This window comes from Streptomyces sp. NPDC021012 (assembly GCF_044333355.1).
Taxonomy (GTDB): domain Bacteria; phylum Actinomycetota; class Actinomycetes; order Streptomycetales; family Streptomycetaceae; genus Streptomyces.
Genome location: NZ_JBIRQU010000002.1, coordinates 1 through 115343, shown reverse-complemented (window position 1 = coordinate 115343; position 115343 = coordinate 1). Strand labels below are relative to the sequence as shown.

The window sequence follows — 115343 nt, the reverse complement described above, 5'->3', positions numbered from 1 at the left end:
TCACGAAGCCCGGGCAGGGCCGCGAGGCGGCCGGCGGTGACGGCCAGCATGAGGGGGTCCGGGTCGACGCCGGTCACGTGGTGTCCGGCGGCGGCGAGCCGGATCGTCATCTCGCCGGTCCCGCAGCCCACGTCCAGGACCCGTACGGGGGACGCGGGCAGTTCGGCGCGCAGGCGGCGCTCGACGAGGTCGTGGCGCAGTCGCCCCCGCGCGCTGTCGGAATGCTCGGCGTAGGCGGCGCCGACGGCGGAGAAGCCGGTCACCGTGACCACCCCGTCTCCGTGTAGGGGCGGCCGGCCCGGATCCCCTCGATCGCCGCGCGGGTGTACGGGACGATCGCGTCCGGGAGGCCGTCGACGTCCCAGTACCGCCAGGCGACGGTCTTGTCCGGCTCGCGCAGCTCGGGCGTGCCCTTCCAGGCGCGGGCGCGGAAGAAGAGCTGGATCCTGGGCGGGGCACCGGGCCGGTCGACCGCGTGCACCGTGTGGACGAGGGTGAGGTCGTCCGCGCCGATGACCAGCCCCGCCTCCTCGTGGGCCTCGCGCACCAGGCACGCGGTCGCCGCCTCGTACTCGCAGTGCCCCGCGAGGACGTGCCACATCCCGCCCGCGTACGCCGAGTCGGGATGGCGCCGGCCCAGCAGGACCTTGCCGTCCTGTTCGAGGACGAGGTGGACACCGACGATGTGGGGCTCGGTGCCAGGGGGCGCCACTGCGGCCACGGTCCTCGGCGGCCGGTGGACGATGTCGCCGGCGGGGTGCTCGGCGGCATGCCGTTCCAGCAGCTTCCGGGTGGAGGGGAGCATGGTCAGGTACGGCAGCTGCTCAAGGCTGCGCCAGGCGAGGAGCTGGCCCTCGGTCACCGTCAGCGTGCCGGGGTCACCGCTCCACTCGCCGGTGAAGAACTGAACGGGGACGAGGGTTCCGTCGGTGCCGGTCACGCGCTCGACCGCGTACGGCCGGAGGCCGGGGACCTCCAGACCGGCCTCTTCCCGCAGCTCGCGGACGACCGTGTCGAGCAGGGTGGCGTCGTCCGGCTCCCGGCCGCCGCCGAGCAGGTCCCAGCATCCCGGCGCCCAGATGCCGGGCTTCACGTCCCTCAGGTGCAGCAAGTACCGGCCCTGGCCGTCATGGATCACCGCGCTGGCGCTCACAGGCGTGACAGAGCCGTCCGGGGTGGCGTCGACAGAGGTGAGGGGACCGGAGAGCGCGTCGCGCTCTCCGGGGTGCAGACGGTCACGGGCAGGGTGCATGTCAGAACCTCACAGTGGTGGTCATGGAGACGGGGCGACAGGGTTACCGGAGGTGGTGCCTCAGCACCTCCTCCGCCTCGTCGAGCCGTTCGCGCAGAACGGCAGCGGCATCGGCGCGGTCCCGGGCGTACGTCTCCAGCGACTCGGTGACGGGTCCGAGGCCGTCCACGACCGCGTTGAGCGGATACACGGTGCACCCCAGATACACGGCCGTCAGCCGTACCAGGCTCATCAACTCCGCCACCGGCACCGCCGGATGGCACCGGCGGTAGGCGGCGGCGAGACGGCCCAGCCCTTCGGGCCAGTCCGGCTGGGCGAGGACGGTCCGGGGGTCGAGTGCCAGCCGGCCGAGCTCCCACAGGGGGCTGCGCCGCCTCGGCGCGGCGAAGTCGATCACCGCCGCGACCTCGTCCCCGCGCAGGAGCACGTTCGGGCCCGACAGGTCCCCGTGGACCAGCTGCGAGATCGTCCGCTCCGGAGCCTCCTCCAACAGCCGTTCCACCGCCGGCAGCCGGGCCAGCCGTTCGCGTGCCGTCTCCAGCGCCCACCGTTCGAAGTCCGTACGGGGAGGATCCGTCTCGTACCGGTGGACGAGGCCTTCGAGCCGGGACCGGCTGCGTACGGGGTCGACCGCCCTGTCGCGTGCGTCGAGCCGGGGCGGCCCGAACCGGTGGCGGGCCAGGCCGCGGTGCAGCCGCCCGATCGCCTCACCGACGGCCTCCCACCGACCTCCGGCGACCCGGCCGTCGGCGGTGACCGTGTCGCGCAGGTATCGGGTGACCGACATGGTCACTTCCCCGCGGGAGGCGACCAGTCGCTGACGACCGACCGTGTAGCGGGCGGCGGCGACCGGTACCCGGCACCGCCGGGCGTACTCGCTCAGCGCGGCGGCGCTCTCGGCCTCCTTCCGAGCCGTGCCGGCCGGGTAGGTCTTGACGAACCAGTCGGTTCCGGCCTCCGTGGTGGCCACGTAGTTGCGCGTCGCGGTCCCGGACGGACCGGGAGCCACCGACGTCGGAACGATTCCGAACTCGGAGGCGAGCATCAGCGTCACGAGCGAGATCCGGTCTCCGGGGGTCGTGCTGTTCACGAGGGGGCTCCTTCGGCGCGGCGGCGGTCGAGGTCGACGTGGGTCCCCCTGATGGTTGTCCGACGCGGTCGTGAGGTTCAACGACCCCACCGGGATATCGAACACGTGTGTTTCAGCCTCTCTCGGAACCCCGGGATTCGGCGCGCGGCGGAGCATGGGGGATGCATCGACCCGTCTCCCGCAACGGGGCGGGAGTGTTGGTGAGTTGGCCGAAACGCCGACGATGCGGGGAGAGGCGCCCGATGGCGTCGAGCCGGGCAGGGCAGTGGGCCGTTCCGTTGCGGATCCGGTAGAGGAAGTGGCCTCCGTCGTCGGAGATCGCCGCCCGCTCCCGGCTTCAGGAGTTGGTCGAATCCCGTCTCATGGGTGGTGAGCCGTTGCGAGAGATGAAGAGGTTACGTATGCAACCAAGTAGAGCACTTGGCTGTACGACGCACCGTGAAATGGTGACACCCTCCGAACTCTTCAGGAGAGGGCCGGTTCACGCTTCTTTGACCGTTTTGCCATGACTAGGTGGCGCTAATCGGTCACCAGCCGCAGTGGCTGGGGAGTGACTTGGGTCACATGAGATCGAAGATCGAGACACTCGCTTTGCGGGGGAGAACTGCCCCGTCGTGCAGGTCGAGGGTGAACGTCGTGGCCGCACCCGACCGCGCCACCTCGTGGGCATCGCAGTGAACGCCATGCCGGTCGCGGTGCCGAAAGGGAAGCCGTCGCGCACGCCTCCGGCCTCCTGCCGCCGGGTTCCGTGACCGGCAAGTACCAGAGCAGTCCCGGCAGTTGCCGGGATCGCGGGCTGCTGGCGGCTGAACAAGCCGCTCTGAGCTGGGATTTCGGTCATGCGGGAAGTCTGCGGCGTTGCCCCGTAGGCCACATGAGTACGCGTACTCAACCGCATCCGAACATGCGGAGGCGTTTGCGAAACCTTTACGGGTGCAAGCAAACGGCGTCGCCGCCCCTCGGCGAGACAGCCTTGTGAAGTTGATCAAGGGCCGCCTATGGTCCGCAGCAATCACCAGCCGAGCACCACATTCAGGGGGCAACTCGTGCGCAAAATCGCACTTCCTGCCATCGCCGCGCTTTCACTCGCGCTACTGATGCCGCAGCAGTCCATGGCGCTGACGACCGCCGGGCAGGCGAGCGCCACGACGGCGGAGGTCCCGGACCAGCCGCTGGCGGAGGGCACGCTGTCCACGATCGGTCCGGGTCAGTACTCGACCGCGAACAAGACCTTCCAGGTCGCCGAGAACGACGTGGACGCCGCCCTCATAGGCCGTCGCCACACCGTCGCCGCGCAGGCCGACGGCAGCCTCGCCAAGCCCGAGTCCGCGCCCGCCACCCGCCCCGAGATGGGCGTCTTCGGCCCCAACTGGGAGGCCGAGTTCGTCGGCGGCCAGCTCAACCGGAAGCTGGAGCAGCAGGGCGACAACATCGTCGTGACCGACCTCGGTGTCAACGAGAAGATCACGTACGCGCTCACGTCGAGCATCGACTACCCCGACGGCGGCGGCGTCAAGAAGTACGCGACCGCCGACGGGTCCCAGGTGACGGCGACCTCCAAGTGGAACGACGCCACCGGCACCCTGGTGACGACCATGGTCGAGGTGCTCGGCGTGGACCTCTCCACCGTCGCGGCGGGCGACGACACCTTCACCGACGCCGCCGGAAACCCCATCCCGGCCGCGGACCTCAAGCCCACCTACAAGTGGCAGCAGGCCGCCACCGGCACCGACAAGTGGCGGGTCACCAGCGTCGGCAACAACACCTTCGCCACCACGGTCCAGTACGACGCCAAGGGCCGGGTGTTCAAGGTCTCGACCCCCGCCGCCGGCGAGAGGCTCGCGACGTCCACCTCGGTCACCTACGCGGACTCGACCACGGCCGCCGGCACCTCCTTCGGCGACTACACGGGCCGCGTCAAGCAGATCAGCGTCACCGAGGGCGCCACCACGCAGACCCTCGCCCGATACGCCTACGACTCCTCCGGTCTGCTGCGCACGGTGACCAACCCGAGCGAGGCCGCCGAGCCGCAGGCCACCTACTCCTACGACGGCGTCAACCGCCTCACCGACATCAACTCGCCGAGCAGCGGCAGCTGGGACCTGAGCTTCTCGGGCAACTCCGCGGCCCCGACCGCCACCGTCGACGGCGAGGCCGTCCCGACCCCCGGCGTGCCGGTCGAGGGTGACGCCCCGGACGACACCACCGGCGTCACCACCCCGCCGCCCGCCGCGGACTTCCCCGGCGGCGAGATCACCGACCCGACGTCGTACCCGTCGAAGTGCAGCTGGGCGCGGCACTGGCTGTACTACTGGAAGACCGGCTGCACGTCCAAGGTGGCGCACTACGGCTGGCACTCGCCCAAGTGGAAGCAGACCCCGACCGGTTACTGGGTGCGCGGCATCAACCACGACCACTGCACCACGGCGCCCGACAAGCCGCTCGGCTACAACTTCATCCCCGCCTGCGACATGCACGACTACGGCTACGGGCTGATCGGCAACACGTACAAGGGCTACAAGTACTACCTGTCGCGCAACAAGGGCCTCGCCGTGGACGCCGTCTTCTACGACACGCTCTACTGGAAGACCTGCTCCGCCTACTTCTGGAAGAGCACCTGCCGCTCCCTCGCCAGCACGTACTACGCCGCGGTGACGGTCTTCGGCCGGGCCAAGAACGGCGCGTACGCGACCTGATCCCGGGCCGCGACCTGATCCCGGGCGGGGACCTCTGATGTCCCTCGACCCGACCTCCTGACGGATCAGGTCTCCGGGCGGAAACGGGCCGGGCGGCGCGACACCGCCGCCCGGCCCCTTCGCACCCGAGCCCTTCACCCCCACCCCCATCTCCACGGACCCGGCCACGCCCGCCCATCCACGGGCCGCGCCGGGCCCCCTGCTCCCCGAGGCACCATGAAGAAAACGATCTGGGCCACGGTCGTCGCCGCCGCGATGACCACGACCCTGGGTGCGATACCGGTCCAGGCCGCCGCACCGACGAGCACCACCGGCGCGGCCACCGCCGCGGTCACGGGCGAGGTCATCGACCCGCCGCTGTACGACCAGACCGCCGACGGCTCCACCGTCCGGGTCAACGTGCTCACCCGGAGCCGTACGGACATTCCCGAAGCGGCCACCGCCGGTGAGACGAAGCAGAACTTCGACGCCCTGCCGGTGGTCACCCTCAAGGTGGACAAAGCGGGCCTGGACCGGCTCGCCGCCCAGCCGGGCGTGGTCAGCGTCACCGAGGACAAGCCCGAGCAGGCGACCCTGGACGAGAGCGTCCCGCTCATCGGCGGCGACGAGGCCGCCAAGGCGGGCAAGACCGGCGCGGGCAGCGCCATCGCCGTGCTGGACAGCGGTGTCGACACCCACCACCCGTTCCTGGGCGGCCGGGTCAAGGCCGAGGCCTGCTTCTCGCCGATCGATCCCGACCTGGGCGCCACCAGCCTCTGCCCCAACGGCACCGCGGAGCAGGTGGGCCCCGGCTCCGCCGACGTCGCGTCCGGACCGTGCGCGACCCTGAACGCCTGCGACCACGGAACCCATGTGGCCGGCATCGCCGCGGGCAAGGGCACGGGGGCCGTCGGATCCCCGAAGACCGGAGTCGCCCCCGGCGCCGACATCGTCGCCATCCAGGTGTTCTCCCAGTTCAACACCGCCGACGCCTGCGCCGGTGAGGTGCCGTGCATCGGCAGTTTCCCCAGCGCCCAACTGGCGGCGCTGGAAGAGGTGCTGAGGCTCAAGCAGACCGGTACGCCGATCATCGCGGCCAACCTCAGCCTCGGCGGCGGCCACTACACCGCAGCCTGCGAGAGCGACCCGCGCAAGGCGGCGATCGACAACCTGCTCGGCGCCGGTGTCGCCACCGTGGTCGCGGCCGGCAACAACGGCTACACCGACGCGGTCAGCACCCCCGGCTGCATCTCCTCCGCCGTCACGGTCGGCTCCACCACCGACGACGACGAGCTGTCCTCCTTCACCAACCGGGGCCCGCTGCTCGACGTGTTCGCCCCCGGCACGAGCATCGTGTCCTCGGTGCCCGGCGGCAACTACGCCTCCAAGAACGGCACTTCGATGGCGGCCCCGCACGTGGCGGGCGCCCTCGCCGTGCTCAGACAGGCCTACCCCAGCAAGAGCGTCGCGGACCTCGTGGCCCTGCTGAAGAGCAGCGGCCGGCCCATCATCTACACGGGCGCCACCACTCCCCGCATCGACATCGGCGCGGCGCTCGGCGGCGGCGGAAGCACTCCCCAGCCCGTGGGCATGACCGACTTCAACGGTGACGGTGCCGAGGACATCGCGATCTCCGACACCCAGGCCACCGTCGGCACGGACGCCAAGGCCGGTCTGATCCGCATCGTGTACGGCGGCGGCAAGGGCACCGCGGAGATCAGCCAGGACCTGGACTGGGTGCCGGGCGGCTCCGAGGCGGACGACTACTTCGGCGAGACCCTCGCCACCATCGACTGGAACAAGGACGGTTTCACCGACCTGGTGGTCGGCACCCCGGGCGAGGACCTCGGCACCGCCGTCAACGCGGGCATGGTCGACATCCTCTACGGCGCCGCCGGCGGCCTGGGGGCGGGCACCACCAAGGCCACGCACTTCGAGCAGGGCGCGGGCACCGGAGCGATCGCCGCCTCGACCGCCGAGGCGAACGACCGGATGGGGCAGTCGCTCGCGGCCGCGGTCAACGACGCCGGCCGACCGTACCTGCTGATCGGCACGCCCGGCGAGGCCATCAGCACGCTCACCAACGCGGGCACCGCCTTCTACGTCTACGGCACCACGAGCCTGACGATCCACCAGGACAAGCCCGGCGTCCCCGGTGACCCCGAGAAGGACGACAACTTCGGCTGGTCCCTGGCCGCCGACCAGAACTACATCGCCATCGGCTCCCCCAACGAGGCCATCGGCACCAAGACGAAGGCGGGCAGCGTCGTCATCTTCGACGCCAACGCGTTCGACCCCGAGGGCCGGCCGCTTCCCCTGGCCGGGCTCGACCAGGACAGCGCGGCCATCTCCGGTGACGCCGAGGCGGGCGACCAGTTCGGCTACGCGGTGGCCATCGCCCCCTACCGGCCCATGGGGGCCTCCACCCCCGCCGACTCGATCCTCGCCATCGGTTCGCCCGGTGAAGGCGTGGTCGTGGGCACCGAGAACCGGCTGAACGCGGGCCGCGTGGTGCAGATCCGGATCAAGCCCGACGGCACCTGGAGCTATCTGCGCGAGCTCAAGCAGGGCACCGCGGACGACGAGGTCTCCGGCACCTCCGAGACCGGTGACCGCATGGGCGAGACGCTGACCGCCGTCAACACCGCCCCGAACGCGGTGAGCACCGTGGCCTCCATGCGCCTCGCGGTCGGTACGCCCGGCGAGACCCTCGGCACCGCCACCAAGGCCGGCGCGGTCCACACCTTCTCCATGGCCGGCTCGGCCGGACTGAACGACCGCTGGATCGAGGCGGGCGACGGCGACGGAATCCCCGGCACCCCCGGCTCCGACCAGCAGCTCGGCAAGAACATCCACTTCACCGCGACCAAGCTGTACGTGGGGATGCCGTTCGGGCCCAACGCCGCCGGTGCGCTGTACGCGCTGCCGATGTCCAACGTGACCCAGGGCGGCACGGTCGCCCCCGTGACCACGTACAAGCCCGGCTCCGGCGGCCTGCCGGCCAACGGCGTGGCCTTCGGATACGCCGTTCGATAGGCGCTTCGGGACAGCCATGACACGGCGCGACCGCCATCGCGGTCCGGTACCGCGATGGCGGTCGCGCCGCGCCGTGTTCCAGCCGCAGGAGCTGCCGCAACGACGACTTCGACCCCGAGACCCGAGATCCCCGCCGTCGTGAAGCGTCAGGCGAGCGCCGACGCGGGGGCGGGCAGGTAGGGGGTGATGTTGCGCCAGGCGCGCTCGATGTACTCGTCCTTCTCGCCGACCGGGGCGACATAGTGCAAGGCGCCCTCGGCGGCTTCCCTGCCCTCCAGTCGGGCGATGATCCAGGCGGCGAGGTACTGCGAAGCCAGGCAGCCGCCGGCGGTGGCGATGTTGCCCTTGGCGTAGAAGGGCTGGTTGAGCACCTCGATGCCGGCCGCGACGACCCAGGGCCTGGTGGTCAGGTCGGTGCAGGCGGGGATGTCGTTGAGCAGCCCGAGCCTGGCCAGGACGAGCGCGCCGGAGCACTGCGCCGCGATGAGCTGGCGCGAGGGGTCCAGGCCCCGCAGGACACTCATGATCGCCGGGTCTTCGACGACCTCACGGGTGGCGATGCCGCTGCCGATGATGACGGCGTCAGCGGTGCATGCCTCCTCCAGCGTGGACATCTGCTCGATGACCACCCCGTTCATGGACGTCACCTTGGGGCTCGGGGTGGCGATGGTGACGCGCCAGCCGTCCGTCTTGATGCGGTTGAGCACTCCGAGCGCGATGAGGGAGTCGAGCTCGTTGTAGCCTTCGAAGGTGAGGATGGCGATGTGCACGGCGGCTGTCCTTCCGGGTGAGCGCTGATCGACTACGACGGTAGGGACTCACGAGCAGGACAACCAAAGAATTGTCATGGATACAATTCGGTCCATGGCAGCTCCGCGCTACAAGGCCCTGGTCGACGCACTCGCCTCCGACATCAGGGCGGGGCGACTCGCGGCGGGCACGAGGCTGCCGACCCATCGCGCGCTGGCCGCCCGCGAGGGCATCGCGCTGGTGACCGCGACGCGGGTGTACGCCGAACTGGAGGCCATGGGCCTGGTCAGCAGGGAGCAGGGCCGCGGCACATTCGTACGCGACCTCGCGGTCCCACCCGGCCAAGGCATCGACCAGCAGGTCGTCGCCACGGGCGCAGTCGACCTCAACTTCAACTACCCGTCGCTGCCCGGCCAGGCCGACCTCCTGCGCCAGGCCCTGCGAGAAGTGGCCGTCTCCGGCGATCTCGACTCGTTGCTGCGCTATCAACCGCACTCGGGCCGCCCCCAGGACAGGGCCTCGATCGGACGGCACCTGGGGCGTCGGGGGATCACCGCCGACGCGGACCGCATCCTCATCGTCAACGGCGCGCAGCACGGCCTGGCCGTCACGGTCATGGCCACGCTCAACGCCGGTGACGTCGTCGCGGTCGACGCACTCACCTACCCCGGCTTCAAGGTGCTCGCGCACGCCTTCCACCTCGACCTGGAACCCGTCCCCACCACCGCCGACGGGCCGGACCTCGACGCCCTGGAGGAGCTGTGCGCCACCCGGCCGGTGCGCGCGGTCTACACCATGCCGACCCTGCACAACCCCCTGGGCTGGGTCATGCCGGAAGCCGACCGCGTCCGCCTGACCGGGATCGCCCGACAGCGCGGCGTGCTCATCATCGAAGACGCCTCGTACGCCTACCTGGTCGAGAACCCCCCACCGCCGCTGGTGGAGACCGCGCCCGACATCACCGTCTACGTCTCGGGACTGTCCAAGAGCGTCGCCACGGGCCTGCGGGTCGGTTTCGTCCTCGCCCCGCCGACCACCGTGCCGCCACTCGAACGCGCGATCCGCGCCACCACCTGGAACACCCCGGCCCTGACCGCGGCGCTCGCCTGCCGCTGGCTCGACGACGGCACGGTGGACCAGCTGGAGGCGCGGAAGCGGGACGACGCCAAGGCCCGCCAGGCCCTCGCCGCGCAAGAACTGGCAGGGCTGCCGCTCGTCGGCCATCCCTCCTCGTACTTCACCTGGGTGCCGCTGCCCGACGACGCCCGCGCCGACCGCCTGACCGCCACCCTCGCGCGTCACCGCATCTCGGTCACCACGGCGGAACCGTTCAGCACCTCGGCCCACACACCACAGGCGATCCGCCTGGCCCTGGGCTCCACCGATCTCCCCACCCTCCGATCGACCCTGTCCACGGTCCGACACCTCGCCATCGAAGACGCCTTCACCTGAACCCACCCGCTCGGAACAAGTCCCACCTGCTCGTCCCCCCGCCGATTCGTCGGAGGACGTTTCGCTCGGCTCAGAGACGGTCGACGGCGCCCTGGCCGGCCGCTCTTGGGATCCGCGTACAGGCCGTATGCGACTCGACCGTCATCGGCTGAGAACGCTCACCCGCCTCGGCGGGTTCGAACCCGCATGCCGTCCTCGAACTGCCCGAAAACACCGAGGACGCTGCCCTGCTCGCGGTCCGACGGCAGGGACTGGCCCTCGCCCGGCTTCGGCCCTCCGGGTGTCAAGTACGGAGTCGAGTCAACATTTCTGACGATCTGTCAGTAGTGGCGAGAATCTCGCCTGGACACCCCTACCGGCCGGTTCTACTCTCGAGTCGCTTTACATGTTCCCCCCACGCACCACATGCGCACACCCCGCGCAACCGCACCATGCGACGACCCGCACCTCCTCGCACCCCACCGTCGATCACCGAGGAGATCTCATGTCCAAGCTGCTCGTCCCCCTCGCCGGCCTTGCCGCCGCCAGTGCCCTCGCCTTCGGGGGCGTCGGCACCCAGGCCGCCTCGACCACCGTCTCACCGGCCGGTCACGCCTTCGCCGCCAAGCTCACCGGCAAGGCCACCTTCGTCGCCGGGTCGACCACGATGACCTGCACCGTCTCCGCGTCCGTACCGACGGGCGGGGCCAACAACACCGTCCCCGCCGCTCCGGGCAACCACAACGACGCGGGCTCCGTCTCCGTCCCCGTCAACCCGCCCAGCTTCAGCGGCTGCACCACCAGCATCTTCGGCGTGAACGTGACCATCACGAGCAACGCCACCAACGGTCCCTGGACGCTCTCCCTCCAGAACGGCGCCCCCGCCACGGGCGGTTTCACCATCCCCAAGGGCGGCGTCGTCCTCAAGACCAGCGGCCTCGCCAGCTGCACCATCACCGCCTCACCGGCCGGACCCACCGCCGTCAACGGCAGCTGGACCAACGGCGCCCCGTCCTCCCTGGCCATCGCCAACGCCCCCGTCCCCGCGACCGCCACGGGCGGCTTCCTCTGCCCGACCGGCAACCAGTCCGCGACCTTCAGCGCCACCTACCAACTCACCGACACCACGGACCCGGCCCAGCAGATCACGGTGACCAGCTGACCGACCGACCCTGTGCGTACCGGCCCGGATCACACGGGCCCACCCGGTCGCGGAAGGGCCACGAGCTCCACACCCAGTGGCCGAGGCCGACCGGGACGCCGAAGGCGAGGAGCAGGTGAGGCGTGCCGGCGTCCACCGCAGCCCACCCACCGACAACCGGTGGGCGGGCCGTCGGCGGGCGCCGGCGCATGTACGGGATACTGCCCGGCGTCTTCCAGCATGCCCGCCGGGCCGACCGAAGCCCGTACCGCGTCCGTCTAGTTGTATTGACCCGCAGGGTCGTTGACTCGACTGAGGGGCGGCTGACCACCGAGAGCGGTATGGCCGCGGTTCAGGCGTTCGACCTTGCCATCCGTTTGCGGGCGGTAGGGGCGGGTGCGTTTGTGGATGATGCCGGCGTCGCCCTCGGCTTTCCAGCGTGCGCCGTTGTGCTCCACGCCCGGGCCGTTCAGGCGGCCCGAGGGTGCCGTGGGTTCAGTTCATGTGCTTGTCGAACCACTCGACCAGCTGGTCGGGGTGCTCGGAGAAGTAGTTGTAGCCGTCCCAGCGCCGGGTGCTGCCCTCGATCCAGAACAGCTTCTTGTCGCCGACGGGAATGGCGTCGAAGATCGCCTGCACGTCGGAGGGCTTGGTCAGTGCGTCGTCATGCACCTGGGTGATGAAGGTGGGCACCTGGCAGTTCTCGGCGTACTCGATCGGCGACACCTCGTCGATGGTGAAGCTGAGGTTCAGTTCCACCTCCCGGTCCACGGCCTCGAACTGGTCCGCGATCCCCATCGCCTCAAGGTTGCGCTCGACCATCGCACGCATCGAGATCGGCTGGATGGCGACCAGGGCGTGCACGTCCGCGAAGAGCTCCGGATGCCGGGTCATCGCCATGAACGTGGCGTTGGCGCCCATGCAGCGGCTGAGCAGGCCCACCTTCATGGTGGCCGCGTCGGGGCGGGATCTGGCGTACCGCAGCGAGCCGGCCACGTCGCGGGACTCGAACTGGCCCCAGGTGAAGATGAAGCCGTTGGCGTCGCCGCTCTGGCCGTGGTTGCGTGCGTCGTAGGTCAGCACGTTGTAACCGGCCTCATGCAGGTGCTGGTACTCCCGCATGTAGTTGACCTCGATGGTGTTGCCGGGGACGAACTGCCACGGGGGCAGGTGCGAGGGGAAGCCGTAGCGGTTCATGGGCATCGGGTGGTTGGCGATGACCAGCTTGTCCGAGCCCTGGCAGGGGATCCACCACGCTTCCAGCGGGGTGCCGTCCAGGGACGGGAACGTGACGTCCTCGTACGCCATCCCGTACTCGTCCGGCGTGTGCAGGATCGGCGCACGCACCGGGCTGCTGAGGCCCTTCGCCAGCCCTTTGACCATCTCCGAAATATCCGCCATGACAGTATCTCTTTCTCTTTCTTTTTCGTGGTGAGATCGTCTGGTATTTCCTTCGGCTATAAGAACGTAACTTTCGGGCCGGGGAGAAGCCACTGGTGAAAGGTGTACTGGCAGAGCACCCCTCCTTCCGGGACGGCTCCGGGATGTCGCCCTAACCTGGAAACCGTGGACAATGCAGCCGAGACCCGGGAGTTTCTGACCTCCCGCCGCGCCAGGATCAGCCCGCAGCAGGTGGGGTTGCCCGCCCATGGCCCCCGTCGGGTACCGGGGCTGCGGCGCGCCGAGGTCGCGCAGCTCGCCGGGGTCAGCGTCGAGTACTACGCGCGGCTGGAGCGCGGTGACCTGTCCGGAGTGTCGGACCAGGTCCTTGACGCCCTCGCCCGGGCGCTGCGGCTGAGCGAGGACGACCGCACCCATCTGGAGGATCTTGCCCGCGCCGCCGGTCCGGGACGTCGGCGCCGACGCCGGGCCGCCGCCTCGGTGCGGCCGAACCTGCAGCGCCTCCTGGACTCCATGGCCTGCCCGGCGTTCGTCCTGAACGGCCGTGGTGACGTCCTGGCCGCCAACAGCCTCGGCCGTGCCCTGTACGCCCCCATGATCGAAGCCGCCGGGGGAGCCACCCCCAACCACGGCCGGTTCATATTCCTGGACCCCCGCTCCCGCCGGTTCTGGGGCGACTGGGAAAGCGCCGCCGACAACCTGGTCGCTCTCCTGCATGCCCAGGCCGGCCGCGACACCTACGACAAGGACCTCACCGACCTCATTGGTGAGCTGTCCACCCGCAGTGACGATTTCCGTACCCGTTGGGCCGGCCACGACGTCCGCCAGTACCACCAGGGCGCCAAAGCCATCCACCACCCCGTGGTCGGCACCCTTCACCTCGCCTACGAATCCCTCGACCTGCCCGCCGACGGCCTCATCCTGTTCGCCTACGGCGCCGAGCCGGGCAGCGACTCCGAAGACGCGCTGCGCATCCTGGCCGGCTGGGCCGCCGACCACATCCCCGAGCCGGCCGAGCGCTCCCCTGACAGGACGAGCAACGTCCAGCAGCCGGTGCCCGGCGAGACGCCCCTCGCACCGCCGACCAGCCCTCACCCGTGACGGCGGAGCAGCGACCACCAGGAGCGGGTGGGAACGATCCACCGCATGGTGTTCACAGCCCCGCCGGCCAACGCTGACCGCCGCCGCCCCGGCGACCACCAGCCCGCCGCTGCTGTCGCAACGTGCCTTCGTCCGGACCAACTCGGTTGGACGGAGACGACGTTTCCGTCACCGAGCCGGTGCGCAAGCAGCCTGCGATCCTTGAATCGGTAGGGGATGAACGGTGAGACCGGGCCCGTGAGACGGTCTGCGAGGACCACCCCCGGAGGTGCGGGAGCCTGCGGCCGAGTGCTTGCAAGGGACTTGGCGGATGGGGGAGCGGGATGGCTATGACCTGCATGTTTGCGAATGGTGGCGTGGGGGTCAGGCCGAACTTCCGGCGTTTTCGGGACGGGCGGGTCTGCTGCGGTGCGACCCAGGTACCCCCTCCGGGGCGTCTGCCGTGGAGGTTGCCGGATGCAACGCCTTCGGTCTGGTTACCTCTTGTACGGCTCCGGCACATCGTCGACGAGAGGCCCCACCCCCATGCGCTTGACGGCAGTATCGCTCGCCCTGCTTCCTGCCACCGCTGTGATCGCTGTTCTGGGTGCTGGGACTGGCGTGCAGGCGGTCCCGTCCGCTGCCGGTGGAGGGCAGATTCCGGGAGAATCGCTGCCGTCCGGTGGTCCGAAACGGCTACTGACGGCCCAGGGAGGTCACCACCGCCACCGTCCGCCTCCGGGCCAAGGTCACCCGGGGCGCCGACTCCCGGGTGGCCGGATTCGCCATGGCCTTCAAGCGGGTCGAGTGCGCCCAAGCCAGCTGGCGATCCGTCAACGATGCCCACCTGGTGTCACTGGTGCGGGCCGGGGCCCGCTTCGAACGCGGCCGACTCGTCGAACGTCCCGGGACCGTCGCGGCATGAACGAACTCAAGTGGTCTGCAGGTCTTGGTGATTGCCCTCCGAGTGTCCAGACCGGCTCAGACGTTCGGTCAGGAAGGCGAGGATCTCGTCCCTGGCCTTCAGCGTGGGATGTCCGTCCTCGTCGACGAGGTGGGCGGTGACAGCGCTGTGGGGGGACCCGACCACGTCGCGGAAGAACGGGGGCGGGTTCGTGTTCGCGGAATCGCCCGGAAGGACGCGGCCGTCGAAGGCGTCGCCGAGGAGTGCTCGGTACGCGGCGAAGCGCTGCCCGGTGCACCAGCGGTCGTCGTCGAAGCGGTAGGCGAGGACCTTCAGTCCGTCGCGTGCGACGCGGTCCTGGATCGCGCGCGCGTCCTCTTCGCTCATCTCGAGTCCGGCGGGATCGTCCAGCGGCAGTGACGGGTGGTTGACCACCGGCGCGATGACAGCCGGCTCGATCGCCATGGTGAGTGCGAAGTTGCCGGTGAAGCACAGTCCGATCGCGCCGATCCCCGGACCGCCGCACTCGGCGTGGGCTTGGCGCGCCAGCCCGCGTAACCACGCCGCGACGGGGCTGGTGCCGCCTCCCGCGAACGCACGGAACTCGGCGCTGACACACGCGCGACGGACCACCTCCTGACCGCCCTCGACCGTGGGATAGGCACCGTCGACCCCGAAGAGTGAGGGGACGTGGACGGTGAAGCCCGCATCCCGCACCCACCGGGCCAGCCGAAGGACGTCAGGACTGATACCGGGCATCTCCGGCATCAACACGACGGCCGGCCCGGAACCCGCGGCATACACCGTCTTCACCGCCCCGTCCACGTCCACCAGTCGGCGGGAGAAGTCCGTGATCGCGTCGTCAAGACGTCCGTTGGGAGCATTCATGGCGACAGCGTGGACTGGTGTACCCGCACAAGGCGATAGGCTGGATCGCCACGTAAAGGGGTGATCTCGCCATAGGCACGATGCTCGGGAGGCGAGTGTGAGCGCGCTGCGGGTCGGTGTCCTGGCCTATCCGGGCTGCTTCGCGTCCGAGGTGTTCGGCGTCCCCGATCTGTTGACGATGGCCACGCACGTCGCCGGTCCGGACCGCGCCGGCTACGAGGTGTCGATCGTTTCGCCTCGGCGTCGCGTCGTCGCGTCAGGTGGTGCGGCGTTGGCCGTCTCTTCGCTGCGCGAGGTCGACGTCCTTGTCGTGCCAGGGTTCGAGCTCGTGCCGGGCCTCGACGTGGACGCGAAGCTCGTAGCCCTCGCCCCTGAAATCGCGGCAATCCGCTCACACGCCGCTGCGGGTCATGCCGTCGTCTCGATCTGCGTCGGTGCGTTCCTGCTCGCCGAAGCAGGGCTTCTCAACCGGCGCCGGGCCACGACGGCATGGTTCCTCGCCGACGAACTGGCTCGGCGCTGTCCGGAGACCGATGTCCGACCCGAACGTCTGGTCGTCACCGACAAGGGGGTGACGACGACGGCGGCCTTCAGCGCCATGTACGACTTCGCACTGGAGCTCATCCGCCGACACAGCGGTGCCGGCGTGGCGCGGACGACCGCGCGGGTGGCGCTCGTCGACCATGCGCGGTCGTCCCAGACTCCGTACGTCGACGCGCGACTTCTTCCGCAGCCCGGAAACGAGTTCTCCCGCAAGGTCATGCGGCACCTCGACCAGAACCTCGCCGCCCGGTACGACCTCGCCGCGTTGGCGGACACCTTCGGGGTCAGCACCCGTACTCTGCTGCGGCGCTTCGCGGACGCGACGGGCCAGAGTCCTCTCGAGTACCTGCAGTCGTCGCGCGTCCGTCGCGCCCGCCACCTCCTTGAGACCACAGACCGAACCGTCGCCGGCATCTCCACCGCGGTCGGGTACAAGGACTCCGGAACCTTCGCCGCTCTCTTCGCCAAGCACACCGGACGACGCCCGAGGGACTACCGCGCAACCTTCCGGCGCGGTGCCGACTGATGGCCACGCGCTCGGCGGGCTCCTTCCGGGTCGTCACCTGTTCGTCGTAGATCTCGCGGACCCGGTAGGCGCGGATCTCGGGGTCGAAGCGCGCACGGCGCTTCGCGATGGTGCTCCTCATTCGGACGCCATGTGGGCGGACCCGGAGTGAGAACCGGAGTGAGAAGAGGACCGACGATCAGTCAGTCGTACCGCCCGTCGATTCAGCCGCGGCCCGCGCCACCCGGCGCGAGCCGAGTGCAGGTCACCGTACCGAGGCTCAGGCGTTTCACGCGAAGGCGTGGGCGTTCTCCGAAGCCCACTGCCGAAACGGGCGGGCCGGCGTTCCAGTGACCCGTGAAACCGTGTCGCGCACCATCAGCAGCTCGTCGTTCACGTCTCCGCCCGTGACATCGAGCACCGCGTCCGCGGCCTCCGCCCCGAAGACCGCGGCCATCTGCGCGTGGGCCTCCTGGCGGCTGATCCCGGCGAAGGGAAGCTCCCGGCCCAGTGCTGCCGCGATGGCCTCGACCTGCTGCCGGGCGGTCACCGGCTCCGGACCCGTCAAGGCGTACGTACGCCCCTGGTGGCCGGGCTCGGTAAGAGCCACCCGTGCCACCGACGCGATGTCCGCGGGGTGGACGGTCGGCAGGGCGGTGTCCGCGTACGGCGCGCGGACGGTCTCACCGCCACGGATGGAAGCCGCCCACATGAGGGCGTTCGAGGCGAACTGTGTCGGCCGCAGAACCGTCCAGGCCATGCCGCTCTCCTTGAGCAGCTGCTCCACCGCCAGGTTCTCGCCTGCGGGGCCGAGGTGCGGGTGGGTCTGGACGGTGATGGACGACACGAGGACGACGTGTTCCACCCCCGCATGCCGGGCGGCTTCGAGGACGTCGGCATCCGGGCCCAGGCGCGACACGAGAAACAGTGAGCGCACCCCTTCCAGCACGGGCTTCAACGACGCCGGCTTCGCGAAGTCGCCCTCCACGGCCTCGACCCCTTCGGGGAAGAGGGCCCGTGCGGTATTACGGGTGAGCCCCCGGAGCGGACCGGCACCGCGCGCGTGCAGTTCCTCCAGCAGGGCACTGCCTATGTTTCCGGTGGCACCGGTCACGAGGATCACGAGCTGTCTCCCGTCGTCAGATGATCAACTGGACAGCACGCTAGAACCTCAACCTTGCTTCAGGTCAAGGAGCCCCGGGCCCCGCGCATGCTCTTCGCTCCCCGGCCGCCCCACATGTTTCAAGAGTGCGGCGAAGAAGGCAGGGCAGGGCTGACGGACAGGGCTGACGACTGACGGTCTCACCGCGTGGCCACTGTCAGCGATCCGTCGCACGCCTTCACAGCCGGTACGGGCGCAGCGCGGCCGGGCTGCCCGTCGGCTGTTGCGGGACATGAGGCCGTTGACGCCTGAGCAGGTCGTCGGCTCGTCGTAGCGAGTGCCGGAAGATTGCGGTGCTCCCGGACGTTGGCTGCTCGTATGAAGATCGGCGAGGCTTCCAGGGTCAGCGGCGTGAGTGCGCGGTCGTTGCGGCACTACGAGGACGAGGGCTTGATCGTCCCCGGTCGTTTCGGCAATGGGTTCCGTGACTACTGCCAGTCCACCATCGACAGGGTCCTCGTCATCCGCTCCCTGCTGGAGTCCGGGCTGCCCGTGCGGTTGATCAGGGAAGTCCTGCCCGGCCTCACTGACGGATCCGATGCCGGCACCGAAGTGGTGTGCGCGGAGTTCCTGCACGAGGTGCAGGGCCACCGCGACCGGCTTGCCGCCCGCATCGCCGTTCTCAGCGATCAGCAGGCGGCACTCGACGCCTACCTGCGAGAGGCCCGCCGTACTGATCTCTGACCGCCGCTTGACCTTGACGCAAGTGTGAGGTTCCTACGGTCGGCACATGGAGATCGACAAGCAGCAGAACACCGCCGACCAGACCGTTCGAGCACTGGTCCAGCAGTCGCACCGGGGACCGGAGGACATGGCTCTCAGGGCGGACCGCCGTCGCCCCGCCCCGGGGCCCGGCGAGTACCTGATCCGCGTCGGCGCCGCCGGGGTCAACTTCGCCGATGTCATGCAGACCCGCGGCACCTACGGAGGAGGCCCGCAGGCACCCTACGTGGCGGGCTTCGAGGCCGCCGGCGAGATCGTGGAGGTCGGCCCGGGCGTCGGGAACCCGCTGCCGCTCGGCACCCACGTCGTCGGAGCCGGGACGGGCGCCTTCGCGCAGTACATGACGATGCCGGTCGCGGGTGCGCTTCCCGTGCCATCCGGCTGGAGCGACGCCGAAGCCCTGGGCCTGGTGCTGAACTGGGCCACCGCCCTGGCAGCGCTCAAGCCGCTGGGTGAGGTCAAGGCGGGTGAGGTGGTGCTCGTTCATGCCGCGGCCGGCGGCGTCGGGCAGGCTGCCGTCCGCCTTGCCCGCCACTACGGTGCACGGGTGATCGCCACGGCGTCACCGGCGAAGCACGAAGCCGTCAGAGAGCTCGGTGCCGATGAGGTGCTGGACAGCCGACGCCCTGATCTGGCTGAGGAGATCGATCGCCTCACCGGCGGGGTCGATCTGGTCCTGGAATCGGTGGGCCGGGCCACGTTCGAGGCCAGCCTGTCGGTCACCAAGCCCTTCACCGGACGCATCGTCGTGTTCGGCGCCGCTTCCGGTGACGCCACGGTGACCACGCACGACCTGGTCTTCACCCACCAGGTCCAGATCAAGGGCCTGCACATCGGCGCGCTGGCGGTCGCGGCCCCCTCCCTCTACCAGTCGTTGCTCGTCGAGATCGAGGCTCTCATCGCCCACGGCGTCTACCCGCCTGGCACCCCACACGTGTATCCCCTGGCCGAAGGGCCGGCGGTGCTCCAGCAACTCGAAGCGGGCCAGACCCGAGGCAAGCTTGCCCTCGATCCCTGGCGCTAGGAACGCCTGTGCTCCACCGCCCTGTGCTTCACCGCAATGCTCCACTGTCCCCGAGGGAGGACTACGACTTCGGCTCGTGCAGTGTTGCCCACGCCGCCCGATCGCCCACGTGGCAGCCGAGACGGGGGGTCTCCCGTGCCTGCGCGTCGAAACGGGTCGACCACTACCGCCAGCATGATGAACTCGGGCTGCTGGGCCGCTCCTCCACGAGCTGGTCGGCATGCGGCCCCGGGCCTTCCGGCGCCAGGCGGCGGGTACGGTGGCCGACCCTGCCGATGCTGCGGGTACGGCCCGCGACGCGGGTCCGGCGATCACAGTGAAAGGGGGGTGTCGGCATGCGTGTCGAAGCAGGTCTCCAGACCGGTCAGGAATCGAGAAGCCCCGGCCGCCACCCAGCCCCTAGCGTGAAGGACATGGCAACCACCACTTCCACCGCAGCCCGCACCTCCCTCACGTCCGTCACCCTCGAGGTGGCCGACCTCGACTCCGCCCGCCGCTTCTACCGCGCCTTCGGGGTGGACGAGCGCGTACGCCTGCGGGCGTCCGAGGCGCACTCCACCGGGTTCCGCGGCTTCACCCTGGCGCTCACGGTTTCCAACCCGGCTACCGTCGACGGCTTCGTCGGCGCCGCCGTGGACGCGGGCGCCACGGTGCTGAAGCCCGCCGCGAAGTCGCTGTGGGGCTACGGCGGCGTCGTCCAGGCCCCGGACGGGACGATCTGGAAGATCGCGACCTCGGCGAAGAAGCACACCGGCCCCGACACCCGCGAGATCGACGAGGTCGTCCTGCTGATCGGCGTCGAGGACGTGAAGGCCACCAAGGAGTTCTACGTCGGCCGGGGCCTGAGCGTGGCCAAGAGCTTCGGCGGCAAGTACGCCGAGTTCGCCGCCGGCCAGGCCGGTCCCGTCAAGCTGGCGCTGTACAAGCGCCGCGCCCTGGCCAAGGACCTCGGCGTCCCCGCCGACGGCACCGGCTCGCACCGCGTCGTCCTCGGCGGCACCACCGACACCTTCAGCGACCCGGACGGCTTCGCCTGGGAGCCGGCCGCGACACTCGCCCCCACACCGTCCTGACCCCCGCCCCCGCACTCTCGCCCCGCCTGACCCGGTACGAGAGGAAACCGGAAACCACCCCGGAGCAGCAAAAGACCCTCCCGAAGGAGGGTCCCGATCTTGCGCCCCCGGCAGGACTCGAACCTGCGGCCAAGTGCTTGGAAAGCGCTTGGTGGGCGGGGGAGCGGGGTGGCTCTGACTTGCGTAAACACCCCTACCTGCTGACGGTTGCCGAGAACTTCGGGCATTCTCGGGACGGCTCTTGCCAGCAGTGGGCTGCGGGGCCCCATGGAGTCCGGATCAGCGCGCTTCGCCCCGACTGACGGTGGTGTCGGCTCCGTCGAGCTTCGGGGCCTCCCCTCCTGTCCGGGGTTCGAAGAGCTCTTGTCGGGCAGGCGGTTTCACCCCTCGGGGTGGTGCACGGCGTTTGACATGCCCGGCGGCCTGGTCAGCGCACTCGTGTCCCGGTGTCGGCTGATTCGTTGGTGTGGTGACCGTCAGGACGACGAGCGTCGGAGAAGCCGTGCCCGCCCCACCCACCCCAGCCACCGCAGCGCCCGTGGAACCGCCCGCCGACTTCCTGGCGGCTCGGCTGCGTGATCCCTACCCGTACTTCGGCTGGCTGCGCCGTCACGCGCCCGTCCACGCCGAGCGGCGTCCCGGCAGGCCCGCGGTGTGGCAGGTCTCGCGGTACGAGGACGTACGTGCCCTGCTGACCGATCCCCGTCTGAGCAAGGACCCGAGGCGGGTCCCCGGGTACGTGCCGGGGCCGACCGGGCTCAACCGGCACCTGGTCCACGCCGATCCCCCCGACCACACCCGCCTGCGGGCGCTGGTCAACTCGGCGTTCGTACCCCGCCGGATCGCCATGCTGGAACCTTTCATCGCGGAGGTCGCGCACCGCCTCCTCGACCGGGTCGAGCACCGTACGCACATCGATCTGATCGCGGACTTCGCGGCGCCGCTGACGTTCCGGATGATCCGCGCGATCCTCGGCGTCCCCGACCACCTCGACACGGCGGCCACCCGCGACACGCTCATGGCCACCATCAGCCCCGACGCATCCGCCCACCCGGCCCGTGCGCAACGGGGTCTCCACGAACTCCTGGACGTCCTCATCGCCGGGAAGCGGTCCGGCCGGTCGCCCGGCGGCACCGACCTGCTGGGCGCCCTGGTGCGGGCGGGCGACGAGAGCGGCACCATCACCGAGGAGGAACTGCGCTCCACCGCCTACCTCCTGCTGCTGGTCGGGCACGACACCACGATGAACCTGATCGGCAACGGGATGCTCGCCCTGCTGCACCACCCCGAGCAGGCCGAGCGCCTGACCGCGCGGGGCACAGGCCCGACGCTGCTCACCACGGCGGTCGAGGAGCTCCTGCGCTACGACTCGCCCGTCAGGGACGCGACCTTCCGGTGCGCCGCCGAACCGATCGAGCTGCACGGGCGGACCATCGCGGCCGGGGAGATCGTGAGCCTCCTGATCGGCTCCGCCAACCGGGACGAGGCACGCTTCCCGGACCCCGACCGCCTCGATCTCGGCCGGACGCCCAACGACCATCTCGCCTTCGGATACGGGCCGCACTTCTGCATCGGCGCCGGCCTGGCCCGTCTCGAAGGCGCCGTCGCCTTCCCCCTGCTCCTGGAACGCCTCGGCCCCGTGGAGACGGCCAAGCCCGCCGACGAACTGCCCTGGCGACCGGCCCGCGTCATGCGCGGCCTCGCGGCACTGCCCCTCGTCCGCCGATGCCCCTCCCAGCCCCGTACCGAGAGGACACGATGAGCACGAACACCACGGAACAAGCGGTCCTGACCGAGCGACGGGACGGCGTCCTGGTCATCACCCTCAACCGTCCCCACGTCCGCAACGCCATCGACCAGGCCCTCGCCGACGCCGTCGACGCCGCGCTCACGCTCCTGGAGGACGACCCGGGCCTCGACGTCGGCATCCTCACCGGAGCGGGCGGCCACTTCTGCTCCGGCATGGACCTCAAAGCCTTCCCCTCGGAAGGGGTTCCCAGAGTCGCCGATCGGGGACTCGCCGGCCTGACCCGTGCCCGACGGTCCAAGCCGGTCATCGCCGCCGTCGAAGGAGCGGCGGTGGCCGGAGGCTTCGAACTCGTCCTCGCCTGCGACCTCGTCGCCGCCACCCGTACCGCCTTCTTCGCGCTGCCCGAAGTCGCGCGCGGCCTCGTCGCCTCGGAAGGCGGAGCCATCCGTCTGCCCCGGCGCCTTCCCCACCACCTGGCCATGGAACTCCTCCTGACCGCCTCCCCTCTCCCGGCGGCCGACGCCGCCCGGCACGGCCTTGTCAACCAGCTCACCGATGAGGGCGAAGCCCTTGACGGCGCGCTCGCCCTGGCCGCGCGGATCCGCGCCAACTCCCCGCAGGCGGTCCGGATCACCCGGCGGGTCGTCAACGCCACCGGTGGCTTCGACGACCACGCGGCGTTCACCGTCCAGGACCCGCTCACCGCTCCGGTCTTCCGCACGGACGCGGCGGCCGAGGGCACCCGCGCGTTCTGCGAGAAGAGACCCCCGGCCTGGACGAGCTGACCAGGGCCGGCGACCGGGTCTGATGAGCCTCGGGAACGAGCCGGCCTCCGGGCGTTCCCCGTAGGGCAGACGTTGCCGGTCGAGCCCGGGATGCCGTTCACTCCGCTCGTCTGCCGGAACGAGACGCGCATGGCGGGACGGTAGAAGGGCGTCGCGTCGGGTTCGAGACGCTGATTCCGGTCTCGCTCGACCCGCTGGGAGAAGAGGACGCGCATGGCAGTCAACGACCCGGGGGGCACGTTGGGCCAGGCGGGCAGCACGGCCCGGCACATCACCGCGCCCGAGCTCCGCGCCCCGGCCCGGGAGGGCTTCCAGGCCTGTCCGCTCATGCTTGCCGAGGAGAAGCCCTCGGACCTCTGCCGCCGGCTCCTTGGCCTGAGCCGGAGCAGCTCCCGTACGCCGTCCGTCAGGAGCTGCGTCCGGCCGGAGCGGTCCGCGGTGAGCCGGGCATCCGGGTGTACGCGCTGGACGAGCCGATCCAGATCCTGCGGCTGTGGCTCAAGCGCTCGGCTGGATTCCGTTCGCCGCCACATTCGGCGCGTCGCTGCCGCGCCTTCCCGGTTCCGCCATCGCCGCCGCCGGGCCCGTACCGGTCACGACCCATCTCGCGTGGTCGTGGCCTGGCCAACGGTGGCGTCGACTTCGCCATCGCCCGGGTGGGCGGCCACCTCGGCAGCACACCCGTGATCGGAACGCAGGACCTCAACCTCTCCGCCTGCGGCGCCGACTCCGTACGCGCCTTCCACGACACCGCCCGCACCGCCCTCACCAGCGACGGCCGGCCACTCGCCGGCCTCGCCTCGGCCACCAAGGTCATCCGACCCGCACCCGGCCTCGACCTGCCCGGCCCGCGCTCGCTCGTCGACCGCGGCACCGCCGACTCCCGTCGCACTCGCGCGCTGGTCTGCGTACCCGGCCAGTGGGGCCTGATCGCCACCGCTCGCCCCGGCCCCGCCCGGGTGGCCGAGGAAATCCTGCGCCTGGAGCACAGGCTCCGATCAACGGGACGATCCGGCCTCGCGGCCCTGTGATCAGGCATCGCGGGTCCGCGTACTCACCCGTCCGGCCCATGCCCCGGCCGCTCCCGAATGCCGCACCCGCCCCCGGCGGCGAGGGTGGGCGTGGTGCACCCCCGACCGCCGGAGGAACGTGATGGCGCGCAACGCCGATGTGGTGGTCGTCGGGGCTGGCATGTTCGGCTCGGCGGCGGCCAAGTACCTCAGCCGTTCCGGAGCCGACACGGTGATCGTCGGGCCCCCGGAACCGGACCGTCCGGCGGCGGCGCGTCTGAGCGAGTTCGGCGCGTACCACGACGAGTCCCGCATCGCGCGCTGTCTGGGCTGGGACCGCTTCTGGGGGACCGTGGACAGCCGCTCGACGGCGCGCTACCGGGACATCGAGGCCGAGTCAGGCGTCGGCTTCTTCCAGGAGTGCGGAGCCCTCGCATTGATCGCCGCCTCCCTGCGCGAACACACCGACACGATGCTGCGTACGAGTGAGGACGACGGCGTCACCGTGGACCGGATGACCGCAGCCGACCTGCGCCAGGAGTTCCCCGGCCTGGGCCTGCCCCCGATGAACGGCGGCGTCGAGGGACTCCTGGAGCGCAAGAGCGCCGGCCACCTCAACCCGCGGCACCTGGTCCGGGCCCAACTGGCACTGGCGCAGGCGGCAGGCGCACGACTGCTCCGCGCCACGGTCACCGGCATCCACAGGGACGGCCCGGCAGGACCCTGGCACGTACGCACGCAGACCGCCACGACCGGGGCCACCGTGACCGTACGGGCCGACAAGCTCCTGATCGCGGCCGGCTCCCTGGTCAACCACAACAACGCCCTTCCCCGCCCGTACCGACTCGACCTCCAGACCTTCACCGAGCCCAACCTGCTCTACGAGGTCGCCGACCGCCACCTCCCCGCACTTCAGGACCTGCCCACCGTCGTCACCATCGACCCCGAGGACTCCGGCGACGCCAACCTGTCCGCCTACCTCCTCCCGCCCCTGCGCTACCCCGACGGCCGCTGGTACCTGCGCATCGGACCCGCCATGCAGCCCGCCGTCCGCGAGCTGCGCACCACGGACGAGATCCACACCTGGTACGCCCGGCAGCGCATCACCCCGCAGCAGTCCGCACTCCTGTCCCGGATGACGAAGGTCCTGCTGCCCGGTCTGGAGCCGGTCTCCGTACGCGAGGCGTGCTGCGTCGTCGACAAGACGCCCACGCGCTACCCGTACCTCGGCCACCTGGACAAGGACAAGAGCCTGACCGTGGCCGTCGGCGGCAACGGCCACGGCGCCCGCGGATCCGACGAGATCGGACGCCTCGCCGCGACCCTCGTCCTCGGCGACCGATGGGACCTGCCCCTGTCCCAGGAGACATTCGCCCCCGCCCACGAACCGGGTGCGGCAGCGGGGCGTCCCGACTACCTCCGTCCGCCCTACGGACTGTGCTGACCACCCGGCGCCGAGACGGAGCCGGGCGGCCCCTGGACCACCCGGCTCCGTCTCGTTCCGTGTGAGACGCCCGGTTACGGAACCAGGAGGTGGAAGCCCTGGTCGGCGTATTGCCCGTCGGTGCCGGTGACGACGGTGAGAACCTTGGGGCCCTACCGGAGCTGCGGAGGGCCGCATCAGGGGACGCGCCGTCTCGCCACTGGACTGGGGGCTTCGGTGGCTGTCGTCGTCTTCACGGCGATCGCACAGGCACGAGCGGTTCGGGCGCGGAGGTCGAACGCCTGACGGTTCACCGCGCCTCGCCCTGCCGGTGGCCGGTGGTGGGCTCTCGGCCGGGGCAGCCGACCGGCTGCCGTACCCTTCTGCGGTGGCGAACCGGCGGCGGTCTCTGGCGGATGGGTTTTGGGCTTGGGACCGGGCCCTGGGTGGGCAGCGGCGTCCGACGCGGATACAGAAGTGGGTGGCCCGACACCCGATAGGCACCGGTCTCTGCGCCGCTGTGCCCTTCACCCTCTTCCTCTTGTTGTTGTCCCGCGAGGAGCAGCCGGATGATCCCTTGTCCGCCGTGATGTTCGGGCTGCTCATCGGGGTTGTCTTCGCTCTCACGGCCGTCTCGGAACGGCTCCGGCAGCGTCGGCTCAAGCGTCTGGGGATCTGGGACGGATCTTGAGAGGGCCGGGGCCCGAAGCTACGGCGGTGTCGACCTGCTCTGGAGCAATCGTCACCACCGAATGCCTGTGGATCGGTGGCTTCTCAGTTTCGGGATGACCGGAGCAGGGTGAGTCCCTCGACGGCTGCGAGCTCCGTGCTCAGGAGCTGAGCCTCGGCCGGTGCGGTGACGATGAGGAGGACGGGCACGTCGGGGTGGTCGTCCTCAAGGAGGTCGTCTTCGCCGTCGTCTCCGGGAACGGTGTTGGGTTGGACCTTGATGCGGGTCGTGTCGGTGAGTGTGGCGAGGAAATAGACGCCGAAGTAGTCGCTGTCGTGCTCGGCGAAGGTCGCCGGCAGTCGCTCGGCGAGGAGGTCGGCCAGCTGCTGGGCCGTGTGGGTGTTCGCGCCGTAGGTGTCGGTGACGGTCATTGTGTAATTCTCCTCAGGCTGCGTGGTTCTCGGTGCGTTCGACCAGGTGGCCGTTTTCGAAGCGGGCGCCGGCGCGGATGAGCGGGACCAGGCGGGCGTCGGTGATCGCCCGCCAGCGGGACTGGGCGGACTCGACGAGCTTGAACACCATCGCGAGGGCCGCGGCCGGGCTGCCCGCGCCTCGGGTGACCTTCGTGCGGAGCTTGACCGTGGAGAACGTCGACCCGATCGGATTCGTGGTCCGCCGGTGGTTCCAGTGCTCGGCCGGGAAGTCGTAGAACGCCGGCTGTTCGTCCCGGTCGTCGGTGATCTTTGCGGCCGCCTTCGGCCACTTCGTGCCGCAGGCGCGGGCGAATGCCTCGATCGCCTTCTCGGTGTGGGTCCGGTCCTCGGCGTTGTAGATCTCCCGTATGGCCTTCGTGGCCCCGGGCTGTGCGGACTTGGGCAGGCAGTTCGCTACGTTGCGGGCCTTGTGGACCCGGCAGCGCTGATGGCGGACGGCAGGGAAGACCTCGGCGAGGGCCTTACGCAGGCCCATCGCGCCGCCGCCTACGACCAGTTCGGGGTCGCGCATGCCGCGTCGGCGGCAGTCACGCAGCAGGTCGGCCCACGACTCGGTCGACTCGCGCAGCCCCTCGGCCAGGGCGATGAGCTCTTTGGTGCCGTCCAGGCGCACGTCGGGCAGGGCCAGGACGCACGAGTGCGCCTGCCTGAGCCGCACCTTCGGGTGCATGCCGTCTGCCCAGACGTAGACGTAGACGAAGTCGCGGTCGTACAGGTCCCGGGATCGGAAGGCGGCGTGGTCGTCGGCCCACTGCTTGGCCAGCCGGGCGACCGTGGCCGGCGACAGGCCAGCCGCGATGACGACGGTGCGGGGTCGGTGGTGGCCGTTGCGGACCACCAGGCGCCCTCCCGGACGATCTCGTCGATCAGGGAGCCGGACTGTGTGGAGCCGTCGCCGCTGACTGCGCTGAGCACGGGCATGCCTTCCCGACCCGGGCTGCAACGCGGGCCTACTCGGAGACCTCACGGATCATTCGGGAAGGTACGCCCTCCGCGTCCCCGCCCGAGGTCGATCCACAAGTCCTGAGCATTGCTCCCTTTCGGCGTGCGGACGAGTGTAGGTGGCCCGCCGCCGAGGGCGGGGCTCGCGGTGGGGGGCCTTGCCTTGGCCGCCGCGCTCGGCCCACTGCCGCCCGGGGTGGGGCTACAGGTTACGCGGCCCGAACTCGTCCATGTGGTAGCCGACTTCGGGTTCGCCCGGTGACCAGGAAGTCGGCCATTTCGGCCAGGCTCCGGGTCGAGAACGGCAGGCCGTGCTCAGCCGGCTTGGACTTGGCGATCTTCTTGATCTCCCGGCGTTCCGGGAGGGCGAACGTCCTGGGGCGTCCGCCCTTGTACTTCGGGTAGAGCGGGTCGAAGCCGTCAGCGTTGAAGTTGTGGATCACGTCCCGAACCCGGTCCGCGCTCGTGAACGTCACCTCCGCGACCTCGCCACCGGCATGCCCCGGGCGGACAGCAGCACCATCTGAGCCCGCCGCCAGGACAGCTTGGCGGAACCCGCGCCACCCGGGCGACCAGCCGGACGGTGGGACGCCGACGCCCTGGTACGGGAAGCGGCTCCGTCGCGTGGATCTACGGCTGGTCGAATGTCCAGGTGAGCACCACCTGTCCCGCTTCCGGGACGCCGCCGGCGCGGCTGTACGTCGCCAGTGCCGCCGCGTTGTCCTCGTCTGTGATCGTCCACACGCTGTAGCAGCCCCGCTCGCGCGACAGGTCCGCGAGCGCCGACACCAAAGCCCGGCCGACGCCACGCCCGCGGTACGACTCGTCCACGCCCAGCTCGTACAGGAACATCTCGGTCCCCTTGTCCGGATGAGTCATCTCGACACCAGTGACCATTCCCGCCGGGATGTCGTCAACGTAGGCGATCAGGAGGTGGTGGCGCTCGTCCGCCAGGAACTGCTCAGTCGCCTCCTGTACTGGGGCGGTGTCGAAAAGATACCCGGCGGCATTGACGGACTCGGCCTGAGTGATGCGACGGATCTCCATTCGGGGATCCTGACAGATATCGGCATCGAGAGCTGGCCTTCGTCACTGGAGCGTTCCCGGCGCAGAATCCAGTACCACGCCCACTTCCACGGCCTTCGGAGCCGCCCCACCGCCGTCGCCGATCTCTGTCGGTTCGTCAACAGGCAAACATTGTCGGAGGCGGCATTAGCAGTGCTTCGTCAGGGTCTGAGTCTGGTTGGGTTGCGGGGCAGTCGGCGGCCGCAGGTGGTGCAGGTGCCGGTCCACTACTGCAGCAGGTCCTGGAGGGTGTCGAGGACCTGGTGGAGGGTCAGGCCGGCGTGTGGGCTTTTGGGTCTTGCCGCCGCAGGGTGAGGAAGGCCTGGGCGGCGGTGACGAGGGTGACGTGGTGGTGCCAGTCGCGCCAGGTCCGGCCTTCGAAATGGCCCAGGCCCAGGCCGTATGGTCCAGGCCCAGGCCGTGTTTGAGTTCGCGGTGGTCGTGCTCGATCCGCCACCGCGTCTTCGCCCACCGCACCACGTCCTCGACGGGTGTGCCCGGCGGCAGGTTGGAGATCCAGTACCCGGCCGGGACAGTCTCCTCGGCGGGCCACTCGACGAGCACGGTCCGCACCGGCGGCACCCCGTCCCGCTGGTGGTGCCCTCCGTCGGCGTCCTGGGCGGCCCGCAGGGCCTGCTTGCCCGCCGGTCGCACCCGCCAGTGCCGCGAACCGTGAGGTCATCGGGCCCTTGCTGCCTTCACGCCAGGTGACCTCACGGAAGTAGGCAGACCGGTCCGGCTCCGCGGCCTCGTGGTGGGCGACCTTCTTGCCCGTCAGCGCGACCGAAGAGGACGAGCCCCGCTCCTCCGGGGCCAGACGGAAGGGCGTGCTTGCTCCATATCCGGCGTCGGCCACCACCGCGAACGGTGGGGCCCTTTCGGCGACGTGCCCGGTGGGGCACTGGCGGACTCCGGCCGGTCCGGGGCCGGACCGGGGGCGGTCGCTGGAGTGCTCCCGGTCCGCTCATCCCCGCTCATCCAGGCGGGTGTCGCTGCCTGGGGAACCGAGCACCGCGTGGATCCGTTCCGCGGTTCCGCGCGGGCGGAAGATGTAGCCGTTGTGGCCGCCGGGGAACATCTCCAGGCGCGTCCCCAGTTCGCCGGCGAGCATCGCGGCGCACGTGTGCGGCCAGATGTGGCCCGAGTTCTCGCCGGCGGCGGGCAGGACGCGGGCCGGTGAGCCCTTCAGCGCGGCCGTGTCGAGGACGTGCTCCCTGATGGAGGGCATGTCGTGCGTGAGGAGGACCTCCGAGTTTCGCAGGTGGTCGGGCCCTGGAGCACGTGCCGGGACGTCTGGCTCGCAGTCGTTCGGGTCGATGTCCAGGTAGGCCGCGAACCTGCGCATGGCGGGGGCCGGGCCCTCCGCCCCGAAGGTCTCCTCGACGGTGAGGAGCTGCCCGAGGGCGAGGGTGCGTCCGGGGTCCGGCAGCAGCTGGGTGACGGGCGGTTCGTGCGCGATGACCGTCGCGACCTGCCCCGGGTGCCTGACGGTCAGCTCCAGCGAGATCAGGGCCCCGAGGCTGGTGCCGTAGACGAGTGCGGGCTCCGGGGTGAGGGCTGAGAGCAGGCGGGAGACGTCGTCGGCATGCGTGGCGAGCGTCGTCGCGGGGGAATCGGTGGTGCTCCCCGACAAGCCGCGCCGGTCGTAGGTGAGGACCGTGTACCGGTCGGCGAGGTGGCGCGAGAGCGGTTCGTTCGCGTCGACACCGTGGTGGCCGCCGGCGACGAGCAGGAGCAGGGGCCCCTCGCCGCGGACGACGTGGCGCAGTCGCGCGCCCGGCACTTCCAGCACGGATTCCCTCATGGTGCGACCACCGATCTTCTCGTAGGACAGGCCCTGGAGGACCCTGTGCCGATCGTGCCGCCGCCGCCGGCGCTGCGGAATCGGATCGCTTCCCCTAGGACCGGCGATCCCAGGATGCGTTTTCACAACACCGGTACCCTGAGAGGGACATGACACTGAACCGTGCCGACCTCGCCGATTTCCTGCGCAGATCCCGGGAGCGGCTGACGCCGCGCGACGTCGGGCTCGTCGAAGGGCCGAGGCGGCGGACCCCCGGCCTGCGTCGCGAGGAGGTCGCGATGCTCGCCGGCATGTCGGCCGACTACTACATGCGGCTCGAACAGGCCCGCGGCCCCCAGCCCTCGGTCCAGGTGCTCGCCGCGCTGACGGGCGCGCTGCGGCTGACCGAGGACGAGCGGGACCACGTGTACCTGCTCGCCGGGCACCGTCCGCCGGAGGGCACACGGGCCGGGGAGTACCTGCGGCCGGGCCTGCGGTACCTCCTCGACCGCTTGGACGGCGTGCCCGTACAGGTGGTGAGTGATCTGGGCGACCTGCTGGCGCAGAACGACCTGGCGCTCGCGCTGTTCGGGTGCGTGTGCACGGTTGCCAAGGAGGACCGCAACATCGTCCTGGGCTGGTTCACCGACCCCCGCGTCCGCGGTCACTTCGCGGCCGATGAACACGAGGAGCAGGCCCGGCAGCTGGTCGCCGACCTGCGGGCCGCGACGACCCGTCGCGGCGACGACGCGGCATCCCGCTCGCTTGTGGCGCGGCTCCGGGCCGCGAGCCCGGAATTCACGGCGCTGTGGGACCGGCACGAGGTCGCGGTGCGCAGGTCGCACCCGTACCGACTCGTGCATCCCGACCTGGGCAGGATCGACCTGGACTGCGAGGTGCTGGCGACGCTCGCGGCGGACCAGCACCTGCGGATCTTCACCCCTCCGCCGGGTGGCACCACGGTGCTGGACGAGTTGCGCGTGCTCGGCCCGCAGCACCGGCACGACACCGGCGCGGTGAGCCTGACCGCCCCCTAGCCCCCTGGCAGTGCTCTGTCAGGTGGTCTTGTCGTGGCGGGTGCGTGGTAGTCCGCTGCTGTATCAGGGCTGGGGAACTTGCCGCGGTACGGGGCCGGTCGGAGGAGTTCGCGGCGGAGGTGTTCGCGCCGTGGGTGTGTCGGGACCAGCGGGCGAAGGGTGCGTGGTATCTGCGGGGGCTGCTGCTGGACGGCCGCAGGTGCGGGTGGTGGACGACACCGGCTTCCCCGAAGACGGCCGTTCCTCGCCCGGGATGGCCCGGCAGTACTCGGGCACCCTGGGCAAGGTCGGCAACTGCCAGATCGGCGTCGGTGTCCACGCCCGCCTCCGAGGAGGCCTGCCCGTTGTCCTGGCGGCTGTCCCTGCCTGCCGCCTGGGACGGTCCCGACGCCCAGGCCCACAGGCGGGCCTGCCGGATCCCCGACGACGAGTGCCACCGTCCCGAGTGACAGCTCGCCCCGGAGATGCTCGACGAGCTCAAGGGACCTCCCGGCGGTGTCGCCGCCGAGCCGGACGATCACGGGCTGGGCAGGTTGCGGGGCGGGTTCACGACGAAGATCCATCTGGCATGCGAGCAGGGCCAGGAGCCGTTGCCGCTGCTGGTCACCGCCGGGCAGCGGGCTGACAGCCCGCAGTTCGAGCCGGTCCTGGAGGCGATTCAGGTGCCCAGGACCGGTCCGGGCCGGCCAAAGAGTCGCCCGCTGCGCGTGCGGGGCAGCAAGGCGTACTCCTCCCGCGCTAACCGCGCCTACCTGCGCAGACGCGGGGTCCGGTGCACGATCCCGGAACCGGCCGGCCAGGTCCGCAATCGCAAGCGCCGCGGCCGCGGGGGTGGTCGCCCGCCCGCTCTCGACGGCAGGACCACGAGGCCCGGCACGCGGCCGAATGAGGGATCGGCCGACTCAAGCGGCACCGCGCGGTCACCACCCGCCATGACAGGCTCGCGGTTCGGTTCGAGGCAGCCGTCCACGTCACGGCAATCCGTCAGTGGCTGTGGTCCGGCCCGAGGCCACGGCCGTGCCATGCCGGCGCCGGACTTCGAGCAGCACACGCAGGGGGAGGGACTGTGGACGCCGAGTACTACCGCGCGGACAGCGAGAACGGCGACCACGTCGACGACCCGTCCGAAGACGTCCTGTTCATGCTGATCAGGGACTTGAACGACACGGACGACACCTTCGTCGTCGTCCAGCCCGACGACGATCCCCTCTGGTTCGCCTCCGTCGCGGTCCTGGACGAGGGCGGCTACGAGATCGTCCGGCGCGACAGCACCCGCCGCGAGCACGACATCACCATCGAGACCAGCATCGACCGGATCGCGGGCGACCTCACCACATGGCTGGCTGCCCGCGCTACCTAGAACACGACTTAGGGCCTGTGTTCGCGGTGTCGTGGCCCGAGGGGCGTAGGGGAATCGCGAGGCGGTTCGCACCGGACGGTGAGCGGGCGAAACGCGGATGCGTGCACCGTTCCCGCCTGTCATTCTCGGTGTCATGCGTACGTTCGAAGAGCTCGTCGAGGAAGGCGAGGCCGTCCCCACCGCGGGCTGGGACTTCTCCTGGTTCGCGGGCCGCGCCAGCGAGCAGCGGCCGTCCTGGGGTTACGCGGGGCTGCTCGCCGAGCGGATGGCGAAGGCCGCGGCCGGACTGGACATCCAGACGGGCGGTGGCGAGGTGCTGGCCTCGATCCCCGTCGCCCCGCCGGTGCTGGCGGCGACGGAGTCCTGGCCCCCGAACATCGCGATCGCCCGCCGTGCTCTGGCGAAGTTCGACGCGAACGTCGTCGAGGTCGAGGACGCATCCGGTCTGCCGTTCGCGAGGGAGTCGTTCGACCTGGTGGTCAGCCGACACCCCGTGGTCACCCGCTGGGACGAGGTGCGACGGGTGCTGCGCCCGGACGGCGTGTACCTGGCCCAACACGTCGGTTCCGGCTCGGTACGGGAACTGTACGAGTTCATGATGGGACCCCGGACACCGCAACCGCGCCCCGCGCCCGCGGCCACCACGTACGCGGGAACGACCCCGATCGCGGCCGTGGCCGCCGCGGAGGCGGCGGGCCTGGACGTCGTCGACGTACGCCAGGAAGCCCTCCGGATGGAGTTCCACGACATCGCGGCGGTGGTCCACTTCCTGCGCAAGGTGATCTGGACCGTCCCCGGATTCACCGTGAACGCCTACTGCGACCGCCTGGCGGAACTCCACTCCTTCATCGAACGCCACGGTCCGTTCGTGGCCTACTCGCAGCGCCTCCTCATCGAGGCCCGCCGGCGAAGGTAGGAAGGCGTCCGGACCGCCACTCGCGTGTGCGCTCGACGCACCGCCGCCGGCCGGCCTGGACCGGTGCTTTCTCGCCCTTGTGCGCGATGCGGCCGTGCGGGTTTCGGGCGGTGGGTCCGGTGCGGGCCTGTCCGAGTCGTAGCCGGTGCCGAGGCGGACAGTGTGAGGTCGTCGGGCAGCGGTCCGAGGCCGTCCAGCAGGTCCGGGGCGGGGCGGGCAGCGGGGAGCCGTGGCCGTTCGCTCCGGCCGGGACCCGGCCGGGCGGGATGCCGTGACCACGGGATGCCGTGACCATCGGTCGTGCCGGTCGTGGGACCGGAACGCGATCTGCTTGGGCTGGGCGAAGACGCCGAGGGCGATCCACCCGGCACGGCGGGTGTGGAGGGTGGGCGCCGAGCAGGTTGTGTCGGCGATGGCCTGAGAGGAGCAACCGAACCGAACCGGAGCAGTCGCAGCAGCTTGTCGTACACGATCCGATCGCTGACGCGCCCGAGGGCGTACGTGGTGACCGTGGGGCGTCATTTCCGGCCGGGGGTCCATTTCATGCCGAGTCGGTAGGCGCGGGAGATCACGTCCTGGACTCCGGGACCGTCCGCCGGGGTGAACCACCGCACCTCGCGTCCGATGACGAGTTCGCCCTTCTGGCGTTTGATGAGGGCGATGGCGCATGCGTGCGCCTGTGGAGGGCATTCGTCCAGAACCACCCGGAAGCGGTCGCCGCGGTCGGATGTCAGGGTGACCACCGCGTCGAGGCCGCGGAAGTCGCCGGACCCTTCGTAGATGTAGACGAAGAGCAGGAGTTTCTGGAACTCGGCCTGGTGGTCCAGGTTGACGACCAGGTTCTCTCCCGTCTCCCGGGCCCCGGTCCGGTCGTCCGCGTCAAGGGCGATGTACGGGAAGCGGTCCATCGCGCCGAAGGCGTTGCCCAGGGCCTGGACCACGGTCTTGGAGCCGTCGGTGCAGCGGATCATGCAGCCGAGGTCGAGGTCCACCGTCCTGGCCGTGGCCGACCGCAGCGACGCCCGGATCCGGCCGAACAGGCCACGTGCCTCGTCGTTCGCCCGCCGTGCGGCGGCCTGCGGCGAGGTCCAGTTGAGGTTGACCCTGATCAGTCCCGAGGTCACGCCGTGCTTGTCCAGGGAGACCGTGGGCGATTCCTTCGTCAGGTTCACAGTGGCGGGCTTGGCCATGGGGCACCTTTCGAGGAAGGCCCCGGGGAGTCGGGGTGATCGACGACCATACCGGCGGGGCGTGAGGCACCGCAGAGAATCGGTTGTCGACGGCCTGACGCGAGGATCGGCCCGTCGGCCCGTCGGCCCGTCGGCCGTTAGGGTGAGGGCCGTTGGGGGAGTCCGAGCCGGAGCGGAGCGCGGAGAGTCGTGGGCGGTCTTACAGAAGCGAAGCTGAGGGCGCTGGCCGGAGAGCGTTCGTTCGAGCGTGGACTTGCTTATGCCGACGAAGTGTCCGGGGTCGAGTTCGGTGACGGCTGGATCAGGGCATCGGTACGCGGCACGGAGCGGTACGAGGTGGAGCTGCTCCTGGGAGGGCGCGGGCAGCCGGCGGGCACGTGCGATTGCCCGTACGGCCAGGAGGGCAACTTCTGCAAGCACCTGGTCGCGCTCGGTCTGACCGTGATCGCCCAGGAGGCCGATCTGCCCCGTCGGCGGAAGGCGGCCCGGGACCGGACCCGCAGCCTCGACGCCTGGTTGACCGGCCTGTCACGGGACGATCTCCTCGTTCTCGTACGGGAGGAGATGGCCGAGGACCGGAACCTGCGCAGGCGTCTGGAACTGCGGGCGGCGAGCGCCTGCGGTGACGTGGCCGGGATCCGTTCCCGTATCCGCGAGTTGCTCGACAGCGGTCCTTTTGCCCAGTACGGCTACGTCGAGTACGCCGACGCCCGTGCCTACGCCGACCAGGCCGGGCAGGTGGTCAGCGCGATCCGGTCACTGACGGCTTCCGGCCGGGCGGCCGACGCGATGGCTCTGGCCCGGGAGGCGATCGGGATGCTGGCGGCTGTGGTCGGAAGCGTCGACGACTCCGACGGCCGGCTCGGGGGGATCGGCGCCGGCCTGGCCGACGCCCACCGCGAGGCCTGCCGCGCGGCCGGCCCCGACCCGGAGGAACTCGCGCGCTGGCTGGTGACGCATGCTCTGGACGATGCGGCCGACCTGACGGACCTCGACCCACTCGACTACGAGGACCTGCTCGGTGAGCGGGGGAGGGCCGCCCTGCGTCGGTACACGGTCGAGGCATGGCAGGCGAACCGTACCGGCTGGGCCGAGAAGTATCTGATGCAGCGCCTCGCGAAGTCGGCGCGGGACGTCGACACGGTGATCGCCGTGCACGCCGTCGACCTCGCGCCGAACGGCCGTACCCATCTGCTCATCGCCCGCGAGCTCGACACCGCCGGCCGTACCGCCGAAGCCCTGGAATGGGCCGAGCGCGGCATCCGGGAGACCGCGGACCTCGCCACCGTCGACCCCGCCCTGATCGACCACCTTGCCGACCGCTACACCAGGATCGACCGGTCCGCCGACGCCCTCACCCTGCGCCGGGACCGCTTCGCGGCCTGCCGCACCCTGCTCGCCTACCAGCAGTTGCGTGCCGCGGCCCTTGCCGCCGAGTGCTGGCCGACCGAGCGCGAGAAGGCGCTGGCGCTCCTCCGCGCCGATGCCGAACCGGCGGACACGCGCGGTGACCGGGTCCTCGTCGACATCCTGCTGGACGACGGGGACGTCGATGCCGCCTGGCGGACAGCCGGCGAGTACGGCGCCCACGACGGCCAGTGGCTCACCCTTGCGGACCGGTCCCGTCCGACCCGCCCCGCGGATGCCCTCGCCGTCTACCTCCGCCTGGCCACCTGCCTCACCCGCGAGACCGGCAACCGTGCCTACGAGCAGCTCGTCAGGCTGCTCCTGCACATCCGCGACTGCCACCGCCGCCTCGGTACACCGGACGATTTCACCGCGTACGTCACCGACCTGCGCGCCGCCCAGAAGCGCAAGCGGAACCTGATGAGACTGATGGACGAGTACGGGCTATGACCCATCGGGTTTGTCTTGTTGAAGACGCAAGGGAATGGGCTGTGGCGACGGAGATGATCGCGGGGCGGTTCGCCCGTGAGGTGCGGATCACGCAGACCTTCGGCCGGCATTCCGGCCTCCCGCGCACGATCGCCGGGGGCATGCGAGCGGGGGCGTCCCAGCAGTCATGGGCCCTGATTCCTCCGGGCCCGTATCCACTGCCCGAGTTCAGGCACCCCCGCCCCCACGAGGAGCGGTGATGCGTGACAGGACGGGGAACGACAGGACGAGCCTCAGAGCCGAGATGCTGGCCCTCCTGCTCGAACCGTTGGGGGTGGACGCCATGGCCGGGCCGGCCGCGCTCCAGCGATTCGCCAAGGACGTGGACGCGGTCGCCCAGGCACACGGGTGTGTCGGCCTGCCGCCGTCGGGAAGCACTCTTCCCTGGGTGTCCGACGCGGTGGCTGCGTGCGTCGAGGAACACGAACTGGTCCGTCTGACAACGGCTGGGGGCCGGACTCCGGCGCCGGACGGGGGCAGATCCCTTCGGGAACTGAAGCGGCTCGAAGGGCTGCGGACACACCTCCGGGCATGGGAAGGCGTGCCGGTGGAAGCGCTTCGGGCGGACGCCGTGGCGGTGGCGGCCGCGGAACGGCTGCTGCCCGAAGTGCTTGAGCCGTGCCGGCATGCGGACCGGGAATGGCCCGAGGAGATCTGGCGCTCGATCCGTGAGATCGACGTCGAAACCGCGCTGGCCGACCTGAGTCGTCGACGAGGAGGCCGGAAGGCGGCGGAGGCGCGCGAGCTCGTGCTCGGGCACAGTGCCGCGGCGGCCCGGGACCTGCGGAACGGGGAGCTGGTGCCGCTGCTGGAGAAGGTGCGGGACTTCGTCGCCGCGGAGGAGTCGTACGAGGCGGTCCTGTCCGAGCGGCCACAGTGGTGGCGCTGGTTCGCGCCGGACGCGCGGTCCGGGTTCCGATCGGATCGGCGTGACGCCCTGCTCTGGGCGATCGAGGCCCGTGACACCGGTGCCGTCTCCGGAAGCACGGTGGACATGCTCGCGGAGGACAGCGTGCGGGCGGTGATCGAGCACGGGCTTGCGACGGCTCCCGTGAACGCGACCGTGGCTCCGGCCGCGCCCGCCACGAGCTCGGCCGCGCGGCTCACGGCGGGGCTGCTGGCGGTCGCCTCCCGGACCGACGTCAACGAGCTGCGGGCATTCGAGTCCTGGTACGGGAAGAACGTCGAGTCGTTCGACCGCGTGGCAGCGGCCATGGACCTGTGGCGGACCGAACCGGATCTCCGCGAGGCCCTTGGGGCCCTGGCCGGCCGGTTCGCGTCCGGGACGGTGGACACGAGCCGATCGGCCTACCGCGACATCCAGACCGCTCTCCGGGAGGAGGCCGGGACTCGTCTTCCGCGAACGTCGTACTCCCCGCATGCGATCGAGAACGAGGACCTCGTCGAGGTCGTCCGCCGCATCGGGGCGCTCGAACGTGAACTGCGCGATGCCGTACGGGTCATGCCCGCGGCGAGCGGCAGGCTGCGCGTGGCCATCGCCGGAAGAACCAAGTCCGGGAAGACCACGCTCAGCAAGGCGCTGACCCGCGACGCGGACCGGACCGGGATCGGGCGAGGGGCGCACCGCACCACGCGGGAGACCTCCGCGTTCCACGTCGGCTCCGTGACGTACCTCGACACGCCCGGCTTCGCCGCGAAGGACGACGACCTCGACGCCACGCGCGCCCGGGCCGCGTGCGACAGCGCCGACGCGGTGATATGGAACTACGCCGACACGCTGCGCGAGGAGGAGTCCGCCGAGCTCCAGCGACTTCTCCTCGCGGGGAAACCCCTGCTCGTCGTGGTCAATGTGAAGGGACGGGTCGTCGAACCGCACCGCCTCCAGCGCTTCGTCGATAACCCGGAAAGGGAGTTCGCGTCGGCGGCGGGTCACACCGTCCGGATCGAGCAGGTCTCCGGAGCGGTCGACGTCGCACCGCCCGTCGTCCTGCCGGTCCACTCCGGTGCCGCGCACGAGGCGTTGTCCACGGAGGACCGCGCGCTGGGGGACAGGGCCCTTCGGGCGAGCAGGCTGCCCGAGCTGGAGCGGTCCCTCACCCGACTCCTGGCCGAACGCGCGATTCCGCTTCGTGCGGTTCGGCTGGCCGACGGGGTGCGGGCGCCGGTGGCCGCGTTCCACGACCGGCTGGTCGAGGAACTGCCCGGGATCGACCTCGCGCTCGGCGAGCTCGAAGGCTCCACGCCGGGTGACCGGGCCGCGTTGATCGAGGCTTTCCGGACAGCGGGCCAGGACGCGCGCGACCGGCTCGAAGCCGAGCGTCACCGCGCCGGGGAACGGTTGCCGGACGTGGTCCGGGACCTGGGCGGCGTGGATGACGCGCAGCGGTGGAGCGATTTCGTCACCGGTCTGGAGCTGGAGGGACTTCTCTCCGGTCTCGAGAACGAGTTCGAGCTGGAGGCGCGGAAACGGGGGATGGTTCTGCGCGCACCGGTGAGCGCCCCGGGGCGCCGGGGCGACGCGCAGCCGCGTGTACGTCCTCGTCCCGACCTGAAGGAGAAGGCCGTGAGCCTGGGTACGGCGGCTGCCAAGGGGGCGGCGACAGCCCTTCTGGGCTCCGTCGCGGCCAAGGGGATCCCCAAGAAGCTCGCGGTCCCTCCTCCCGCGGCGACGGCGGTCTACGCGATGGAGGCCCTGGCCGGGGCGGCGAAAGCGTGGAGTGGCGAGGTCGACCGCGCCCGGCGGGCGAAGGACAGGTGGACCAGTGCGACCACGACCGAGGCCGAGGCATGCCTCGATGAACTGTTCGACGGGCTCGCGGCGTGGTCGGCTCGGATCACCGATGACGCGGTGGCCCAGGTCGACGCCCTGTCCGAGGCGCGGTCCTCGGACATCAGTGGCACGCGGGAGCGGTTCGAGCGGCTGGGCCGACTGCGACCGGCCGTGCGGTCCGCCCTCGACGCGATCGACCTCGTCCTGGCGCGCCGGCTCATGGCTCTCGCGGGCGGGGACCCGGCGGCGATCCGTCTGGCACGTCGGACCCCGGGAGTCGTCCTTCGTGTCTGGACCGACGTGTCCCGCGTCGCGGACGTGCGGGCGTGCCTGCGGGACCAGCTCGTGGACGTCCTCCCCGAACGGATCGAGATCCGCACGGATTCCGGATGCCTCGGCACCTCCGACGGGAGTGAAGGGAACACAGATGACTGACGGTGATTCGGTTGACGCGTCCGAGAACGACGGGAGCCCGAACGCCCCCGTACTCGCGCTGACCGCACGGGCCGAAGAAGTCCTGAACGCTCACTCCCGCACGCGCGGCCTGACCGCGAGCCTGCCTCGCGTCGACACGAGCCCGCTGAGGATCGCGCTCACGGGTCCGTACAGCGCGGGGAAGTCCACGCTCATCGCGGCACTGCTCCGGCTCCCCCCGGCCGCCGTCGGCGAACTCGTCGACGCGGCGCCCAAGACGCACGAGCCGACGCCGTACGAGTGGAACGGCGTGACGCTCGTCGACCTGCCCGGGACGCTGTCGGGCATCGACGAGCACTCCGCCGCGGCACGGCGCGGCGTGCGCGGTGCGGACGCGCTGGTGATCGTGACGACCAGCGAACTGCCTGGCGAGGCGGAGACCAGGGCGATTCTGCGGGCCCTCGACGCCGACGGGTTCGCCGACCGGAGCGTGGTCGTCGTCAACAAGATGAACGCCGAGAACAGTGACCGCGACGTCATCCTCGACGAGGTCCGCGGGCGGCTGGGGCCCTTCGCCGACCGCGTCCCGATCGTCCCGGCCGACGCACGCGACTACGTCGACGCGGTCAACGACCCCGCTCTCCCGGCCGCCCAGCGTGCGTCGCTCGTCGCGGAGAGCGGTATCGACGCCCTGACGGCCGAGTTGCGGAGGATCACCGCGCCCGGTGTCAGCGGGGTCCGGCCCAAGGCGCAGGCCTTCGAACTCCTTCGCGTACTGGAGGACGCCGAGCGCCAGTGGGTGCTGAACGGCGAGGAACTCGACGCCGCGGAGACCGCGAAGAAGGCCGAGGAATCGATCTCCCGGGCGAAGGAGCGTGTACGGAGCGCCCTGGAGCGGGAGAGCGAAGTCGTCGCCTCCAGGATCACGACGGCCGGAGACAGGGCAGCGGCCGGCGTCTCGGAGAAGGACGGCATCGTCCCCGGCCATGTCGCTCATGCGGTCCAGGAGGAACTGGAGCGTGCGAGCACCGAGTTCGACGCGAGGTTCTCCACGTCGGTGAGGACGGCGTTCGACGCGCTGGTCGCCGAGTACGGAACCGGTGTGCCCGAGCCCGAATCCTGGGTGAACGGCGTCGAAGCACCCGATCCGACGATCGACGCGTCCCCGGGCGACGCGTCACCGCTGGCGCAGGGGGCCAAGGAAGCGGCGAAGAAGGCCGCGAAGGCGGGCGCCGCGAAGGCGGGCGAGTGGATCGGGAAGGTCGCGGACGGTGGCAGCGGGCCGGGAAGCGCGGCCTCGGCCGTCGTGGAGAAGCTCAGCAGGAACCGGGTGGGCCAGAAGATCCTCGACGCCGGCGAGAAAGTCTCCGACGGCGTGGGGAAGTTCAAACCGTGGGGCAAGACCAAGGCGGCCGGCAAGGTGGCCGGTGCGGCCGGCAAGGTGCGATGGGCGCTGACGGTCATGGGGCCGTTGACGGACCTGGCGAGCGTCGCGCAGGACCAGAACAAGCGGATGGCGGTCAACAGGCGACGGAAGCAGATAAGGAATCACTTCGACGAGGAGGCATGCGAACAGCGGACCTCCCTCACCGCCGCCGGCGAGCGGTACCTGAGCGAGTGGATCGCCGAGGTGGAACGGTCGCTCAGCGACCTCATGGAGCGGGGTTTGAAGATCAAGGCCGAGCGCGAAGCGGCCCTGACCGCGATCAAGGGCCTCCGGGACGAGGCCGAGAAGCTCGTCGGGCCGACCAGCTGACCTGACGGTTCGAGGTCCCGGCGGTTCGAGGTCCCGGCGGTGAACGCGCCCCGGGACCGCGCGACCGCCGGGACAGGCGCGGCTCAGGCCCTTCCCGCTGTGGATCCCGCCGACTCGGCCCCCCCCGGCGGGGACGCTCGAACCCGTCGGCGTGTCGGCGCCGTTAGCCTGTCGGTATGACGGAGCGTGTCGTGCCCGGCCGCGCGGACGGCCTGATCACCCTGGACGCCGCGGACGCGCTGTGGGTCGGTCTGACGGCCGGCGGCGCCGTGCCGACGGCTTCCGGGGCGTTCGCCCGCTCGCCGGCCCGTGCCCGGACGGGATACGTCCTGCTCGGTAGCCATGTGGTGGCGACGGTCGAGGAGGGCGGCGGTCGGTGGGGCGTCGCGGAGCGCGAGGTACGCCGGGCGGCCGCGGAACTGGACGCGGTGGAGATGGACCGGCGGGACCTGGTCCGTGTCGGTCCGTTCCGCGGCGCGCCGGAGCCGGAGCCCGACGAGGAGACCTCGCTGCGCTGGCGGCGGCGTGTCGCGGGGGAACTCCGGCTGCCGGGCGGTCCCGGACGCGGGGCACGGCACGGGGACGACCGGCCGTGCCACCTGGCGGGGATCGACTGGCGACAGGTACTCGTGGAGCGCACCCACGACGGGACCCGGCGGACGTGGTGGCTGCCGCGCGCGGTGGTGAGGCTGCTCGACGCGGCCGAGCACGCCGAGACGCGGTGGCTACGAGCCGCGGGATCCCGTGAGACGGGCGTGGCCGCGGCCGAGCCGTCCTCCCGCCCCCGGCGGGCCGGGGACACCGACGGCCGACGGGCGACGAGCCCTGAGGGCCGGCGGCCGAGGAGCCCTGAGGACCCACGGGCGACAGGTCCCGAGGACCCCGCCGCCTCACCGCGCCCGTACGACAAGGAGCTCGAAGGCCGGCTGTACTCGGTGCTCAGCAGGAAGCCCGGCATCGCCAGAGAGGTGACCGGCTGGGTGTGCGCCGTCTGCCGCGCCGCGCCCGCCGCGGTCCTCGACCACTGCCACGAGCACGGCTACGTCCGCGCCCCCGTCTGCCAGTCCTGCAACACGCGGGAACGTCCCGACCATCTGTACCCCGACGACGTCCGCGTGGCGAACCGCTACGCCCGCCTCTTCCACACCGACGCCGACGCCTGGCTTCGCCACTGGCACCGCTGCACCGGCTGTCGCGCGCGTACCATCCTGCCGCTGCCGCACCTCGCCGCGTGGACCGCCCTCATAGCCTGCCGGTCACTGCGCCCGACCCACCGGACCCCGCGCGGGCGCGAGCCCTGCGGCGTCCTGCGCGTGTCCTGGACGGGCAGCCAGAACGCGCCCCGTTCCTGCCTGCTCACCGTCACGGTCGACTTCTGCCCCGCCGGCGAGCACCGCGTCCTGGCACAGGTCCCCTACCGTGATGCCGCCGAGCGGTTCCGCGACTGGCTGGCCGACACGGCCCCCGCCGTGGCCGCCGCGGCCGGCCCCGACCGCCTCGACGGCCTCCCCGCCCAGCCCCGACCGGTCGTCGCGGACACCGACGGCGAGGGCTTGGCACTGTTCTGAGACAAGCGCCGCCCGCCGCCGTACGACGGCGGGCGGCTCCCGCGCGACGCCGAGTGGGGGAGTGCCGCCCAGTCCTCCGCCGCGTACGAAGCCAGTCGTGGAGATTCCCTTCCGAGGCCGTCGCCGCCGTAGCGCGCTGATGCGGTCTCAGCCCTTGGCCAGGAGTTCCCTGGCCGCGTAGTAGGCGTGCAGTGCGGCCTCGCTTCCGGAGCCCATGGCGGTCATGATCCGTTGGAAGCGGGCGGAACGGAGGTCGCCGGCCACGATGACGCGGGGGTGCTGGTCGGTGGGCGGGCAGTATCCGTCCGTGCCGCGGATGAGGTCGCCGGGCGGGGCGGTCGGGGCGTTGCCGATGCTGAGATAGGCGGCATCCGCCGTGATCGTCTGCCGTGCGCCGCCCTGACCCACCACTTCCGCCGACACCGAGGTGCCTTCCGTCAGATCCAGCGTCAGGTACTCGACGGGGACGAATGTCACGCGCGGGTCTTCGCGGACCTCTTCGATCTTGTACGCGTCCGCCGCCGGGTACGCCACGATCAGGCGGGTGTCGGTGGCCGGGTGGGCGCGCAGGAAGGTGCCGATCGGGCGGTCGCCGCCGAGGACGAGGAGAGTACGGCCCTCAGCTTCGTCCGCCTCGGCCTGCCAGAGCGGGGGCAGGGTCAGGCCGTCGGGGGCGGTGATCCAGGCGACGTCGCGGGGCTGGAGGGGGCCGACTCCGGTGGCGACGATGGCGTACGGGGCGGTGAGACGGGCACCGGTGTCCACCGTGACGGTCACCTGGTCGTCGTCGGCGCGGAGCTCGGTGACGTGTCGGCCGAGTTCGAGGCGGCACAGCTCCGTGCTCTTCAGTTCCGCGACGATGGAGTCGGCCAGTTCGGGGCCGTTGGTGTGGCCGCCGAGGACGTTGTTCAGGGCAGGGATCCGGTAGAGGTTGCGGCACAGCCGGTCCGGCTCGATCAGGATCGAGCGCATGCCGACGCTGGCGGCCATGCGGGCGGCGGCGCAGCCGGCCGGGCCGCCGCCGATGATGATCAGGTCGGTGTCGTACAGCGTGTCGGCCATGGGTCTATTCCAGCACCGGGGTCCCGGCATGCGCGGTGAGTTGGCCGATCACGTGGTCGGTGGTGACGATTTGACCCGGTCCGATGGGACGGCGGCGACGAGGAGGCCGGCGTCGTGGACGTGGGGGCCGGTGTCGCTGGCGCTGGCGCAGGTGTCGGTGACGATCCAGGGCGCGTAGCCGTGCTCGAAGGCGTCGGCGGCGGACTTCAGGACGCAGCTCTCGGCGGCGATCCCGCAGAAGACGAGGTCGGTCCAGCCGGCCCGGGGGATCAGTTCGGCGGTCTCCCGGGTGTGGGCGGTGGTGAGCCGGGAGCGGGAGGCGTAGGCGACGCAGGACCGGCCGACGTAGCCGGGGGAGACTCCCCGTACGCCGAAGGACACGATGTCCGGGTGGTCGAAGCCGGTGGAGAGGAGCGGCTCCTCGACCGTGCCGTCCAGGGGCGCGGGCCTGCCCGGGACCTCGCGCTTCATGATCAGCAGAAGGAACTGTGTCACGCGCGACGCGTGGGGCTCCGACGTCGTCGCCGACCGCCGACGGCTGCCTGGGCGGTGTGCTGACGGCTGCGGTCAGGAACCGAAGGCGCGACGACGCGGAGGGGGAACCGTGCCCAGCAGCTCCCACAGCGGCACGGAACCGGCGGCCCATTGGGCCAGGAGACCGCGGTCCACCAGGTGGAGATGCTGGGAATGGGCGAAGGCGACAGCGTTGCTCGTGAAACGGCCGTTGGTGACCAGCACGACGACATCGCCATGGTGGACGGGCCGTCCGGTCCCGTTGAGGACATGCAGGTCCGGAGTCCCGACCGCAGCGCCCGCCAGACCGGCCTTGCGGTGCTTGCACTGGATGACCCACAGGCGACCGAAGGGATCGGTTGCCTTCACGTCGGCGCCGTTGTCGCCGGCTCCGCCGACCCGGGTCGTCCCGAGGCAGCCGTCGCGGCGCATCAGATCCCGTACGGCTTCCTCGAACTGCCGGTGATGCAGGGAATCGATCTGAGGCAGCGCGTAACGCAGCCCCTGGTCCCGCGCATGGTTCCGACGGGCGGTCTCCCGCTTCCGACGCGCCCATGCCCCACCGGCAGTCGCGACAGCCAGAAGGAGCACGATCAGCGTCCAGGGATGTGCGGCCAGCCATCGAAGGGCACCGGCGACCAGACTCCACACCACCGCAAAGAGCAGAAGGAGCAGGCCGCCCCGTTCCCAGCCCCAAGCCTTCCTCGGGCGGCGGGTTGCCGCACCGCGCCTGGACGGGCGCCGGGCCGGTCGGCGGCGAGACGCAGATGCGGCACGAGGACGGCGGCCACCCGGACGGGACCGCACGCTCACGATCCGGCCTGCGAGATGCCACGAACCAGCTGACCGATTCCGTTGAAGATGCCCTGGCCCACCGGAGTCGGCGCGATCAGGATCCCCAGGGCCAGGACGAGAAACGCGGTATTGCGTTCCTCGAGACGGCTCCTGGCCTGGGTTCTGCGGCGCAGCCTCATCACCACGATGACCGCGAGCAGCACCGCTACGTTGATCGTCATCACGCGCAACCCACTCCTGCCCGCTTCCCGTCCCGCGCGCTTGCCGGCGCCCCGGACCAGTGCAGCCGAACACGCCACCAGGCCGCAGTCGGTCGGTGAACGATGGCGAGAACCCCGTCGTACGCTGTCCGGTTGCCGCCCGGACACCCGTTCCCCCCCGCATGACGCACAAGCGGGAGGGAGCGGATGCCGCCTGCGACCTCGGCGGTACGGGGATCACCGGACGGCGCCGGAAGCCCGTCGCGGATGCCCTGTTGAGCGGGGAGCGTGCCGCTTAGATGCGGTGCAGGCCGAGCGTCCGGAAGCCAAGCGCGCACAGCAGGTGGACGGTCTCCGGCCCAATCCCTTGTCCCGCTCGGCCGGGCGCAGGACGAAGCCGATGACAGGGGCCTGCTGGGGTTCGGTCGCCGGGCGGGCGTAGCCGATCAGACGGTGCTCGCCGCGCCGGGTGGGGGCGAGGCCGTACCCGGTCCTCGGTGTGTCCGTGGCGGAGGTGATGGACCGGTCGACGATCGCCTGGACCTGCTCGGGGGTATCGGAGCTGCGGTCCCTCGCTGCCGACCGGATAAGGAGGGCCCCGCAGGGCTGCCCAGAGGGCGGGTGGTGCCTGCATCGGCAGGCTTCCTCACCACTCCAGGGCAGCCCCGCCCACGCCGCGCAGCGCATGCTGCGCGATCGGGACCCGCGTGGTCCGGTCCGGCCGGTCGCCCAGGTCAGATGTTGACCGTGGCCGTCTCACCGACGTACGTGTCACGCATGACCAGCTTCACGTCGGTGAGCCGTGCCTTGGTCGTGCCGTCCTGCGCCAGCAGCGGGACGTCGCTCTCGGCGCGCAGCTCGGTGCCGTTGGCTTCGAGGTCGGCCGCGCGTCCCGCGAGCGGGACGGCGGTGTCGGCGTAGAGGGTGCCGTGCGGGGTGCACACTTCGAGGTGCGTGTCGAGGTGCAGGTCCGCGGGGTAGGCGAGGCGGGACAGGGCCTCCTCTTCGCCCTTGCCGAAGGAGCCGCCCGACGGCCTGGCCCAGGCCGTCCGCAGCATGATGCGCCCGCCCAGCTCGGCGCATTCGCCGACCACGGCCAGGCGGGACAGCTGGGCCTGCACCCCGCTCCCCTCGTCGTGCTTGTCGGGGCCGAAGAGGAGGAGCTCCGCACCGGCGGCCTTGCCGTGCTCGCCCGTCAGATCGACCTTCACGGTCTTGCCGTTCACCGCGAGGGTCAGCGAGCCCTCGATCGTGGCCTGAACGATCATCGAGGGGTCGAACAGCATGGTCATGAAGGGACTCGGTGCAGGGGCGAAGAACAGCGTCGGCGTGATGCCGATCGGTTCGTTCTCGTCGTTGGCCGGGTACCAGGCCTCGGGGAGGCCGGTGGCACGCAGCACGCCGGGCGCCGGCGCGACCTCCGACCCGGCTCCGCGCGGGAAGCCCAGGACGGGGCCGGTCAGCGGCCTCTTGAAGGGCGGGATCGCATCCACGACACCGGAGGTCTCCATGGCGTTGCGGTGGGCCAGCCGCAGCGTGCTGGTCTCCAGGATCCCGAACCGGCGGAGCTGGAACTCCGCGGGGAAGTTCTTGCCGGGCGCGATCTGCCTGATGTGGCCCAGGTTGGGCAGGAACGGGTTCGTCAGGATCTGGACGCGGTCACCCAACTCGTAGCTGTAGCCCTTGACCCCGACCTCGGGCGCCGAGATCAGCTCGGCTTCGAGCGTCGCGTGCCCGTTCTCGTCTACGCGGTGCTCGAAGCCGGGCATGGGCCACTTGTTGATCTGAGTGAACCCGGAGAACGTGATCGTCTCCCGGCGCCCGTTGTAGTAGTCGTCGCCGAAGACCACCGTCACGGCGGCGACCACGTGCGGGCGGAACGGCTTGGGCTCGATGTTCAAGGACTCGTAGGTCTCGCGAGGACTCATAGGACTACCTCTGTCATCGGTATGTGCGCGGCACTGACGGGGTAAGCCTTCTGGGTCCGAGTCGCGCCCTGTGCGGATAGGTGTTGCGTGTCACCGGAACGAGTGAGTCATGATCAGGCCATCGCGCCGATATCTGCCCTGGGGAACGCAGGGTCGGTCATCCTGCGCCCGTGCGTCGGCGCCAGGGACCGTCCGGCGGGCAGAGCGAGGTCGGGTCAGCTCGTGGAGGCTGTGGCGGGACGCGCGTGGCATGCTGCGTTTCCCGGCCGCGTGACTTGATCTTGACTCGCTTGTGTAAGCGGAAACTCGTACTTCTTTGCGCATGGCGTGACTCGGTACACGAGGCTCACCTCGTCCTCGCTGCCTGCCAGGCGGCGAGGACGCCGGAGGGTCCGCCCTGATGGCCGGCATGCTCAAGGCATCCCTCCGCGCCGCGTCGGTTTCACCGACCCGAAGCCCTTTCTCCACCTCGGTCAAGGCCGACCGTCCACGAGCGCGAGCAAGCCGGCATCATCGCCAAGGCCCAGCGGCCGAGCGGAAACGAGAACTACGCCACGTTCCAGGCGACGCTCATCGACTACGACGGCACGGATGTGAGCGACCCCGAGATCTCCTTGGGCTTCCGCACGAAGCGGAGGGGCGTCAGCGGGTACGGGCTGTTCTTCGCTCCGAGTGAGGATCCCGTCTCCACCGTCACCGGGTTCCTGGCACCGGAGAAGAAGTTCATCGTGGCCGGCGGCGTGCAGCAGTTGACTCCCGCCGTCCAGGGCGGTGGAGCGGGCGTCGGTTCCGGCCCTGTCCTGCTGCCGTACACCCCCACTGTCGGCGGGAGCTCCGCCAACCCGCCGGAGGAGCCCGAGCCGCCCGCCGTTCCCCAGAACCTGCGGGTCACCTCGGCCTCGCCGGGTGCCCTGACCGTGGAGTGGACGCCGCCACGACAACAGCGGCATCGGGGGATACGCGATCTCCCATGCTTCGTCCGGGAAGCCGGAGTTGACGGTCCAGGCGATCGTCCCAGGGGCGTCCTGAAGCGACTGGCCTGGCCACCGCCGCATCGCCCCCGGACTACGGGGGCTGGGACGTGCGAGGATCTCGTCGGCTGTCTTCGTCCAGACGAACGGCCTGGGGTGTTTGTTCCAGTCGGCGAGCCCGGCCCGGATGTCGCGTTCGAGGGCCTGGACCGAGCGATGGACGCCGCGCTTGAGCTTCTTCTGGGGGAGTTCGGCGAACCATCGCTCGGCCAGGTTCAGCCAGGACGCGCTGGTCGGCGTGAAGTGCAGGCGGAACCGGGGATGCGCCAGCGGCCACTTCTTGATGTCGGGCGCTTTGTGGGTCGCGTGGTTGTCCAGGATCAGCTGCACCTGTCGATCAGCCGGGACCTCCTTGTCCAGCTTCGTGAGGAACTTCTTGAACTCTGCTGCGTCGTGGCGGCGGTGGAGGGAGCCGATGACCTTCCCGGTGGCGACTCCGAGGGCGGCGAAGAGGGTCGTGGTGTCGGCCCGGACGTAGTCGTGAGCCGCATGCCTCGGAGCCAGGCTGACTGACATACTCCGCGCCGTGACGACTGACCACAGCTCCGGCCTGGCCCTGACTGTCAGCGAGCGTGACGCTGAGCTCGACGACCGATTGACCGAAGCGTTGATCGCCTTCAACAGTGCCGCCACAGGTGCTCCCGACCGCGGCGCGTTCTCGATCAAGGTCACCGACGAAGCAGGTGAGCTGGTCGGTGGGTTGACCGCGCGAACTTGGGGTGGCCTCTGCGGCATCGAGCTGTTGTGGGTGCGTGAGGACAGTCGCAAGGATGGTTGGGGTAGCAGGATCCTGCAAGCAGCCGAAGCCGAGGCACGGCGGCGTGGTTGCGATCGTCTCTCCACCTCCACCTTCACATTCCAAGCTCCCGGCTTCTATCAGCGCCACGGTTTTGTCGAGACCGGTCGGACGCCGGGTGTCCCTGGCGGGCATGCAGACGTGCACTTGTTCAAGTCGCTGACCGACCAGCCACGCCTGCTCGACTCGTAGACGTGCTGGTCGCAGCCACTCGTTGATGGCTGCGACCAGTACCGTCGCTTCGTAGCGGACGGCGAGCTGGTCGTATCTCGTGGCCACTGCCCGGTGCCTCTTGAGGCGATCGATCCCGCACTTCACCGCGTGGCGCCGGCGGTAGTCGGCCGGGTCGAAGTGCGGCGGCCGGTCGCTGTGGGAGCCGAGCTTCTGGCGGTTGCGTGCCTGGTCGGCCTTGTCCGGGATGATGCAACGGATCCCGCGGCAGCGCAGGTAGGCGCCGTTCCTGCGGGAGGCGTGCGCCTTATCCGCGCGGACCCGATCGGGACGGATGCGCGGTCGGCCTGGTACGAGGCGGGGCACGCGGACCTTTTCCAGCGCCGATTCAAACTGCGGTGAGTCCCCACGCTGGCCGGCGGTCACCACGATCGACAGGGGCTTCTGACCCTGCTCGACGGCCAGGTCCCATGTGATCGCGCCTTTCGCGTCGGCCAGGGACTGGAGCAGGGTGAGGATCCGCTGCCGAATGCCGTTGCGCTGCCATCGGCGGAACAGGTCGTAGACCCTGTTCCGCGGTCCGTACTCGACAGAGACGTCCCGCCAAGGAACACCGGTCCGGACACGGAACCGCATGCCGTCGATCAGCTGCCGTCGAGGCCAGACCGGCGGTCGTCCCGCCCTGGCACCCTTCGGCAACGACTACTCCAGCACCGCCCACTGCTCGCCCGTGAGATCGCCCCGCCCCATGAACCATGATCATTCGCAGCCCTGGATCCACTTTCGATGCACGTCCTGACGATGAATCTCTGACTCAGTTCACCAGCCCAGACCTGACACCTTCAGGACCGACCGCGCCGTCTCGCTGTGGATGTGCAGGGAGAGCCGGGCCAGATCGCTGGTTTCACCGTTCAGCGTGCCGCGTTTCATGGAGGTGCGGGCGCCGGCTTCGAGGCGGAGCCAGAGTGCCGGATCGGCGGACAGGGTGCGCAGGTCGATCTCGGCCCGGCCGCCTTCCGTATCGCTCAGGATCACGCGATGCGCGGTGCCTTCGGTCGGCCAGACGACTGCCGAGAGCCGGTCGATGCGGACCGTTCTGGTCGCCCACAGGCTCTGGATGAAGAGCAGGTCCGGTGTGGCGGCGACCCGTGCGGGCAGCAGGATCACCAGCAGGGCCGACGAGAGAGCGATGAAACCGGCGGTGGGCAGCAGGGTCAGGTTGTGCATGCCGACTTCGACGGTCAGTGACACCGCGAGGAGCAGGGCCGCGCATCCGACGGCGGCCCGGGCCTCTCCCGGCCATCCCGCGTCGTACAGGACGTCTCCGTGGGCGTCCTGTACGGGACGGGTGAAACGACGGGGCGACTTCATGGCGCTCACGCTAGGCCCATGGCCCGGCCGGTCCGGTGAGCCTCTACGCCCTGTTTACGCGGCCGCCCGCAGAATTGACGGGCCGCTGACGGCCATGGGCCCGGTCGTGTGGTGGACGTACTCGCGGAGGAGGCGGAAGCCGGCGGTCCAGGCCAGGAGGCGGCTGGCGCGATGGGCGCGGGAGCCGCTCCAGGTGGCGGTTCTGCCGCGGGCGGTGATGTCGTCGGTCAGACCCCGGACGCAGGCGAGGGCGAGGTGCTGTCGTCGCTCGGAGGGGTCGGTGGCGCAGGCCACGTCCTCGCACCGGCTCCCGGCGAAGCGTGTGCAGGCCAGCGCCAGTACACGGCCCTTGCGGAAGGCGGCCCAGCCCTGTCCGGAGGCGGCGAGGCCCGAGGGCCCGCCCCACGTGGCGGGGATCCAGCCCATGGACGGGTCGGCCTCGGCGAGCGCCGGGCCGTCCTCGGGGCGGAGCCGTCGTACCGTCACGCCGCGCGGCACACGCGGCGGAGTCCCGGACGCCTGGTGCACGTAGAGCATGCGGTCCCAGGGGTGCAGGCGATCGAACGCGGTGCCGAGCAACGGCAGGAAGCGGGCGGAGGCCTCGGCGACGCCCGTCGGATACGGATGGAACGGCTCGTTCGTCGGCCGGGTCCGACCCGAGGCGGCGGTCCTCGTCGACTGCGACGCGCTGCCCGGAAAGGGCCTCCTGATACTGACCGAGGCCATGGCGAAGGCCGAGGACCTGACGAAGGAACAGCTCCTCCAAGTCGCCCGGCTCGCCACGGAGACGGCCCGGAACGCGGCCGGTCGCTTCCACTGCGAAGGAGCGCTCGGCACACGGCCGTCCGGCGTGGACCTGAGCGAATGGCGCGATGTGCCGCCCGCCTGTGCGACGGGGACCTGCCGCGACGTGGTCACCGCCGCGACCGCGACCCGGCTGCGCGTCACGGCGGTCTCCGAGAAGCCGGCCGGCCGCGCGCTGACCGAGGCCTGCACGCTGAAGCGCGGGGGAGAAGACCCTCGCCGGCCTGACCGCTTATTACGGGGCTTCCGCCGCGCAGGAGATGTATCTCGACGGCCGCTACCCCGGCAGCATCAAGGGCGCCACCATGCGCGCCCTCACCTGCGAGGGCGCCCTCGGCACCGGGTACGTCAAGCTGGTCGGTCCGTCCGGCGGCGAGAACGCTCCGCGGGGCCTCGGGCCCGCCGACGCCCAGGAGGTGCTGGGCGGCTTCGCGGCCGTGTCGACGGCCCGCCACGGCTGCCCCGTTTCCTGATCCGGCACGAGGAGCCGGCGTGCAGCCCCGTACTCCGGAGGGGTGGCAGGTATCGGGACCTGTGGTCGGCGTCCGGGCCTGGGCGTGTCCGGCCCGGGGCGGCGCCTGCCACCCCGGGCCGGGTCCGGGTCCGGCTCCGGCCGGACCGCCCCCGTCGGTCAGGAGGCGTCCGCCGAGCCCGGCTGCTCGGGCACGGCGCCCTTCGGGGTCTCCGGCGTCGACGGCGGAGTGGTGTCGAGGTTGCGGGCCGCCCGGTCGAAGTAGCGGAGCAGTTCCACCGGGAAGGGCATCACGAGCGTGGAGTTCTTCTCAGCTGCCACCTCGACGACGGTCTGCAGCAGCCGCAGCTGCATCGCCTCGGGGGTGTCGGCCATGATCCGGGAGGCGTTGGCGAGCTGCTGCGCCGCCTGGAACTCGCCGTCCGCGGTGATCACCCGGGCGCGCCGCTCGCGTTCCGCCTCGGCCTGCCGGGACATCGACCGCTTCAGCGACTCCGGCAGCTGGACGTCCTTGATCTCGACCCGGTCGATGTGGACGCCCCAGCCGGCCGCCGGGCTGTCGATCATCAACGCGAGCCCTTCGTGCAGCCGCTCCCGGTCGGACAGGAGGTCGTCCAGATCGCTTTTGCCGATGATCGACCGCAGCGACGACTGTGCGACCTGGCCGACGGCGAACGCGTAGTCCTGCACCTCGATCGCGGCCCGCGCGGGATCCACGACCCGGTAGTAGACGACCGCGTCGACCTTGACCGACACGTTGTCCCGGGTGATGCCCTCCTGCGTCGGGATCGGCAACGTCGCGACCTGGACGTTCACCTTCCGCATACGGTCCGCGACGGGGATCAGGAAGGTGATGCCCGGCTGCCGATGGCCGGGCAGCGCCTTTCCGAAGCGGAACACGACGCCCCGCTCGACCTGATTGATCACACGCATCCCGCTGCGCAACAGCAACAGGAGGAAGACGACCACGACGACGACCCCGACCACTGCGCTCTCCATGGCGCCCTCCTTCATGAAACCCGTTCGGCAGGGGAGAGGACGGCCTGGAGGAGCCCATGGATGCGCCTCCAGCGTCAGGAACACGTCAAGGATTGGCGCTCGCGCCGGTGCCGGAGCGTGACAGGGGCCGGGCGCGCGGCGAGGAGGGAGAGCGCGTGGGCACGGCGTACGGCCAGGAGCCCCGATGGCGCGAGGCTCCTGGCCGTCAACAGCGCGTGAAGATGGACCTGATGGGCGTCAGGACCACGTCAGGGAAGTCGGTCCGTGTCCGAAATCGATCGGACACTGATCGGCGCGGGGGACGGGCGACCGTCCGTGGCGTGGGTGGGAGGGTGAGTGAGCATCACCACCGGACAGACGCGAAGTTCGGGCGTGGGGGCCCAGACGGGCGCGGCGCATACGCCGCGGGCGGACGTTCCGCGAGGGGGACGGCCCGGGCCGGGCAAGGGGCAGGGCCCGGGCGGTCTCCACCGTCTGTGGCGGCGGACCGTCGCCGCGGCGGAATCGTTCCGCCGCCGCTACTGGGACACCGTGCCCGCGAGGCCACGGCTCCTGCGCCTGACGGTGCTCCTGCTCACCGCCTCCTGCGCCGCCCTGCTCCTGGTCGCCGCGCTCGGCGCGTCCCGTACCTGGGACAGCACGACCGGGCGCCGCGCCCCGCGGACGGTGAGCGCCGCCGGACTCAACCTCGCGCTGTCGGCCGTGCTCGTCCTGCTCCAGTGGTACCTCGCCCGCCGCTTCCACCGCGTCCTCAACCCGGCCCTGCTGGCCGCGACGGCCTGCGGCCTCACCGCCCTCCTCCTCGGCCTGCACCTGCTCACCGCCACCTCCGGCCGGCTCGAAACCGCCCGACAGGACGCCTTCGACTCGGTCGTCGCCCTCTCCCGCGCCCGCGCCGTCGCCTACGACGCGAACGCCGACGAGAGCCGCTACCTCCTCGACCCGTTCCGGCGCGCCGCCTACGAGCAGAGCTTCCTCGCCAAGTCGCAGCAGCTGTACGGCGTCGAGGGCGCCGACCTGTCCTCGTACGGAGCGAAGCTCGCCGAGACCTGGGCGCGCTACCGTGCCGACCACGAGAACGGGGTCTTCACGGGCGAGCTCCGCCGCGAACTCGACAACATCACCTTCACGGGCGAACGGGCGAACGGGCGGCGGCCGAGCGGACGGTCGAGGCCTACGCCGCGTACCAGCGCGACGACCGCACGATCCGGTCACTGGTGGCCCAGCACAAGGAGCGGGGGGGCGATCGCCTTCGGCATCAGCTGGGAACCGGACAAGTCCAACGCCCACTTCGGCGCCTGGATGAAAGCACTGGACGACGTGACCGCCATCAACCAGGCTGCGTTCGACAGCGCGGCACGGGACGGACGGGACACGGTCACCGGCCTGTTGCCCTGGTCGGCGGGGGCTCTGCCGGCCGTGGGCGTCCTCACCGTTCTCGGCCTGCGCCCCCGCCTCGCCGAGTTCCGTTGACCGGACACCCGCCCGGAGTTCCGAATGAGAGGGAGGCGGCGCGATGAGCCGCGAGGACGCAGGGACCGGTTCGATCTACCGCACCACCGACGGACGGGAACACATCCGCCGATGGTGCCTGGAGCAGCTGGAGGCCTGGCCGGTGCCGCACGAGCGGACGACCATGACCGCCCTGGGTGCGGAGACCCACCTGGTGACCGCCGGCTTCGGTGCGACGACCGTGGTGTACGTCCCGGGCACCAACTTCAACGCCGCGACCTCCCTTCCGCTCGCCGGTGCCCTGGTCGACGCCGGACACCGCGTCGTGCTCGCGGACGTTCCGGGCCAGCCCGGTCTCAGCACGGGCGAACGAGACCTCTCCGGCGACCGGTTGTCCTGGTACGGCGCTTGGCTGAGCGCCGTCATCGAGCAGGCCTGCGCCGGGCCCGTCGTGGTGATGGGCCATTCCTTCGGCGCCGCCATCGCCCTCTCCTGCTCCTCGTCCCGCATCGAACGTCTCGTCCTGGCCTCTCCGGGAGGCCTCACGAAACTGCGCCTCACGCCCGGAGTCCTCGCCGCCTCCGCCGCATGGTTCCTCCGGCCGACCCCGGCGCACAGCGCCAGGCTCCTGAGCGCCATGCACGGGCCGGGCCATCGGCCGCGCGCGGCACTGGTCGAATGGATGACCCTGGTAGCCCGGCATGCCCGCTCCAGCGGGGCGCCCGGAGCGGCCGAGCTGCCGGCGCGGGCCCTTCCCCGTCTGGTCGTCAACGGTTCGCACGACGTCTTCCTGCCGCTGAAGCGGCTCCGCCCGGCGGCGCGCACCGCGCTCGGCACAGACCTGGACGTCATCGACGGCGCCGGACATCTCGTGGTCGAAGAGCACCCCACGGCGCTGGCCGCCCTGGTCGGCGGCCGATGACCCCGCACAGTCGGGCGAGGGGGAGGTGAGGAGGCGATGACCGGAGAAGCGTGGGTCGTCGCGGCGGCCATGCTCGGACTCGGCGGAACCTTCGCCCATCTCGTCGGCGCCATGGGCCTCAGCCGGATCCACAGGCTGCGCCGCGACGGAGTGACCGTGCCGGCACTGGTGCGGTACCGGACGGCGGCCGAGGAGGACGCCGCGCACCCTCGGCGGCCGCTGCTCCAGTTCGCCACCCTGGACGGCCGGGTGATCGAGGTCGTCTCCCCGGTGCCGCCGAGCCGTACGCACGCCCTCGTCGACGGCAGCGAGGTGTCGATCACGTACGACCCGGCAGACCCGAGCCAGATCCTGGTGGACGGGCGGGAACGGCGAGGGCTCGAGTACGCCTTCATGGGATGCGGCGCCGCCCTGGCCCTCGGCGCCCTGGCCCTGGTTCTGGCGGCGGTCCGGGCACGTACGTGACGGGGGAGCGGGACAGTCGCGCTGTGCCGCGGAGGCGTCGCGGAGCATGCCGGAGACGCGGGCGCACCAGGGAGGGAGAGCGCTCGGGCGTGACCAGCCGGCAGGAGCCCGTCGATGCCGCGTGGACGACTGCACATCCATCCGGGGCAACCCCTGGAGTGGGAAAGACGTACGCCATGCCGGAGGAGGGCCGGCGCCTGCGGTCCAGCGGCGCCGACGTGGTCGTCGGCTTCGTCGAGCCGCACGGGCGGCGACCGACCGCAGCCCTGGCGGAGGGAGCTGGAGACGATCCCGCGGCGGACCACGACGCACCGCGGAGCGGTCTTCACCGAGACGGACCCGGACGCGGGCTGGAGCATCTCGTAGAACGTGGATCCGGCACCACGCCGGAGGAGTTCGTCGTAGGTGCCTGTCTCGACAATGCGGCCGCCCTCGACGACGATGCTGCGGTCTGCGAAGCGCGCGTTGGCGAGGCGGTGTGCAGGGCGAGGGCGGCGGCCAGCCGCTCGTCTTCGAGACGGCCGGAGATGATCCGGTACTGGCTGGCGAGGAAGTCGGCCATGGTGCCGACACGGATCTCGTCGGCAGTGGTCTGCTCGGTGGTGTACGAGCGGAAGACGTTGCGGAGGCGGGAGTCGCCGAGGTTGCGGTGGTGCGCGTCGCGCTCGATCCGCGCGGCCCGGACGGCGCCTCAGGCGCACGGGGCGGCTGCGACCAGGAGCAGCCCGAGGACGGCGGGATGCAGGACAGCGACGACAGTGGCGGCGGCAACGGTCTGGACAGCAGCAGAAGTGAGGAGCTGGGAGTCGAGGATGAGGTCACGAGTCTTGTCGGCGCCGTCGGCGGCGGCCTGGGGGAGCAGCGCGGCCACCTGAGCGCGGCCGCCGAGGGGCAGCCAGGACGCGGCGGTGCCGAGGCGGCACCAGGACCACCCGCCTACGCCGGGCGCGGGCAGCAGCCGGCTCTTCTCCAGCTGCTCCACGGTCTTCTCCCGTACGCCTCTGTCCGGCCGAGCGCCGCGGTGTCCCTCAGACCGTTCCAGAAGGGCCCGGGCGCTACGTTCCGCATCCGGGCGTGGACAACGTCCTGACGGTGCGCGGCGCGGGCGCTCGCCGTCCTGGAGGAGCCGGACCCAGACCGAGCATGCCACGTCCAGGACGACGTCGCCGCCGTGCCCGGTCAAGTGGAGGGGCAAGTCGACCACCGGCGCGAGGTAGGTCCGATCCATCTGGAACGGGGCTGCGCCCAAGGTCGGATCCAGGCCGGTCGGCTGGCTGGCGGGAAAGGGGAAGGGCAGGTCTTCGTCGATGCCCTGCGCGGTGGTGTGCTCGATTCATGCTCGTTTGCGACCACCACCGACCCTGCTGGCTTGTTCCGTGCCCGGCGGGGCTGGCGACTCGTTGGCCAGGACAGCAGCGGCCGTCTCGGCGTTCCCGGTCGCGGGTGGGGTGCGGAGTGTCGATGTGGCCGAAGCAGTGGCCGAAGGTGCCTGAGCTGACCGTGCAGGTGGCGGGGCGGTAAGTGCGAGTTTTCCCGTCGCTTGTTTCTCACCCACGTGCTCCGTCCATCTGCTCCATACGGAGCAAATTTGGGTGCGGTATCGCCGGAATTCCACACCGCCATCACATAGTGAGATCATGGGTGTCAAGCGGTGGAAGTTTCTCGATACGAATCGGGAACTGCGCGCAGTGACTTCGGCTCGGGTCATCGATCTTGCCGGACGACTGCAGGTGAAGTTGAAGATGGGCGACAATCCCCTGCTCACGACATCCATGCAGCAACTCGACAAGTGTCAAGAAGCTCTCGAGTCAATTGCCCCCAGAGGTTCATCGGCAGCAGTCGCTCAGATTCATTTCGACGCGGCATTCATTCTCTATTTGCGTGCGGCGGACCTCCATGAGAGCGCATCCATGATGCCGGCAATCCTTGGAACGGTGAGGGAGAATCTCCCGCCCGGCGATCTGCGCAGGGTGGCTGTGGAGGATATCGCCAACGGCGCTGCCGCGAAGTCGATCCGGGGTGATACTCCTCTTACGGAATCCGACCGTGAGACGGTCCTCGATGCACTGGCTGCGGCGAATCAAACGCGGATCGACAAGTCTCTGCGCATCCGCAGCTTCGTGCGCATTGTTTCGGTTGTCGGCCTGTTGCTCACACTTGTCGCAATTGGGGTGGCAATCCTGACCTGGAGGAACCCTGGTCAGGTTCCACTGTGTTTCGTACCTCGAAATGAACAGGGCAAGTACTACACCGTTTGCCCCTTGAACGCATACCCTGGAGGCGATCCTGCAGCCCCTGCCTGGCTGGCTGCAGGTCCCGCCGACTACCTTGTGGTGGAGATTATCGGGCTGGTATCCGCAGGGCTCGCCGCCGCTACAGCCCTCCGGCAGATGAGGGGATCTCCGACGCCCTACAACGTATCGCTGGTTCTTGCGGGACTGAAGCTGCCAACCGGGGCGCTTACCGCTCCGGCCGGACTCTTGTTCATCCACGGTGGCTTCGTACCAGGCATGCCGGCCTTGTACTCATCGGCTCAAATCATCGCATGGGCCATCGTGTTCGGCTACGCGCAACAAATCCTTACCCGCCTGGTGGATAATCAGGCGAAATCTCTCCTGGGGCATTCCAAAGATGCCCATAAATCGGAAGACGAGTCGGCAGCCCTTGCGTGAGAGCGCGTCTGTCCGCAGTGGCGCGATTCGGGTTTCCTTTAATGGACGTTTCGCCGAGTCTTTTCCCATCTCATGCTGATGCGTGGTGAAGCGCGACAACGGCCTGGACGATTGCGGTGATGCGGTCGGTGCTGCAGCGGATCTTGGCGTGTGTGCTGTTGTGGCGGCGCTGCCACCGCTTCAGGCGGCGGCCGCGGGAGGGTACCCGGGTGGAGTCGCCGGCGCCTTGGTGCGCCTTGATGCTCCTATAGACGTCAAGTAGTTGAGATGGCGTGGCGAGCGCGGGGCTGGTTGAGAGCGTGGTAGACCTCCCGGGCTATGAAGCGCTTGAGGCAACGAATGATGTCCTTCTTCGTCAGCCCCTGCTGGACGCGCCGCGCTACATAGGCCCGGGTGCGAGGGCAATAACGCATACGAACCACCGCGATCATGTGAAGGGCGCGGTTGGCCTGGCGATCACCGCCCCGACTGAGGCGGTGTCTGTCGGTGCGCTCAGAAGACGCTGGGACTGGAGCGGCGCCGCACAGAGCCGCGAAGGCGGCCTCCGAGCGCAAGCGCTCGGGGTTGTCGCCGGCCGTGACCAGCAGCTGGCCGGCGGTCTCGGTGCCCACGCCGAACAGCGCGACCAGTTCGGGGGCAGCCGCCGCAGTGAGCACGGAAAGGTGCTCGTCGACTTCATCGATCTCTTCGGTGAGTCTACGGATGCGGCGAGCCAGCTGGCGCAGGGCGAAGCGGGAGGCGTGAACAGGATCGCCAAGGTCGGGCCCGGGACGCAGCCGGAGGCAGCTATTGACCAGGGCGGCGCGCGTGAGCCCTGCGAGCGCCTGACGCAGGGGCTCAGGAGCGGTGACTCGCAAGCCGATGAGTTGGTTGATCGCTTGTGTCCTGGCCTTGATCGCGGAGGCGCGGGTCACTCGCAGTTGGCGCAGGGCTTCAACTGTGCCGGTGCGGGATTTGGGAATGGCCTGGGCTCGTCCCGAGGCCGCTGCCCGGGCGGCCACGTAAGCGTCGATCGGGTCGGATTTGCCACGGGAATGGCGAGTGCCCCGGTCGGGGACGTTGACCTCGACCACCACCAGGCCGCTTGCAGTCAGTACGGTGGTCAGTCCCGCCCCATAGGATCCAGTGCACTCGACGCCTACCGCCTGTACCTGGCCGAATGTGCCGAGCCATGCCAGCAGGGCGCGGTATCCCTGGGTGGTGGCGGGAAACTCCTGGTCGGCCACGGGTCGCCCGAGCGGGTCGACAACAGCGGCGTGGTGGGTGTCGGTGTGAGTGTCGACTCCGGCGAAGACTTCACGCTCGGGATGCTCGTCGATCATGCTGGGCCTGCTGCCTTCTCATCGCGTGGACAGGGCAGCACGCGCCGGTCGGGAGAACGGACACGACAGTGACGGGGCTTCTCGCACAAGCTCCTATGAAGTCACGACACCCTTCCGGGCTGCGTGCGGTGGTGTCACCGACAGGCCGACAGATCAAGGCAAGGACACGGAAGTTGTGGTCAGTCAGCCCAAGGGTCAGACCTGTCGGTGGCACCACCAGCCATCATCACTGTCGGCCCAGCACTTGAGGCCAGCATCGGTAAGCGCGTCAACGATGCCATGGGCGCGGGCGGCGGCCAGGACGTCGACCGCCTCGCGTATGTAGCGGTGGACCGTCGCGATCCCGATGCGGAGCCCGGCGGCGAGCTGGGCGTAGGTGTCACCGCACCGCAGGTGAGCCAGGGCGGGTAGGGCCTGACGGCCCGCGGGCAGACGCCGCCAGGGCGTCCGATCGCCCGCCGCCGAGCCTGCGGCCGAGTGCTCAGGTAGCACAGGGCGCGGCTGGACAGATCCCTCGCATGGGGTCTCCCCTGCTCGAGCGAAGCCGAGAGCTTGGAGAAGGGTGGACAAGCGCGCGAAGCTCCTGGTGGGGCACGGCAGATCTTGGCCGTGATGCCTCCCGCCAGGAGCTTCGTGTTCACGCGTGTCAAGCCCTGGGTTCGGTGCGTCCGGCCCCGCCGGGGCCGGACGCACCGAGATCAGCGGTTCTGCAGGGCCTTGACGTTGTTGCCGAAGGACCAGCCCTTCGAGCCGTCCCAGTTGATGGACCACGTCATGAGGCCCTTGAGCGAGCCGTTGAACGTGTTCCACGCCTGGCTGACCTGGCTGGGCGCCATGTAACCGCCGCCCGCGCCGGGCTGCGCCGGCAGGCCGGGCACCTGCTTGTCGTACGGCACCTTGATCGTGGTGCCCTGGACGGTCAGGCCGTTGTTGAGGCAGGTGGTCTGAGCGGCGAAGCCCTCCACGGTGCCGGCCTGGTACGAGTCGCCCGAGCAGCCGTACATGCTGCCGTTGTAGTACTGCATGTTGAGCCACCACAGTCGGCCGTTGTCCGCGTACTTCTTGATGATCGGCAGGTACGAGCCCCAGATGGACCCGTAGGTGACGCTGCCGCCGGTGACGTACGCGGTCTCGGGCGCCATCGTCAGACCGAAGCCCGCCGGCATCTTGGCGAGCACGCCGTCGATGATGCGGATCAGGTTGGACTGGGAGGCGGACAGGGTGTTGATGTTCCCACTGCCGGACAGGCCGGTCTCGATGTCGATGTCGATCCCGTCGAAGTTGTACTTCTGGAGGATCGGGACGACCGTCTCCACGAAGCGGTCGGCGACCTTGCTCGACGACAGGTCGATGCCCGCGGCCGCGCCGCCGATGGACATCAGGATCGTGGCGCCCTTCGCCTTGGCCTCGCACATCTCCGCCGGCGTCGACACCTTCACGCCCGCGTCCATGCCGTCCTCCCACAGGACGGTTCCGTCCGAGAGGATCACCGGGAAGGCGGCGTTGACGACGTTGTAGCCGTTCTGCGCGATCCGGCTGTCCGTGATGGGAACCCAGCCCATACCGGGGTGGACGCCGTTCGAGGCGCCGTCCCAGTTCTCCCAGTACCCCTGCAGCACCTTGCCGGTCGGCTTGGGCTTCGTGGCACAGGTGGCGTTGCCCGGAGGGTTGGTGGTGGTGGGAGTGGTCGGCGGCGTGGTGGGCGGAGGGGTGGTGGGAGGGGTGGTCGGCGGCGTGGTGGTCGGCGGGGGCGTCGTGCCACTAGGGCCGGTGAGCGACACGTCGTCCGCGAAGTACGCGGGCGTCCCGTACCAGCCGTGCAGGTAGACCGTCACCGATGTGGTGTTCGCACCGGTGGTGAAGTCGACGCTGAGCTGGCTGTACGACGAGGAGCTGGGCGTCCAGGTCTGCGGCTCGCTGGTGGCACCGGTGCCGCTGGCGCCGAGGTAGACGTAACTGCCCTGCACGAAGGCGCTCAGCGTGTACTTCGAGTTGGGCTGCACGCTGACCGTCTGGGTGCACTGAGCGTTGTCCAGGCCGGACGGTGTGGCCTTCAGCGCGGACGAGCCGGAGTGCACCGGGCTGTTGACGACCATGCCGGAACCATTGGTGCAGGACCAGTCGGAAAGGCCGTTCTCGAAGCCGGAGTTGGCCACCAGGTTGGTGCCGACGGCGTCGGCCGAGCCGGAACCGGCCACGGTGACGCAGACGCCGATGACGGTCGCGGCGCTCACTCCGGCGAGCGTACGGGTCAGGACGGTCGAGCTCTGCCGCGTCCGGACGGCGGCCGAATGCCCGCCACCCGCCTCGGGCAGAGTGCGAATCCTCCGACGGAACATGCTGTGCTCCATTCTCGCCACGTGCCGTGGGCGTGAGCATGCGTGTGTGTGGGGGTGTGCGGACGCGCGGCCCCGGATGCAACGGGAGAGATGCGGTGCGGCGGTCGACGGGATCGTAGGAGGGGTGACCGGGCCCGTCAATAGGTCTGGACCAAAGGTGAACGACTACCGGGTCTCCCGCTTGCGTCCACCTTCCGCGCCTCGGAGGTGAAGGGAGCCGGGGACAACTCGGGGACTTCGTAGGGGCTTTCACGTCTGTCCCAGGGAGGTTCCAGGGGCTTTCCGCCGAGTGGGGCGTTTTCGTCCTGAACGGCTGCAAGTCGGTAGGGTGTGGACGGCCTGGGCAGCGGCGCCGATGCGGCGGGTGGAGCATCTGGCTCGCCGGAGCGGTCGCCAGGACTTCAGCCGCGCGAAGGCACGTTCGCCCGGGGCTTTCAGCCGGGCGTGGTCGCGGTTGAACTGCTGCTGGCGATCGGGCTGTTCGCGGTGACGGCAGTAGGGAGTGCGGACGGTGGCGCCGGCGCCCTGGTAGGCGCGGTCCGCGAGGACGAGGATCTGCCTGGTGAGGCAGGCTTGGATGATGCCGTGGGCCCGGGCCGCGGTCAGGTCATGGGGCGGCCGGGCATCGGCCGGGAGAACCAGAGCGGTGTACCGTCCGGTCGTGCGATGACCTGTACGTCCATGCCGTGCTTGCGGTGTTTTTGCGAGTGGTGCGGTTCGTCCGCCTTCACGGAAGGTGTGCCGGAACCCCAGTTCCGACAGCGCCGTCGGATCAGGCTGTTCGATTTCGGAGGGCGTCCGACCAGCAAGGGACCCGCCGGGTGATGGACGTGCTGGAAGGAGTCTTCACGCCTGGACGTAACGGCGGGGCGTGGCGCTCGTTACGATCACGGCCCCGGTGCGCTGACCTGGGCCTTGTGCTGATGAAAGGTTTCACGCGCCGCCATGAACCGCTTTTCACACCACCATGCCCCGGCCCGTTTCAGCGAGCGTCCGCCGTCATGGGGCGAGGGGCCTCCGGCAGCGCATCCGAAGGTGCTGCGGGACGAACTCATCTCGGCCGCGGAGTGGGTGTGCCAGTACCTGAGCCGGCTTCCGGAAGCCCCGGTGAGCCGTCCGATGCCCGCGCGCCGGCGCGCCCGTCTGCGTGACGCCTCGCTCGACCGCACCGGTGGTGAGCTGGGCCAGATCCTGGACTTCGTGCGGGAGGAGATCGCACCGTTCCCCACCGGCAACGGGCACCCGGCCTTCTTCGCCTGGATCAACTCCCCACCCGCCCCCGCCGGCCTGATCGCCGAACTCCTCGCCTCCGCCGTCAACGCGACCTGCGGCATGGGCGAGAACGCCCTCATGGACCTCGAACGCGGCACCGTGCGCATCCTCGCCGATCTGGCCGGCCTGCCCACCACCGCCGGAGGCGTCCTGACCAGCGGCGGCTCCATGGCCAACCTGCTCGCCCTGGCCACCGCCCGCACCTGGTTCCTCACCCACCGCGGCTCCGGTGACGGCCCTGCCTACGACCGCGACCACGCCCGCCTGACCCTCTACTACAACGCCCAAGCCCACATGTCCGTCGCCAAGGCCGCAGCCTGCATCGGCATCCCCGCCCACCGCCTGCGCCCCATCCCCAGCGACACACAGCACCGCCTGGACCCCGCCGCACTGCGCGCAGCCGTGACCGCGGACCAGGCCGCCGGGCTCCTGCCGTTCTGCACCGTCACCACGCTGGGCACCACCGCCACCGGCGCCGTCGACCCCCTCGAACCCGTCACCGCCTTGTGCCGGAGCACCGGGATGTGGCACCACGCCGACGGAGCCTGGGGCGGACTGGGCGCCATGGTGCCCGCTCTGGCACACCTCTACCAGGGCGTCGCCGGTCTGGACTCGATGACCGTGGACCCGCACAAGACCCTCAGCGTGCCGGTCGGCTGCGGCGCTCTCCTGGTCACCGACCCCGAGCACCTGCACACCGCCTTCGCCCACCGCGCCTCCTACCTCACCCCCGGCGAACCCGACACCCTCCCCTGGCTCTCCCACTCCACCATCGAACTCACCCGTCCCGGCACCCGCGCCCTTGCCCTGTGGGCCACCCTGCACCACCTCGGACGTGACGGCGTCACCGCCCTGCTCCAGCACTACCTGACCCTCGCCGACCTCTTGCGCGAGAAGATCACGGCTAGCCCCCGCCTGGAAGTCGTGGCCGGCGGCCCCTGGCCGGTCGCCTGCTTCCGCCTCACCGACACCACCGCAGTCGGGCCCGACGCCCTTCACGCCCGCATCGCCCACCGCGTCCAGACCGCCGGACGTGCCTACCTCGCCACCGCCACCGTTCACGACCGCACGGTCCTGCGCGCCTGCCTCTGCAACTACCTCACCCGCGAGAGCGACCTCGACCTGCTCCTTCGCGAAGTCCTTCAGGCCGCGGACTCCGACCGCTCAGCACCCACCCGACGCACCGACGAGTGATCACCCATCAGCCACGGTGGGTCGTCCTGTTCGAAAGGGTGGTGCTGCCAGAACCGGGTCTGTCGATTGAACGGTGTAACACAGGGGCGGTTGGGGTTACTGACAGGCTGCGGAGAGGCGGCCGTCGAAGGTGATGTCGAAGGCGATCAGGGCGGTCTTCCCGCGCAGGGTCCAGCGGGTCTGTCCCTTGCCGGGCGTTCACCGACTCGATCGCGTCCGTCGTGCAGGCGACGTGGCGGATCTCGGTGTCGAACCGCAGGAACGGGGTGAACTCGGCGAACCGTTCGAACGCGGCTTCCTCGGTCGCCGCCGTTGGATCGCGTCGATGAACACGACCGGACAGGCCGGGTCGAGCGGGCGATCGTGTCCTTCGGCCACGCCCTTGAGGACCTTTTCGGTGATCATGGAGATCGTATGGCGCGAGACGTCAGCCCCATAGACCTCGGCCAGGTGGGCTTGGACCTCGCCGGTGGTCAGGCCCTTCGCCGAGAGGGAGAAGGCCATCTCGTCCACTCCACGCCGGTCAGACGTTTCTGCCGCTTCTTGACGATCTTCGGCTCGAAGGAGCCGTCGCGCTCGCGGGGCACGGATATCTCCACCGGGCCGACGTCCGTCAGCACGGTCCTCGCCCGGGTGCCGTTGCGGGAGTTGCCGCCGTTCTTCCCGGCCGGATCGTGCTTGTCATAACCGAGGTGATCGGTGATCTCGCCCTCCAGGGCGGACTTCAGCAGCCCGCCCCCCGCCGGTCAGCTGCCGACCCTCGGCCTGGGCCCGGGACACCAGCTCATCGATGCATCCTCCATGATCGGGAGTCACACCGAACGATTTGCAGTCCCGCCCCTGTCCCGATTCTCATCAACGGTCAACTGTGAGAACCGGATGGGGGCGGATTCTCTTCCATCCAGCGGCGCACTGTGTCCGCGTCCTGCGAACGACCGAGCTTGTCGAGCGCCGTCGCTTGGACCGTCAGCACGGCATAGAGTCCTGGAAGCAGGGTGAGCGTCGTATCGATATGACGGAGGTAGAGCTCCACGGCCTCCGTCGTCATCCGTAGAGCCCCGGAAGGGTCGCCCACCACTGCAGTCATCGACAGGCCGGTCAGCGATTGGGCGAGTCCGGGTTCGTAGGCGGCGGGGTTGGTCGCGGCCAGTCTCCGCCGGATTTCCACCGCCTGCTCGGCGGTGGCCAGGGCTTCGGCGTGGCGGCCCGCCTCCCTCAACCGGTTGCCGAGGTTCGACAACGAGACCGCGAGTCCGGGTTCGTAGGCGGCGGGGTTGGTCGCGGCCAGTCTCCGCCGGATCTCTACCGCCTGCTCGGCGGTGGCCAGGGCTTCCACATGGCGGCCCGCCTCCGTCAACCGGTTGCTCAGGTTCGACAACGAGACCGCGAGGTCAGGTTCATAGGCGGCGGGGTTGGCCGCGGCCAGTCTCCGCCGGATCTCCACCGCCTGCTCGGCGGCGGTCAGAGCTTCCGTGCCGCGGCCCGCCACCGACAACCGGATGCTGAGGTTGGACAGCGAGGCGGCGAGACGGGGCTCGTAGGTGGCAAGGTCGGCAGCCGTCAGCCTTCGGTAGATCTCCACCGCCTGCTCGGCGGCTGCCAGGGCTTCCACGTGGCGCCCCGCCTCCGGTAGGTCCAAGCCGAGGTTGGACAGCGAGGCGGCGAGACGGGGCTCGTAGGCGGCAGAGTCGGCAGCCGTCAGCCTTCGGTAGATCTCCACCGCCTGCTCGGCGGCTGCCAGGGCTTCCGCGCGGCGGCCCGCCTCCGTCAACCGGTTGCTGAGGTTCGACAACGAGGCTGCGAAGTCGGGTTCGTAGGCGGCGGGGTCGGCAGCGGCGAGCTGCCTGTTGGCTTGCACCAGTGCGGTGGTGAGGGCCAGAGCAAGAGGAACTGTGACACGGGCGGGGTACGAGAGCGCGACAGCGGCGGCCTGGAGGGCTGGGCGGGTGAGTGGAGTGGTGCCCAGGGCCGTGTCGAGGGAGTGAAGGACGTGCTCGCTGTTGACGGTACGGCCCGCGTTGTAGTGGGCGATGGCGGCACGGGCCAGGACGACGATGGCCTGCGCCTGCTGAGCGGGGCTGCCCGCCGCGAGGAGGGCAGGCAGAGAGACGGCCTCGGATTCGAGGACGTGGGAGGCGTGGTGTTCGGCAACCCGGTCGGGCTGGAGGGAGCCCCAGTAGCGGTCTCCGTCGGAGGGATACAGCGAGGCCAGCCAGTCGGCGGCGGATGCCGCCCGGTGGTCGGGAATGCCGGGGAGAGTGGTGATCACCTGGACTGCCTCGTCCCTGGTCCCGGCCCCGCACAGCGCGGCGACCGCGACGGCGGCACCCAGGGTGGAGGCGTTCAGGCCGAGCTTGTGGGCGGGCGCCTTCGCGCTGGCCTCCCAGAAGCGGTCCTCGTGTTTGAGGAGGGTGCGCTCCGGCGGGGTGCCGGGGGCTGCGTCGACGGGGTGCGGTCCGTGCTGAAGGAGGTCGACCAGGGCGGTCATCTGCAGGGTGAGGACGTTGCCGTAGCGGTGGTCGTGCAGGTCCGCCGAAGGCTTGAGCTCTGCGGCGAGGGACAGCCAGTCGCAGGCGGGCAGTGTCGGGACCAGGGGCAGAAGGCGTGCCAAGTCCCCCGCTGCACGGTGGAAGGCGTTTCGCCGGTCCTCGGCGGGCCGGCTGGTGGGAATGAGCGGGGCGAGGGGAGTGACCGGGGCCTCTTCCAGGAGATCCCGTACGGCGGGGATGGCTTGGAGGGAGCCGGTGCGCCATTCGCCGTCGGAACGGGCGAGCAGCAGCAGCCGTACCCGGTGGCGGGAGCGGTGCAGATGGGTGATCAGACGGCGCAGGAGGCGGGGGCGGGTTTCGGCGTAGTCGACGACCAGGAGCAGGGGCAGGGCGGTGTTCAGGGTCGTGAAGTCGGGCGGGGTGCCGTCCAGGGTGGGGTCGTCGGTGAGGTCGGAGCGCAGGTGCCCGGTGACCCAGCCGTGCCAGCCGAGGGTGTCGGTCAGACGGCGGGCGAGACGGGTCTTGCCCTGTCCGCCGGGCCCGGTCACGACCTGTATGGAGAGGGAAGGCGGGCCGTTCTCGCACCACGCGTGCAGGTCGGCGAGTTCGGTATCGCGGCCGTGGAAGGCGACGGCCTCGGTGTCGGCGCGGAGCAGCGCGGCCGGGGAGCGGAAGTCGCGGTCGACCGTGACAGGGGTGAGCAGGGATGCCGGTTCGATGGGTTCGAGGACGGGTTCCCAGCCTGTGTGCTCTTTGACGAGGGCGCGGAAGGCGTCGTCGGTGAGGAGGTCGGCAGCGGTGGTGGCGGTCAGGCGGGTACCGCCGTCGGCGAGACGGTCGCGGCGTACGACTCCGCACAGCAGGTCGCCGCCGAAGCCGTCGTCGGCGAGGACGATGGCGCCCGACATGCCCGACCAACGGCTCCCGCCGGTGACCTCGGCGCCGGGGGTGGGATCGGTGCTGGAGATCTCGTAGCGGCCGGCCAGAGCGCCGGTGCCCGGGGCGATGAGGCCGGTCAGCTGCTCGTCCAGACGCCGGCCGTCGTCCGCGTTCTTCTGCATGCGGGGGAATCCGGTGGCGGTGACCGGAAGGGGACGGTTGCCGATGATCAGGCCGTACCGCTGAGGCGGCCGGGTGATCAGGTCGCGCAGGGACTGCGGCACCTGCCAGCCGTCCTGTCCGTCGGCAACCTCGATCAGTGCCGCGTCGGCGGTGTCGTCCCTGCGCTGCCAGCACACGACCGCGTGATACTCGCGCTCGCCGGTGTCGGGCAGGCTCACTGTCACCGGCTTCCCGGCGTCCGGATCCAGGTCGTCCAGGACGTGGGCGGCGGTCAGCACCAAGCGTGGTGCGACCAGGTATCCCGACCCGAACCCCCTCGTCCTCTTCCCGCCCCTCAGCCGGTCTACCCGGATCTGCACCCGCCGGTCGAACTCCACCAGACCTCCCCCTGGTCCCCTTCCCGTACGTATCGGGAGGGGCTACTCCTCGTCGCTGATGTCCACGTCTCCGCCGCCCGGCCGGTGCGGGGTCAGCTTCACCGTCAGCTTGTGGGTGTCCTTCGTGCCGCTCTCCTTCTTCCCGCCGAGGCTGATCACGCTCCACCTCAGCCCGCCGTTGACGCCCTTGGTTCCGGTCAGCTCCAGCCCGAGCTCCACCGTGATGTCTCCCAGCGTGAACAGCACCCCCTTGTCGCCGCCCTCCGCAGGGTCCGCGAGCCGGCTCTGGGCCTCGGCGATCTGCTCCCGCAGCAGCGTGACCGCGTCCGCCAGGTCCATCCACTGCCCATCCGCACCATTCGTATCGGACATTTTCTTCCTCCCTCTCCCACCCCGAGCGTTGCCCTGGTCCCGCTCTACCGGTTTCCTCGTCCGCATCGGACAGTCCAACGCCACTGACACAACCCACAGTTCCACGCGACACACCAGACCGGAGCGGTTCGCCGAACACGCGTACCTGCAAACCTCACGGGAAGGCCGATATCCACCGTCCCCATGACTGCCGACGCCGAGATGATCGCGCTGCCGGCCGGCTGGCCCCGCCTGCTGTGCACTCCTCCCCGTCCGCATCGACATCAAGTCCGACTGCATCCAGGGCCCGCAATGGCCGCAGGCCGCAGGACCGTCACCCGGCGGGCTGAACCGGGCAGGCCGTCAGAACGGGGGCTCGTCGTGCCAGGTACCGCCCGATGGCTCGGGCGGCCGGGCGGCGTGGCGTTGAAGGATGGCCAGGGCGTCCTGGACGCGGCCGATGTCGATGAGGTAGCCGGCCAGATCGTGGCTGTTCCTGGAGGAGTGTCGTTCGAGAACGGCGACGGCCTCCTCGGTGCGTCCGGCGCCGGCGAGCAGCTCGGCCATGTGCAGCGCCGCGTACCAGGTGGCGCCCTCGGGATGGGAGCGGGCCTGTGCGATCGCTTCGTCGACGCCGTCACGGGCGGCGATCAGCGGCAGCCGTATCCCGTACAGATCCCGGTCCTCCTCGCCCCCACGGGCGGCGGCGAGAGCATCGAGGTGCACCAGGCCGTCCTCGGAGCGGCCCTGGCCGAGGTACAGGCCGGTCAGGGCATGGAGGACCCAGTCGTCCCCGTTGCGGACGTCGGCCTGGACCCGCATCACCTCGATCGCTTCGTCCCCCCGGCCGGGCCGGGCCAGGAGCTGCGCGAGCTCGACAGCCGCGTGGGCATCGTGGGCCCCAGACAGGTCGGCCTGCCGGTACGCCACGATCGCCCCCTCCACGTCGCCGCGCTCCTCCAGCTGAATGTTCGCGCGGCCGGAGCACCAGGCGGCCCCAGTGGTGCGGCTCCGCCCCGCATGGAGGATGATGCGCGGCGGAGGGGATTCGAATGCGTTCAGAAATGCGGGATCAGGTGCAGGCAGGGGCCCCGTGGCAGGCACAGGTTCCGGCCCGGGCGCAGACGCGGGCGCGGGTGAGGGACCGGTTCGGCTCGGCGTTCACGGCGTCGGTCTCGGTGCTGTTCTTCGAGGCCGTGATCGGGTCGATCGTGTTCTACGTGTGGATGGAGACCGCGGAGGTCCCGGCCCTCGGCTACAACCTGTTCAACATCTTCTTCCTGTTCGTCATGGGATTGATCGGAGTGGCGGCCGGGGCGGTCGGCGCCGTCCTGCTGTCGGTCGCCGTGGTGATGCCGCTCGTGGCCGCCGCCGGATGGCTCGGCCGCACGGTCTCGGGGCGTGACGTCTGGTGGTGGATCCCGCTCCTGGCGGCCGCCGGCGGCGCCCTGCCGGGGCTCGTCTCGGCGTCGATGGTGCCCGCCGGGTTCCCGGAGAACGTCTCGGCGGGCCTCATCGGGTGGTTCATGGGCGCCGCGGCACTCGGCGTTCCGGCGCTGGTCGTCCGCAGGCTGGTGCTGCCGGACCGCCCGCGGGTGTCCGGCATCGCGATGTTCGGCCGGGTGGCGCTGTACGGGACGTTCGGCGTCGTCGTCACCGGCGCGCTCGCCGGTGCCGCCCTGTACGCCGGGATCGGGTACGAGCCTCCGCGGCTGACCGCGGAACGGCTCGCCGGGACGTGGTCCGACGGCAACGGCGGCAGGATCACCTTCACGGCGGACGGCAAGGTCACGGCCGACGGGGTCAGGACCTTCGGCTTCGACGACGGCCGTCACGACGCGGGGCAGCCCTGCACCGGTGCCGGCACGTGGGTCCACGACCCGGGCGACGGGTCGTGGACCCAGAATGTGGGGGTCTCCGTCGACGCCTGCGAGGGGAGCCTGGGCCCCTGGGAGGTGTTCGGAACCCCCGAGCACCCGAAGCTGTACGTGCTCGTCGGCGACCCCGACGCCTGGGACCTGTACATTCTGGAGCCCGACGACCAGCCCCGCGAGGAGCCCGTCAGGGACTGAGGCGGCCGAAGCCGAAGCGTCCGCGGTGGAACAGGAGCGGCGCGGTGCCGTCCTCCGCGCCCAGGGACTCGACCGTGCCGACGACGGGCGGCCCGCCCAAGCCCGCCCCTGACTCCTCCGCAGCCCGCTACATTCCAGCCCGACTCAGCGAAACCCGCAGGTCGGACATCAAAATCCTGCTGGAGTACCAGTAGTGCTTCGTCAGGTTCCGAGACCGCGAGGCCGACTGGCCGGCCGGCTTCTTCGACTTGGCGTTGCGGGGTTCCGGCGGGTGCGGGTCGGTGCCGGCCTCGGGTTGGTGGAGGAGCGGGCGTTGGGGCATGGCCCACGTTCCGGTCCTGTCGGCGTTGTCGTGTGAGTGCCAGCCGAGCCGTGCCCGCAGCAGGGAGGGCCGGCGCCGGGGATTTCGGCGCCGGCCTGTGGGGGTGGGTCAGCCGAGGCGGATCAGCCCGGCGGTGGCGGTGGCCGCTTCCAGGGCGGGGGTGCCGTTGTAGGTGGCGGTGTAGCCGAGGTGGAGGAGGACGGTGAGGACGGGGACGGGGCCGGTGCAGGTCGCGATGCCTGCTGTGTTGGTGAGGGCGCTGCACACGGTGGTGGTGCCGACCTTGAAGGTGATGGTGGCGCTGGGGACGGGCTTGCCGGTGGTGGTGTCGGTGAGGGTGGCCGACAGGTTGAGGTTGACGCTCAGCTGCCCGGGGGCGATCGAGAGCAGCACCGGCTGCGCGGTGAGCTTCGTGGTGTCCCGGGTGTAGGTGTAACGGTCGGCCGGGCCGGTGGTGCTGGTCCCGGAGGGGGTGGTGACGGTGACGTCGGTCTGCCCTGCCGCGGTGGCGGCGGGGGCTGTGGCGGTGATCCTCGTGTCACTGTCGACGGTGAACGAGGTGGCCGGGACGGCACCGAAGGCGACGGCGGTCGTGCCGGTGAAGCCGGTGCCGGTGAGGGTGACGGCGGTGCCGCCGGAGGCCGGGCCCTGAGCGGGGGTGACGGCGGTGATCGTGGGCGCGGGCCGCTGGTAGGTGTAGGTCCCGGCTGCGACGGTCCGGCCCTTGGCGGTCAGCGAGACGCCGACGGTGCCGGGCGCGTGGGCGGGGGCGGTCGCGGTGACGGTGGTGTCGTTGACCACGGTGACGCCACTGGCAGGGGTGCCGTCGAAGACGACGGCGGTGGTGCCGGTCAGGTGGCTGCCCGTCAGGGTGACGGTGGTGCCGCCCGTGGTCGGGCCGCGGTCCGGGGCGATGGCGTTGACGGCGGGTGGGACGACCTTGCCCATCGCCAGGCCCCAGGGGCGGGAACCGGTGGGGACGGTGGCGGTGACCGTGAGCGTCGCGGTGTCGATCACCGACATGGTGTTGACGAAGGTGTTGGTGGCGTACACACGGGTGCCGTCAGGGTCGGCCAGCACGCCGCTCGTTCCCCCGCCGGTCGGGACCGTGGCGACGACGGTGTTGGTCGCCGCGTCCACGACGGAGACGGAGTTGCCTCCCCGGTTGGCGACGTAGACGAACCCTCCGTCCGGTGCGACGGCCACGTTCTGCGGCAGGCTGCCGACGGGAACGGTCGCCGTGACGGTGGCGGTGGCGGTGTCGATCACCGACAGGCGGTTGTCGTTGTAGTCGGCGACGTAGACGTGAGCGCCGTCGGGGCTGACCGCCAGCCCGGCCGCGTTCCCCACGGGGACGGTGGCGGTGACGGTGTTGCTCGCGGTGTCGATCACCGACACCGTACTGCTGAAGTAGTTCCCTACGTAGAGTCGGCCGCCGTCCGGAGACAGGCCGAGGACGTCCGGGAAGTCGCCGGCCGGGATGGTGGCGGTGACCACCAGGGAGGACGTGTCGATCACGTCGACCCCGCTGGGGCTGTCCATGTGGACCACGTACGCCCGCCCTCCGTCCGGAGAGATGGCCACCGACTGGGGTGTGCGCCCCACCGGGACGGAGGCGGCGACGGAGTTGGTCGCGGTGTCGATCACCGACACCGTGTCGCTGGCGCTGTTGGCCACCCATGCCTGGGAGCCGTCCGGCGTGAGCGCCACGCCCGTCGGCGCGCTGCCGACCTCGATGGTGGCCACCGTCGACCCGGTCGCCGGGTCGACGGCGCTCACCGTCCCCGCACCGGCGTTGGAGATGTAGACCAGTTGCGTCGCCCCGGCCGCGTGCGCCGACCCGGCGGGAAGCACCGTGCCGACAGCACTGAGCAGCGCGGCGGCCAGCGCCGCGGCTGTGCCGCGCCATAAGCGGCGCGGTGCTCTGCCGCGTACGCGAGGCCTGTCGATCGTGAATGCCATGAGCTCCGCCTCTCGGAGGGGACTGACCAGATGTCTTCGTTTCGGGCTTCAACTCATGCTATTCACAGCTTTTTTGATGAATCATCACATGCTCCGTACCAATCGGATTGGCCCGCTGGTTGATCTTTTTTGATCAGTTTGGATCATCGCGCCGGGCGTACGACCCAGGGAACGGGCACTGCTGGCGGCCCGCCGAGCCGACCGGCACCTGGTCGCCCTCGCGGCCCCCCATCAGCGGACTGGCTGCTGGAGCTGCGGTGTGGCAGTGGGCCGGGCGACGGCTTGCTGATCATTTCCGAACGAGGTTCGGAGCCGTCCGTACTGGATCGTCGGATTCCCGGCGGGCCTCAGCCGAGGAGCCCGGCGGCTGTCTTCCCCAGCAGGGCCGCGTTGGCGGCCGTGTCGTGGCCGAGGGTGAGGGCCTGGTGGGGGAGGACCCCGAGTCGGTCGGCGAGACCGGAGGCGCCGCCGGTCAGGGGAAGCAGGCCGAACACGTCCGGGTAGCGGTCCTCCGTACCGGCCGTGAAGAAGTCCGCCTCGCCGAGACGGCGCGGCTCGACGATCAGCTGCGGTTCGTCGTCGGGCGTGATCCTGGGGAAGAGGAGGCCGGCGGCCCGGCCCTCGGTGGCCAGGGGCATGCCGAGCCAGGCGTCGAGCTGGTCGGGGAAGAACTGGGGCTTCATCTCCTTGCCGTTCGCCCGCCACAGCGGCTCGCGGCGGCCGGCCAGGAGTGCGTCGGTGACCCGCTGGTCCTGGGTGGGATGCATCGGCTCGCCGGCCCGAAGCCGGTCGGCCACCGGCTCGAAGAGGCCGAGGGCGTCGAGGAGTCCGAAGCCGCAGGCCGCGGCCGAAGGCCACGGGAGCACCCGTACGTGCCCGTGCCCGGTTCGGACGAAGACGCGGTCGTTGGCGAGCAGCCGCCAGCCGGTGCGCGCCAGGAGGAACGCGGTGGTGGTCTTGCCCGCGCCCTTGTCGCCGAGGGTCAGCAGGGTGGCGCCGTCGTCGCGGGTGACGGCGGAGGCATGCAGGATCTGCCAGCCGTCGACGAGCAGCATGCCCCGGACGATCTCGCGGGCCAGCCGGGCGGCGGCGGTGGCCACGGCGGTCTCGTCGTGGCCGGCGATCCGCAGGCGACGCAGGGCCGGATCCCAGCGGTACGCGAGCCGCTCGCCGCTCTGGACAGCCGTCACGCTGCCGCCCTCGTGGCGGATGTGCAGCATGGGCGAGCCCGCGTAGTCGGCCTCGTCGGGGTCGTGGGGAAGGACGGTCGCGGCGATGTCCTCGTACTCGTCCGAGTCGACGTCGGCGGAGACCAGGGCGCCGCTGATGGGGGGCTCGGCGGGCACGGCATTCCACCAGGAGCCGAAGTAGCGGGCCGCCCAGTCGGTCACGGTGGCCGAGCGGCTGGTGACGGTGACGGCCTGGCCGTCTGCGGTGGCGATGCGGGTGGCGGTACGGTCGGTCATCTGGCCGTGTCTCCTTCAACCGTGGTCTGTACGGCGGGATGTGCCGCTGCGTGTACGGCGATCTGGGCGTAGGCGGTACGGAGCTTGCCGACGGCCGTCCTGACCTCAGCCCTCCTCGGCCTGAAGCACGACCTGAGGGGCGGGCTCCTGGGGGGCGTCGGGGACCGGAGCAGGGAGGCCCGCGAGCCGGTGGGCCTTCGACAGGCGCTGACCGCGGCGCTCGCGGAACGGCAGGGGGGGACACCGCCGAGACCCGCCTCGCCGTGTTCGCCATCCTCCCCATCCTCGACCTGGAGCTGTACGAGGCCGAGATGCGGGGCTGTGCCGCCAAGCGTCGCGCATCGTCGCCGCAGGAGCTCACCTGACAACGGACCGGACCCTCTCTGCGCCGACGCGCGGGGCGACATGAAGTCTGCCCCCTCGGGCCCTGGTGGCGGCGGACCTACCACCGTTCGGATCACCTTCGTCGTCCGACCGAGACGGCACCACGGCGCTCGTGGTGAGTGCGGTGGTGAGGTCCCTCTCGCAGCGTGAGGCATCCGCCGGTCGCCAACCCCTTCCGAGGAGCCGCTGATGTCAGCCCCGTCCTTCCGAGGCCTCGACGAAGCCGTCGACAACCTGGTGGATGTCGCCGACCGGTTCCTCGTCGGGCAGGACCTGGACGGGATACGGCGTACGGACGCGACGTTCTGGCGGCCGGGGCGGCGGATCGTGATGAAGGATGTCGCGGGTCCGGTGCGCCGCGCGTCGTACCGGACCGGCTGGCACCGGCTCGTCACCCATGTCGTCTCGCTCGCCGCGCTCGCCACAGCCGCGGGCGGTGCCACGCTCCAGGGCAGGGGCCGTGAGCGACGGGAGCTGCTGGAGGAGTGGGTGGGTGCGGCCGCCGCACCAGGCGCTCGCCGGCCCGCTCGGCGTGTCCGAGTACGTCGACCCCCGTAGCTATCTTCACGTTCCCGTCGACTTCGCCGACGACGACGCCGAGAGCCGCGTCGACCTCCCGTCCCACCTGGCTTTCACCGGGACCAGGTCGCCGAGGTGATCCCGCAGAAGCTCGCCCTGCAGAACGCGTCGTTCTCCTGGCGCCCGGCCGGCCGCGACCCGCACCTCATCGTCAGGAAGAAGGACCGACCGCCGGCCTCGCTGGGTCTGGACGACCCGGGCGTACGTGACCTCCTGGCCTCCGCGCCGGAATTCGCACTCCTCATCGGCCTCGGCGCGGGACGTAAGACCGTCTCGGTCGACCTCGACCACGACTCGCCACACGTACTGATCTCGGTGGGCACGGGTGGCGGCAAGTCCACCATCCTGCGCACGATCGCCTGCCAGTTCCTCCGCAACGGCGCCCAGGCGCACATCCTCGACTTCAAGCGGATCAGCCACACCTGGGCCCGTGGCATTCCCGGGGTGCACTGCTGCCGGGACATCGCCGACATCCACGACGCCCTCATCGAGCTGGGTGCCGAGGGGCACCGGCGCATCCGGCTGGCCGAACAGTTCGGCGACGACGTCCTGGCCTCCGAGCCCGATCGGGTCGGCCCGCGCCAGGTGATCGTGCTCGAAGAGACCAACGCGACCATGGCCCAGCTGAAGCGTCAGCGGAGACAACCGGACCGTCGTCCCCGCGCGGGCTCCCTTCACCCATCAGCTGGTTGTCGGGCGCGGTCCCTGATGTCGATGGCGGCGCCGATGTCGGCGTGGGCGGCATGACCACATCGGGTGCAGGTGAAGGGGTCACGGGTGCGGCGACTCCTGGCACCGGCGTGCCCGCAGCGGTTGCAGGTCCGGAAGGTGTGGGCGGGATCGACCAGAGCCACGTGGGAGTACCGGGTCACCAACCGCCTGGTCACCAGGTGCTGGCTGGACGCCCGGCGAGCGGCCACCAGCTCATGGAGTCCGCTCCCCGCTCGCGCGGGGATGGCCCCGAACCACCGCCTGGGGGAGGGGTGTCAGTGGCCCCAGGTGACATCGTCCGCGTTCTGGTCCCCGTGGGGATCCGTGAGGAGCAGAGTCTGGTCCGGAGTGAGGGGAGCCGACTCGGCGACGACAGCGTGGTGCGGTTTCGTGGAGGTGTCCGCGGTGACCGAATGGGCCAGGCCCAGAGCGCCGACGGCGAGGAATGCTGCGGCGGTGGTCCTGATGATTCGAGTGGTGATCGCGGACATCGGCTTCCCCCTGGGACGGAACGATTGCGGATACTCTTCGGGACGCCTTCTCGGTTCCCCATGTCGGCCGGTTCCCCTGCCGATGCCTGTACTCTGCCGTGCCGTCAGAACGGGTGGAAGGGATTCTGGTTGGACGGATCATGCCGTGGCATAACCAGTCCACTCGCATCCGGAAGAGCCAGGCGGTCCCAGTACTGCGGCACCAGCACCGCACCGCAGGACACCACCGTGAATCCCTTCAGCTCGGGGTGAGCGGACAGCGCACGGCGACAGATGGCAAAGGCGCTGAGCTCCGCGACGGAGAGGGACGGTGCGGTGAGGTAGAGGCCCACGACCGGGCTGCCGTCGGCGTCGGAGTGGACACTGGCATGCTCCAGACCTTCCCCGTCACGGCTACAGCACATGAACAGGGGCACCGTCTCGGCGGACAGCGTTGCCCCGTCAGAGCCACGGAGTCGGGCATGCACGAGATACATGGGTTCCATCTTTGCCGCCACTTCCCTCGCTGCCCAGGGGCGTTGGAAGGACGGTTTATGACACGGCAGGAAGGGACCACGTGACTTCATGTTGAAACGTGTGGTTTCCTACCCGGGCACATGGCTCAGTACCGGGGGGTATCGACATGTTGGAACTGCTCGGGCTCGACACCGAGGCCGAACGCGTCTACCGGGCCCTGCTCGCTCACCCGGACGAGGGGGTGAGCGCACTCGCGCAGCGGCTCATGCTGTCCGAGAGCGACCTGCGAGGCTGCCTGGACCGGCTCAGCGCCTTGGCACTGATCCAGCCCGGAGCCCAGGAAGGCACGGGCTTCAGACCGCTGGACGCGGAGCGCGCCATGGAGCTGCTGCTCGCCCGCCAGCAGGCTGAACTCGCCGCCCACCAGCAGAAGGTGGAGGCCTCTCGGGCCGCTGCCGCCCAGCTCATCGCCGAGTGCTCCACGCTCCGGCCGTCCACCGCCTGCCCCGACGCCGAACGGCTGACCGGGCCGGCGGAAATACGCGACCGCCTGGCACGGCTGGCCGCCGACACGCAGCACGAGATCATGACGTTCGCGCCCGGCGGTGCCCACACCGCGGCCGACCTCGAGGCCAGCCGCGGCCCCAACGCCGCTCTACTGGACCGCGGCGTCACCATGCGCACCGTCTACCTCGACAGTGTCCGCAACCACAAGCCCACCCTGGAGCATGTGGACTGGCTCCACCGGCACGGCGGACAGGTCCGCACCGCCCCCACCCTGCCCGTACGAATGATCATCGCGGACCGACGCGAGGCCGTCCTGCCCCTCCACACCAGCGATGCCCACACCGGTGCGGTCGTCCTCACCGGTGAGGGCACCATCGCCGCCCTGTGCGCCCTGTTCGAGAGCATCTGGCAGAACGCCACCCCGCTGGGCACCATGGCGGATCGCGACGAGGACGGCTTGACCCGCCAGCACCGCGAGGCCCTCCACCTCCTGGTACAGGGCCTGACCGACGAGGCCATCGCCAAACGCCTCGGCGTATCGCCCCGTACCGCCCGCCGCATCGCCGCCGAACTCATGGAAGTCCTCGAAGCCCGCAGCCGCTTCCAGGCCGGCGCCCACGCCGTCCAGAACGGCTGGCTTCCCCCCACCCGCACCTACCGGTAGTTCGCCGAATCCGGCGGTAGAGGCCGAGGCATCCGCTGAACCAGCGAGTTTGCTGCCGCAGTTGGCTGACGTGCTGGTTGTCTCGGTTGATGTCTCTGATACTGGTGTGGCGGTTCATGCCCGTACGAGGTCCGATGTTCCCGCAAGACGTACGGGATGCGGCTGACTCAGTGAGTGGTGCCACAGCCGCTACGAACGCCGCCTGGCCGACATCTCTCTCGGGGACCGGCCGATGCGTATCGACTTGCCCGTACACCGTCTGTACTGCGAAAACGCGACGTGCCCGAAGGCGACCTTCGCAGAGCAGGTGACGGGGCCCACTGTGCGCTACCAGCGGCGCACACCGCCCTTGCAGCGCCTGGCGGAGGACGTCGGTGTGGTGCTGGCGGGCCGGGGCGGCCCTCGGATGCTGCGGATCCTGAGCGTCACGCTCTCGCGATGCACCGTCCTGTCCCAGCTGATGCGGGTTCCGCTCCCGCCGTTGGAGACACCTCGGGTGCTGGAGGTGGACGACTTCGCGCTCTACGACGACACCTACGGCACGATCCTGGTCGACGCCGTCACCCGGCTCCCGCTCACCCTCTGGGAGGGACGTGATGCGGAACGGCTCGGTCGCTGGCTCCACGAGCACCCGGGGTCGAGGTCGCGTGCCGCGACGGTTCCCTCACCTACCGGCAGGGCATCGCAGCCGGCACCCCGATGCTGCGCAGGTCAGCGACCGTTTCCACCTCTGGCAGGGCCTCTCCCGCCGCGTCCAGGACATCGCTTCCGCCCACCGCGGCTACTCGCCCGCAGCACTGCCCCCGGCCGGCGAGAGCGATCCCGCACCGGTCGAGGAGAACGCAGAGAACGCCGCGGCCGACACCCGGGCCGGACGCCATGCCCGCAGGCTCTTCGAGGCAGTCCAGGCCCTGACACGGACCGGCCGGAGCCACAGCTCCGTAGCCCGGGAACTCGGCCTGGACCGCCGCACGGTCAGCAAATACGCCCGGCCCCGCACCTGGCAGGAGGCGATGCGCCGACCGCCCCGGACCCCTACCTCGACTACCTGCAACAGCGCTGGGACACGGCCGTCGCACCCCTCCGGCGGGGCCTACCCCTGGACGAGCCACGCGAGCGGCCGCCCTCCCCCCGCCGCGAAGCCGCCCGCTGGATCACCACCTACCCGCGCCGCCGGAACCTGCACATCAACGACCACCTGCCGAGGCTCCTCGACCACATTCGTGTGTACGTGGCTGGGGAGAAAGGCTTGAGGAGGAAGCTCCGTGCTCCGGCAGGGGGCAGCGGAGCAGTCCGGCAGCACGTGCCGGTCCTCAGCCCGGTATGCCGGCGAGTTCCTTGCCGCGATCCCAGGTCAGTGAGCGGCGGAGCTGCGCGGGCAGGGTGGTGACAACGGCCGAGATAGCGTCCTTCATCGCCTCGGTGCCGTCACCACTTCTCAAACGCCAGGGCCCGCCTCACTGCGGCATGTCCCCGTGGAGGCGGTCACGATGCTGATCGTCCTCCAGGAGGGTGACCGTCGGTGCGATCCAAGTCTGTTGGGACGGGCGCCGGTCGCACTCGGGTGCCTCAAGTGGCGCCTCCCCCTCCCCTCGGATTGCGGTTGGCTTCCGGGTCGGCGCCGGCACGGCACCGCGCATGCATGCGTCGGCTCCGTCATCACGCTGCTCACCCGTCGCGGTCCGGGACTGATCCGGGCCCTGCGCCCACGCCCTGCACGAGGCGAAGGCTCAGGCGGAGCGTGCTGGTGGGCGGCGCTTCAGCGGAGGGCGACAGGGGCGCAGGCGGAACCTTCGGCGTCTTCGGACGCGGCTGGACGGGTTATGCCACTGCATGATCCGTCCAGCGTGAAACCCTTCCATCCGTTCTGGCCATCAGCCAGAGTAAAAGTGTCGGAAGGCCGGAACGGAAACAGCCGCCCCGGGGAGTTCATGAAAACGCCTCGGAACGAATCCGTATTGATTCCATTCAAGGGGTCCCGGTGTCCGCGTTTTTGCTCGGGCAGTCGACGATGCTCCTCGGCCGGGAAATTGTGTGAACGTTAAGGGGTGAACTCGGTGGGATTGACAGGCTTCGACTTGTATGCGCTCGCGCATCCGCAGTTCTATGAAGCGCCGGAATGTATTCAGGACGAAGCCAGGCGTTGGTCGGCTCTGGACATCGGCGCTGGCCGTCGCACCGAGGGTCGTGACGTGTGGGTGCGGGTGAGTTACGGAAACCCTCTCCCGGCCCAGGGCTGGAAGATCCATGTCTCTGCCACCGCCGACAATGCCGAGGCGGCGTTGCGGGCCGTCGCGGCCATTTGTGCCCGGCGGCAGACCGACTTCAAGTATCTGCGCAGCAGCACCCTCCTGAGCACCTTCAACTCCAAATATGCCCACCGGGGTTCGGCGGGGAAGTTCATCGCGATCTATCCCGCCGACGAAGCGGACCTGAAGGATCTCCTGGAGGAGCTGTCGACCGCGCTCCAGGGATTCACCGGACCTTACATCCTGTCCGATCTCCGCTGGAGCGACTCCAGTCCGGTCTTCATCCGGTACGGCGGCTTCGCGGAATTGTGGGTCGACGGTGACGACGGAAAGCGGGTCATGGCGATCACCGCCCCGGACGGAACGCTGGTTCCGGACCGACGGGCTCCCTTCTTCGAGGTCCCGGACTGGCTGGATGTTCCGGGGTTCGTCCAGGAGCGCATCGACGAGTTCAGCAGCGCCAGCCGTGTCGACATGCCCTACACGCAGATCGAGCCGCTGCACTTCTCCAACGGAGGCGGCGTATACCTGGCCACGGACCCGGACACCGGCGACAGGGTCGTCCTGAAGGAAGCGCGTCCGCTGGCCGGCACCGACGGCAAGGGTCAGGACGCCGTGACGCGGCTGCAGCGGGAGCACACCATGCTGCTCGCCCTGGCCGGCACCGGGTACGTGCCCAAGGTCTTCGGCTACCACGTGTTGTGGGAGCACCACTTCCTTGTACAGGAGTACATCGACGGCGACACGCTCACCTCTGCCGTCCTGACCCGGCATCCACTGCGCCGGACCGCGGCCTCGGACGAGGACATCCAGGACTATGCCGCATGGGCCGACGAGACGATCAGCAAGGTCGAGACCGCGCTGCACGCCGTGCACCGCGAGGGCATCGTGTTCGGCGACGTGCATCCCAACAACATCCTCGTGCGTCCCGACGGGCGGATCACCCTGATCGACCTCGAAGCGGCCCACACCGTGACCGGGGAGCGCACGGGTCTGCACGGCGCCCCCGGCTTCGCGGCGCCGCTCGGGACGAGCGGTGTGGCGATCGACGAGCACGCTCTGGCCGCGCTGCGCGTGCACACCTTCATGCCCCTGATGACGCTCGCGGCGCTGGATCCTGACAAGCCCGCCCAACTGGCCCGCTGGGCGGAGGACGTGTTCGGAGCGCCCGCCGGTGCAGCCGGTCAGGCCGCACGCCGGCTCGACCGACTGCACGACCGGACCCCGGCGCAGGCGCAGTCGTTGGAGCACGTCGCTCCAGCCGACCGGGCAAGGCTGATCGCTGCCGGCATCAACGCCTCGGCCACCCCTGATCGCAGCGACCGGCTGTTCCCCGGCGCTCCGGCCAGTACCACCCCCCACGGGGCGATCGATGTGCAGCACGGCGCGGCCGGGGTCCTGTACGCGCTGCACGCGGCCGGCCTGCCCATCGACGACACATGGACCAAGTGGCTGACGACGGCCGCGGTACGGCGGGCCGCCACCGCGCCGCTGGGACTGTTCGACGGGCTGCACGGGATCGCCACGGTGTTGGACCTGCTCGGCCGCCGCGATGAGGCGACCGACCTGCTCGCCCGCGCCGGCACCCGCGATCTGCCCTCGGGGCTCGACCTGCCCACCGGCCTGCCCGGCATCGGCATCTCCCTGCTGGGGTTCCACCTCCGCACCGGTGACCCCGCCTATCTGCGCCAGGCCGAACAAATAGCCGAACAGGTGGCCGGCTCGCTGGCCGGGCATCCCCTCGACAGCGCCGACCTGACCGGGGGCGTGGGTGGGGCGGCGCTCCTGCTGGCACGCATGCACCAGCACACCTCGGAGCACGCCTACCTGGAACAGGCCCGGCACGTACTCGTCGCCGCCACGAGTACGACACGCACCGGCGATGGCGAGAAGACGGGTCCGTCGTTGGCCACCGGCGCCGCCGGCGCCGGACTGGCCCTGGCCACGGTCCTGGCACACCAGCCCGACGACGAGCTGACCGCAGCCCTGGATCAGGCCCTTACCAGCGCTTGCCTGCCGCTGACGCTCACTCCCGGGCTCTTCGACGGAACGGCCGGGCAGCTGTACGCCCTGAGCGTGTGCGGCGACCCTCGGGCGTCCCGACTGGCACAGATCCTGTGGCGCTACGCCGTTCCCCACCAGGAGGCCGCCGCCATGCCCGGGGGCAATCTGATGCGGTTGTCCATGGACTTGGCCACGGGTGGAGCAGGTGCCCTGCTCGCGCTCGAAAGCCACCGCTCGGGCGTCGATCTCCTCGGCCCGCTCCTCGCCGCGTAGCAGCGCACGGCACCGTACATCACCGTACAGCGCCGCATTCTTCACTGGCTTCCGCTCACTGGCTTCCGATCAGTGGATTTCGCTCAATGGATTTCGCTCAATGATTTCCGCTCACCGAGCGCACCACTCCGAGTCGATTCCGCGCGGCCATGAGATCACAGACTTCCCAGACCGAACCCGGTCCGGGGCAACCCCACGAGCTGAGAAAGGAGAAACCGAATCATGGAGATCCTCAAGCTTCAGGCCATCGAGCTGCCGACCGAGGTCGTCGACGAGCCCGCCGTGGCCGCTCACACCAGCAGCACCGTGACGGTCACGACCGTCGTGACCATCCTCTGATGGAAACAGGAGAGACACACATGGAAATCCTCAAGCTCCAGGCGATGGACGCCAAGACGGAGACCGAGCCCGAGTACGGCCCCGGGACCGGCACCATCAGCACCGTCACCGTGACCACCATCTCCACCGTCCTCTGATCACAGAAAAGGAAACACATCATGGAAATCCTCAAGCTCCAGGCCATGGAAGCCAAGGTCGTCGTCGAGAACAAGCAGCTGCCCACCTCGATCACGCTGACGACGGTGACCACCACGTCGACCGCCATCTGATTCAGCGGGATCTGATGTGATCCGTGTGGGGGTCCGGCCTGCCGTACCGGCCGGCCGGACCTCCCACACAGTGGATCCGCGCAGCAGGGCGGAAGCAAACCGGCCCGCGCCACGCGCCGAAGTCGTTCATAACCGATCGGGAAGTCCGGACCGGGAATTCCAGATCGGGAATCTTATGAGTCGGGGACCACATCCATGAACGGGCAGAAGAGCTATTTCTCCGGCACACATCGCGTGTGCCCGCCGGAGCAGACGTGGGAGCGGATCGTGCCGCTGTTCCCCACCTTCGGCATCACCCGGATCGCCGACATCACCTGGCTGGACGACATCGGCATCCCGGTGTACCAGGCGATCCGCCCCAACGGCCGCTACCTGTCGGTCTACCAGGGCAAAGGGCTCGACACCGTGTCGGCGAAAGTGTCCGCCGCCATGGAGGCGATCGAACGCTGGCACGGCGAGCACCTGGACCTGCGCCCCGACCTGGTGGCCACCGCGCGGGAGATCGCCCCCGAGCTCGGCTACGGTCTGAACGAACTCACTCTGCATCGGCGCAACTGTCTGAACCCCGGCAGCCGCCTGGCGCTGCGCACGGCCCGGCGGCTCAGCGACGGTGGGACGTCCTTCGTGCCGGTGGACTGCCTCGACATCGACCTGCGGGTGGCGCGCCAGTGGCAGCCGCCGATGTTCCGGGCCACCACCAACGGACTGGCCAGCGGCAACACCGCCGACGAGGCGATCCTGCATGCTCTCTACGAAGTGATCGAACGCGACACCCTGGCCCGGCTCGAATCGGCCCCTTGGTCGACAGTCGCCCCCGACACCGTCGTCGGGCACAGCCGGGCCCTGCTCGACCACTACCGGGACGCCAAGATCAAGGTGCTGATCAGCATCCTGCCCTCGCCGCTGGGAATCCCGTGCTTCAGCGCGACGATCTGGAACGACAACTTCCCCGTTCCCCGCAACGGCTTCGGCTGCCACCTGGACAGTGATGTCGCGCTGTGCCGGGCCCTCACGGAAGCCGCGCAGGTCCGGGTCTCCTACATCGCCGGTTCCCGGGACGACCTGCAGGACCGCGAGTACCGCGACGTCCAGCGCGCCATCGCGAACCCGGCCGACGCCGCCATCTTCGAGCTGGCCGAAACCGCGGCCGCCGTCGATTTCACGACGATCCAGTCGCTGACCGTCCTCGACCTCCGACAGGAGATCGACGAGCTCGCCACGCGTGTCGTGGACGTCACCGGCCGGTCCCCGCTCGTCGTCGACCACACCCGTGACGACTTCGGGATCCCCGTTGTCCATGTGCTCTGCCCCGGCCTTGCCTTCCCCGTGTGAGGGAGATCCGTTCATGACTCAGCTCTATCTGTTCCTCGGCCCCACCCTCCCCGCCTTCGACGGCCCGGCGGACATCCGCGTCCTGCCTCCGATCGTCGCCGGCGACCTGCTGCGCCTGCCGTTGCGGGAGGGCGATGTCGTCGGGATCGTCGACGGCTACTTCCATCAGCAGTTGTCCGTCCGGCACAAAGAGATCCTCGCCGTCATGGACCGGGGGGTGCGCGTGCTCGGTTCCTCCAGCATGGGCGCTCTGCGGGCCGCCGAACTCGACGTGTTCGGCATGCACGGAGTGGGGCAGGTGTACGAGGACTACCGCGTCGGGCGGATCGACGGCGACGACGAGGTCGCGCTGCGGCACGGCCCGCCCGAGAGCGGCTACCGGGCGATGTCGGTGCCGCTGGTCAACATGCGGGAGACCTTCGCCGCCGCGCACAGGGACGGAATCTGCGACGAGGAGACCGCGGACCGGATCGTCGATGCCCTCCGCTCCCTTCCGTACGCCCAGCGCACCTACCGGCTGCTGCCCGCTCTGGCCGACGAGGCGGGTGTCTCGAAGCAGAAGCTGGCCGAGCTAGAGGCCTATTGCGTGCGCAACCCGGTGGACGTCAAACGGGCCGACGCCCTGGAACTCATCACGCGGATGCGGCAGCCCGAACAGGGACTGGATCGGAGGCCGGACCGGAGGCCGGCCGTCAACCGGACCCTGCACCTGGTCGAATGGGAACTCGCCGCCCGGGGACGCGCTCACATCGACCAGGCCATGTCCCCCTCCCCGGCTCCGGGAGACCTGGACGCGCTCCGGGTGCTGCAATTGTTCTCGGCCGACTATCCGGCGTTCCTCCACGAGGAACGACTGGCCTGGATCGCCGAAGAGTGCGCCGAACTGTGCGGAACCTCCAGCACCCGAACCGGACACACGGCGGCTGCCCTCGCACACAGCGGCCACCGCGGGATCTTCGACATCGACGGAGATCTCGGCTTCCTTGACGGCTGGCTCACCGCGAGCGAGCGATCGGAGTGCGCGCCGCAGGAGAAGTCACGGCTGTTCCTGGCCCGCAGTTTCCAGATCCGCCCTGGTGTCGCATGGGAAGAGCCCCTGCTCGACCGGCTGCAGCACACCCCGGGGTTCGCGCACGCCGCAGCCATCGCCCAGGCGTCCCATGAGGTGGAAACGGAGAGGGTCCGCCGGGACCCGACGTACTCGTCTGCCCACCTGTCGTTGGAACCGATCAGACAACTCCTGATCGCCCTGTGGGGAAGCACCGAACAGGATGCGGACATCCATGCGCTGGACCGCGGCTTCAGCTCCCTCCAGGAAGCGGCGGACGCGGCCCGCCCCTTCTATCTCATCGTCCACTGCGGTGCCGACCTCGGCGAGCTGTCCGACTTCTCGGTGAAGGAACCGTCGACGGCCTCGGCCGGTACGAGTCCGACGTCCGGCTGACCTCCGCGACCGGGCCGTCGGTGAGCGAGCCGGCGGACCGAAAATTTCCAGATCTCGGTTCTGACCATTCTGACCAGTCCGACCAGGGGGAAGAGTGCCCGATTCCAGGCCTCAGCGTGATGCCACGACGATTTTCGCGCCCATGGTGTTCAACGTCCTCGCCTTCCACGCGTTCGCCGCGGCGGTGGGCCTGGGACTGCCGGACGCCATCTCGGACGGCTCTTCGCGTACGAAGCGTACGAAGGAACTGGCCGCCGCCACCGGAGCGGACGAGGACTCGCTGCTGCGACTCCTTCGCACCCTCAGCGCTTTCGGGGTGGTGCACCGTGACGGCGAGGACACCTGGTCCTTGGCCGGCGCGGGTGAGCAACTCCGCGACAGCGCGCCCGAGGGACCCGCCGACTTCATACGGTTCTACGGCGACCCGCTCACCTGGCGTGCCTTCGGCGCGATGGAGGAAGCCGTCCGCACCGGAACAGCGGCGTTCGAGCAGATCGGCGGTGAGGCGTTCTACGAGTACCAGAAGAGGGACACCTCCTACGCCCGCTCCTTCAACGGCGCCATGCGGGCCGGCCAGGAACAGCTGCTGCCGCTCCTGGTGGACGGCTACGACTGGAGCGCCGTGCGGCACCTCGTCGACGTCGGAGGCGGCGACGGCAGCACGCTCGCCGCGATCGCCGCCGCCCACCCCGACCTGCGCGGGACGGTCATGGACACCGAGGACGTGGTCCGGTCGGTGTCCGGTGTCGTCCGTGAAACCGGCGTGTCCGAGCGCTGCACGGGAATTGCGGGAGACTTCCTGGCCGGGGTTCCGGCGGACGGTGACGCCTATCTCCTGAAGAACGTCCTGTTCGAATGGGACGACGCCTCGTGTGTCAAAATCCTGCGGAACTGCCGCGCATCGATGACCGAGAAGGGGCGGGTGCTCGTCGTCACGGCCCTCGTACCCGAATGGGACGCGGAAGACCCCGTCGGCCTGATGTTCGCGGCGATCAACGACATCCAGTTGATGTGCCTGGGAGCCGGAAGGGAACGCGGCGAAAAGGAGTACTCGAACCTGTTCTCGGCCTCCGGCCTTCGGCTCAACCGGATCATTCCCTTGCACCCCCTGCCGAACTACCACATCATCGAGGCAGTCCCCGCCTGAGCGGACGGGCCCACGTCCGGGCCGGTGTCTCCGCGGGGTCGAACGTCATGAAGAGGCCTCCCGTCCGTCTCCAGCGCCGCACGGCCTCGGCCGGTCGACTCCGGCCGTGGGCGGCGCGGGCGGCTCGGCGCGGTGGCCGCCCTCCGAGCCAGAACCCGAGTTCGGGCACCCGCCGCTGTCCCGCCGGGTACGTGTGCCGGTGTGCCCAGACTCCAGTGGCCGAGCGTCGTGGCCCGCGCCGCCGGCATCGTCACCCGCTACGACCAGGTCGGCGGCTACGCCTTCCGGCACTTCCACCATCGGCTCGTCGTCCGTTCCGGACCAGGCTCAGGGAGCAGGGTAGCTCGGGAGGGCCTTGGTGCACTTGTACCCCCAGTCGGCGGCCCAGTCCTGCATGGGGCCACCGGTGGCCTTTCCGACGATGCCGTCCACCTGAAGCGGCGGGGCGGCGACATACGCGTTCCACCACCTCTGGAAGGCGATGATGCCGTTGTAGGTGTCGGGGCCGAAGATCCCGTCCTCGGCGAGGATGTGGTACGGCGTGGGGGACTGGTTGATGGCGTGCTGGACACACTGCACACCGTCGTGGGTGTTGGCGTAGCCGTAGCCGATGTAGGGGGCGTACTGGTCTGCGCTCGCGCTGCCTGCCGCAGCGACGACGGCCAGCAGGGCGGCGGCGCCCACTGCGGCGATTCTCTTGGTGGTCTTCATCGAAGATGCTCCATCTCAACGGTCCTGCCGAACCTTCCGGGTCCGGCGAGACTCTTTCCGACAGCAGAGTGCGCCAGGTCTGTCTGGCCGGTACGGGAGAAAACCGCTGTATGCCGTCGGCCGCGCCATGTCGAGGGCGTGAGCGTTCCACCAGGCGCCGAGACGGAGCAGGTTCCCCGAAGCCGTCGACAAACGGCTCCCGTTCTCGCGTACAAAGCCAGACGGCGCCCCTCGCGATGTCTCATGGCTGGAAACATCGCGACATGACGCATCGTCCGAGCTGCTAGCTCACGGGCAGCTGCCGATGCTGCCCGCGAACGCCTCGGTGGCAGCGATGCTGGTCAGCACCAGCGAGGCAAGGGTGGCGGCGGCCAAGGTCAGTACACGGCGCATGTTCGTCCTCCCAGGTCTCAGGGGCAGTTGTTGATGCTGCCGGCGAATGCCTCGCCGGCAGCGATCAGCGGCAGTACGACGGCGACAGCAACGGTGACAAGACGACGGATCACCGGTCTCCTCCTCGACGTGAGGGCAGGTGGCCCGGCCCCCCGATCGGATTTCGTGAGCGGAGCCTATGCAGCATCGGACCGCGGCGGTGTGCATCGCGTGCAGCCCTTGCTGACAATGCGTGCAGCCGTAGCGCCGAAGCGGTTTCAAGGGCGGGACTGCCGGGCGGCCGTAGCACGATCTGGCCCAATCGATCAGACTGCACTCGGCCGGAGGCTGAGGCACCCGGCCGCAGACAGCACTGACGGGGGAGCGTCGATGGTGTGGCAGGGGATGACGGCGGCGGAAGTGCCGCCGCAGAACAGGTTCGAGTGGTTCGAGGAGGTCGTGTCCCATGTGCTGATGCCGACGGCGTTCCACGCGCAGGACGCCGACGGGTTCTACGCGCAGGGCGGGTTGCTGGACCTCGGTGCCGCCCAGCTGGCGAGGTTCACCTACGCCCCGCTGTGCTCGCGGCGGACCCCGGCGCTGATCCGCAGAGGAGACCCGGAGCAGTACCAACTCGGCTTGGTGACCAGTGGTTCCTCCTGGTTCGCGCAGCAGGGCGGGGAGGCGGAGCTGGGCGCCGGGGACATGGTGCTGTGGGACACCTCCCGCCCGTACGAGTCCGGCTCGGGGACGGACGGCCGCGGCGTCGAGGTGCTCGTCCTGCAGATCCCCAAGGCCCGGATGCCCCTGCCTTCGCAGCGGGTCGACGGTCTCCTCGGCCGACGCGTGCGAAGTGGCGCGGGTATGGCTGCGATCCTGGCCGGGTTCCTGATGGACCTCGCGGAGAAGGGCCCTGACTGCTCGCCCCACGAGCTGGGCGAGCTGGGGGAGATGGCGGTGAGCCTGACCGCCTCATGCCTGGCAGGCCAACTCGGCTCCGCCGTGAAGCAACCCGCGGAGTTGCGGTCCCACACCCTGCTCCGCCAGGTCAACGCCTTCATCGAACACCGTCTTGGGGACCCCGACCTGTCACCGCGCGTCATCGCCGACCATCACCACATCTCGCTGCGGAGCCTCTACGCCCTCTTCCAGGACGAACCCGAGGGAGTCGCCGCGATGATCCGCCGGCGGCGCCTCGAACGCTGCCGCGCCGACCTCGCCCGACCTGACCTGCGTCAGCAGCACATCCAGACCATTGCCGCCCGCTGGGGCTTCACCAGTACGACGGCCTTCAGCCGTACCTTCCGCACCGCGTACGACATCACCCCCCGCGACTACCGCGCCAACGCCCTGATACATGCCGACGCGGCCTGACCCTGACCAGCAAGAATGAGGAACACGCTGCCGTACGCGTACCTCGTGGGACTGTTTGCGCCAGGTTCCGGACAGGGGCCGGGCGGGGCGTGCACTACCGAGCCCCTGCCTCCGCCGCCCGGCGGACCAGCAGGGTCAGTCGGTCGGCCGTCGCCGAACCGGGCGCGACCGTGTAGGCGACGAGCAGCTGGTCCGGATCGCCGGGGAGCGCCAGCGTCTCGTAGCCGAACTCCAGCTCCCCGGCGACGGCATGCACCAGCCGCTTCACGCCGTAGGTCTTCTCCTTGACCTGGTGGTCCGCCCAGAGTCGCCGGAAGTTCTCGCTCTTCAAAGAGAGTTCGCCGAGCAGGGAGGACATCGCGGGGTCGTCCGGGTGCCTGCCGGCGTCCAGCCGCAGGTACGCCACCGTCTCGGCGGCCACCGCGGCCCAGTCGGGGTAGCAGACGGGTGCGGTCGGGTCGAGGAACACCTGGCGGGCCTGGTTGAGCTCGGAGGGTGACTTCCTGGAGAAGCCGGCGATGGCGTCGGCGAGCGCGTTCCACGCGAGGACGTCCATGCGTCGGCCCAAGACGAACGCCGGGGTGTCTGTCATGCCGTCCAGCAGCAGTTGCACCCCCGGACGTACGGCCTGCAGGCCGCGGGACGCAGCCCTGCGGGCGGCCTGCGCCGGGCGGATCAGGTCCCGCAGATGCGCCTGCTCGGTTCCGTCCAGCTCCAGCACGCGGCCGATCGCTTCCAGAACCGCTTCCGACACGTTCTGCCCGCGGCCCTGCTCCAGGCGGATGTAGTAGTCCACGCTCACCCCGGCGAGCTGCGCGACTTCTTCACGGCGGAGCCCCGGCACGCGACGCCGTCCGTGCGCGGGGAGCCCGACGTCCTCGGGCCGGATGCGGGCGCGACGCGACTGGAGGAAACCGCTGAGGTCGTTGTTCATGGTCCTGAGCCTAGAAGGGCGCGGGGGAGAGCAGGCGTTGAACCTGGTACTGGCAGACCCAGGAAAACCGCAGCCCTGGGTAACCGCTCCGGCCGCTCGCACAGTGGGACACGTCAGCAGGGACGCGGACAGACAGCCTCGGCCCTTGCCACCACGATCGGAAAGTACCTTCATGAGCTACGACACCCTTACGGGCCGCACCGCCGTCGTCACCGGAGCCGCGAGCGGCATGGGCGCCGCCACCGCCCGCCTGTTGGCCGCCAACGGGGCTCGCGTGGCGCTGCTGTCCCGCCGTGCCGACCGGCTCGAAGACCTCGCCGCCAAGATCGCCGCCGAGGGCGGCCAGGCCATCGCCGTCCCCGTCGACGTCACCGACGATGTGTCCGTGGACACCGCGGCCGCAGCGGTCCACGCGGCCTACGGGCCGACCGATCTGGTGGTGAACAGCGCCGGTGTGATGCTGCCGAACCCGCTGGACGACGGTCGCATCGACGAGTGGACCCGGATGATCGACACCAATGTCACCGGCGTCCTGCGGATCGTCCGCGCCTTCACCGCCGACCTCGTCGCCGCGGCAGCCGCCGGCAGGCCCGCCGACCTGGTCAACATCTCCTCCATCGCCGCACACGTCGCCTTCCCCAGCTATGCGGTCTACGGCGCGACCAAAGCCGCGCTCACCCAGCTGTCCACCATGCTGCGCACGGAACTCGGTCCCCGTGACGTCCGCGTCACCAACATCGAACCCGGCCTGACCGACACCGAGCTGGGACAGCACATGGACAACCCCGCCCTGGCGCAGCAGCTCCAAGGCATGTTCGAGGCCATCCAGGCGCTGTCCGCCGACGAGATCGCAGACGTCGTCGGCTTCGTCGCCAGCCGCCCCGCGCACGTCAACCTGCGGCAGGTGATCGTCCTTCCGACCCGGCAGGCATGAGGCGGACCGCTCCAGCCGGCCAAGGCACGACGCACTCAGGCGAGCAGGAGCGCGGCCACCTCGGGGAGAGAGGTGATCCCCTCGGCGGCACGGAAGTGTCCGGCGCCGGGCACGACGACTTCTTCCGCGCGCAGCAGTCGGCCCAGCTCGGACGTCAGCGACGGCGTGACGAACGTGTCGTTGTCGGAGCGGACGACGGTGCGACGTCGAATGTTCCCGGCGATGCCCGCGATGTCGGGAACAGCGCGGATGAACGGGTCCAGCTCTGGAAGCGCGGGCGCGGGGCTGATGAAGCCGGAGACCGCGATCAGGGCATCGAGCCGCCAGTCTCCGCCGAGGCGGTCGAGGGCGTGCAGCGCGGTGACACAGCCGAGGCTGTGTCCGACCACGGCGGTGCGTCCATCGGGCTCGCCGAGGGCCTTCGCCGCCGCCGTGATCCACGCTTCGGGCTCGGGAGCAGTCGGGTTCGGCAGTGCCGGGATCTCGACCTCGACTCCCTCGGGCGCCAGTTCGTCACGGAGCCATGCGAACCAGTGGCTGGACGGAGAGGCCATGTAACCGTGCAGGACGATGACTCGATCGATACTCACGGGGCACGTCAACGCCCCGTGGAACAGGCGGTATTCCTGCCGTCGCCGTGGGGCCGATGCGTTGCCGGACGTTGTTGACGCTGCCGGGTCGAGCGGCGCGAGGGAGCCTTGCGGATGATGCGGGTCTCCTCGGGGGTGGCGTCGAACCCCGCCGGTAGAGCGGCCTGCTCCGCGACGGGCGCCTCAGCCAGGGGCCGGCGAGCCTCGACGGCCTGCTCCGGTGGTGGTAGCGGTACGCGGCCTGGGGGCCAGAGCCGCGCGCAGTGCCGGGGTGAGGACGCGGCGGGTCTCGGCCGGGGTGAGGGCGGCGGGGGTGGGGAGGGGGTTGAGGTAGCGGGTGTAGATGAGGCCACCAAGGATCGTCACCACGGCCGTGGCACGGGCGGTCGCGTCCCGGCCGCCGAGAAATTCAACAAGTCGGGCCAGCAGCTCGCGTTCCAGGTATTCGCGGATCACCTCGGCGGCCTCGTCGCCCTGGGCGGTGAGCTGCAGGAAGTCGGCGTCCTCCCACAGGTCCGTCACCGCGTCGATCAGGCGGCCGGGGAGGGCGGCCGGGTCCCCGCCGAGGACGTCGTCCACCGCCAGCGCGTTGGCGCACTGGAACTGCATCACGTCCGCGAACAGGCCCTTCTTCGAGCCGAAGTGATAGGCGATCAGCGCCGGGTCGACACCGGCGGCCGCGGCCACCGCGCGCACCGTGGTGCGCTTGTACCCGCGCTCCAGGAACAGCGCGCGGGCCGCCGAGACGATCGACTCACGGGTCGGCGGGTTGCCGCGGGGGCGGCCTCGGGTGCGGGCGGGGGCAGGGGCGGCGTTATTCATCAGCGTTGAGCCTGCGTTTCGTGATCGGCACAGTCAAGGGCGTTCCGCTCACCACACGAAGGGATGACCGACATCATGCGTATCGCAGTCTTCGGCGCCAACGGGCCGACGGGCCGCCACCTCACCGACCAGGCCCTCGCCGCCGGCCACGAGGTCGTCGCCGTGACCCGCCGCCCCGGCTCCCTCTCCTCCGAGCGGCCCGGCCTCGCCGTGGCCGTCGCCGACGCCACCGATCCGGCGGCTGTCGACGCCGCGATCGCCGGGACGGACGCCGTCCTGTCCGCGCTGGGCGCGCGCTTCAGCAAGGAGACCATCACCACGTACTCGGCGAGTGCCACGGCCATCACCGAGGCCATGACCCGCCACGGCATCAAACGGCTCCTCGCCGTCAGCTCCAGCATCGCCGACCCGAGCTGGCGTCCCACCGGCGCGCACTTCTTCAACCACGTCCTCGACCCGCTGGTGAACCGACGCCTCGGCCGCACCCTCCACGAGGACATGCGCCGCATGGAGACCGTGATCCGCCGGACGGACCTCGACTGGACCCTCGTCCGGCCCTCGGGCCTCTTCGAGCACCCCGTCGTCACCGACTACCACACCGCCGAGACCAGCGCTGACGGCGTCTTCACCGCCCGTGCCGACCTCGCCGCGAGCATGCTGCGCGAACTGGAGGAACGGCAGTACGCCCGTACGGCCATGGGCGTCATCACCACGGCCGTGAAGCCGAACATCGCCAAGCTGATCTGGCGCGAGGGCGTGAAGAAGAAGTGAGCCGGATGACGACCGTCGAACTCCCGTCCACCACAAGGGCATTCCTCGCCGATCCCCACACAGCCACCCTCACCACCCTCCGTCCCGACGGCACCCCGCACGTCACCCCGGTCCGCTTCACCTTCGACGCGGCCACCGGTACGGCCCGGGTGACCACCCGGGCGGGAGCCCGCAAGGCCCGCAACGTCGCGGCGGGCGGCCCGGCGGCCCGTATCGCGCTCTGCCAGGCGGACGGCTTCCGCTGGGTCACCCTCGAAGGCCGGGCCGCCGTCACCGACGATCCCGCGCACCTGGCCGAGGCGGTCCGCCGGTACACCGACCGCTACCGCACGGACCCGCCCGCCCCGCCGGACCTGGTCGTCATCGAGATCGCCGTCGACCGCGTCCTGAGCCTCAACCTCTGACGAATCCGCTGCACCGAAAGCGACGTGACACCGCGATGCCCACCCTCCCCGTCCTGGACTCCACCATCCACTACCGCGAATCCGGCGATCCCGACGGGCTGCCGTTCGTCTTCCTCCACGGCAACCCCACCTCCTCCCACCTGTGGCGGAACGTCCTGCCGGGAGTGGCCGCACCCGGCCGCCGCCTTCTGGCCCCCGACCTCATCGGCATGGGCGACTCCGGAAAACCCGACATCGCTTACTCCTTCGACGACCACGCCCGCTACCTCGACGCATGGTTCGACGCCCTCGGCCTTGCCGAAGCCGTCCTCGTCGGCCACGACTGGGGCGGCGCGCTCGCCTTCGACCGCGCCGCACGTCTCCCCGGCCGCGTCCGCGGCCTGGCCTTCACCGAGACGATCATCAAGCCGCTGGCCGGCGACGAGTTCCCGGCCGCAGGGCGGGAGTTGTTCACCCTCCTGCGCACCCCCGGGGTGGGCGAGGAGATGGTCCTGGAGAAGTCGCTGTTCATCGAAGGGCTCCCGGACACGCTCGCCACTCCTCTCGCCCCGGCCGACCTGGATGTCTACCGTCGCCCCTTCCTGACCCCGCGGAGCCGTCGCCCCGTCCTGGCCTGGACGCGCATGATGCCGCTGGACGCCGAGCCCGCGGACGTGGTGGCCCGCATCGAGCAGTACGACGCCTGGCTGGCCGCCAGCCCCGAAGTCCCCAAGCTGCTCGCCGCGTTCGAGCCGGGTCCGGGAGCCATGACCGACCAGCGCGCCGTGGCCTGGTGCGAGGAGAACATCGCGGGCCTGGAAGTCTCCCACCACGGCCCGGCCGGCCACCACTCCCCAGAGGACCGGCCCGAGGAACTGGCCGCGTCGATCGACGCCTGGGCCACTCGACACGGGCTGGCAAGGCGGTAGGCGCTTCCTCGCCCATGATGATGCGGACCATCCCATGGCTTCTTCGCTGCCAAGCGGCAGCGGTCACCGGCGGTGTGACCTCGTAGCGCCTCCGATCGACGGAGGTTGCCACTGGCCTTACCGAGGGTCGCCCCGATACCGCGAGCTCAACCTCCGGCAGGGCCGCGAGGAACACGAAACCGTCCGCGCGGCCCGAGCCGAGCAGCGAACCGACACCTGGAAAGAGCGGCACAAGATCCGTGCCGGTGCCGAAGGCACCACTCCCCAGGCCGTCGGGCGCTGCGGCCCGCACGGATCCCGCTACCGCGGCCTGACCAAGACCGGTCTCCGGCACCAGTTCACCGGTGCCGCGATCAGCCTCGCCCGCATCGACGCCGATCTCACCGGCCCACTACGAGCCCGCACACGCACCAGCCACAGGACCGGGATGAACTCGGGCTGTCCGCCGCCTGGCCCGCAGTCAGCACGAATGCCGGCGGGCGGCACGTGTGATCGGCCGCGATGTGGACCTTGCCGGTCTGCCCGCCCCGCGAGCGTCCGAGCAGGGCGGCTTTCAGGCGGAGCTTGTGGCGCCGCCGGACGCGCCGCCGTTCGGCCCGCTCGGCTTCATCCGCCCGTACGCGTACGGCCTCGCCCTCGGCGGCGAGGACGGCATCGTCCACGTCCTGCGCTCCCTCCTCGCGGGGACCGACCTGATCCTGGCCGTCGACGGCTGCCCGACCCTGGACGCCCTCCGGGATGAGGGCGCCCTGCGGCCCGTCACGGCGTACGGCGTGCCCGGGCCGCGAGGGAGGTGACGCGGCGGCGCCGCTCCTCACGCGCACGCGTGTGCCGGTCCAGCTCCTCCATCAGCCGGCGGCCGCGGTGGTCCGGATCGAGTTCGTCGAGCACCCGGTCGATCTCGGTGAGCAGCGCACCGTACAGCTGCCAGCGCTCCGGATCGTGCGCCGCCTCCGCCTTGAGGAGTCCGGCGGCGCCGTCCCGGGCGGCGTGGGCCGCTTCGAGCTGCTCGCCCAGACGGTCCTCCGCCGTCTCGGCGCCGGCACTCGAATGCGAGGTGACGAGATCGGCGAAGCTCACGAGGGTGTCTCCGAGGTGCCGCAGCGTCTCCCGGAGGGCGAGACCCGCCTCCCGGCGCACCAGAGGCGCCCCCTGCCGCTCCTTCGCGAGGTCCGTCAGGGAACGCGCGAGGACGCGCAGCACGACCGCGCTGATCTCCAGGGTGTCGAGGCCCGTGCGCAGCACGATGCGGTGGAGCAGCCCCTCCTTCACGCGCGGGTTCAGCCGGAGGCTGTCCTCCGCCTGACGCAGCGCCGCGTCGACGTCGGCGACGTCGTTGTCGAGGCGGCGCGCCTCGTGGAGCCGAGCCTCGGCCCGCTCCACGGGAGCGGGCGCGGCCGCCTCCGGAACCGGCGCGGGTTCGGGCCGCGCATCCGGGTCCACCAGCTCCTCTCCGATGTCCAGGAGCAGCCGGCGCATCCGCCGCGCCAGGTCCACGATCGAGTCGCCGGCGGTGTCCACCCAGACCGGCGGGACGAGCACGACGTTGAAGAGCAGGCCCACGACCGCGCCGATCAGGGTCTCGAGGACGCGGTCCCACGCCGTGTCCGCGACCTGCGTCACGCCGAGGACCAGCATCGCGCTGATGGCCACCTCGGGCACGAACTCCTCCACCCGGACGAACCGGCCCACGACCAGCGACGCCAGGATGACCAGGGCGAGACTCCACCAGGTGAGCCCGACGAGCGCGCTGAACGCGATGGCGATGAGGACGCCGACGACGACGGAGTTCACCCGTCTCAGGCTCGTCGTGAGCGTCGAGTACAGCGTCACCTGGACGACGAGCAGCGCGGTGAGCGGGGCGGTCAGCGGGGCCGGCTCCGAACTCAGCCGGAGCGCGACGACGTACGAGATCGTCGCGGCGGCCGTGGAGCGCAGCGTCTGCACCACCACCGGGTCCCGTCCCCACCGCTGCCACCACTTCCATCGGTGCCACGGGTGCGGCATGGCGTACTCCTCCTCGCGAGTCGGCGACCTGCTGGACGCCTGCCCGCCCGAGGCCCTCGCATGGCGATGCTCCGTTCCCGCACCCCGACGGCGCGCGTCGGCACGCCGCAGGACCCGGGTGAATCCCGCGCCATTTCCCCGCACAACCCCAGGTCCGCACCCCGGGGGTTACACTCCGGCGCCCCTGTTCGATCTTGTACTGGAGACCTGGAGCTTTCCGAGATGGCATCAACCCTGCGCGTCCTGATCCACGGCGGAGGCATCGGCGGCCTCGCGCTCGCCACCGCTCTGGCCCGGCGCGGTCACACCGTCGAGGTGGCCGAGATCCGTGAGGAACTCGACGCCCTCGGCGTGGGCATCATCCAGCCGTCCAACGCCCTGCACGTCATGCGCGAGCTCGGCGTGCTCGACGAGTGCCTCACGGCGGGCTTCGAATGGGAGGTCCTGACGATCGCCGACCCCGCGGGGAACACGCTGGCGCGGATACCCCAGCCCCGCATGGACGACCTGCCGGCCGCCAACGGCATCCCGCGGCCCGCCCTCGCCAAGGTCCTCGGCGACGCCGCCCTCGCCGCGGGCGCGAAGATCCGCTTCGGCGTCACCGTCACCGGACTCGACGACGACGGTACGGGAGCCACCGTCACCCTCTCCGACGGATCCACCGACCGCTGGGACCTGGTCGTCGGCTTCGACGGCATCGGCTCCCCGCTGCGGACCCGCCTCTACGGCGACCGGTACGCGCCCGCGTACACCGGATTCGCCAACTGGCGCGTCACGGTGCCCCGCCACCCCGACGTACGGGGCGTCGTCATGGCCACGGCAGGCAAGGAGGCGAAGGCCCTGCTCACCCCGATCACCGACGAACTGATGTACCTGGGCGCCGTGTTCGCCGAGGCCGAGGACCACCGGCCGGACCCGGCACGCGCGCACGAACAGCTCGCCGAGCGGCTCGCCGTGTTCTCCGGGCCCGTCGCCGAGGCGCTCCGCGCGGTCACCGACCCGGCGGCCGTCGTGTACTCCCGCATCTCCCAGGTGACGGTCGAGGAACCGTGGCACGTGGGCCGGGTGGTGCTCGCCGGCGACGCCGCGCACGCCTCCACCCCGCACCTCGCGCAGGGCGCCGCGATGGCCGTCGAGGACGCCCTCGTCCTCGCCGAGTCCCTGGACGCCGCCGACTCGGTCCCCGAGGCCCTGGAGGCCTGGGAGACGCGCCGCCGACCCCGCGCCCTGTGGGTGCAGGCCCTGTCCGGGGCGGTCCTCAAGCAGGAGATGGGCGCGCCGACGACGCCCGAGGAGGACGCGCTCCTGGAAGTCGGCGTCCCGGGCGCCGCCCACGTCCTGGCGAAGCCCTACTAGGACCTGTGTGACGTGGTGATCAGTTGCTGGGTTCTGTCCTCTCTATGGGGCGGAACCCGGTAGGACATCGGTCGTGACGCGCAGGCGACTCACCGATGCTCAGCGGAGATTCATCGAGCCTTACCTGCCGATCGGCAGGTAAGGCCCGTACCCGGAACGGCTGAGGGAACAGTTGGAAGGGATGATCCGGCGGTTCCGGTCCAGCGCCCGGTGGCGTGAGACGCCCTCCGAGTTCGACCCGTGGGCCACCGTCTACGGGCGCTTCGGGGTCTGGCGGGACGCCGGCGTCTTCTCCGCTCTGCCGGAAGGCCTGATCGCCGAGGCGGCCCGCGCCGGGAGAACGGACCTGTCGCTGGTCGGCGTGGACTCCGCAACGGTCCGCGCCCACCATGACGCCGCCGGAATACGCATCGACAAGGACCTCAGGAGGCCCCGGAAGAGGCTGCGCGCGAGCAGGAGGAGGCCAGGCGAAACGGGGGCGGTCCGGAGGAACGGAACGGACACGCCGAGCGTCGACGCGTCCGACGCCGACGCAAGCTTCGCCTCAAGGAAGCCCTGCTCGGCAGGTCCCGGAGCGGGTTGACCAGCAAGGTCCATCTCGCTGCTGACCGCACATGCCGCCCGCCCGCATTCGTCCCGACCGCCGGGCGGGCTGCCGGGCAGGCCTGGCGTGGTCGCCGCGGACAAGGCCTACCCATTCCGCGGCAACCGTTCCTACCTGCGCAAACGCAACATCAAGGCAGCCGTTCTCGACCTCCTCCTCATGCAGGTCTGTCTCTGACCTCGTACGGTGGCGGGCCCCATCAGAGGGAAGCCCCTACGCGTACCACCGCTTTACGCATGCTTGCGATTCCGCGCCGGACCCGGCGGCACGATGCCCCGGCACCGTGCCGGCTGTCACGGGACGTGCGGTGCACGACCGAGGAAGCTGTGCCTCCCCCTTCAGGTGAACCTTTCACATCCCTCTGGCACTTTCCATACGTAAGTTGCTACTTAGAGAGCCTCTAATATCTTCTAGGCGGAATGAGGTTTTCATGTCGTCTCTCCGGACCTTGGCCGTGGCCGCTGTCGCCGTTCTGAGCCTCGCCGGCAGCGTGCCGGCATCGTCGGCGGCCGCCCCCGCGGCCGGCTGCCGCGGATCGGCATGCGACGGCAAGAACCCGCACACGACCCGATGCGACCAGGGAGCCAGCGACCTCCGTCCTGCGATCCGGGGCGAGGGAGGCCCCGATCTCCGCCTGAGGGTCTCCTCCCGATGCAGTGCCGCCTGGGTGCTGTTCAACAAGGGAGACGACGCCTGGGAGGGCTGGATCCAGATCAGCGGCGGGGGTTCGTATCCGGTGCATGCGTCACCCTCCCGCCCGGCGTACTCCCTGATGGTCGGCACCAGCCACAGGTACAGGGCGTGCAAGAAGAACGTCACCGACAACGGGCACGTCTGCGGCGCCTGGCACTGAGCACCACAGACTGCGGACCGCGGAGCGCTGGGCAGCCGGCCGGAGCACGGCAAGCTGCCCAGACACCCGGCACCGTGTCACGCGGCTCCGCCGCCGGACGTCACGAGTGCGGAAGGACTGGAGCTACGTGCGGAGGACCCACCGCATCACGCACCGCCTCATGCCCGCTGTCACCCGGCCGGAATGACCTCGGCCGGGCGGACCGCTCCACCACCAGGCTCTTTGTGCCGTACGGGGCGGCCAAGCCGGGCGCGGCGGCGAGCACCACGTTCACCGGCAGCCGGTAGGCGAAGCGAAGAGCCGGTCGTCTGGAGGGTGGAGGCCGTGACGGTGAGGGTCGGGCTCCTCGACAGGGGCACGGGCACAGCTGCAGCAGGAGCGCCGTCGCCCGGTCCCAGCAGCTTGTGCACGAGCGGTCCTCGTCCCGCGGATGATTCGGACCAGTTCGGGCAGCAGAGCCGTGCCCGGCTCGGGGCCGTAAACCAGGACCCCGACTGTCTTCCGGATGCGGCTCCGGCGCGTTGTCGTCCTGCCCTCGCGGCGACCGTGGATCGTGAGGGCGGCCTCCTGGAGGCGGGCGTCTGTGGGTGGAGGCCGTGGTCGTGCCCGCCGGGTACTCCAGAGCCGTACGCAGACCCCCTGCCGGATGCACCGGATGCGGGGGACCGGTACCGATCTCTGGTGACGTGGCTGTCCGGTCAGCCAGGCAGCGGCAGATTCGGCTCGTACGTCGCGGTCACCGGCCGCTCACGGCACGGCCTCCCTGCCTTCGTACGTCCCGTGGAGGGCCTTCCTTGCGGGACGAGCACGGATCATCTCGTAACCAGCCCATTCCCGCAGGGCTCTGCGACAGTTGCCGGTCCGGCGCAATCGTCAGTGGAGCGGCTGCATCGATCGCAGTCGGTCCGCGATGTCGTATACCGACAGCCGTAGCCCGCGGACGTCGCGGATCAGCGTCTCCCACGGCTCGAAGGCGTCATCGACCGTCGCCCCGGAAGCCCGGATGTACGCCACGGCCACGCCGTACGCGAAGAACGCGTTGCGGGCCGGCAGTGGGCGCAGCAGTACCAGAGCGTCCAGCAGTGCCGCGGCGCGCCAGTAGGGGTCAGGCTCGCCGGCGTCGAGATCGGGGGTGTTCACCTTGTGCCGTGCGATGGCAGCCACAAGTCCCGACCAGTCGCGGACACCGAGCTCCTTGCCGAGCAAGTCCTCCTGGCGGTCGAGGAGCCACCGGAGGTCGACGTGCAGTTCCAAGGTCAGGCCGCCCGGTGTGCGGCGTCTCGGGGAGCCGGGGCGTCGTCGGGGAACGCGGCGTCGAACGCCTCGGCGATGCCCGGCCGCCGGGTGACCTCATGGAAGACCGCGGTCGCCTTGGTCAGCCTCAGGTGGTTCTCCTCCTGGACGGCCAGATCCGCCAGGAACGCGCGCAGGCTCATGCCGCGTGCCTCGGCGACGGCCGCCAACCGGTTCTTGGTCTCGGAGCTGACCTTCACTGTGGTGTCTGCCATGCCCCCGAGTATGCACCGATAGGTACCTTCACGAATACCGGCTGTCCGTGAATCCCCCGGCAGCGCCCGGGTGCACGGGCGGCGGGCACGGGGCCACGGGGACACGGACCCCTTCACGGTTGGAGACGGTTCCCCGGGCCGAGGCGGGTGGTGCCAGAAGCCCGGTGCCGCGCATCGTTCGGTAACCGATACGCTACGCACCGTGAAAATGCGAGGGTTATCGCTGCTGGTCGCCTCGGCGGCCTGCCTGACACTCACGGCTCCGCCGCCGGCGTACGCCCCAGCTCCCGCGCGGTGCGTGGGGAGTGAGACCGAGTCCAAGGGGAAGAGCGCGGTCGACGACGGCGAAATCCGCTGGACGGACGCCACCGGATACGACGACGCGCGCAAGTTCGCGATTTCGAAGTGGCAGTACTCCGGCTCGAAGATCAAGATCGTCGGGGATTCGGCGTTCACTTCGAACGACCTGGAGTTCAAGGACGGCAACCTGGGCACGGGGCCGAAGGACCCGTTGGGCCGCTACGAGCGGCACGGGGCGTTCGGCGCGACCGACTACATCATCTTCAACAAGCAGAAGCTCCGGGGCGCTTCGAAGGAGCTCCTTCGGTACGTCGCCCTGCACGAGCTGGGACACGCGCTCGGGTTGTGCCACAAGGCAGAAACGGTGCTGTCGCTGATGTGGCAGAACGCACCTCCCAGGGGCTACGAGATCACCTGGATTCCCGACGTGGACAAGGCCAACTACAAGAGGTTGTGGGGATGATGAAGAAGACCGTGCTCGGGGCCGTCGGCCTCGCCGCGCTCGCCGCGGCGGGACTCGGCGGCGTCGTGTACTCCCAGCAGGACGACGTGGCGCGCGTCGAGTCGCTGTGCGCGGCGGATCCCTCGGACGCGGCGGAGGCGGCCAGGGCGCAGAACCTGGCCCTGGTGGACGTCGTCGAGCGCGGACGGTTCGTGACGAAGGGCGACGACGGAGCCGGCCTCCAGACATTCAGGGTGCGCACGGTGGCGGTCTTCAAGGGGACTCTGCCGGGCGAGACGGAGATCGGACTGCCGCAGGGTGCCCCGGAACAACTCCGGGCGGGCAGCCGGTACGAGGTGTCGGTGCTCGGTCCGGAGCAAGGCACCTGGTTCACACGCTTCGTCCGGCCGGTGCCGGCCGGGAAGACCGCCGAGGCCGTAGCCGCGCACTGGAAGAGGGAGATCGCGAAGAAGTACGTCGAGAAGCCGTGCGGCGACATCTCCACGTCGTAGAAGTCCGCCCGCGGACCCGGTGCGCCGGTTCTCGTCGCGCCCGGCCCACCGGACCCCAGCGGCTTTGCGGTCTTCCCGGCGGTGGCTCCGGGGAACCGTGACTGCCCTCGATGCCGGGGCAGCCAATCGGCATGCGTACGGATGGCGGGGAGCCGGGTCGACGTGGCCCGGATGCCCATGCCGACGGTGAGCGGGACGCTGGCGTACACGGAACCGGCCAGGACGATGTCGCCCGCGCACAGCGTGGTCTTTGAGGACGGGGAGGCGGTACGTCAGCCACACCAGTGCCCCGAACGGGTCGCCGAGGATGTCGCGTCCTCGCCCGGTCGCCACGGTCTTGCCGCTGACGATCACCGCGACCCGCTCTGCGGAGACATCCCCGAAGTCGTCGACGGGGACCGGTGCGCCGGCGATGGCCCGGGCGCACGCGGTGTTGTCGGCGATGCTGTCGACCAGCGTGATGTTCCGGTCGGTGAAACAGGTGTCGAGGACCTCGAACGCGAGGAACACCTCCGCCACAGCGGCCTGGCCTGCGCTCAGGTCCGCGGGGCGTTCAGGTCGCGGCCGATACGGAAGATGACCCCCGTCTCGATCCGGGGCGTCATGCAGTCCGCGACGCTCAAGCGGCTGCCGCTGGGCGAGATCATGTCGTCGAAGACGAACCCGGAGTCGGGCCCGTGAACGCCCATCTGCTGCTGCACGGCGAGCGAGGCCAGCCCGATCTTGTGGCCGACTACTCGACCGCCCGTCGAAACCCGACGCACCACGTTGAGCCGCTGGATGCGGTACGCGTCTCCGAGGGCCAGCCCGGGAACCGGCTGGCCAGAGGCGATACAGGAGTACGGGAGCGGCTCGCGTCCGCCAGCTCCCCTCGCGCCGGGGCCCTCCGGGGCAGTTCGGAGTCCGTCATACGGCTGTTCCTCTCGTACGAGGCAGCAGCGGGCCGCAGGCCGACGGCAGCCGGCGAGCCAGGACATGGTCCGCTCGATGACCCACCGATGGCGTCCGAGCCGCTGTGAGGCCTCGATGCCGCGACGGGCGATCCGTGGCGTGATACCGCGAGAGCGGAACCATCGCCGCAGGTGAGGGTAGTCATAGCCCTTGTCGCCGTGAAGCTTGCCGGGCCGCCTGCGGCGGGAGCCGCGGCGGCTGCGGATCGGCGGTATCGACGCGACAAGCGGCTTCAGCGCAAGACTGTCATGGGTGTTCGCCGCGGAGATGGCGACCGCGACGGGCAGGCCGGGCCGGTCGGTGACGAGATGGATCTTCGATCCGTTCATGCCACGACCGGTCGGATTCGGTCCGGTCAGCAGCCCCCTTTGAGAGTGCGGACGCTCACCGAGTCGATGGCGAAGCGGGACCAGTCCAGCTCGCCCTGGGCGCCCAGTTCGTCCAGGATGACCCGATGGAACCGGGCCCAGACCCGCTCATTGCTCCAGCGGGCGAAACGCCGGTAGACCGTCGGCCAGGCCGGCCCGAACACCGGCGGCACCTGTCGCCACGTGCATCCCGACGTGGCCACGAACACGATCGCGGCCAGACACTCACGATCCCCCGCCCGCCGACGACCGCCTCCCTGCGGCCGCACCACCACCGTCTCGGGCACCACCCTGCGGAACAACTCCCACAACTCGTCCGGCACCAACCGCTCGGCAAGACTCGTCATGCCGAGCACAACGAACCAAACCGCCAAAGGAAACGACGTCTTGGCGAGCGCTTCGTCCGGCGACAACCGCCACATGAAGCCCTCAACCGGAACCGAAACCCCTGGGGTCAGTCCTGATCTCGGCCGTACTGGGCCGCGTACCAACTGGAGTCGATGGCGGGGTTGCGCAGCGCCCCCCAGAAACGGTCGTCAGGTATCGGTGGCAGGGTCTGATTTCCCAGGTCCGCATGCAGATCCGCACGCCAGTCGAGAGTGAAGTGACTCCGGGTCTCCGCACTCTCGCACACGGACCTGTACGGGGACCCCCAGATCCCCAGGGCTATCTTCTCCGCGGCCCACCTGCGCGTATGGTCCCGGCCGGCGTCGGCCTGCGCGAGCACCGCGCGGAGTCGCAAGGCGAGCGGGCCGGTCCGATCCGGCCGCGGCGGGGCCACACCGCACTCCCACGCGTCCAGGGCTGTCTTGACCTCCGGGTAGTTGTTCAGACCCGTTTCGACCGCCAGTCTGCGCAGCTGCTTCCGCGCGGCGTCGACCACCTGCTCATACGGCAGGGTCGCGATCAGCGCACCGAGTTCCTCAAGCCCGTCCAGGCGGCTCACGTGGAGGAGGTCGGTGGAACTGCAGGACAGGTCCAACTCCGGCAGCTGCTCATCCGGTGAGGGAAGGGGCTCGTCGGCACGGTACTGCGGCCTGGCAGGCGGGCACCCCTCCCAGAACAGCCGGCCGTTGAAGGTGACGACACCGGCGTCCTGGCCACGCTCAAGCGTGCCGGCCAGTTCGGCCAGATACCCACCCAGCGAGTCGGCCCGCCCGAAACCGGTACCGGTCTCGTCGAAGAACCGTCCGATCGCCCCGAAGGAGTCCCGCCCGGTACGGCAATCCATCAGAAGACCGTCCGACGTCACCTCGTAAGAACCGAACTTCACGTAATCGTGAAGCCAGTAGTCCTCGCTCTCCCCGCCGAGGCCCTGGTCGATGCCACGCATGAACCCGGTGTCCCCGAGGATCCCGCTCACCCCGAGCAGCCGGTCGCCCGTGCTGAAGCGGAAAGCCTCAGGTCCCTCCAGCGCCCCGTTGTGCCGGAGGAGCGAAGCGACCAGGTCCGGAGGAAAGGTGACCCCCAGTTCCTGTTGCGCTGCTGCGATCTCCTCGTCTCCCGCGGGCGGCCGAAGCGTGGCAAACGTGCGGGGCGCGTGCTCGCGCAGCCACGCGTCGATGCGCGCCCATGAGTCCTGGACCAGGTCTGATGTCATGGGGCCGACCTTAGAACCAGTGAGCCTTTTCCAACCTGCCTCTCAGCAGGACTGGATACCTCAGGTTGAGAGTTCGGGACAGGGCAGCCAGCCGTGGATCTGCTGGCCCCGGGCCTGTCGCCGACTGGCGTAGCCATCTGTCCACGCGCCCTTGACCAGCACAGATACGAGGTTGGAAAAGTCTCACTGACGATCCCCGCGGCTTTCACCGACTTGGCACACAGCCGGGGCCGTGGCCGGTGCCCGGACGCCCGCGCGGCGCATCCGGGCACCGGGAGCAGGGCACCGACCCGGGGCCGTCAGACCTCTTCGTCCTCCTCCGGGTCGGGCAACGCCAGGCACAGGGCTTCCAGGGCCGCCGAGAAGGCGTGGTCCATCGGCGTGCCGTAGCCGATGACCAGGCCGTCGCGCGGGGCCATGGTGCTGTCCGGGTGGCGGTAGGGGCGCAGCCCGTCGAGGGCGAGCCCCTGCCGCCGGGCCGCCCGCAGCACGGCGTCCTCGGTGCCGTCGGGGAGTTCGAGCACGGCGTGCAGCCCGGCCGCGATGCCGTCGACCCGGATGTGCGGGGCGCGTTCGGCGAGCGTGTCCACGAGCAGGTCGCGGCGGCGCCGGTAGTGCCGCCGCATGTGCCGCAGGTGCCGGTCGTAGCCCCCGGAGACGATGAAGTCGGCCAGCGTCAGCTGGTCGACGACACCCGACCACATCTCCCGGGGCCCCTTGGCGGCGAGGACGTCGTCGACGAGCCACCCGGGCAGAGCCATCCAGCCCAGCCGCAGCGCCGGGGACAGGCTCTTGCTGGCCGAGCCGATGTACACGACCCGGTCGGGGTCGAGCCCCTGCACGACGCCGACCGGCTGCCGGTCGTAGCGGAACTCGCCGTCGTAGTCGTCCTCCACGAGCACGCCGCCGGAGGAGCGGGCCCAGTCGATGACCGCCATCCGGCGCCCCGGGTGCAGCGGCCCGCCGGTGGGAAACTGGTGCGCGGGCGTGAGCAGGGCGGCGCGCAGGCCCCGGCCCTGCAGCTCCTCAACGCGCGCCCCGGACGCGTCGACGGTCAGCGGCACGGTGCGCGGGCCGGCCCCCTCCAGGACTTCGCGGTGGAAGGCGAGTCCGTACGACTCCACGGCCCAGGTCCCGCCGAGGACTTCGCCGAGCAGCCCGAGGCCGTGCGCGAAGCCGGAGCAGATCACGATCCGGTCGGGCTCGGTGCGCACGCCCCGGGCGCGCGCCAGATACTCCGCGAGCGCCTCGCGCAGCTCCGGCCTGCCCCGTGGATCGCCCACGCCGAAGGCGTCGTGGGGGGCCGCGGCGACGGCCCGGCGGGCGGAGGTGAGCCAGGCCGTACGGGGGAAGGCGGCCGCGTCGGGGGAGCTGGGCATCAGATCGTGCAGCACGCGGCGGCGGTTGCGGCGCTGCGGGCCGCGTTGCTGGTCTGGGTGGACGGCGGCGCGCTGGGCGACCCGGGTCCCGGAACCCTGACGGGCCGAAAGCCAGCCCTCCTCGACGAGTTCGGCGTAGGCGTCGGCGGCGGTGTTGCGGGCGATGCCCAGATCGCGGGCGAGCGAGCGGTACGGCGGGAGGCGGGTGCCGGGCATGAGCCGGCCGGACCTGATGGCCTCCCGGAGGGCGTCCGCGAGCTGTCCGCGCAGGCTGCCCTCGCCGGAGAGTTCGAGGTGGAGATCGGTGCCCGCGGTCTCGTCGGGATCGCTGCCGGAGGCAGGGGATTCAGGAGTATTGACCCATGATTCTTCCACAGGAATGCACCCTAACGTGGGTCGTTTCGCTGCTTAAGGTCGTTCCATGACCACATTCCAGGTGCCTCAGCGCATGAACTTCTCCACCGTCGCCCCCAAGGTCTTCAAGGCCGTCCTCGCCCTGGACTCCGCCGCCCGCGAGGGACTCGACCCCGTCCTCCTCGAGCTGGTGCAGATCCGCGCCTCGCAGATCAACCGCTGTGCCTACTGCATCGATTACCACACCTCCGACGCCCGCAAGGGCGGCGAGACGGAGGAGCGCGTCTACCAGCTCACCGCTTGGGAGGAGTCGAGCCTCTTCACCGCGAAGGAGCGCGCCGCCCTGGCGCTGACCGAGGCCGTCACCCTCCTGCCGGAGGGTGTGTCGGACGAGGTCTACGCCAAGGCCGCCGAGCACTTCGAGGAGAAGGAGCTGGCCCAGCTCATCGCGCTGATCTTCACCACCAACGCGTGGAACCGCATGAACGTCTCCACGCGCAAGACGCCCGGTACCGAGTAACGGAACTCATCCGGTTCACGGGCGGTGGTCGGCCCCGGCACCACCGCCCGTGGCAGGGTGCGGGCCGCCCCGCTCGGACCGCCTTCCTCACCAAGGGGCTCATACAGCATGACCACCCTCGACACGCACAACCCCGTCACCAGAGAACCGTCGCCCGTCAAGGGCTGGCTCGCCGTCCTAGCCGTGACCCTCGGCATCTTCTCGCTGATGACCTCCGAGCTGCTGCCCGTGGGTCTGCTCACCCCGATCGGTTCCGCACTCGACGTCTCCGAGGGCACCGCGGGCCTGATGGTCACCGTCCCCGGTCTGGTCGCCACCGCGTCGGCGCCCCTGGTCACCGTGGCCACCGGGAAGATCGACCGCCGGATCGTCCTCGCCGTCCTGATCGGCATCGTCGGCCTGGCCAACCTCGCCTCCGCCTTCGCGACCAGCTTCGCCGTGGTCCTGGTCGCCCGCTTCCTGATCGGTATCAGCGTCGGCGGCTTCTGGTCCCTGGCCGGCGGCATCGCGCTGCGGCTGGTGCCGCAGCGGCACGTCGCCCGGGCCACCGCCGTCATCTTCGGCGGCGTCGAGACCGCGTCCGTCCTGGGTGTCCCCACCGGCACGTTCATCGGTGACCTCAGCGGCTGGCGCACCGCCTTCGGCGCCGTGGGCGTCCTCGGCCTGATCTCCCTGACCTGCATGGTCATCCTGATGCCGAAGGTGCCGGCGGAGCGCACCATCACCTTCGCCGACCTGCCGAAGGTGTTCAAGGGCAACTCCGGCGTCCGCGCCGGTATCGCCCTCACCTTCCTCGTCATCACGGGCCACTTCCTGGCCTACACGTTCGTCCGGCCGATCCTGCAGGACGATGGCGTCGCCGACCACCTGATCGGCGTCCTGCTGCTGACCTTCGGCATCGCCGGCATCTGCGGCAACTTCATCGTCGGCGCCCTCGTGGCCAAGCGGCTCCGACAGACCGTCATGGGCATCTCCGTGGTGCTCACCGTGGCCATGGTGCTGCTCGTCCTCGTCGGCAACACCCCGCTCACCGCAGGCGCGATGATGGCCCTGTGGGGCCTGGGCTACGGCGCGGTGCCGGTCACCTTCCAGACCTGGATCCTCCACGCCGCGCCGGACGCAACGGAGGCCGCGTCCTCGCTGTACGTCTCCACGTTCAACCTGTCGATCGCGCTCGGCGCCCTGTTCGGCGGTCTGGCGGTCGACAGCCTGTCAACGACGAGCGTGCTGTGGATCGGCGCCGCGATGGCCCTCCTCGCCCTGTTCGTGGCGGCCGGAACGAAGCGCGCCACAGCTGACTCCTGCACCGGCTCCGCAGCCGACACCACCGCCTGAGCCCCCCGCCCGGCGGCCGCTGGCAATCATTCTGAAACGATCAGTGAGCCTTTCCAGCCTGGCGGTGCTGGCTGTGTGTTGGACAGATCGGTGGAACGACGAAGCTCCTGGTAGACGGGTTCTCGACCAAGATCGCCCGCAGCCACCAGGAGCTTTGCGTGCTCGTCTACCCGTCGTCGATCGACCTGTCCAGTCGCACCCTGCGGTGCCTGACGGTACGACTCGCTGCCCGGCGAGGAGAGATCGGGACCCGGTGGCGTCGGCTGACCGCCGGCCGTCAGGCTCTCCTCGCTCTGGCCCATCTGCGATGCGGTGACACCTACGCCCAGCTCGCTGCCGGGTTCGGTATCGGCGTCGCAACCGTGTACCGCTACATACGCGAGGCCGTCGATGTGCTGGCTGCCCTCGTACCCACTCTGGCCGAGGCGATGGACATCGCCCGGACCAAGGCGTTCGCGATCCTGGACGGCACCCTGCTGCCGATCGACAGGATCGCCGCCGACACCCCGTACTACTCGGGCAAACACAAACGCCACGGCATGAACATCCAGGTCCTCACCGATCCCTTCGGGCGGCTGCTGTGGGCCTCACCGGCCCTGCCCGGATCGGCCCACGATCCGACCGCCGCCCGCGCCCATGGCATCGTTGACGCGCTTACCGATGCTGGCCTCAAGTGCTGGGCCGACAAGGCGTATCAAGGTGCCGGTGGTTCCATCCGGGTACCCTTCCGCGGCCGCCGCCTGAAGCGGTGGCAGCGCCGCCACAACAGCACACACGCCAAGATCCGCTGCCTCGGCGAGCAGGCCATGGCCACCCTGAAGGGCTGGCGCCTCCTGCGAAAGCTCCGCTGCAGCACCAACCGCATCACCGCGATCGTCCAGGCCGTCCTCGTCCTTCATCACGCATCGGCGTGAGGTTGGAAAAGGCTCCCTACGCTTTCTGCGGGATGTGGTGAGCCCTTCGTATGGTTGACCCGCCCAGGGGTGCCGGGTGTGGTTCAAAAGGCTCTGCCGCTTGTGGCTTCCACTGATTGGCCGCCCGGCTCCCCACGACGACTCGGCTGCCAATGAGGAATTGCGAATGATCGCTGAGTAGGGAATCGACAGCGAGGTCGTCCGTGGCAGGAACCAGCAGCACACCGCACGGAGGCACCACATGGCCATGATCTGGGCCGGCATCGACGCAGGCAAGACACACCACCACTGCGTCGTGATCGATGAGAGCGGCCGTCGGCTGCTGTCACGACGCGTCGCCAACGACGAGCCTGAACTGCTCGAACTCCTCGCCGATGTCCTGGCCCTGGGCGACGAGGTGACCTGGGGCATCGACCTGGCCGACGGCGGAGCCGCCCTGGCCATCACACTCCTGCTCAACCACGACCAGCCGGTGCACTACATTTCCGGCCGGGCCATCCACCGCGCTTCGGAGAGCTACCGCGGCGAAGGCAAGACCGACGCCAAGGACGCTGCCGTCATCGCCGACCAGGTGCGCGTTCGCCGGGATCTGCAGCCCTTACGCACCGGCGACGAGACGGTCACCGATCTGAAGATCCTCACCAGGCGTCGCATGGACCTGGTCGCCGACCGCACCCGCACCGTCAACCGGCTCCGAGCCCAGCTCGCCGGCATCTTCCCCGGCCTGGAGCGGGCCCTTGACCTCACCAACACCGGCCCACTGGTGCTGCTGACCGGCTACCAGACCCCGGCCGCCCTCCGTCGGACGGGCAAGAAGCGGCTCGAGTCCTGGTTGCGTAACCGCAAGGTCCTGCGCGCTGACCGGCTCGCCGAGACCGCTCTGGAGGCTGCCGGACGCCAGCACACCAGCCTGCCCGGCGAGAAACTCACCGCCCTGATGGTGCATACCCTCACGCGGGAGGTGATGGCCCTCAACCACCAGGTCGCCGAGCTCGACAAGGCGATCGAGGCCCGGTTTCGCGAACATCGGGACTTCGACACGATCACCAGCATGCCGGGCCTGGGCGTCATCCTCGGCGCCGAGTTCCTGGCCGCGACCGGCGGCGACATGACCGCCTTCGGCACCGCGGACCGCCTCGCCGGCTTCGGCGGCGTCGCACCTGTGCCCCGCGACTCCGGCAAGATCAGCGGCAACCTCCGCCGCCCGCGCCGCTACAACCGCCGACTCCAACGAGTCTTCTACATCTCCGCGTTGTTCAGCATCCGTCATTGCGATGAGTCCCGCCGGTTTTACGAACGCAAGCGAGCCGAGGGCAAGCGCCACATCCAGGCCGTCCTGGCCCTGGCACGCCGCCGCGTCAACGTCCTCTGGGCCCTCCTCCGCGACGGACGGACCTACGAACCCCTGCCACCCACCGCACTCGCGGCTTGACAGACCGCATTAGGAATCGGTGATGACCGCGATGCCGAAACCCGCCACGTTCCCGGGCGCGGCCGAGGGCAGGTATGCCCCACTGTCCAGAAACGGCCGCAGCCGCTTGGCGGGAATGTCCTCCACGTACGGCTCACCGACCGCCGGGCGCTTGATCCAGCGCTCGTCCACGTCGCAGCCGACGGCCCGTGGCCCATCCCTGCGGTGCGCAGAGTCAGCGGTGGCCCGCGTAGCGCTGACCAGCCGCAACGACATGCAGGACAGCTCCCACTATGATTCCAGTGCTTGAATGGAACGTCGGCTTCGGCCGAGCGAGGAGAAGTATTGTGCCCCTGGTGTCCGTCGTGATGCCCGTGTACAACTCGGCGGCGACACTCGGCGCAGCGGTGCGGTCGGTGCTCACGCAGACCCACAGCGAACTCGAGCTTCTGATCACCGACGACAAGTCCTCCGATGACTCCATGGACCTGCTCATGGAGTTCGCCCGGCAGGACGAGCGCGTAAAACCGGAATCGGCCCCCGAACAGGGCGGTGCCGGCCGGGCACGCAACCTCGCCATCGAGCGGGCCCGGGGGGACTACGTAGCCTTCCTCGACAGCGACGACATGTGGCTTCCGGAGAAGACCGAGCGGCAGATCGAGTTCGCCGCTGCGGGTAGTGCGCCCCTGACGTTCACCTCGTACTTCAAGATGGACGCCGATTACGAGGGCGAGAGCACCGACTTCGTCCCGAACGGGCGGGTGGTCCGTGCACGGGAGCACGTGGACTACCGCGCGATGCTGGTGCGGGACTACATCGGCGCCCTGACCGCCATGTACGACCGCACCGTCCTCGGCACACGGCTGATGCCGGAGATGCGGAAGCGGCAGGACTACGCCCTGTGGCTGTCGATCATGCGAGACGGCGCTGACGCCCGGGGGCTGGTCGAGCCGCTCGCGGTGTACAGGTCCCACCAGGCGGGATCACTGTCCTCCAACAAGCTGTCGTTGGTCCGGTACAACTGGGAGCTGTACCGCGAGCACGAAGGGCTCTCGGTCCCCCGCTCGACGCGGGCGCTGGCAGGCGCTGCGTGGCAGTCGTTGCGCAACTCGCGGATCTAACCCCTCGGCGAGACCTGACCGGACGACTACGAGGCGCCCGGTTCCGGGGCGCTCCTGTCGCGCAGGAACAACCGAAGCAGCATGCGGCAGCACTCGGCCTCCACGCTGTGCTGGCCGCGGCGAGCGCCTCGCGGTCGTGAACCCGTCGATGCTGGTTCACGACCAAGAGGTCACCGTGCTGGAGCGTGAAGACGACCTGACCAGCGATCGGTTCGTCCGCAACTTCGCCCGTGCCGGTCTCTGCTCCCCGCCTCCGTCGGGATGGTTCCGCGGCGTCGGCTTGCTTCCGTCGCCCTGAAGCCTTTTAGGAAAGTACCCATTGGGGCGGATGTCTGGGGTCGGCCAGGCAGGTGAAGACGTGCAGGTCCCGGTCCCGGCCGAACCGGAGCCGGGTGGGTGTGCCAATGGACTGGCCGCTCAGGATCGAGGCTTTCCCCTCCAGAGACGGGTCGCGGTCTTCCAGAGGCGCCCAGCTGTGCGAGCTCGCGTCCATCTCATAGCCGTCGGCGGTCAGCAGCAGCCGCATAGGGGCCGCACAGGTTTCGCAGTGGATGGCCATCGGGCCCGTCGACGCCCAGCTGGGAAAGCCGCCGACCCGCCAGCCGGGCGGGATCGACAGGTCTCCCTGGTAGCTGAGGGCGTCGGGGCCGTGTTCCGCTGCCTGGGCGTCCTCCCAGGCGTCGATGAGGTCGATCAGTGGGGCGGGCAGCGTGTCGTCCTCCGCCCAGGGGTAGGTGTCCACCTCTTCGGGGTGCAGGACGCACGGTTCGGGGAGTTCGTGCTCCCACCGCAGCATGGGCACTTCGGGCGGAGCGGCGAGGAACCGTTCCGCGCGCTCGGTCTCCGCGGCCTGCCGCCACCGCAGGAGGTAGCGGCGCTCCAGGTGCGGGCCGTGGGTGAACGGGCAGCGGAAGAGCTGAACGAGGTCCGCGCCGTCGGGCCCGGCCGCCAGGCCCGGGATGTCCCGTCGGAAGAACTGGGCAAGCCCCACGAACGGCACCGGCCCGTCTTCCCCGGGAGCGCCGGCGTCGAGCCACGGCCGCCTCCGCGGCCATACGCCCGTGGCCCGCGCGCTGCGGATCTCGGCCGGCGCATACCCCTCGGTCTCGGGCCGGTGCGGCTCGTGGCAGACCGGCCACGGCTCGCCGTACGGCCACAGCATCGGCCCGCCGACATGGCTGTCGCGCATGCCGGGCCGCCCCGGCCGCGGGTGCAGGCGGGTCGTCCGGCCCCGGTAGGAGGCCAGCTCCGGGAACACGGCCTCCACGGATACCGGCCTGGCCGGCGTGGTCCTGGTCATGCGCAGACCGTACGTGGCCGGGAAGACGCCACGCGAACGGATTCCGCAAGCCTGTCCGGCGATGGCACACGACGCCTGCTCGCACCAGACCGACTCCTCCTCGAGATGTCGGCCCGAGCACAACCACAATCCTGAAGCAAGCACTGAAGCGTTCTCGGAACTCAGCAACACAGTCAGCAGGGGCTTGCCGAAGGCCTTCTTCCCGGCCGGGGTGACGGCGGTGGCGTGACGTTCGCTCTCGCCGACCTCGAGACCGAGGAAGACGTCGATGCTGCCGGTGTCGATCACGTACGCGCCCCTCCCTCACGTTTTTGTCCGGCCTTGCCACGGCATCGAGCTGCCACATTCACGTTACGGAGAGCTCTTCCGGCTCGGGCGAGCCGGTGTGCAAGCCCCTAGTAGTGCTTCGTTACGTCGGGTGATCTTGCCTGGTGGTGGGCATCTTCCGGCTATGAAGTTGGGGGAGGTGGAACGGCTCCGGGGTGAAGTG

General features: G+C 70.2%; 93 protein-coding genes and 19 pseudogenes (1 of these 112 running past the window's edge). 59 read left to right on the top strand and 53 right to left on the bottom strand.

Annotated features, from left to right (window positions below):
• The 3 genes in view from ACH4TP_RS05780 to ACH4TP_RS05770 are tightly spaced (at most 43 nt apart) and all read right to left on the bottom strand, a layout consistent with a single transcriptional unit that may run on beyond the window.
• Positions 1-272 carry the start of a class I SAM-dependent methyltransferase gene (locus ACH4TP_RS05780; protein ID WP_398435936.1) on the bottom strand. The gene continues 517 nt to the left of window position 1, outside the view, so the window shows 272 of its 789 coding nt (coding positions 1-272); it begins with the start codon at positions 270-272; its stop codon lies off the left edge, out of view.
• On the bottom strand, positions 260-1252 hold the full coding sequence (locus ACH4TP_RS05775; RefSeq protein ID WP_398435935.1) for an NUDIX domain-containing protein: 993 nt from the start codon (positions 1250-1252) through the stop codon (positions 260-262). The genes ACH4TP_RS05780 and ACH4TP_RS05775 overlap by 13 nt, the downstream gene beginning before the upstream one ends.
• Before the next feature lie 43 nt (positions 1253-1295).
• Positions 1296-2342 (bottom strand): phosphotransferase enzyme family protein, encoded by a 1047-nt coding sequence (locus tag ACH4TP_RS05770; RefSeq protein WP_398435932.1) that lies wholly within the window; start codon positions 2340-2342, stop codon positions 1296-1298.
• Between the two features lie 1097 nt (positions 2343-3439).
• On the opposite strand from ACH4TP_RS05770, the gene ACH4TP_RS05765 reads away from it, so the two are divergent.
• Positions 3440-5038, top strand: coding sequence for a phospholipase A2 (locus ACH4TP_RS05765; RefSeq protein ID WP_398435929.1), 1599 nt, complete (start codon positions 3440-3442; stop codon positions 5036-5038).
• A 216-nt stretch (positions 5039-5254) separates the two neighbouring features.
• On the top strand, positions 5255-8053 hold the full coding sequence (locus ACH4TP_RS05760) for a S8 family peptidase (RefSeq protein ID WP_398435926.1): 2799 nt from the start codon (positions 5255-5257) through the stop codon (positions 8051-8053).
• Between the two features lie 146 nt (positions 8054-8199).
• Here ACH4TP_RS05760 and ACH4TP_RS05755 read toward each other — a convergent pair whose 3' ends face one another.
• Complete coding sequence (locus ACH4TP_RS05755) at positions 8200-8823, bottom strand: DJ-1/PfpI family protein (protein WP_398435924.1); 624 nt, start codon at positions 8821-8823, stop codon at positions 8200-8202.
• Between the two features lie 94 nt (positions 8824-8917).
• Here ACH4TP_RS05755 and ACH4TP_RS05750 point away from each other — a divergent pair, with 94 nt between their 5' ends.
• Together ACH4TP_RS05750 and ACH4TP_RS05745 are read left to right on the top strand one after the other, a co-directional pair.
• Complete coding sequence (locus ACH4TP_RS05750) at positions 8918-10255, top strand: PLP-dependent aminotransferase family protein (RefSeq protein WP_398435922.1); 1338 nt, start codon at positions 8918-8920, stop codon at positions 10253-10255.
• A gap of 484 nt (positions 10256-10739) precedes the next feature.
• Entirely contained in the window at positions 10740-11396 is a 657-nt protein-coding gene (locus tag ACH4TP_RS05745) for a hypothetical protein (protein WP_398180283.1), read from the top strand.
• 257 nt (positions 11397-11653) lie between these two features.
• Here ACH4TP_RS05745 and ACH4TP_RS05740 read toward each other — a convergent pair.
• Both ACH4TP_RS05740 and ACH4TP_RS05735 read right to left on the bottom strand, forming a co-directional pair.
• A pseudogene (locus ACH4TP_RS05740) lies at positions 11654-11791 on the bottom strand (IS481 family transposase); the annotation flags it as partial.
• 79 nt (positions 11792-11870) lie between these two features.
• Positions 11871-12776 carry an alpha/beta hydrolase family protein gene (locus ACH4TP_RS05735; protein ID WP_398435920.1) on the bottom strand — a complete coding sequence of 302 codons (906 nt, stop codon included), beginning with the start codon at positions 12774-12776 and terminating at the stop codon, positions 11871-11873.
• Positions 12777-12941: 165 nt separating this feature from the next.
• Here ACH4TP_RS05735 and ACH4TP_RS05730 point away from each other — a divergent pair, with 165 nt between their 5' ends.
• Together ACH4TP_RS05730 and ACH4TP_RS05725 are read left to right on the top strand one after the other, a co-directional pair.
• A complete protein-coding gene (locus ACH4TP_RS05730) occupies positions 12942-13877 on the top strand; it encodes a helix-turn-helix domain-containing protein (RefSeq protein WP_398435919.1) in 936 nt (311 codons plus the stop codon).
• Positions 13878-14562: 685 nt separating this feature from the next.
• Positions 14563-14781: pseudogene (locus ACH4TP_RS05725) on the top strand (IS256 family transposase); the annotation flags it as partial.
• A 6-nt stretch (positions 14782-14787) separates the two neighbouring features.
• Here the strand turns inward: ACH4TP_RS05725 and ACH4TP_RS05720 are convergent.
• Complete coding sequence (locus ACH4TP_RS05720; RefSeq protein WP_398435918.1) at positions 14788-15648, bottom strand: dienelactone hydrolase family protein; 861 nt, start codon at positions 15646-15648, stop codon at positions 14788-14790.
• Positions 15649-15745: 97 nt separating this feature from the next.
• Here ACH4TP_RS05720 and ACH4TP_RS05715 point away from each other — a divergent pair, with 97 nt between their 5' ends.
• Positions 15746-16717: a GlxA family transcriptional regulator gene (locus ACH4TP_RS05715; RefSeq protein ID WP_398180295.1), complete on the top strand. Its 972-nt coding sequence runs from the start codon at positions 15746-15748 to the stop codon at positions 16715-16717.
• 268 nt (positions 16718-16985) lie between these two features.
• On the opposite strand, the gene ACH4TP_RS05710 is transcribed toward ACH4TP_RS05715, so the two are convergent.
• The gene (locus ACH4TP_RS05710; protein WP_398435917.1) at positions 16986-17819 is read right to left on the bottom strand and encodes an NAD(P)H-binding protein; all 834 of its coding nucleotides are present in this window, start codon (positions 17817-17819) and stop codon (positions 16986-16988) included.
• Positions 17820-18176: 357 nt separating this feature from the next.
• Between ACH4TP_RS05710 and ACH4TP_RS05705 the strand changes: the two genes are divergently transcribed.
• The 8 genes and pseudogenes from ACH4TP_RS05705 to ACH4TP_RS05670 all read left to right on the top strand — a co-directional run bounded on the left by ACH4TP_RS05705 (position 18177) and on the right by ACH4TP_RS05670 (position 25667).
• Positions 18177-18542, top strand: a complete 366-nt coding sequence (locus ACH4TP_RS05705) for a MerR family transcriptional regulator (RefSeq protein WP_389236391.1) — start codon at positions 18177-18179, stop codon at positions 18540-18542.
• A 46-nt stretch (positions 18543-18588) separates the two neighbouring features.
• On the top strand, positions 18589-19605 hold the full coding sequence (locus ACH4TP_RS05700; protein WP_398435916.1) for an NADPH:quinone oxidoreductase family protein: 1017 nt from the start codon (positions 18589-18591) through the stop codon (positions 19603-19605).
• A gap of 23 nt (positions 19606-19628) precedes the next feature.
• Positions 19629-19811: pseudogene (locus ACH4TP_RS05695) on the top strand (IS481 family transposase); the annotation flags it as partial.
• Between the two features lie 207 nt (positions 19812-20018).
• Complete coding sequence (locus ACH4TP_RS05690) at positions 20019-20678, top strand: glyoxalase (protein ID WP_398435915.1); 660 nt, start codon at positions 20019-20021, stop codon at positions 20676-20678.
• A 538-nt stretch (positions 20679-21216) separates the two neighbouring features.
• Positions 21217-22440, top strand: coding sequence for a cytochrome P450 (locus ACH4TP_RS05685; protein WP_398435914.1), 1224 nt, complete (start codon positions 21217-21219; stop codon positions 22438-22440).
• Positions 22437-23213, top strand: coding sequence for a crotonase/enoyl-CoA hydratase family protein (locus ACH4TP_RS05680; RefSeq protein ID WP_398435912.1), 777 nt, complete (start codon positions 22437-22439; stop codon positions 23211-23213). Before ACH4TP_RS05685 ends, ACH4TP_RS05680 begins: the two co-directional genes overlap by 4 nt.
• Before the next feature lie 683 nt (positions 23214-23896).
• On the top strand, positions 23897-24244 hold the full coding sequence (locus tag ACH4TP_RS05675) for a hypothetical protein (RefSeq protein WP_398435910.1): 348 nt from the start codon (positions 23897-23899) through the stop codon (positions 24242-24244).
• A gap of 121 nt (positions 24245-24365) precedes the next feature.
• Positions 24366-25667 carry an NAD(P)/FAD-dependent oxidoreductase gene (locus tag ACH4TP_RS05670; RefSeq protein ID WP_398435908.1) on the top strand — a complete coding sequence of 434 codons (1302 nt, stop codon included), beginning with the start codon at positions 24366-24368 and terminating at the stop codon, positions 25665-25667.
• Positions 25668-26420: 753 nt separating this feature from the next.
• Here ACH4TP_RS05670 and ACH4TP_RS05665 read toward each other — a convergent pair.
• The 6 genes and pseudogenes from ACH4TP_RS05665 to ACH4TP_RS05640 all read right to left on the bottom strand — a co-directional run bounded on the left by ACH4TP_RS05665 (position 26421) and on the right by ACH4TP_RS05640 (position 30621).
• The gene (locus tag ACH4TP_RS05665; protein ID WP_398180321.1) at positions 26421-26747 is read right to left on the bottom strand and encodes a hypothetical protein; all 327 of its coding nucleotides are present in this window, start codon (positions 26745-26747) and stop codon (positions 26421-26423) included.
• A gap of 13 nt (positions 26748-26760) precedes the next feature.
• A pseudogene (locus tag ACH4TP_RS05660) lies at positions 26761-27606 on the bottom strand (IS256 family transposase); the annotation flags it as partial.
• A 240-nt stretch (positions 27607-27846) separates the two neighbouring features.
• Positions 27847-28275: pseudogene (locus tag ACH4TP_RS05655) on the bottom strand (transposase); the annotation flags it as partial.
• Between the two features lie 107 nt (positions 28276-28382).
• The gene (locus ACH4TP_RS05650; protein WP_398180324.1) at positions 28383-28799 is read right to left on the bottom strand and encodes a GNAT family N-acetyltransferase; all 417 of its coding nucleotides are present in this window, start codon (positions 28797-28799) and stop codon (positions 28383-28385) included.
• A 289-nt stretch (positions 28800-29088) separates the two neighbouring features.
• Positions 29089-29688 (bottom strand): annotated as a pseudogene (locus ACH4TP_RS05645) (IS701 family transposase); the annotation flags it as partial.
• Positions 29689-29781: 93 nt separating this feature from the next.
• Entirely contained in the window at positions 29782-30621 is an 840-nt protein-coding gene (locus tag ACH4TP_RS05640) for an alpha/beta fold hydrolase (RefSeq protein ID WP_398435906.1), read from the bottom strand.
• A 149-nt stretch (positions 30622-30770) separates the two neighbouring features.
• On the opposite strand from ACH4TP_RS05640, the gene ACH4TP_RS05635 reads away from it, so the two are divergent.
• From ACH4TP_RS05635 to ACH4TP_RS05615, 5 genes are all read left to right on the top strand, one after another.
• Positions 30771-31637, top strand: coding sequence for a helix-turn-helix transcriptional regulator (locus ACH4TP_RS05635; protein ID WP_398435904.1), 867 nt, complete (start codon positions 30771-30773; stop codon positions 31635-31637).
• Between the two features lie 253 nt (positions 31638-31890).
• Positions 31891-32262: a hypothetical protein gene (locus ACH4TP_RS05630; RefSeq protein ID WP_398436841.1), complete on the top strand. Its 372-nt coding sequence runs from the start codon at positions 31891-31893 to the stop codon at positions 32260-32262.
• Complete coding sequence (locus ACH4TP_RS05625; protein ID WP_398436839.1) at positions 32171-32785, top strand: transposase; 615 nt, start codon at positions 32171-32173, stop codon at positions 32783-32785. The genes ACH4TP_RS05630 and ACH4TP_RS05625 overlap by 92 nt, the downstream gene beginning before the upstream one ends.
• Positions 32704-32997: a hypothetical protein gene (locus ACH4TP_RS05620; protein WP_398435902.1), complete on the top strand. Its 294-nt coding sequence runs from the start codon at positions 32704-32706 to the stop codon at positions 32995-32997. The genes ACH4TP_RS05625 and ACH4TP_RS05620 overlap by 82 nt, the downstream gene beginning before the upstream one ends.
• 133 nt (positions 32998-33130) lie before the next feature.
• On the top strand, positions 33131-33913 hold the full coding sequence (locus tag ACH4TP_RS05615) for a class I SAM-dependent methyltransferase (RefSeq protein ID WP_398435901.1): 783 nt from the start codon (positions 33131-33133) through the stop codon (positions 33911-33913).
• 10 nt (positions 33914-33923) lie between these two features.
• Here the strand turns inward: ACH4TP_RS05615 and ACH4TP_RS05610 are convergent.
• Positions 33924-34416, bottom strand: a pseudogene (locus tag ACH4TP_RS05610) (IS5/IS1182 family transposase); the annotation flags it as partial.
• A gap of 15 nt (positions 34417-34431) precedes the next feature.
• Positions 34432-35103, bottom strand: coding sequence for a hypothetical protein (locus ACH4TP_RS05605; RefSeq protein WP_398435899.1), 672 nt, complete (start codon positions 35101-35103; stop codon positions 34432-34434).
• A 189-nt stretch (positions 35104-35292) separates the two neighbouring features.
• Here ACH4TP_RS05605 and ACH4TP_RS05600 point away from each other — a divergent pair, with 189 nt between their 5' ends.
• From ACH4TP_RS05600 to ACH4TP_RS05585, 4 genes are all read left to right on the top strand, one after another.
• Positions 35293-36960, top strand: coding sequence for an SWIM zinc finger domain-containing protein (locus ACH4TP_RS05600; protein ID WP_398435897.1), 1668 nt, complete (start codon positions 35293-35295; stop codon positions 36958-36960).
• A gap of 586 nt (positions 36961-37546) precedes the next feature.
• Positions 37547-40165: a GTPase gene (locus ACH4TP_RS05595; RefSeq protein WP_398435896.1), complete on the top strand. Its 2619-nt coding sequence runs from the start codon at positions 37547-37549 to the stop codon at positions 40163-40165.
• A complete protein-coding gene (locus tag ACH4TP_RS05590) occupies positions 40158-41900 on the top strand; it encodes a GTPase (protein WP_398435894.1) in 1743 nt (580 codons plus the stop codon). Before ACH4TP_RS05595 ends, ACH4TP_RS05590 begins: the two co-directional genes overlap by 8 nt.
• A 176-nt stretch (positions 41901-42076) precedes the next feature.
• On the top strand, positions 42077-43468 hold the full coding sequence (locus tag ACH4TP_RS05585; protein WP_398435892.1) for an endonuclease domain-containing protein: 1392 nt from the start codon (positions 42077-42079) through the stop codon (positions 43466-43468).
• A 147-nt stretch (positions 43469-43615) separates the two neighbouring features.
• On the opposite strand, the gene ACH4TP_RS05580 is transcribed toward ACH4TP_RS05585, so the two are convergent.
• The 6 genes and pseudogenes from ACH4TP_RS05580 to ACH4TP_RS05555 form a co-directional block, all read right to left on the bottom strand.
• Entirely contained in the window at positions 43616-44530 is a 915-nt protein-coding gene (locus ACH4TP_RS05580; protein WP_398435890.1) for an FAD-dependent oxidoreductase, read from the bottom strand.
• A 48-nt stretch (positions 44531-44578) separates the two neighbouring features.
• The gene (locus ACH4TP_RS05575) at positions 44579-45025 is read right to left on the bottom strand and encodes an isochorismatase family protein (RefSeq protein WP_398435888.1); all 447 of its coding nucleotides are present in this window, start codon (positions 45023-45025) and stop codon (positions 44579-44581) included.
• Positions 45026-45097: 72 nt separating this feature from the next.
• Positions 45098-45697, bottom strand: a complete 600-nt coding sequence (locus tag ACH4TP_RS05570) for a restriction endonuclease (RefSeq protein WP_398435886.1) — start codon at positions 45695-45697, stop codon at positions 45098-45100.
• Between the two features lie 155 nt (positions 45698-45852).
• Positions 45853-46062 carry a hypothetical protein gene (locus ACH4TP_RS05565; RefSeq protein WP_389236423.1) on the bottom strand — a complete coding sequence of 70 codons (210 nt, stop codon included), beginning with the start codon at positions 46060-46062 and terminating at the stop codon, positions 45853-45855.
• Positions 46063-46772: 710 nt separating this feature from the next.
• Entirely contained in the window at positions 46773-47966 is a 1194-nt protein-coding gene (locus ACH4TP_RS05560; RefSeq protein WP_398435884.1) for a DUF6004 family protein, read from the bottom strand.
• A 1082-nt stretch (positions 47967-49048) separates the two neighbouring features.
• Positions 49049-49495 (bottom strand): annotated as a pseudogene (locus ACH4TP_RS05555) (IS630 family transposase); the annotation flags it as partial.
• 28 nt (positions 49496-49523) lie between these two features.
• Between ACH4TP_RS05555 and ACH4TP_RS05550 the strand changes: the two are divergent.
• Positions 49524-49985, top strand: a complete 462-nt coding sequence (locus ACH4TP_RS05550) for a GNAT family N-acetyltransferase (protein WP_398435882.1) — start codon at positions 49524-49526, stop codon at positions 49983-49985.
• 9 nt (positions 49986-49994) lie between these two features.
• On the opposite strand, the pseudogene ACH4TP_RS05545 reads toward ACH4TP_RS05550, so the two are convergent.
• The 3 genes and pseudogenes from ACH4TP_RS05545 to ACH4TP_RS05535 all read right to left on the bottom strand — a co-directional run.
• Positions 49995-50663 (bottom strand): annotated as a pseudogene (locus ACH4TP_RS05545) (transposase); the annotation flags it as partial.
• A 120-nt stretch (positions 50664-50783) separates the two neighbouring features.
• Positions 50784-51215 (bottom strand): hypothetical protein, encoded by a 432-nt coding sequence (locus ACH4TP_RS05540; protein ID WP_398435880.1) that lies wholly within the window; start codon positions 51213-51215, stop codon positions 50784-50786.
• Positions 51216-51389: 174 nt separating this feature from the next.
• Entirely contained in the window at positions 51390-52061 is a 672-nt protein-coding gene (locus tag ACH4TP_RS05535; RefSeq protein ID WP_398435878.1) for a GNAT family N-acetyltransferase, read from the bottom strand.
• Positions 52062-52399: 338 nt separating this feature from the next.
• Here ACH4TP_RS05535 and ACH4TP_RS05530 point away from each other — a divergent pair, with 338 nt between their 5' ends.
• Complete coding sequence (locus ACH4TP_RS05530) at positions 52400-52612, top strand: hypothetical protein (RefSeq protein ID WP_398435877.1); 213 nt, start codon at positions 52400-52402, stop codon at positions 52610-52612.
• A 158-nt stretch (positions 52613-52770) separates the two neighbouring features.
• Here the strand turns inward: ACH4TP_RS05530 and ACH4TP_RS05525 are convergent, their stop codons facing one another.
• Positions 52771-53610 carry a slipin family protein gene (locus ACH4TP_RS05525; RefSeq protein WP_398180378.1) on the bottom strand — a complete coding sequence of 280 codons (840 nt, stop codon included), beginning with the start codon at positions 53608-53610 and terminating at the stop codon, positions 52771-52773.
• A 531-nt stretch (positions 53611-54141) separates the two neighbouring features.
• On the opposite strand from ACH4TP_RS05525, the gene ACH4TP_RS05520 reads away from it, so the two are divergent.
• From ACH4TP_RS05520 to ACH4TP_RS05505, 4 genes and pseudogenes are all read left to right on the top strand, one after another.
• The gene (locus ACH4TP_RS05520; RefSeq protein WP_398435875.1) at positions 54142-55083 is read left to right on the top strand and encodes a hypothetical protein; all 942 of its coding nucleotides are present in this window, start codon (positions 54142-54144) and stop codon (positions 55081-55083) included.
• A gap of 43 nt (positions 55084-55126) precedes the next feature.
• Positions 55127-55984, top strand: coding sequence for an alpha/beta fold hydrolase (locus ACH4TP_RS05515; protein WP_398435873.1), 858 nt, complete (start codon positions 55127-55129; stop codon positions 55982-55984).
• Positions 55985-56020: 36 nt separating this feature from the next.
• Positions 56021-56449 (top strand): DUF3592 domain-containing protein, encoded by a 429-nt coding sequence (locus tag ACH4TP_RS05510; RefSeq protein ID WP_398435872.1) that lies wholly within the window; start codon positions 56021-56023, stop codon positions 56447-56449.
• Positions 56450-56563: 114 nt separating this feature from the next.
• Positions 56564-56797: pseudogene (locus ACH4TP_RS05505) on the top strand (sensor histidine kinase KdpD); the annotation flags it as partial.
• A 343-nt stretch (positions 56798-57140) separates the two neighbouring features.
• On the opposite strand, the gene ACH4TP_RS05500 reads toward ACH4TP_RS05505, so the two are convergent.
• Positions 57141-57431 (bottom strand): hypothetical protein, encoded by a 291-nt coding sequence (locus ACH4TP_RS05500; protein ID WP_398435871.1) that lies wholly within the window; start codon positions 57429-57431, stop codon positions 57141-57143.
• A gap of 655 nt (positions 57432-58086) precedes the next feature.
• Here ACH4TP_RS05500 and ACH4TP_RS05495 point away from each other — a divergent pair.
• Positions 58087-59121, top strand: coding sequence for a hypothetical protein (locus ACH4TP_RS05495; protein ID WP_398435870.1), 1035 nt, complete (start codon positions 58087-58089; stop codon positions 59119-59121).
• 254 nt (positions 59122-59375) lie between these two features.
• On the opposite strand, the gene ACH4TP_RS05490 is transcribed toward ACH4TP_RS05495, so the two are convergent.
• The 5 genes and pseudogenes from ACH4TP_RS05490 to ACH4TP_RS05470 form a co-directional block, all read right to left on the bottom strand.
• Positions 59376-60443, bottom strand: coding sequence for an IS110 family transposase (locus tag ACH4TP_RS05490; protein WP_398435868.1), 1068 nt, complete (start codon positions 60441-60443; stop codon positions 59376-59378).
• Positions 60444-60734: 291 nt separating this feature from the next.
• A pseudogene (locus ACH4TP_RS05485) lies at positions 60735-60893 on the bottom strand (transposase family protein); the annotation flags it as partial.
• 248 nt (positions 60894-61141) lie between these two features.
• Positions 61142-62098 (bottom strand): annotated as a pseudogene (locus tag ACH4TP_RS05480) (chitinase); the annotation flags it as partial.
• A gap of 168 nt (positions 62099-62266) precedes the next feature.
• Positions 62267-62782, bottom strand: a pseudogene (locus ACH4TP_RS05475) (carbohydrate binding domain-containing protein); the annotation flags it as partial.
• Between the two features lie 249 nt (positions 62783-63031).
• Positions 63032-63522: pseudogene (locus ACH4TP_RS05470) on the bottom strand (transposase family protein); the annotation flags it as partial.
• A gap of 295 nt (positions 63523-63817) precedes the next feature.
• On the opposite strand from ACH4TP_RS05470, the gene ACH4TP_RS05465 reads away from it, so the two are divergent.
• Positions 63818-65248, top strand: a complete 1431-nt coding sequence (locus ACH4TP_RS05465) for a pyridoxal phosphate-dependent decarboxylase family protein (RefSeq protein WP_398435866.1) — start codon at positions 63818-63820, stop codon at positions 65246-65248.
• A gap of 315 nt (positions 65249-65563) precedes the next feature.
• Here the strand turns inward: ACH4TP_RS05465 and ACH4TP_RS05460 are convergent.
• From ACH4TP_RS05460 to ACH4TP_RS05445, 4 genes and pseudogenes are all read right to left on the bottom strand, one after another.
• Positions 65564-66064 (bottom strand): annotated as a pseudogene (locus ACH4TP_RS05460) (transposase); the annotation flags it as partial.
• A 46-nt stretch (positions 66065-66110) separates the two neighbouring features.
• On the bottom strand, positions 66111-69158 hold the full coding sequence (locus tag ACH4TP_RS05455; protein WP_398436838.1) for a tetratricopeptide repeat protein: 3048 nt from the start codon (positions 69156-69158) through the stop codon (positions 66111-66113).
• A 60-nt stretch (positions 69159-69218) separates the two neighbouring features.
• Positions 69219-69548, bottom strand: coding sequence for a trypco2 family protein (locus ACH4TP_RS05450; RefSeq protein WP_398435864.1), 330 nt, complete (start codon positions 69546-69548; stop codon positions 69219-69221).
• 342 nt (positions 69549-69890) lie between these two features.
• Positions 69891-70472, bottom strand: coding sequence for a tetratricopeptide repeat protein (locus ACH4TP_RS05445; protein WP_398435863.1), 582 nt, complete (start codon positions 70470-70472; stop codon positions 69891-69893).
• A gap of 191 nt (positions 70473-70663) precedes the next feature.
• Between ACH4TP_RS05445 and ACH4TP_RS05440 the strand changes: the two genes are divergently transcribed.
• On the top strand, positions 70664-71599 hold the full coding sequence (locus ACH4TP_RS05440; protein WP_398435861.1) for a hypothetical protein: 936 nt from the start codon (positions 70664-70666) through the stop codon (positions 71597-71599).
• Positions 71600-72029: 430 nt separating this feature from the next.
• Here ACH4TP_RS05440 and ACH4TP_RS05435 read toward each other — a convergent pair whose 3' ends face one another.
• Together ACH4TP_RS05435 and ACH4TP_RS05430 are read right to left on the bottom strand one after the other, a co-directional pair.
• Positions 72030-73883 carry an IPT/TIG domain-containing protein gene (locus ACH4TP_RS05435; protein WP_398435859.1) on the bottom strand — a complete coding sequence of 618 codons (1854 nt, stop codon included), beginning with the start codon at positions 73881-73883 and terminating at the stop codon, positions 72030-72032.
• Positions 73884-74230: 347 nt separating this feature from the next.
• Positions 74231-75349, bottom strand: a complete 1119-nt coding sequence (locus ACH4TP_RS05430) for a hypothetical protein (RefSeq protein WP_398435858.1) — start codon at positions 75347-75349, stop codon at positions 74231-74233.
• 573 nt (positions 75350-75922) lie between these two features.
• Between ACH4TP_RS05430 and ACH4TP_RS05425 the strand changes: the two genes are divergently transcribed.
• Positions 75923-76291 (top strand): hypothetical protein, encoded by a 369-nt coding sequence (locus ACH4TP_RS05425; protein ID WP_398435856.1) that lies wholly within the window; start codon positions 75923-75925, stop codon positions 76289-76291.
• Positions 76292-76387: 96 nt separating this feature from the next.
• Positions 76388-77059, top strand: coding sequence for a hypothetical protein (locus ACH4TP_RS05420; RefSeq protein WP_398435855.1), 672 nt, complete (start codon positions 76388-76390; stop codon positions 77057-77059).
• Here the strand turns inward: ACH4TP_RS05420 and ACH4TP_RS05415 are convergent.
• From ACH4TP_RS05415 to ACH4TP_RS05405, 3 genes are all read right to left on the bottom strand, one after another.
• Positions 76987-77166, bottom strand: coding sequence for a zinc ribbon domain-containing protein (locus tag ACH4TP_RS05415; protein WP_398435853.1), 180 nt, complete (start codon positions 77164-77166; stop codon positions 76987-76989). The genes ACH4TP_RS05420 and ACH4TP_RS05415 overlap by 73 nt on opposite strands.
• Positions 77167-77298: 132 nt before the next feature.
• Positions 77299-77514 carry a hypothetical protein gene (locus tag ACH4TP_RS05410; protein WP_398435851.1) on the bottom strand — a complete coding sequence of 72 codons (216 nt, stop codon included), beginning with the start codon at positions 77512-77514 and terminating at the stop codon, positions 77299-77301.
• Between the two features lie 104 nt (positions 77515-77618).
• Complete coding sequence (locus ACH4TP_RS05405; protein ID WP_398180428.1) at positions 77619-77990, bottom strand: hypothetical protein; 372 nt, start codon at positions 77988-77990, stop codon at positions 77619-77621.
• 146 nt (positions 77991-78136) lie between these two features.
• Between ACH4TP_RS05405 and ACH4TP_RS05400 the strand changes: the two genes are divergently transcribed.
• The 7 genes from ACH4TP_RS05400 (at position 78137) to ACH4TP_RS05370 (ending at position 88198) form a co-directional block, all read left to right on the top strand.
• Entirely contained in the window at positions 78137-79141 is a 1005-nt protein-coding gene (locus tag ACH4TP_RS05400; RefSeq protein ID WP_398180431.1) for a LuxR C-terminal-related transcriptional regulator, read from the top strand.
• A gap of 2048 nt (positions 79142-81189) precedes the next feature.
• Positions 81190-83667, top strand: coding sequence for a class III lanthionine synthetase LanKC (gene lanKC, locus ACH4TP_RS05395; RefSeq protein WP_398435849.1), 2478 nt, complete (start codon positions 81190-81192; stop codon positions 83665-83667).
• Between the two features lie 359 nt (positions 83668-84026).
• Positions 84027-84143 (top strand): class III lanthipeptide, encoded by a 117-nt coding sequence (locus ACH4TP_RS05390; protein ID WP_389236485.1) that lies wholly within the window; start codon positions 84027-84029, stop codon positions 84141-84143.
• Between the two features lie 21 nt (positions 84144-84164).
• A complete protein-coding gene (locus ACH4TP_RS05385; RefSeq protein WP_389236487.1) occupies positions 84165-84275 on the top strand; it encodes a class III lanthipeptide in 111 nt (36 codons plus the stop codon).
• 195 nt (positions 84276-84470) lie between these two features.
• Positions 84471-85607 (top strand): YcaO-like family protein, encoded by a 1137-nt coding sequence (locus tag ACH4TP_RS05380; protein WP_398435847.1) that lies wholly within the window; start codon positions 84471-84473, stop codon positions 85605-85607.
• A 13-nt stretch (positions 85608-85620) separates the two neighbouring features.
• On the top strand, positions 85621-87051 hold the full coding sequence (locus ACH4TP_RS05375) for a TfuA-like protein (RefSeq protein WP_398435845.1): 1431 nt from the start codon (positions 85621-85623) through the stop codon (positions 87049-87051).
• Between the two features lie 142 nt (positions 87052-87193).
• A complete protein-coding gene (locus ACH4TP_RS05370) occupies positions 87194-88198 on the top strand; it encodes a methyltransferase (RefSeq protein ID WP_398435843.1) in 1005 nt (334 codons plus the stop codon).
• 327 nt (positions 88199-88525) lie between these two features.
• Here ACH4TP_RS05370 and ACH4TP_RS05365 read toward each other — a convergent pair whose 3' ends face one another.
• Positions 88526-88909: a peptidoglycan-binding protein gene (locus ACH4TP_RS05365; protein WP_389236495.1), complete on the bottom strand. Its 384-nt coding sequence runs from the start codon at positions 88907-88909 to the stop codon at positions 88526-88528.
• 762 nt (positions 88910-89671) lie between these two features.
• On the opposite strand from ACH4TP_RS05365, the gene ACH4TP_RS05360 reads away from it, so the two are divergent.
• The gene (locus tag ACH4TP_RS05360; protein WP_398435841.1) at positions 89672-90655 is read left to right on the top strand and encodes a helix-turn-helix domain-containing protein; all 984 of its coding nucleotides are present in this window, start codon (positions 89672-89674) and stop codon (positions 90653-90655) included.
• Between the two features lie 94 nt (positions 90656-90749).
• Here the strand turns inward: ACH4TP_RS05360 and ACH4TP_RS05355 are convergent, their stop codons facing one another.
• Positions 90750-91589 carry a helix-turn-helix transcriptional regulator gene (locus ACH4TP_RS05355; protein WP_398435839.1) on the bottom strand — a complete coding sequence of 280 codons (840 nt, stop codon included), beginning with the start codon at positions 91587-91589 and terminating at the stop codon, positions 90750-90752.
• Between the two features lie 172 nt (positions 91590-91761).
• Here ACH4TP_RS05355 and ACH4TP_RS05350 point away from each other — a divergent pair, with 172 nt between their 5' ends.
• Entirely contained in the window at positions 91762-92523 is a 762-nt protein-coding gene (locus ACH4TP_RS05350) for an SDR family oxidoreductase (RefSeq protein WP_398435837.1), read from the top strand.
• Positions 92524-92558: 35 nt separating this feature from the next.
• Here the strand turns inward: ACH4TP_RS05350 and ACH4TP_RS05345 are convergent, their stop codons facing one another.
• A complete protein-coding gene (locus ACH4TP_RS05345) occupies positions 92559-93113 on the bottom strand; it encodes an RBBP9/YdeN family alpha/beta hydrolase (protein ID WP_398435835.1) in 555 nt (184 codons plus the stop codon).
• Positions 93114-93296: 183 nt separating this feature from the next.
• Positions 93297-93935, bottom strand: coding sequence for a TetR family transcriptional regulator (locus ACH4TP_RS05340; RefSeq protein WP_398435833.1), 639 nt, complete (start codon positions 93933-93935; stop codon positions 93297-93299).
• Between the two features lie 75 nt (positions 93936-94010).
• On the opposite strand from ACH4TP_RS05340, the gene ACH4TP_RS05335 reads away from it, so the two are divergent.
• The 5 genes and pseudogenes from ACH4TP_RS05335 to ACH4TP_RS05315 all read left to right on the top strand — a co-directional run.
• Positions 94011-94706, top strand: a complete 696-nt coding sequence (locus ACH4TP_RS05335) for an NAD(P)-dependent oxidoreductase (RefSeq protein WP_398435831.1) — start codon at positions 94011-94013, stop codon at positions 94704-94706.
• A 5-nt stretch (positions 94707-94711) separates the two neighbouring features.
• The gene (locus ACH4TP_RS05330; RefSeq protein WP_398435829.1) at positions 94712-95110 is read left to right on the top strand and encodes a pyridoxamine 5'-phosphate oxidase family protein; all 399 of its coding nucleotides are present in this window, start codon (positions 94712-94714) and stop codon (positions 95108-95110) included.
• A gap of 8 nt (positions 95111-95118) precedes the next feature.
• Positions 95119-96018 carry a haloalkane dehalogenase gene (locus tag ACH4TP_RS05325; RefSeq protein ID WP_398436836.1) on the top strand — a complete coding sequence of 300 codons (900 nt, stop codon included), beginning with the start codon at positions 95119-95121 and terminating at the stop codon, positions 96016-96018.
• A gap of 139 nt (positions 96019-96157) precedes the next feature.
• Positions 96158-96463, top strand: a pseudogene (locus ACH4TP_RS05320) (IS5/IS1182 family transposase); the annotation flags it as partial.
• 154 nt (positions 96464-96617) lie between these two features.
• Positions 96618-96815: pseudogene (locus ACH4TP_RS05315) on the top strand (alpha-hydroxy-acid oxidizing protein); the annotation flags it as partial.
• Here the strand turns inward: ACH4TP_RS05315 and ACH4TP_RS05310 are convergent.
• Positions 96778-98025, bottom strand: coding sequence for an aromatic acid exporter family protein (locus ACH4TP_RS05310; RefSeq protein ID WP_398180469.1), 1248 nt, complete (start codon positions 98023-98025; stop codon positions 96778-96780). The pseudogene ACH4TP_RS05315 and the gene ACH4TP_RS05310 overlap by 38 nt on opposite strands.
• A gap of 222 nt (positions 98026-98247) precedes the next feature.
• Between ACH4TP_RS05310 and ACH4TP_RS05305 the strand changes: the two genes are divergently transcribed.
• From ACH4TP_RS05305 to ACH4TP_RS05295, 3 genes and pseudogenes are all read left to right on the top strand, one after another.
• Positions 98248-99381, top strand: a complete 1134-nt coding sequence (locus tag ACH4TP_RS05305) for an FAD-dependent monooxygenase (protein WP_398435827.1) — start codon at positions 98248-98250, stop codon at positions 99379-99381.
• A 73-nt stretch (positions 99382-99454) separates the two neighbouring features.
• Positions 99455-100129: pseudogene (locus tag ACH4TP_RS05300) on the top strand (transposase); the annotation flags it as partial.
• A gap of 286 nt (positions 100130-100415) precedes the next feature.
• Positions 100416-100838: a DUF2690 domain-containing protein gene (locus ACH4TP_RS05295; protein WP_398180475.1), complete on the top strand. Its 423-nt coding sequence runs from the start codon at positions 100416-100418 to the stop codon at positions 100836-100838.
• An 873-nt stretch (positions 100839-101711) separates the two neighbouring features.
• Here the strand turns inward: ACH4TP_RS05295 and ACH4TP_RS05290 are convergent.
• Positions 101712-102092 (bottom strand): toxin Doc, encoded by a 381-nt coding sequence (locus ACH4TP_RS05290; protein WP_389238120.1) that lies wholly within the window; start codon positions 102090-102092, stop codon positions 101712-101714.
• Positions 102093-102094: 2 nt separating this feature from the next.
• A complete protein-coding gene (locus tag ACH4TP_RS05285; RefSeq protein WP_389238122.1) occupies positions 102095-102346 on the bottom strand; it encodes an antitoxin MazE7 in 252 nt (83 codons plus the stop codon).
• 298 nt (positions 102347-102644) lie between these two features.
• Between ACH4TP_RS05285 and ACH4TP_RS05280 the strand changes: the two genes are divergently transcribed.
• Both ACH4TP_RS05280 and ACH4TP_RS05275 read left to right on the top strand, forming a co-directional pair.
• A complete protein-coding gene (locus tag ACH4TP_RS05280) occupies positions 102645-103109 on the top strand; it encodes a matrixin family metalloprotease (RefSeq protein ID WP_398435824.1) in 465 nt (154 codons plus the stop codon).
• Entirely contained in the window at positions 103106-103600 is a 495-nt protein-coding gene (locus ACH4TP_RS05275; RefSeq protein WP_398435822.1) for a hypothetical protein, read from the top strand. The genes ACH4TP_RS05280 and ACH4TP_RS05275 overlap by 4 nt, the downstream gene beginning before the upstream one ends.
• Before the next feature lie 950 nt (positions 103601-104550).
• Here ACH4TP_RS05275 and ACH4TP_RS05270 read toward each other — a convergent pair.
• The 3 genes and pseudogenes from ACH4TP_RS05270 to ACH4TP_RS05260 form a co-directional block, all read right to left on the bottom strand.
• Positions 104551-105266, bottom strand: a pseudogene (locus tag ACH4TP_RS05270) (IS5 family transposase); the annotation flags it as partial.
• 107 nt (positions 105267-105373) lie between these two features.
• Complete coding sequence (locus ACH4TP_RS05265; RefSeq protein WP_398435820.1) at positions 105374-106519, bottom strand: SMI1/KNR4 family protein; 1146 nt, start codon at positions 106517-106519, stop codon at positions 105374-105376.
• Between the two features lie 299 nt (positions 106520-106818).
• A complete protein-coding gene (locus ACH4TP_RS05260; protein WP_398435818.1) occupies positions 106819-108273 on the bottom strand; it encodes a PLP-dependent aminotransferase family protein in 1455 nt (484 codons plus the stop codon).
• 46 nt (positions 108274-108319) lie between these two features.
• Here ACH4TP_RS05260 and ACH4TP_RS05255 point away from each other — a divergent pair, with 46 nt between their 5' ends.
• The 4 genes from ACH4TP_RS05255 (at position 108320) to ACH4TP_RS05240 (ending at position 112453) form a co-directional block, all read left to right on the top strand.
• The gene (locus tag ACH4TP_RS05255; protein WP_398435816.1) at positions 108320-108772 is read left to right on the top strand and encodes a carboxymuconolactone decarboxylase family protein; all 453 of its coding nucleotides are present in this window, start codon (positions 108320-108322) and stop codon (positions 108770-108772) included.
• A 108-nt stretch (positions 108773-108880) separates the two neighbouring features.
• Positions 108881-110107, top strand: coding sequence for an MFS transporter (locus ACH4TP_RS05250; RefSeq protein ID WP_398435814.1), 1227 nt, complete (start codon positions 108881-108883; stop codon positions 110105-110107).
• A 158-nt stretch (positions 110108-110265) separates the two neighbouring features.
• On the top strand, positions 110266-111021 hold the full coding sequence (locus ACH4TP_RS05245; protein ID WP_398435812.1) for a transposase family protein: 756 nt from the start codon (positions 110266-110268) through the stop codon (positions 111019-111021).
• 241 nt (positions 111022-111262) lie between these two features.
• Positions 111263-112453: an IS110 family transposase gene (locus ACH4TP_RS05240; protein ID WP_398435810.1), complete on the top strand. Its 1191-nt coding sequence runs from the start codon at positions 111263-111265 to the stop codon at positions 112451-112453.
• Between the two features lie 9 nt (positions 112454-112462).
• On the opposite strand, the gene ACH4TP_RS05235 is transcribed toward ACH4TP_RS05240, so the two are convergent.
• A complete protein-coding gene (locus ACH4TP_RS05235) occupies positions 112463-112624 on the bottom strand; it encodes a hypothetical protein (protein ID WP_398435808.1) in 162 nt (53 codons plus the stop codon).
• Positions 112625-112779: 155 nt separating this feature from the next.
• Here ACH4TP_RS05235 and ACH4TP_RS05230 point away from each other — a divergent pair, with 155 nt between their 5' ends.
• Positions 112780-113553, top strand: a complete 774-nt coding sequence (locus tag ACH4TP_RS05230) for a glycosyltransferase family 2 protein (protein ID WP_398435806.1) — start codon at positions 112780-112782, stop codon at positions 113551-113553.
• Positions 113554-113857: 304 nt separating this feature from the next.
• On the opposite strand, the gene ACH4TP_RS05225 is transcribed toward ACH4TP_RS05230, so the two are convergent.
• On the bottom strand, positions 113858-115141 hold the full coding sequence (locus ACH4TP_RS05225) for a hypothetical protein (protein WP_398435804.1): 1284 nt from the start codon (positions 115139-115141) through the stop codon (positions 113858-113860).
• Positions 115142-115343 lie beyond the last annotated feature (202 nt).

What these genes read in the sequence shown, in the direction of transcription:
- ACH4TP_RS05590 (WP_398435894.1), top strand. Translation starts at nt 40,158, where the DNA reads ATGACTGACGGTGATTCGGTTGACGCGTCCGAGAACGACGGGAGCCCG.
- ACH4TP_RS05400 (WP_398180431.1), top strand. Translation starts at nt 78,137, where the DNA reads ATGTTGGAACTGCTCGGGCTCGACACCGAGGCCGAACGCGTCTACCGG.
- ACH4TP_RS05525 (WP_398180378.1), bottom strand. Translation starts at nt 53,610, where the DNA reads ATGGAGAGCGCAGTGGTCGGGGTCGTCGTCGTGGTCGTCTTCCTCCTG.
- ACH4TP_RS05640 (WP_398435906.1), bottom strand. Translation starts at nt 30,621, where the DNA reads ATGAGGGAATCCGTGCTGGAAGTGCCGGGCGCGCGACTGCGCCACGTC.
- ACH4TP_RS05375 (WP_398435845.1), top strand. Translation starts at nt 85,621, where the DNA reads ATGACTCAGCTCTATCTGTTCCTCGGCCCCACCCTCCCCGCCTTCGAC.
- ACH4TP_RS05630 (WP_398436841.1), top strand. Translation starts at nt 31,891, where the DNA reads ATGGCCCGGCAGTACTCGGGCACCCTGGGCAAGGTCGGCAACTGCCAG.
- ACH4TP_RS05670 (WP_398435908.1), top strand. Translation starts at nt 24,366, where the DNA reads ATGGCGCGCAACGCCGATGTGGTGGTCGTCGGGGCTGGCATGTTCGGC.
- ACH4TP_RS05530 (WP_398435877.1), top strand. Translation starts at nt 52,400, where the DNA reads ATGTATCTCGACGGCCGCTACCCCGGCAGCATCAAGGGCGCCACCATG.
- ACH4TP_RS05380 (WP_398435847.1), top strand. Translation starts at nt 84,471, where the DNA reads ATGAACGGGCAGAAGAGCTATTTCTCCGGCACACATCGCGTGTGCCCG.
- ACH4TP_RS05720 (WP_398435918.1), bottom strand. Translation starts at nt 15,648, where the DNA reads ATGAATGCTCCCAACGGACGTCTTGACGACGCGATCACGGACTTCTCC.
- ACH4TP_RS05425 (WP_398435856.1), top strand. Translation starts at nt 75,923, where the DNA reads ATGTCAGCCCCGTCCTTCCGAGGCCTCGACGAAGCCGTCGACAACCTG.
- ACH4TP_RS05390 (WP_389236485.1), top strand. Translation starts at nt 84,027, where the DNA reads ATGGAAATCCTCAAGCTCCAGGCGATGGACGCCAAGACGGAGACCGAG.
- ACH4TP_RS05360 (WP_398435841.1), top strand. Translation starts at nt 89,672, where the DNA reads ATGGTGTGGCAGGGGATGACGGCGGCGGAAGTGCCGCCGCAGAACAGG.
- ACH4TP_RS05370 (WP_398435843.1), top strand. Translation starts at nt 87,194, where the DNA reads ATGGTGTTCAACGTCCTCGCCTTCCACGCGTTCGCCGCGGCGGTGGGC.
- ACH4TP_RS05410 (WP_398435851.1), bottom strand. Translation starts at nt 77,514, where the DNA reads ATGTCCGCGATCACCACTCGAATCATCAGGACCACCGCCGCAGCATTC.
- ACH4TP_RS05265 (WP_398435820.1), bottom strand. Translation starts at nt 106,519, where the DNA reads ATGACATCAGACCTGGTCCAGGACTCATGGGCGCGCATCGACGCGTGG.
- ACH4TP_RS05250 (WP_398435814.1), top strand. Translation starts at nt 108,881, where the DNA reads ATGACCACCCTCGACACGCACAACCCCGTCACCAGAGAACCGTCGCCC.
- ACH4TP_RS05275 (WP_398435822.1), top strand. Translation starts at nt 103,106, where the DNA reads ATGATGAAGAAGACCGTGCTCGGGGCCGTCGGCCTCGCCGCGCTCGCC.
- ACH4TP_RS05515 (WP_398435873.1), top strand. Translation starts at nt 55,127, where the DNA reads ATGAGCCGCGAGGACGCAGGGACCGGTTCGATCTACCGCACCACCGAC.
- ACH4TP_RS05285 (WP_389238122.1), bottom strand. Translation starts at nt 102,346, where the DNA reads ATGGCAGACACCACAGTGAAGGTCAGCTCCGAGACCAAGAACCGGTTG.
- ACH4TP_RS05495 (WP_398435870.1), top strand. Translation starts at nt 58,087, where the DNA reads ATGGGTGTCAAGCGGTGGAAGTTTCTCGATACGAATCGGGAACTGCGC.
- ACH4TP_RS05535 (WP_398435878.1), bottom strand. Translation starts at nt 52,061, where the DNA reads ATGGCCTCGGTCAGTATCAGGAGGCCCTTTCCGGGCAGCGCGTCGCAG.
- ACH4TP_RS05705 (WP_389236391.1), top strand. Translation starts at nt 18,177, where the DNA reads ATGAAGATCGGCGAGGCTTCCAGGGTCAGCGGCGTGAGTGCGCGGTCG.
- ACH4TP_RS05450 (WP_398435864.1), bottom strand. Translation starts at nt 69,548, where the DNA reads ATGTCCGATACGAATGGTGCGGATGGGCAGTGGATGGACCTGGCGGAC.
- ACH4TP_RS05680 (WP_398435912.1), top strand. Translation starts at nt 22,437, where the DNA reads ATGAGCACGAACACCACGGAACAAGCGGTCCTGACCGAGCGACGGGAC.
- ACH4TP_RS05305 (WP_398435827.1), top strand. Translation starts at nt 98,248, where the DNA reads ATGGCATCAACCCTGCGCGTCCTGATCCACGGCGGAGGCATCGGCGGC.
- ACH4TP_RS05560 (WP_398435884.1), bottom strand. Translation starts at nt 47,966, where the DNA reads ATGAGTCCTCGCGAGACCTACGAGTCCTTGAACATCGAGCCCAAGCCG.
- ACH4TP_RS05310 (WP_398180469.1), bottom strand. Translation starts at nt 98,025, where the DNA reads ATGCCGCACCCGTGGCACCGATGGAAGTGGTGGCAGCGGTGGGGACGG.
- ACH4TP_RS05650 (WP_398180324.1), bottom strand. Translation starts at nt 28,799, where the DNA reads ATGGAGATCCGTCGCATCACTCAGGCCGAGTCCGTCAATGCCGCCGGG.
- ACH4TP_RS05700 (WP_398435916.1), top strand. Translation starts at nt 18,589, where the DNA reads ATGGAGATCGACAAGCAGCAGAACACCGCCGACCAGACCGTTCGAGCA.
- ACH4TP_RS05335 (WP_398435831.1), top strand. Translation starts at nt 94,011, where the DNA reads ATGCGTATCGCAGTCTTCGGCGCCAACGGGCCGACGGGCCGCCACCTC.
- ACH4TP_RS05605 (WP_398435899.1), bottom strand. Translation starts at nt 35,103, where the DNA reads ATGGCCAAGCCCGCCACTGTGAACCTGACGAAGGAATCGCCCACGGTC.
- ACH4TP_RS05665 (WP_398180321.1), bottom strand. Translation starts at nt 26,747, where the DNA reads ATGACCGTCACCGACACCTACGGCGCGAACACCCACACGGCCCAGCAG.
- ACH4TP_RS05490 (WP_398435868.1), bottom strand. Translation starts at nt 60,443, where the DNA reads ATGATCGACGAGCATCCCGAGCGTGAAGTCTTCGCCGGAGTCGACACT.
- ACH4TP_RS05295 (WP_398180475.1), top strand. Translation starts at nt 100,416, where the DNA reads ATGTCGTCTCTCCGGACCTTGGCCGTGGCCGCTGTCGCCGTTCTGAGC.
- ACH4TP_RS05735 (WP_398435920.1), bottom strand. Translation starts at nt 12,776, where the DNA reads ATGGCGGATATTTCGGAGATGGTCAAAGGGCTGGCGAAGGGCCTCAGC.
- ACH4TP_RS05385 (WP_389236487.1), top strand. Translation starts at nt 84,165, where the DNA reads ATGGAAATCCTCAAGCTCCAGGCCATGGAAGCCAAGGTCGTCGTCGAG.
- ACH4TP_RS05330 (WP_398435829.1), top strand. Translation starts at nt 94,712, where the DNA reads ATGACGACCGTCGAACTCCCGTCCACCACAAGGGCATTCCTCGCCGAT.
- ACH4TP_RS05405 (WP_398180428.1), bottom strand. Translation starts at nt 77,990, where the DNA reads ATGTATCTCGTGCATGCCCGACTCCGTGGCTCTGACGGGGCAACGCTG.
- ACH4TP_RS05760 (WP_398435926.1), top strand. Translation starts at nt 5,255, where the DNA reads ATGAAGAAAACGATCTGGGCCACGGTCGTCGCCGCCGCGATGACCACG.
- ACH4TP_RS05775 (WP_398435935.1), bottom strand. Translation starts at nt 1,252, where the DNA reads ATGCACCCTGCCCGTGACCGTCTGCACCCCGGAGAGCGCGACGCGCTC.
- ACH4TP_RS05355 (WP_398435839.1), bottom strand. Translation starts at nt 91,589, where the DNA reads ATGAACAACGACCTCAGCGGTTTCCTCCAGTCGCGTCGCGCCCGCATC.
- ACH4TP_RS05435 (WP_398435859.1), bottom strand. Translation starts at nt 73,883, where the DNA reads ATGGCATTCACGATCGACAGGCCTCGCGTACGCGGCAGAGCACCGCGC.
- ACH4TP_RS05340 (WP_398435833.1), bottom strand. Translation starts at nt 93,935, where the DNA reads ATGAATAACGCCGCCCCTGCCCCCGCCCGCACCCGAGGCCGCCCCCGC.
- ACH4TP_RS05765 (WP_398435929.1), top strand. Translation starts at nt 3,440, where the DNA reads ATGCCGCAGCAGTCCATGGCGCTGACGACCGCCGGGCAGGCGAGCGCC.
- ACH4TP_RS05745 (WP_398180283.1), top strand. Translation starts at nt 10,740, where the DNA reads ATGTCCAAGCTGCTCGTCCCCCTCGCCGGCCTTGCCGCCGCCAGTGCC.
- ACH4TP_RS05240 (WP_398435810.1), top strand. Translation starts at nt 111,263, where the DNA reads ATGGCCATGATCTGGGCCGGCATCGACGCAGGCAAGACACACCACCAC.
- ACH4TP_RS05585 (WP_398435892.1), top strand. Translation starts at nt 42,077, where the DNA reads ATGACGGAGCGTGTCGTGCCCGGCCGCGCGGACGGCCTGATCACCCTG.
- ACH4TP_RS05510 (WP_398435872.1), top strand. Translation starts at nt 56,021, where the DNA reads ATGACCGGAGAAGCGTGGGTCGTCGCGGCGGCCATGCTCGGACTCGGC.
- ACH4TP_RS05350 (WP_398435837.1), top strand. Translation starts at nt 91,762, where the DNA reads ATGAGCTACGACACCCTTACGGGCCGCACCGCCGTCGTCACCGGAGCC.
- ACH4TP_RS05635 (WP_398435904.1), top strand. Translation starts at nt 30,771, where the DNA reads ATGACACTGAACCGTGCCGACCTCGCCGATTTCCTGCGCAGATCCCGG.
- ACH4TP_RS05750 (WP_398435922.1), top strand. Translation starts at nt 8,918, where the DNA reads ATGGCAGCTCCGCGCTACAAGGCCCTGGTCGACGCACTCGCCTCCGAC.
- ACH4TP_RS05255 (WP_398435816.1), top strand. Translation starts at nt 108,320, where the DNA reads ATGACCACATTCCAGGTGCCTCAGCGCATGAACTTCTCCACCGTCGCC.
- ACH4TP_RS05430 (WP_398435858.1), bottom strand. Translation starts at nt 75,349, where the DNA reads ATGACCGACCGTACCGCCACCCGCATCGCCACCGCAGACGGCCAGGCC.
- ACH4TP_RS05615 (WP_398435901.1), top strand. Translation starts at nt 33,131, where the DNA reads ATGCGTACGTTCGAAGAGCTCGTCGAGGAAGGCGAGGCCGTCCCCACC.
- ACH4TP_RS05690 (WP_398435915.1), top strand. Translation starts at nt 20,019, where the DNA reads ATGGCAACCACCACTTCCACCGCAGCCCGCACCTCCCTCACGTCCGTC.
- ACH4TP_RS05365 (WP_389236495.1), bottom strand. Translation starts at nt 88,909, where the DNA reads ATGAAGACCACCAAGAGAATCGCCGCAGTGGGCGCCGCCGCCCTGCTG.
- ACH4TP_RS05580 (WP_398435890.1), bottom strand. Translation starts at nt 44,530, where the DNA reads ATGGCCGACACGCTGTACGACACCGACCTGATCATCATCGGCGGCGGC.